Annotated in this window: 110 protein-coding genes and 1 pseudogene (1 of these 111 only partly in view); 85 read left to right on the forward strand and 26 right to left on the reverse strand. The window is 48.4% G+C overall.

Annotation, left to right across the window (positions count from 1 at the left end):
- On the forward strand, positions 1–758 hold the 3' portion of the coding sequence (locus tag MKY82_RS12780; protein WP_194542085.1) for a HAMP domain-containing sensor histidine kinase. 697 nt of this gene lie to the left of the window's left edge; only the last 758 of its 1,455 coding nucleotides appear in the window; its start codon lies beyond the left edge, outside the window; the stop codon is at positions 756–758.
- A 168-nt stretch (positions 759–926) separates the two neighbouring features.
- The gene (locus tag MKY82_RS12785) at positions 927–1,454 is read left to right on the forward strand and encodes a GNAT family N-acetyltransferase (RefSeq protein WP_220685735.1); all 528 of its coding nucleotides are present in this window, start codon (positions 927–929) and stop codon (positions 1,452–1,454) included.
- A 153-nt stretch (positions 1,455–1,607) separates the two neighbouring features.
- On the opposite strand, the gene MKY82_RS12790 is transcribed toward MKY82_RS12785, so the two are convergent.
- Complete coding sequence (locus MKY82_RS12790) at positions 1,608–2,822, reverse strand: glucose-1-phosphate adenylyltransferase (RefSeq protein WP_194542087.1); 1,215 nt, start codon at positions 2,820–2,822, stop codon at positions 1,608–1,610.
- A gap of 222 nt (positions 2,823–3,044) precedes the next feature.
- Between MKY82_RS12790 and glgB the strand changes: the two genes are divergently transcribed.
- Entirely contained in the window at positions 3,045–5,021 is a 1,977-nt protein-coding gene (gene glgB, locus MKY82_RS12795) for a 1,4-alpha-glucan branching protein GlgB (protein ID WP_194542088.1), read from the forward strand.
- Positions 5,018–6,457: a glycogen synthase GlgA gene (gene glgA / locus MKY82_RS12800; RefSeq protein WP_339296211.1), complete on the forward strand. Its 1,440-nt coding sequence runs from the start codon at positions 5,018–5,020 to the stop codon at positions 6,455–6,457. Before glgB ends, glgA begins: the two co-directional genes overlap by 4 nt.
- A 120-nt stretch (positions 6,458–6,577) precedes the next feature.
- Here glgA and MKY82_RS12805 read toward each other — a convergent pair whose 3' ends face one another.
- Entirely contained in the window at positions 6,578–8,329 is a 1,752-nt protein-coding gene (locus MKY82_RS12805; protein ID WP_339223267.1) for an alpha-glycosidase, read from the reverse strand.
- 547 nt (positions 8,330–8,876) lie between these two features.
- Here MKY82_RS12805 and MKY82_RS12810 point away from each other — a divergent pair.
- From MKY82_RS12810 to MKY82_RS12820, 3 genes are all read left to right on the forward strand, one after another.
- Positions 8,877–10,319, forward strand: coding sequence for an ABC transporter substrate-binding protein/permease (locus MKY82_RS12810; RefSeq protein ID WP_194542091.1), 1,443 nt, complete (start codon positions 8,877–8,879; stop codon positions 10,317–10,319).
- Complete coding sequence (locus tag MKY82_RS12815) at positions 10,306–11,028, forward strand: amino acid ABC transporter ATP-binding protein (protein ID WP_194542092.1); 723 nt, start codon at positions 10,306–10,308, stop codon at positions 11,026–11,028. Before MKY82_RS12810 ends, MKY82_RS12815 begins: the two co-directional genes overlap by 14 nt.
- 185 nt (positions 11,029–11,213) lie before the next feature.
- Complete coding sequence (locus MKY82_RS12820) at positions 11,214–11,939, forward strand: 3D domain-containing protein (protein ID WP_220685732.1); 726 nt, start codon at positions 11,214–11,216, stop codon at positions 11,937–11,939.
- A 93-nt stretch (positions 11,940–12,032) separates the two neighbouring features.
- Here MKY82_RS12820 and MKY82_RS12825 read toward each other — a convergent pair whose 3' ends face one another.
- Positions 12,033–12,872 (reverse strand): polysaccharide deacetylase family protein, encoded by an 840-nt coding sequence (locus MKY82_RS12825; RefSeq protein WP_339296212.1) that lies wholly within the window; start codon positions 12,870–12,872, stop codon positions 12,033–12,035.
- Positions 12,873–13,038: 166 nt separating this feature from the next.
- Between MKY82_RS12825 and MKY82_RS12830 the strand changes: the two genes are divergently transcribed.
- The 7 genes from MKY82_RS12830 (at position 13,039) to mobB (ending at position 18,688) form a co-directional block, all read left to right on the forward strand.
- Positions 13,039–14,061, forward strand: a complete 1,023-nt coding sequence (locus MKY82_RS12830) for an NADH:flavin oxidoreductase/NADH oxidase (protein ID WP_339296213.1) — start codon at positions 13,039–13,041, stop codon at positions 14,059–14,061.
- A 90-nt stretch (positions 14,062–14,151) separates the two neighbouring features.
- Entirely contained in the window at positions 14,152–14,820 is a 669-nt protein-coding gene (locus tag MKY82_RS12835) for a PspA/IM30 family protein (RefSeq protein ID WP_071218178.1), read from the forward strand.
- Between the two features lie 205 nt (positions 14,821–15,025).
- Entirely contained in the window at positions 15,026–15,430 is a 405-nt protein-coding gene (locus MKY82_RS12840; protein WP_071218177.1) for a DUF350 domain-containing protein, read from the forward strand.
- A gap of 30 nt (positions 15,431–15,460) precedes the next feature.
- The gene (locus tag MKY82_RS12845; RefSeq protein WP_076321199.1) at positions 15,461–15,967 is read left to right on the forward strand and encodes a DUF4178 domain-containing protein; all 507 of its coding nucleotides are present in this window, start codon (positions 15,461–15,463) and stop codon (positions 15,965–15,967) included.
- 10 nt (positions 15,968–15,977) lie between these two features.
- A complete protein-coding gene (locus tag MKY82_RS12850) occupies positions 15,978–16,709 on the forward strand; it encodes a DUF4247 domain-containing protein (RefSeq protein WP_220685728.1) in 732 nt (243 codons plus the stop codon).
- Between the two features lie 192 nt (positions 16,710–16,901).
- Positions 16,902–18,191: a gephyrin-like molybdotransferase Glp gene (glp, locus tag MKY82_RS12855; RefSeq protein WP_220685727.1), complete on the forward strand. Its 1,290-nt coding sequence runs from the start codon at positions 16,902–16,904 to the stop codon at positions 18,189–18,191.
- Positions 18,188–18,688: a molybdopterin-guanine dinucleotide biosynthesis protein B gene (mobB, locus tag MKY82_RS12860; RefSeq protein WP_220685726.1), complete on the forward strand. Its 501-nt coding sequence runs from the start codon at positions 18,188–18,190 to the stop codon at positions 18,686–18,688. Before glp ends, mobB begins: the two co-directional genes overlap by 4 nt.
- Positions 18,689–18,696: 8 nt before the next feature.
- Here mobB and xerS read toward each other — a convergent pair whose 3' ends face one another.
- Positions 18,697–19,779 (reverse strand): tyrosine recombinase XerS, encoded by a 1,083-nt coding sequence (xerS, locus tag MKY82_RS12865; protein WP_194542099.1) that lies wholly within the window; start codon positions 19,777–19,779, stop codon positions 18,697–18,699.
- 210 nt (positions 19,780–19,989) lie between these two features.
- Between xerS and MKY82_RS12870 the strand changes: the two genes are divergently transcribed.
- The 6 genes from MKY82_RS12870 (at position 19,990) to MKY82_RS12895 (ending at position 25,937) form a co-directional block, all read left to right on the forward strand.
- A complete protein-coding gene (locus tag MKY82_RS12870; RefSeq protein ID WP_339296214.1) occupies positions 19,990–20,493 on the forward strand; it encodes a GNAT family N-acetyltransferase in 504 nt (167 codons plus the stop codon).
- Between the two features lie 81 nt (positions 20,494–20,574).
- The gene (locus MKY82_RS12875) at positions 20,575–21,348 is read left to right on the forward strand and encodes a glucose 1-dehydrogenase (RefSeq protein WP_220685724.1); all 774 of its coding nucleotides are present in this window, start codon (positions 20,575–20,577) and stop codon (positions 21,346–21,348) included.
- Positions 21,349–21,472: 124 nt separating this feature from the next.
- Entirely contained in the window at positions 21,473–22,360 is an 888-nt protein-coding gene (locus tag MKY82_RS12880; protein ID WP_339223285.1) for an aldo/keto reductase, read from the forward strand.
- Between the two features lie 358 nt (positions 22,361–22,718).
- Positions 22,719–24,068, forward strand: coding sequence for an extracellular solute-binding protein (locus tag MKY82_RS12885; protein ID WP_216531134.1), 1,350 nt, complete (start codon positions 22,719–22,721; stop codon positions 24,066–24,068).
- Positions 24,069–24,185: 117 nt separating this feature from the next.
- The gene (locus MKY82_RS12890) at positions 24,186–25,043 is read left to right on the forward strand and encodes a sugar ABC transporter permease (protein ID WP_071218167.1); all 858 of its coding nucleotides are present in this window, start codon (positions 24,186–24,188) and stop codon (positions 25,041–25,043) included.
- Positions 25,044–25,064: 21 nt separating this feature from the next.
- A complete protein-coding gene (locus MKY82_RS12895; RefSeq protein ID WP_071218166.1) occupies positions 25,065–25,937 on the forward strand; it encodes a carbohydrate ABC transporter permease in 873 nt (290 codons plus the stop codon).
- Between the two features lie 124 nt (positions 25,938–26,061).
- Here MKY82_RS12895 and MKY82_RS12900 read toward each other — a convergent pair whose 3' ends face one another.
- Entirely contained in the window at positions 26,062–27,000 is a 939-nt protein-coding gene (locus MKY82_RS12900) for an NAD(P)-binding domain-containing protein (RefSeq protein ID WP_339223289.1), read from the reverse strand.
- 289 nt (positions 27,001–27,289) lie between these two features.
- On the opposite strand from MKY82_RS12900, the gene MKY82_RS12905 reads away from it, so the two are divergent.
- Together MKY82_RS12905 and MKY82_RS12910 are read left to right on the forward strand one after the other, a co-directional pair.
- Positions 27,290–27,724 (forward strand): MarR family transcriptional regulator, encoded by a 435-nt coding sequence (locus MKY82_RS12905; protein WP_339296215.1) that lies wholly within the window; start codon positions 27,290–27,292, stop codon positions 27,722–27,724.
- A gap of 54 nt (positions 27,725–27,778) precedes the next feature.
- Positions 27,779–28,417 (forward strand): NAD(P)-dependent oxidoreductase, encoded by a 639-nt coding sequence (locus MKY82_RS12910; RefSeq protein ID WP_339223291.1) that lies wholly within the window; start codon positions 27,779–27,781, stop codon positions 28,415–28,417.
- Between the two features lie 280 nt (positions 28,418–28,697).
- Here MKY82_RS12910 and MKY82_RS12915 read toward each other — a convergent pair whose 3' ends face one another.
- Positions 28,698–29,159, reverse strand: a complete 462-nt coding sequence (locus tag MKY82_RS12915; RefSeq protein WP_260067449.1) for an Hsp20/alpha crystallin family protein — start codon at positions 29,157–29,159, stop codon at positions 28,698–28,700.
- A 122-nt stretch (positions 29,160–29,281) separates the two neighbouring features.
- Here MKY82_RS12915 and MKY82_RS12920 point away from each other — a divergent pair, with 122 nt between their 5' ends.
- Genes MKY82_RS12920 through MKY82_RS12940 form a run of 5 tightly spaced genes read left to right on the forward strand, consistent with a single transcriptional unit; the run spans position 29,282 to position 31,005 of the window.
- Positions 29,282–29,503 carry a spore germination protein gene (locus MKY82_RS12920; protein ID WP_071218161.1) on the forward strand — a complete coding sequence of 74 codons (222 nt, stop codon included), beginning with the start codon at positions 29,282–29,284 and terminating at the stop codon, positions 29,501–29,503.
- 18 nt (positions 29,504–29,521) lie between these two features.
- Positions 29,522–29,749, forward strand: a complete 228-nt coding sequence (locus MKY82_RS12925) for a spore germination protein GerPB (RefSeq protein ID WP_074961788.1) — start codon at positions 29,522–29,524, stop codon at positions 29,747–29,749.
- A 47-nt stretch (positions 29,750–29,796) separates the two neighbouring features.
- A complete protein-coding gene (gene gerPC, locus MKY82_RS12930) occupies positions 29,797–30,417 on the forward strand; it encodes a spore germination protein GerPC (protein WP_339296216.1) in 621 nt (206 codons plus the stop codon).
- Positions 30,395–30,580 carry a spore gernimation protein GerPD gene (locus tag MKY82_RS12935; protein WP_071218159.1) on the forward strand — a complete coding sequence of 62 codons (186 nt, stop codon included), beginning with the start codon at positions 30,395–30,397 and terminating at the stop codon, positions 30,578–30,580. The genes gerPC and MKY82_RS12935 overlap by 23 nt, the downstream gene beginning before the upstream one ends.
- Positions 30,577–31,005, forward strand: a complete 429-nt coding sequence (locus tag MKY82_RS12940) for a spore germination protein GerPE (RefSeq protein WP_339296217.1) — start codon at positions 30,577–30,579, stop codon at positions 31,003–31,005. Before MKY82_RS12935 ends, MKY82_RS12940 begins: the two co-directional genes overlap by 4 nt.
- Before the next feature lie 120 nt (positions 31,006–31,125).
- Here the strand turns inward: MKY82_RS12940 and tlp are convergent, their stop codons facing one another.
- Positions 31,126–31,353, reverse strand: a complete 228-nt coding sequence (tlp, locus tag MKY82_RS12945) for a small acid-soluble spore protein Tlp (RefSeq protein ID WP_071218157.1) — start codon at positions 31,351–31,353, stop codon at positions 31,126–31,128.
- A 224-nt stretch (positions 31,354–31,577) separates the two neighbouring features.
- Here tlp and MKY82_RS12950 point away from each other — a divergent pair, with 224 nt between their 5' ends.
- The 16 genes from MKY82_RS12950 to MKY82_RS13025 all read left to right on the forward strand — a co-directional run bounded on the left by MKY82_RS12950 (position 31,578) and on the right by MKY82_RS13025 (position 49,521).
- Positions 31,578–32,873: a YCF48-related protein gene (locus tag MKY82_RS12950; RefSeq protein WP_194542112.1), complete on the forward strand. Its 1,296-nt coding sequence runs from the start codon at positions 31,578–31,580 to the stop codon at positions 32,871–32,873.
- A gap of 198 nt (positions 32,874–33,071) precedes the next feature.
- Entirely contained in the window at positions 33,072–33,254 is a 183-nt protein-coding gene (locus tag MKY82_RS12955) for a hypothetical protein (RefSeq protein ID WP_071224374.1), read from the forward strand.
- A 223-nt stretch (positions 33,255–33,477) separates the two neighbouring features.
- A complete protein-coding gene (locus MKY82_RS12960; protein WP_339296218.1) occupies positions 33,478–33,894 on the forward strand; it encodes a DUF2500 domain-containing protein in 417 nt (138 codons plus the stop codon).
- Positions 33,895–33,961: 67 nt separating this feature from the next.
- Complete coding sequence (locus MKY82_RS12965) at positions 33,962–34,711, forward strand: glucose 1-dehydrogenase (RefSeq protein ID WP_339296219.1); 750 nt, start codon at positions 33,962–33,964, stop codon at positions 34,709–34,711.
- Positions 34,712–34,914: 203 nt separating this feature from the next.
- On the forward strand, positions 34,915–37,248 hold the full coding sequence (locus tag MKY82_RS12970; protein ID WP_339296220.1) for an AraC family transcriptional regulator: 2,334 nt from the start codon (positions 34,915–34,917) through the stop codon (positions 37,246–37,248).
- Positions 37,249–37,393: 145 nt separating this feature from the next.
- Positions 37,394–39,025, forward strand: coding sequence for an extracellular solute-binding protein (locus tag MKY82_RS12975; RefSeq protein WP_220685712.1), 1,632 nt, complete (start codon positions 37,394–37,396; stop codon positions 39,023–39,025).
- A gap of 84 nt (positions 39,026–39,109) precedes the next feature.
- Positions 39,110–40,069 (forward strand): ABC transporter permease subunit, encoded by a 960-nt coding sequence (locus MKY82_RS12980; RefSeq protein ID WP_071224370.1) that lies wholly within the window; start codon positions 39,110–39,112, stop codon positions 40,067–40,069.
- Between the two features lie 15 nt (positions 40,070–40,084).
- The gene (locus MKY82_RS12985; RefSeq protein WP_194542117.1) at positions 40,085–40,966 is read left to right on the forward strand and encodes a carbohydrate ABC transporter permease; all 882 of its coding nucleotides are present in this window, start codon (positions 40,085–40,087) and stop codon (positions 40,964–40,966) included.
- A 15-nt stretch (positions 40,967–40,981) separates the two neighbouring features.
- Positions 40,982–42,109, forward strand: a complete 1,128-nt coding sequence (locus tag MKY82_RS12990) for a glycoside hydrolase family 88 protein (RefSeq protein ID WP_339296221.1) — start codon at positions 40,982–40,984, stop codon at positions 42,107–42,109.
- A gap of 173 nt (positions 42,110–42,282) precedes the next feature.
- Positions 42,283–42,918, forward strand: coding sequence for a copper resistance protein CopC (locus MKY82_RS12995; RefSeq protein WP_339296222.1), 636 nt, complete (start codon positions 42,283–42,285; stop codon positions 42,916–42,918).
- Entirely contained in the window at positions 42,919–44,007 is a 1,089-nt protein-coding gene (locus MKY82_RS13000; protein ID WP_339296223.1) for a CopD family protein, read from the forward strand.
- Positions 44,008–44,152: 145 nt separating this feature from the next.
- Positions 44,153–44,584 carry a GNAT family N-acetyltransferase gene (locus tag MKY82_RS13005; RefSeq protein WP_339296224.1) on the forward strand — a complete coding sequence of 144 codons (432 nt, stop codon included), beginning with the start codon at positions 44,153–44,155 and terminating at the stop codon, positions 44,582–44,584.
- A 69-nt stretch (positions 44,585–44,653) separates the two neighbouring features.
- On the forward strand, positions 44,654–46,345 hold the full coding sequence (locus MKY82_RS13010) for a GAF domain-containing sensor histidine kinase (protein ID WP_339296225.1): 1,692 nt from the start codon (positions 44,654–44,656) through the stop codon (positions 46,343–46,345).
- Between the two features lie 4 nt (positions 46,346–46,349).
- The gene (locus tag MKY82_RS13015) at positions 46,350–46,991 is read left to right on the forward strand and encodes a response regulator transcription factor (RefSeq protein ID WP_071224363.1); all 642 of its coding nucleotides are present in this window, start codon (positions 46,350–46,352) and stop codon (positions 46,989–46,991) included.
- A 163-nt stretch (positions 46,992–47,154) separates the two neighbouring features.
- Complete coding sequence (locus MKY82_RS13020) at positions 47,155–47,973, forward strand: NAD(P)H-binding protein (RefSeq protein WP_339296226.1); 819 nt, start codon at positions 47,155–47,157, stop codon at positions 47,971–47,973.
- 24 nt (positions 47,974–47,997) lie between these two features.
- Positions 47,998–49,521, forward strand: coding sequence for an MFS transporter (locus MKY82_RS13025; RefSeq protein WP_339296227.1), 1,524 nt, complete (start codon positions 47,998–48,000; stop codon positions 49,519–49,521).
- 91 nt (positions 49,522–49,612) lie between these two features.
- Here MKY82_RS13025 and MKY82_RS13030 read toward each other — a convergent pair whose 3' ends face one another.
- Positions 49,613–50,488: an AraC family transcriptional regulator gene (locus MKY82_RS13030; protein WP_339296228.1), complete on the reverse strand. Its 876-nt coding sequence runs from the start codon at positions 50,486–50,488 to the stop codon at positions 49,613–49,615.
- Between the two features lie 196 nt (positions 50,489–50,684).
- On the opposite strand from MKY82_RS13030, the gene MKY82_RS13035 reads away from it, so the two are divergent.
- The 5 genes from MKY82_RS13035 (at position 50,685) to MKY82_RS13055 (ending at position 56,837) form a co-directional block, all read left to right on the forward strand.
- A complete protein-coding gene (locus MKY82_RS13035) occupies positions 50,685–53,372 on the forward strand; it encodes a family 78 glycoside hydrolase catalytic domain (RefSeq protein WP_339296229.1) in 2,688 nt (895 codons plus the stop codon).
- Positions 53,373–53,506: 134 nt separating this feature from the next.
- Entirely contained in the window at positions 53,507–53,929 is a 423-nt protein-coding gene (locus MKY82_RS13040) for a cell wall hydrolase (protein WP_194542125.1), read from the forward strand.
- Positions 53,930–53,984: 55 nt separating this feature from the next.
- A complete protein-coding gene (gene gerQ, locus MKY82_RS13045) occupies positions 53,985–54,416 on the forward strand; it encodes a spore coat protein GerQ (RefSeq protein WP_071224357.1) in 432 nt (143 codons plus the stop codon).
- A 441-nt stretch (positions 54,417–54,857) separates the two neighbouring features.
- Entirely contained in the window at positions 54,858–56,177 is a 1,320-nt protein-coding gene (locus MKY82_RS13050; protein ID WP_194542126.1) for a hemolysin family protein, read from the forward strand.
- 159 nt (positions 56,178–56,336) lie between these two features.
- Positions 56,337–56,837, forward strand: a complete 501-nt coding sequence (locus MKY82_RS13055) for a hypothetical protein (RefSeq protein WP_233354823.1) — start codon at positions 56,337–56,339, stop codon at positions 56,835–56,837.
- Between the two features lie 234 nt (positions 56,838–57,071).
- On the opposite strand, the gene MKY82_RS13060 is transcribed toward MKY82_RS13055, so the two are convergent.
- The 4 genes from MKY82_RS13060 to MKY82_RS13075 all read right to left on the reverse strand — a co-directional run bounded on the left by MKY82_RS13060 (position 57,072) and on the right by MKY82_RS13075 (position 61,475).
- Positions 57,072–57,884: a DUF4367 domain-containing protein gene (locus tag MKY82_RS13060; RefSeq protein WP_194542127.1), complete on the reverse strand. Its 813-nt coding sequence runs from the start codon at positions 57,882–57,884 to the stop codon at positions 57,072–57,074.
- Complete coding sequence (locus tag MKY82_RS13065) at positions 57,862–58,452, reverse strand: sigma-70 family RNA polymerase sigma factor (RefSeq protein WP_194542128.1); 591 nt, start codon at positions 58,450–58,452, stop codon at positions 57,862–57,864. The genes MKY82_RS13060 and MKY82_RS13065 overlap by 23 nt, the downstream gene beginning before the upstream one ends.
- A 393-nt stretch (positions 58,453–58,845) precedes the next feature.
- Complete coding sequence (locus tag MKY82_RS13070) at positions 58,846–60,075, reverse strand: aminopeptidase (RefSeq protein WP_339296230.1); 1,230 nt, start codon at positions 60,073–60,075, stop codon at positions 58,846–58,848.
- A 167-nt stretch (positions 60,076–60,242) separates the two neighbouring features.
- The gene (locus MKY82_RS13075) at positions 60,243–61,475 is read right to left on the reverse strand and encodes an aminopeptidase (protein ID WP_339296231.1); all 1,233 of its coding nucleotides are present in this window, start codon (positions 61,473–61,475) and stop codon (positions 60,243–60,245) included.
- A gap of 143 nt (positions 61,476–61,618) precedes the next feature.
- Here MKY82_RS13075 and MKY82_RS13080 point away from each other — a divergent pair, with 143 nt between their 5' ends.
- Positions 61,619–61,894 carry a hypothetical protein gene (locus MKY82_RS13080; protein WP_071224350.1) on the forward strand — a complete coding sequence of 92 codons (276 nt, stop codon included), beginning with the start codon at positions 61,619–61,621 and terminating at the stop codon, positions 61,892–61,894.
- A gap of 153 nt (positions 61,895–62,047) precedes the next feature.
- Here the strand turns inward: MKY82_RS13080 and MKY82_RS13085 are convergent, their stop codons facing one another.
- Positions 62,048–63,400: a TrkH family potassium uptake protein gene (locus MKY82_RS13085; RefSeq protein WP_194542131.1), complete on the reverse strand. Its 1,353-nt coding sequence runs from the start codon at positions 63,398–63,400 to the stop codon at positions 62,048–62,050.
- Between the two features lie 77 nt (positions 63,401–63,477).
- Here MKY82_RS13085 and MKY82_RS13090 point away from each other — a divergent pair, with 77 nt between their 5' ends.
- From MKY82_RS13090 to MKY82_RS13120, 7 genes are all read left to right on the forward strand, one after another.
- Complete coding sequence (locus tag MKY82_RS13090) at positions 63,478–64,395, forward strand: DMT family transporter (RefSeq protein ID WP_194542132.1); 918 nt, start codon at positions 63,478–63,480, stop codon at positions 64,393–64,395.
- A gap of 114 nt (positions 64,396–64,509) precedes the next feature.
- Entirely contained in the window at positions 64,510–65,646 is a 1,137-nt protein-coding gene (locus MKY82_RS13095; protein WP_339296232.1) for a zinc-dependent alcohol dehydrogenase, read from the forward strand.
- A 164-nt stretch (positions 65,647–65,810) separates the two neighbouring features.
- Positions 65,811–66,545, forward strand: coding sequence for an AzlC family ABC transporter permease (locus tag MKY82_RS13100; protein WP_194542134.1), 735 nt, complete (start codon positions 65,811–65,813; stop codon positions 66,543–66,545).
- Positions 66,536–66,862, forward strand: a complete 327-nt coding sequence (locus MKY82_RS13105) for an AzlD domain-containing protein (RefSeq protein WP_339296233.1) — start codon at positions 66,536–66,538, stop codon at positions 66,860–66,862. The genes MKY82_RS13100 and MKY82_RS13105 overlap by 10 nt, the downstream gene beginning before the upstream one ends.
- Positions 66,863–67,166: 304 nt before the next feature.
- Positions 67,167–67,880: a glycosyltransferase gene (locus tag MKY82_RS13110; RefSeq protein ID WP_194542136.1), complete on the forward strand. Its 714-nt coding sequence runs from the start codon at positions 67,167–67,169 to the stop codon at positions 67,878–67,880.
- Between the two features lie 11 nt (positions 67,881–67,891).
- Positions 67,892–69,121, forward strand: a complete 1,230-nt coding sequence (locus MKY82_RS13115; protein WP_194542137.1) for a glycosyltransferase family 4 protein — start codon at positions 67,892–67,894, stop codon at positions 69,119–69,121.
- A gap of 17 nt (positions 69,122–69,138) precedes the next feature.
- Positions 69,139–69,303, forward strand: coding sequence for a hypothetical protein (locus MKY82_RS13120; protein WP_194542138.1), 165 nt, complete (start codon positions 69,139–69,141; stop codon positions 69,301–69,303).
- Between the two features lie 101 nt (positions 69,304–69,404).
- Here MKY82_RS13120 and MKY82_RS13125 read toward each other — a convergent pair whose 3' ends face one another.
- Positions 69,405–69,938 (reverse strand): DUF1796 family putative cysteine peptidase, encoded by a 534-nt coding sequence (locus tag MKY82_RS13125; RefSeq protein WP_339296234.1) that lies wholly within the window; start codon positions 69,936–69,938, stop codon positions 69,405–69,407.
- 281 nt (positions 69,939–70,219) lie between these two features.
- Between MKY82_RS13125 and MKY82_RS13130 the strand changes: the two genes are divergently transcribed.
- Complete coding sequence (locus MKY82_RS13130) at positions 70,220–70,555, forward strand: hypothetical protein (protein WP_071224341.1); 336 nt, start codon at positions 70,220–70,222, stop codon at positions 70,553–70,555.
- Positions 70,556–70,570: 15 nt separating this feature from the next.
- Positions 70,571–71,638 carry a glycosyltransferase family 4 protein gene (locus tag MKY82_RS13135; protein WP_339296235.1) on the forward strand — a complete coding sequence of 356 codons (1,068 nt, stop codon included), beginning with the start codon at positions 70,571–70,573 and terminating at the stop codon, positions 71,636–71,638.
- A gap of 117 nt (positions 71,639–71,755) precedes the next feature.
- Here the strand turns inward: MKY82_RS13135 and MKY82_RS13140 are convergent, their stop codons facing one another.
- Entirely contained in the window at positions 71,756–72,673 is a 918-nt protein-coding gene (locus MKY82_RS13140; RefSeq protein ID WP_194542141.1) for an NAD-dependent epimerase/dehydratase family protein, read from the reverse strand.
- Between the two features lie 178 nt (positions 72,674–72,851).
- On the opposite strand from MKY82_RS13140, the gene MKY82_RS13145 reads away from it, so the two are divergent.
- From MKY82_RS13145 to MKY82_RS13175, 7 genes are all read left to right on the forward strand, one after another.
- Positions 72,852–74,777: an LTA synthase family protein gene (locus tag MKY82_RS13145; RefSeq protein WP_339296236.1), complete on the forward strand. Its 1,926-nt coding sequence runs from the start codon at positions 72,852–72,854 to the stop codon at positions 74,775–74,777.
- 195 nt (positions 74,778–74,972) lie between these two features.
- Complete coding sequence (gene bioB, locus MKY82_RS13150) at positions 74,973–75,971, forward strand: biotin synthase BioB (RefSeq protein WP_194542143.1); 999 nt, start codon at positions 74,973–74,975, stop codon at positions 75,969–75,971.
- 122 nt (positions 75,972–76,093) lie between these two features.
- Positions 76,094–76,483 carry a rhodanese-like domain-containing protein gene (locus tag MKY82_RS13155; RefSeq protein ID WP_194542144.1) on the forward strand — a complete coding sequence of 130 codons (390 nt, stop codon included), beginning with the start codon at positions 76,094–76,096 and terminating at the stop codon, positions 76,481–76,483.
- A gap of 147 nt (positions 76,484–76,630) precedes the next feature.
- Positions 76,631–76,969, forward strand: a complete 339-nt coding sequence (locus MKY82_RS13160) for an antibiotic biosynthesis monooxygenase (RefSeq protein ID WP_339296237.1) — start codon at positions 76,631–76,633, stop codon at positions 76,967–76,969.
- 177 nt (positions 76,970–77,146) lie between these two features.
- Entirely contained in the window at positions 77,147–77,635 is a 489-nt protein-coding gene (gene tnpA, locus MKY82_RS13165; RefSeq protein ID WP_071223663.1) for an IS200/IS605 family transposase, read from the forward strand.
- A gap of 250 nt (positions 77,636–77,885) precedes the next feature.
- Positions 77,886–79,136, forward strand: coding sequence for an oligoribonuclease (locus MKY82_RS13170; RefSeq protein ID WP_220685696.1), 1,251 nt, complete (start codon positions 77,886–77,888; stop codon positions 79,134–79,136).
- 79 nt (positions 79,137–79,215) lie between these two features.
- Positions 79,216–80,385, forward strand: a complete 1,170-nt coding sequence (locus MKY82_RS13175; protein WP_339296669.1) for a cell wall-binding repeat-containing protein — start codon at positions 79,216–79,218, stop codon at positions 80,383–80,385.
- A gap of 170 nt (positions 80,386–80,555) precedes the next feature.
- On the opposite strand, the gene qoxD is transcribed toward MKY82_RS13175, so the two are convergent.
- From qoxD to qoxA, 4 genes are all read right to left on the reverse strand, one after another.
- Positions 80,556–80,843, reverse strand: a complete 288-nt coding sequence (gene qoxD, locus MKY82_RS13180) for a cytochrome aa3 quinol oxidase subunit IV (protein ID WP_194542146.1) — start codon at positions 80,841–80,843, stop codon at positions 80,556–80,558.
- Between the two features lies 1 nt (position 80,844).
- Entirely contained in the window at positions 80,845–81,441 is a 597-nt protein-coding gene (qoxC, locus tag MKY82_RS13185; protein WP_194542147.1) for a cytochrome aa3 quinol oxidase subunit III, read from the reverse strand.
- Positions 81,438–83,381: a cytochrome aa3 quinol oxidase subunit I gene (qoxB, locus tag MKY82_RS13190; RefSeq protein WP_194542148.1), complete on the reverse strand. Its 1,944-nt coding sequence runs from the start codon at positions 83,379–83,381 to the stop codon at positions 81,438–81,440. The genes qoxC and qoxB overlap by 4 nt, the downstream gene beginning before the upstream one ends.
- A 63-nt stretch (positions 83,382–83,444) precedes the next feature.
- Positions 83,445–84,449, reverse strand: coding sequence for a cytochrome aa3 quinol oxidase subunit II (gene qoxA, locus MKY82_RS13195; protein WP_071224329.1), 1,005 nt, complete (start codon positions 84,447–84,449; stop codon positions 83,445–83,447).
- Between the two features lie 498 nt (positions 84,450–84,947).
- Between qoxA and MKY82_RS13200 the strand changes: the two genes are divergently transcribed.
- The 5 genes from MKY82_RS13200 to MKY82_RS13220 all read left to right on the forward strand — a co-directional run bounded on the left by MKY82_RS13200 (position 84,948) and on the right by MKY82_RS13220 (position 90,253).
- Positions 84,948–86,102 (forward strand): histidine kinase, encoded by a 1,155-nt coding sequence (locus MKY82_RS13200; RefSeq protein WP_339296238.1) that lies wholly within the window; start codon positions 84,948–84,950, stop codon positions 86,100–86,102.
- Positions 86,099–86,731, forward strand: coding sequence for a response regulator transcription factor (locus tag MKY82_RS13205; protein WP_220687461.1), 633 nt, complete (start codon positions 86,099–86,101; stop codon positions 86,729–86,731). Before MKY82_RS13200 ends, MKY82_RS13205 begins: the two co-directional genes overlap by 4 nt.
- Before the next feature lie 189 nt (positions 86,732–86,920).
- A complete protein-coding gene (locus tag MKY82_RS13210) occupies positions 86,921–87,853 on the forward strand; it encodes an ABC transporter ATP-binding protein (protein WP_194545148.1) in 933 nt (310 codons plus the stop codon).
- A gap of 16 nt (positions 87,854–87,869) precedes the next feature.
- Positions 87,870–89,066 carry an ABC transporter permease gene (locus MKY82_RS13215; RefSeq protein ID WP_339296239.1) on the forward strand — a complete coding sequence of 399 codons (1,197 nt, stop codon included), beginning with the start codon at positions 87,870–87,872 and terminating at the stop codon, positions 89,064–89,066.
- A gap of 83 nt (positions 89,067–89,149) precedes the next feature.
- Positions 89,150–90,253 (forward strand): ABC transporter permease, encoded by a 1,104-nt coding sequence (locus MKY82_RS13220; RefSeq protein ID WP_339296240.1) that lies wholly within the window; start codon positions 89,150–89,152, stop codon positions 90,251–90,253.
- A 93-nt stretch (positions 90,254–90,346) separates the two neighbouring features.
- Here the strand turns inward: MKY82_RS13220 and MKY82_RS13225 are convergent, their stop codons facing one another.
- Complete coding sequence (locus MKY82_RS13225; RefSeq protein WP_339296241.1) at positions 90,347–91,798, reverse strand: PLP-dependent aminotransferase family protein; 1,452 nt, start codon at positions 91,796–91,798, stop codon at positions 90,347–90,349.
- Between the two features lie 142 nt (positions 91,799–91,940).
- Between MKY82_RS13225 and MKY82_RS13230 the strand changes: the two genes are divergently transcribed.
- From MKY82_RS13230 to MKY82_RS13245, 4 genes are all read left to right on the forward strand, one after another.
- Positions 91,941–92,558, forward strand: coding sequence for a LysE/ArgO family amino acid transporter (locus MKY82_RS13230; protein ID WP_194542153.1), 618 nt, complete (start codon positions 91,941–91,943; stop codon positions 92,556–92,558).
- A 110-nt stretch (positions 92,559–92,668) separates the two neighbouring features.
- Positions 92,669–93,517, forward strand: a complete 849-nt coding sequence (locus MKY82_RS13235) for an N-acetyltransferase (protein WP_339296242.1) — start codon at positions 92,669–92,671, stop codon at positions 93,515–93,517.
- Positions 93,518–93,594: 77 nt separating this feature from the next.
- Positions 93,595–94,407 carry a TIM barrel protein gene (locus MKY82_RS13240; protein ID WP_339296243.1) on the forward strand — a complete coding sequence of 271 codons (813 nt, stop codon included), beginning with the start codon at positions 93,595–93,597 and terminating at the stop codon, positions 94,405–94,407.
- Between the two features lie 100 nt (positions 94,408–94,507).
- Entirely contained in the window at positions 94,508–94,735 is a 228-nt protein-coding gene (locus MKY82_RS13245; RefSeq protein ID WP_339296244.1) for a hypothetical protein, read from the forward strand.
- 716 nt (positions 94,736–95,451) lie between these two features.
- Here the strand turns inward: MKY82_RS13245 and MKY82_RS13250 are convergent.
- Both MKY82_RS13250 and MKY82_RS13255 read right to left on the reverse strand, forming a co-directional pair.
- Positions 95,452–97,296 carry an ABC transporter ATP-binding protein gene (locus MKY82_RS13250; protein ID WP_339296245.1) on the reverse strand — a complete coding sequence of 615 codons (1,845 nt, stop codon included), beginning with the start codon at positions 97,294–97,296 and terminating at the stop codon, positions 95,452–95,454.
- On the reverse strand, positions 97,289–99,025 hold the full coding sequence (locus MKY82_RS13255; RefSeq protein ID WP_339296246.1) for an ABC transporter ATP-binding protein: 1,737 nt from the start codon (positions 99,023–99,025) through the stop codon (positions 97,289–97,291). Before MKY82_RS13255 ends, MKY82_RS13250 begins: the two co-directional genes overlap by 8 nt.
- 186 nt (positions 99,026–99,211) lie before the next feature.
- Between MKY82_RS13255 and MKY82_RS13260 the strand changes: the two genes are divergently transcribed.
- Together MKY82_RS13260 and MKY82_RS13265 are read left to right on the forward strand one after the other, a co-directional pair.
- Complete coding sequence (locus tag MKY82_RS13260; RefSeq protein WP_194542159.1) at positions 99,212–100,114, forward strand: M15 family metallopeptidase; 903 nt, start codon at positions 99,212–99,214, stop codon at positions 100,112–100,114.
- Positions 100,111–100,665, forward strand: a complete 555-nt coding sequence (locus MKY82_RS13265; RefSeq protein ID WP_220685684.1) for a VanZ family protein — start codon at positions 100,111–100,113, stop codon at positions 100,663–100,665. Before MKY82_RS13260 ends, MKY82_RS13265 begins: the two co-directional genes overlap by 4 nt.
- 145 nt (positions 100,666–100,810) lie before the next feature.
- Here MKY82_RS13265 and MKY82_RS13270 read toward each other — a convergent pair whose 3' ends face one another.
- Positions 100,811–102,037, reverse strand: coding sequence for a nitrate/nitrite transporter (locus MKY82_RS13270; RefSeq protein ID WP_339296247.1), 1,227 nt, complete (start codon positions 102,035–102,037; stop codon positions 100,811–100,813).
- 438 nt (positions 102,038–102,475) lie between these two features.
- Between MKY82_RS13270 and nirB the strand changes: the two genes are divergently transcribed.
- The 3 genes from nirB to MKY82_RS13285 all read left to right on the forward strand — a co-directional run bounded on the left by nirB (position 102,476) and on the right by MKY82_RS13285 (position 107,475).
- Complete coding sequence (gene nirB, locus MKY82_RS13275) at positions 102,476–104,650, forward strand: nitrite reductase large subunit NirB (RefSeq protein ID WP_339296248.1); 2,175 nt, start codon at positions 102,476–102,478, stop codon at positions 104,648–104,650.
- Positions 104,651–104,683: 33 nt separating this feature from the next.
- Positions 104,684–106,843 carry a nitrate reductase gene (locus tag MKY82_RS13280; RefSeq protein ID WP_339296249.1) on the forward strand — a complete coding sequence of 720 codons (2,160 nt, stop codon included), beginning with the start codon at positions 104,684–104,686 and terminating at the stop codon, positions 106,841–106,843.
- Positions 106,844–107,073: 230 nt separating this feature from the next.
- Entirely contained in the window at positions 107,074–107,475 is a 402-nt protein-coding gene (locus tag MKY82_RS13285; protein WP_339296250.1) for a hypothetical protein, read from the forward strand.
- Between the two features lie 104 nt (positions 107,476–107,579).
- On the opposite strand, the gene MKY82_RS13290 is transcribed toward MKY82_RS13285, so the two are convergent.
- Positions 107,580–108,491 (reverse strand): aminoglycoside phosphotransferase family protein, encoded by a 912-nt coding sequence (locus MKY82_RS13290; RefSeq protein ID WP_339296251.1) that lies wholly within the window; start codon positions 108,489–108,491, stop codon positions 107,580–107,582.
- Between the two features lie 237 nt (positions 108,492–108,728).
- Between MKY82_RS13290 and MKY82_RS13295 the strand changes: the two genes are divergently transcribed.
- The 3 genes from MKY82_RS13295 to MKY82_RS13305 all read left to right on the forward strand — a co-directional run bounded on the left by MKY82_RS13295 (position 108,729) and on the right by MKY82_RS13305 (position 111,696).
- On the forward strand, positions 108,729–109,043 hold the full coding sequence (locus MKY82_RS13295; RefSeq protein ID WP_071224307.1) for a DUF1904 family protein: 315 nt from the start codon (positions 108,729–108,731) through the stop codon (positions 109,041–109,043).
- Between the two features lie 157 nt (positions 109,044–109,200).
- Positions 109,201–110,561, forward strand: a protein-coding gene (locus MKY82_RS13300; RefSeq protein WP_339219424.1) for an IS1182 family transposase whose coding sequence is annotated in 2 segments (ribosomal slippage) — positions 109,201–109,768 and positions 109,768–110,561 — 1,362 coding nt in all. Because the reading frame shifts where the segments join, the coding sequence is not laid out codon by codon here.
- A 199-nt stretch (positions 110,562–110,760) separates the two neighbouring features.
- Entirely contained in the window at positions 110,761–111,696 is a 936-nt protein-coding gene (locus MKY82_RS13305; protein WP_339296252.1) for an aminoglycoside phosphotransferase family protein, read from the forward strand.
- Positions 111,697–111,791: 95 nt separating this feature from the next.
- Here the strand turns inward: MKY82_RS13305 and mraY are convergent, their stop codons facing one another.
- Together mraY and MKY82_RS13315 are read right to left on the reverse strand one after the other, a co-directional pair.
- Entirely contained in the window at positions 111,792–112,742 is a 951-nt protein-coding gene (gene mraY / locus MKY82_RS13310) for a phospho-N-acetylmuramoyl-pentapeptide-transferase (RefSeq protein WP_339296253.1), read from the reverse strand.
- Between the two features lie 144 nt (positions 112,743–112,886).
- The gene (locus tag MKY82_RS13315) at positions 112,887–113,471 is read right to left on the reverse strand and encodes a TetR/AcrR family transcriptional regulator C-terminal domain-containing protein (protein WP_339296254.1); all 585 of its coding nucleotides are present in this window, start codon (positions 113,469–113,471) and stop codon (positions 112,887–112,889) included.
- Positions 113,472–114,194: 723 nt separating this feature from the next.
- On the opposite strand from MKY82_RS13315, the gene MKY82_RS13320 reads away from it, so the two are divergent.
- The 3 genes and pseudogenes from MKY82_RS13320 to MKY82_RS13330 all read left to right on the forward strand — a co-directional run bounded on the left by MKY82_RS13320 (position 114,195) and on the right by MKY82_RS13330 (position 115,048).
- Complete coding sequence (locus MKY82_RS13320; RefSeq protein ID WP_339296670.1) at positions 114,195–114,470, forward strand: tyrosine-type recombinase/integrase; 276 nt, start codon at positions 114,195–114,197, stop codon at positions 114,468–114,470.
- Entirely contained in the window at positions 114,433–114,714 is a 282-nt protein-coding gene (locus MKY82_RS13325) for a tyrosine-type recombinase/integrase (protein ID WP_339296255.1), read from the forward strand. Before MKY82_RS13320 ends, MKY82_RS13325 begins: the two co-directional genes overlap by 38 nt.
- A gap of 237 nt (positions 114,715–114,951) precedes the next feature.
- Positions 114,952–115,048 (forward strand): annotated as a pseudogene (locus tag MKY82_RS13330) (putative holin-like toxin).
- Positions 115,049–115,343 lie beyond the last annotated feature (295 nt).

Raw genomic sequence — 115,343 nt, forward strand, 5'->3', positions numbered from 1 at the left:
ACATGGCGCAGGAGATTGTACGAAGCAATCAGGTAAAGGATGATTTTGTTTCATCCATTTCGCATGAGCTGCGGACTCCGCTCACAAGCATTAAGGGCTGGAGTGAAACGCTCGACTCCGGTGGCTATGATCCGGAAGAAACGAAGATCGGGATGCAGATTATTTCTAAGGAAACCGATCGTTTGATCGGTCTTGTTGAAGAGTTGCTCGACTTCTCCAAGCTCCAGCAGAATGAGATGAAACTTGTGAAGGGTATCGTGAATTTACGGGAGCTTCTGCAAGAGATTATGCTCAATCTGTGGACAAAGGCCGAGAAGAGGGGCATCCAGATCAAACTGGAGTCCGACGAAAAACCGATTATCTATGGGGACGCCAACCGGTTGAAACAGGTGTTTCTGAACATTGTGGACAACGCGGTTAAATTCTCGCATGAGAACGGAGTGATCAACCTGTCCTTCGCTATGGAAGACAAGTTTGTTATCGTAACCGTGGAAGATCACGGTATTGGCATATCGGACGAACATCTCCGGCGGGTAAAGGACCGGTTCTTCCAGGTTAATCCGCTTAACGGGGGAACGGGACTGGGCCTTGCGATTACGCAGCAGCTCATTGAGCTCCATGGGGGCACGATGGAGATGGAAAGCGAGCTCGGGCACGGAACGTCTGTTATTGTCAAGCTGCCGCTGCCTGAAGGGAAAATACCGATGGCCGGCGGATTAGAGAACGGTGAGGATGACGTAGCCGGACCGACCGTATAAGCTTTGCCGGGTTACCGGCAAAGCTTTTTCTTAAGATTAACTGTAAGCATAGGCTCCACTTTGTGGGGTAATGTGTATTGTATTCGGGTCTCGCAAAGTATTTGGCACAAGTTTCGAAGCATAGATAGACTCCACTTTGTGGGGCTGTTTAAAAGGGAGAGTGCAGAAGTGGGATACACAGCAGCAACGTTTTCTACGGAGCAAGGTCTGTTTGAATTAAAGGCGGCTGAAGCAGAACAGGCAGGGGAAATGCTGTCGCTTCTCAAGGAAGCGGCGGAGGTAATGGAGCAGCAAGGGCGCAAGCAGTGGAGTCCATCGCTCTTTTCCTTGGACTTGATGGAGCAGTACCTGGCGGAGCGTGAAGTGTTCATCCTATGGCATAGAGACATGGCCGTCGGCATGTTTACGTTACAGTATGGGGATCCAGCCTATTGGGGAGATCGGGACGATCCGGCCTATGGTTATTTGCATCGGCTGACCGTACGCGCTTCCTATCGGGGACTGGAGCTGGGAACAAAGATGATTTCTTTTGCGGAATCGTATTTGTTATCCAAGGGTAAACAGGGTTTCAGACTGGATTGCGTATCCCATCTGCCAACGCTGAATCAATTTTATCAGCGCCAAGGATTTCTGTTCGTGGCTAAGCAGGATATGGGTGGTCGCTTCGTGAATTTATATGAGAAGAGGTTTATGTAATAATTTTACCGTGTTACCAATCTATGTCGCATGCGCTTAAGACACAGTCAGCAGGGCACGATACATGAGAAAAGCGATCCGTGACGGATCGCTTTTTTGTATAAAAGTCTGAAGGATTTATCTCAGAGCTAATATTCTGTTGAAGAAACTCGTTTAAGATGAAGAGACATTCGCCCGCAAGCGTCCTTTTTCGTATACATCCTGAAGCAGTCGGGACGGTTGGGTACGAATGGTTGGTTTCGGAAGCACGGTCTCGTAAGGTCCAACGACCACAACGTTGCCAGGGGCTCCTTTCACAATCGCTCCATCCTTGATGATCGCTCCCTCGCCAATAATAGCATGCTCGATATGGACACCTTTGCCGATTTTGGCATTCGGCATGACCACACTGTCCTTGACGATGGAGTATTTACCGATCTCCGCACCGCAAAATATGACGGAGCTCTTGGCTTTTCCTTCGAAGGTGCATTGGTCATGAATCAAGCAGTCCGTGTGTTCCGCATTGCGTGTCCGCGCTGCCGAAAGTTTGGTCTTCCATGCACGGGTATACATGGGCCAATCGGATCTCTCCAGAACGAGCTCGTTTTGGCTAAGCACATCCATGTGGGCTTCCCAGAGGCTCTCTACGGTGCCCACATCGCGCCAGTAGCCCTGGAAGCGAAACGCAAGCAGCGACTCTTCTCCGGACAGCATCTTCGGGATGACATCCTTCCCGAAGTCATGGCTGGAGTTTGGATCAGCCGCATCCTCAATGAGGTGCTGCTTCAGATAGTCCCAACGGAACAAATAAATGCCCATTGAGGCAAGGTTGCTTTGCGGTTCTGCCGGCTTTTCGGCAAATTGGGTGATATTGAGATTGTCATCAACGCTCATGACGCCGAACCGGCTGGCGTCTTCCCATGGCACTTCCATCACGGAGATCGTGGCAGGAGCCGCTTGTTTCATGTGAGCTTCAAGCATTTCGCGGTAATCCATCTGGTAAATATGGTCCCCGGATAGAATGAGGACGTGTTCGGGATTTTGATCATCGATGTATGGAATGTTTTTATAAATGGCGTCTGCTGTACCCAAGTATCCATCTTGGTGTGTACTGTTGGATGGAAGCAGAGCAATGCCTTCGCGTCCTGTATGTGTTAGTCCCCAGGGTTCACCTTCACCGATATGTTCGTGTAATGATTCTGCCTCATATTGTGTAAGTACTCCAACCGTATCGATTCCGGAGTTCACACAATTGCTGAGAGGAAAATCGATTATACGATAATGTCCGCCAAAAGGAACGGCGGGTTTTGCCAGCTTGGACGTAAGGGGAGCTAATCGTTTACCCTCTCCACCGGCCAGAAGCATAGCAATACAGTCTTTTCTCTTCATCACGTTTCCCTCCCAATGTATTTTCACGTTGTACATTACATAAACGACATTCCCGGGGTTTGAAACGATTATATTGAAAAAGTAAAATGAAAATTACAAAATTATTTTTCAGGGACATTTTTTATTTTCAACATGGTTAGAATGGGGTAATAGCACTAATAATATGGATTTTTAAGAAAAAGCGGGTGACGATGATTGAACCAAGCAGTTAGGGAAGGAAACATGACTCCGGAACAATTGTATTTATTTCATGAAGGAACCTGGTATCACAGTTACCAATGCATGGGCGCACACCGTGCAACTGAAGATGGAGAAGAAGGCGTGCGGTTTACGGTATGGGCTCCAAATGCAAGGCAGGTGGGTCTTGCCGGAGACTGGAACGGCTGGGACGGTTCCCAAGACACGTTATATAGGATACCCGATTCGGGAATTTGGAGTCGGTTTTTCCCTGGGATGCAGACTGGAACTTATTACAAATATCATATCACCGGACCGTATGGAGAAACGTTCTTGAAGGCCGATCCATACGCGTTTCAAGCCGAAGTTCGACCTGCAACGGCATCGGTTGTGACCGATCTCTCTGGATATCATTGGCAAGATGCTGCATGGAAAAGAAAGAACAAATCCCCTTACACCAAGCCGATGAACATATATGAAATGCATTTTGGAACCTGGCGGCAAAAGGCGGACGGCTCGTTCTATACATACCGCGAACTGGCTGGCCTACTGATTCCTTACTTGGTGGAGATGTGTTATACCCATGTGGAATTCATGCCCTTGGCTGAGCATCCGTATGACCTTTCATGGGGGTATCAGGGAACCGGATTCTTTGCGCTGACCAGCAGATACGGAAGTCCCCATGATTTCATGTATCTTGTTGATCAGCTGCATCAAGCAGGTATCGGCGTGCTGCTCGACTGGGTGCCCGCACATTTTGCCAAGGATGCCCACGGGCTTCGGCTGTTTGACGGGGCGCCTCTTTATGAGTACGCAGATCCGCAAAAAGCAGAGAAACCGGGCTGGGGAACATTGTCTTTCGATTATGCCAAGCCAGAGGTGATTTCATTCCTCATCTCCAATGCCTTATTTTGGATGGATATGTATCATATTGATGGTCTTCGTGTTGACGCCGTGACAAGCATGATCCGGCTGGATTTTGAAAAGCGAGAAGGTCAGTACAGCCTTAATGCGCATGGTGGGGTGGAAAATCTTGAAGCGATATCCTTTCTGCAGGAATTGAATAAAGCCGTGTTTCGGTATTACCCGAATGCCTTGATGATGGCCGAGGAATCCAGCGCATGGGCAGGGGTTACCGCACCCGTGCACGAGGGAGGTCTCGGGTTTAATTACAAATGGAATATGGGCTGGATGAATGACACGCTGTCCTATGTGGAGCAAGAATTCGATCAGCGGCCTACCCATCATAATTTACTAACATTTCCCATTTGTTATGCCTATTCAGAGAATTTTACATTACCGCTGTCCCACGATGAAGTAGTTCATGGGAAGAAATCACTGCTTAATAAAATGCCGGGGAGTTATGAACAGAAGTTTGCGGGACTCCGGATTTTGCTCGGATATCAGATCACCCAGCCCGGCAAGAAGCTGCTGTTTATGGGGGGCGAGTTCGGCCAGTTCATTGAATGGAAGGATCAGGAGCAGCTGGATTGGCTGCTGCTGGACTACGAAAGCCACCGGAAGCAGCTGGCTTATACGTCAGCGTTAAACCGCATGTATGTGGAGGAGAAGGCGCTATGGGAGCAGGATCACAGATGGGAAGGCTTTGAGTGGCTTAGCGCCGATGATCATGAGCAAAGTGTCCTATCGTACATGAGAGTGGGCGCAAAACCTGGTGATACACTGATCATCGTCATTAATTTTCAGCCCCGGGCATATGACCAATATCGGATCGGCTTACCGAGATCGGGGCAGTACGTGGAAATATTGAATTCCGATCACACCGATTATGGCGGCTCCGGACTGGTCAATAACGAAGTCATGAAAGCGGAGAAAATGGTCTGGCATGGCCAAACATACAGCCTGGAGATCAAGCTGCCTCCGCTGAGTATGGTGGTATTAAAGAAAAAGCCACGTTCCAGAAAGCCGCGGGCTCAAGAGGACGTTTCACTGAAGGCGGCAAAAGTAAAAGAAAAGACGGCACGAAAAACCAAGCGAAATCAAAGGGGGAAGCAGGATTGAAATTGTTATTTGCAGCCTCAGAGTGTGGACCGTACATCAAAACAGGCGGATTGGCGGATGTGATCGCTGCTTTGCCTAAATCCCTTCATGGCATGGGCGAGGATATTCGGGTGGTTCTGCCCAAATATAGGGGAATTCCTGAGGACTACCGGGAGCGCATGGCGCATGTAGGGGAAACCCGGGTTCGGGTAGGCTGGCGCGAGCAGTATTGCGGCATCGAGTCCCTGGTTGAGGACGGGGTCACGATCTATTTCATAGATAATGAATATTATTTTGGCCGCGACGGCATTTACGGCTACATGGACGATGGCGAACGCTTTTCGTTCTTCAACCGTGCCGTCCTTGAGCTATTGCCGGTTATCGACTTTCAGCCGGACGTGCTTCACTGCCATGATTGGCATACGGCCATGATTCCGCTTCTCCTTGAAGATGTCTACCGTCATGATCCCTACTATGCGGGAATCCGAACCGTATTTACAATCCACAATTTGTTGTATCAAGGTGTGTTTCCGTACGAGGTGCTGGTCGATCTGCTTGGAATCCACAGCCGCCATTTTACAGCGGAAGGCGTGGAATATTACGGAAACGTAAATTTCATGAAAGCGGGCATCGTCTATGCAGACCATGTAACGACGGTAAGCCCGACTTATGCCTCGGAGATTCAGACCGGTTATTACGGATACGGCCTCGACGGGCTTTTGTCAGCCCAAGGTTCGAGATTAAGCGGTATCGTGAATGGCATTGATACCAAGAGCTACAACCCGGCGACCGATCCGCATATCGCGATGAAGTACCGGAGCGGTCTGAATAAGAAAACGCAGAACAAAATTGCCTTGCAGGAAGAGTTGAATCTTCCCGTGGCACCGCATATTCCGTTGATGTCCATGGTGACGCGGCTGGTCGATTCGAAGGGACTCGATCTGGTCATTCGGATTCTGGATGAGCTGCTCTACTACGATGAGATTCAATTTGTTGTCCTGGGAACGGGGGACCCTTCTTATGAACATTGGTTCCGGGAAGCGGCGAATCGGTATCCCAATAAAATGTCGGCCCAGATTCGCTTTAATGAACCGTTATCTCGGCGCTTCTACGCTGGCAGCGACCTGTTCCTGATGCCTTCCAAATTTGAACCGTGCGGTATCAGCCAACTCATCGCCATGCGGTACGGCAGTGTGCCGATTGTCCGCGAAACAGGCGGACTGAATGATACAGTTCATGCATACAACGAATATACGGGGGAAGGGAACGGATTCTCCTTTAAGGATTACAATGCGCATGATATGATGAACACGATCCGGCGCGCGACCGCTATTTACCGCCAGCCTGAGCACTGGCGTAAAGTGAGCAAGAATGCGTTGGGCGGAGATTACAGCTGGAACGTTTCGGCCAAGGAATATCAGGAGATCTACCAGCAAATCACCAAATCTCATGCTTAAAAACGGCAACAAGACACAGGGGTGCAAAGGATAGCTGAATAACGCTGCTATCCTTGCACCCCTATGCTCGTTAAAGCCTGGTTTGGATTTTACGGTGTCAGTGGTTTATATAAGATGGGTTTACGAATGTTTCAATTGTCGGCATAAAATTCGATACGAGTATGGTTCTAAATCGATATGCATCGTACCGTTTACCGGTTTTACGGGATCCTTCGTCTCGGCATCAATCCAATCGGTCGTGACAATAGGATGCGAGATGGTCCGCTTCGAGTCGCTGTTGTTCATCCAGACGATAAAATGCATGGTCTCGTCCGCACGCTCGTACACAATGCAAGGATCATGGAGATTCGCTTGCAGGAAGCGGAAGCGTCCCTGTCTCAGCGCCTTATGCTTTTTCCGAAGCGCGATCATCCCTTGATAAAACTTATAGAGCTCTTGATTTCGTTTCTTAGGATCCCATTCCATGCATTTGCGGCAGTCGGGATCTCCGTCCCCTGTCAATCCGATTTCGTCGCCATAAAAGATGCACGGCGTTCCCATGAATGTAAACAGAAATACAACCGTGAGTTTCATGCGCCGGATATCTCCACCCACACGGGTAAGCAGCCGCGGCGTATCGTGGCTGCACAGCAGATTAAAGACCACTTCGTTGGTCTGCTGCGGATATCGCATCAGGATCGAACCGATGCGGTTGGCAAACGTGAGCCCGTCCATGTTGCCATTGAAGAATTCCAGGACCTTATCGGCAAAAGGATAATTCATCACGGAATCAAACTGGTCACCCTGCAGCCAGATTAAGGAGTCCGACCACACCTCGCCCACGATATAAGCTTCAGGGTTGGCTTTCTTGACTACCTGTCTGAAATCCCGCCAAAAATGATGGTCAATTTCATTGGCAACGTCCAGACGCCAGCCGTCGAGATTGATTTCCTTGATCCAATATTCGGCTACACCCAGCAAATACGCCTTCACTTCAGGATTGGCGGTATTGAATTTCGGCATATTTCCGAAAAAGCCGAAGGTGTCATAGCTGGGAATGCCATCCTTGACCTCGCATGGAAACTGGTTCACATGAAACCATTCGGCATATCTGGATTTTTCCCCGTGCTTCAGCACGTCCTGAAAGGGAGGAAACTCCTCGCTGCAGTGATTGAATACCGCATCGAGAATCACTCGAATGCCTTTTGCGTGGCAAGAATCTACTACTTTTTTCAGCAACTCATTATCGCCAAAGTGCGGATCCACCTGTTTATAATCAACCGTGTCATATTTATGATTGGAGGGGGAGAGGAAAAGCGGAGTAAAATAAATGGCGTTTATACCCAGATCAACGAGATCATCCAGATGATCCAGCACGCCCTGCAGATCACCGCCGAAGAAATTATCCACCTCCGGCTTGCCGCCCCAGACCTCGGTTTCTTCAGGATTGGTGGCGGGGTTTCCGTTAGCAAAGCGTTCAGTCATAATTTGATAAAACACGGCTTCTTTGGCCCATTCCGGTACTTTGAATACATCGACCTCATGTATGTACGGAAATTCAAAGTAACCTGCAGGCGGATAAGGATAGTCCCATCCAATCCCGCTGTCCACCATATATACCGTCTCATCTCCGGCATGAATCCGAAAGCCGTATGACAGTCTTTTGTATTTCGGCCTGACTCCGCATTCCCAGTAATCAAACATGTCATCCGAGGCGGCCTTTTCCATGGTGATCTCGAAGTACGTACGGTCCCAATCGTATTTGTCGCCGGTCATGGCAACAACAGAATCAATGTCGTTTTTCTTGGTTCGGATCCGAAGATGAATGGTTTTTGTATCATATGCATAAGCCCATTTATCTCTTGGAACATGATACAGTGCTTCTAACAGCATGGTTACACCTCCTATATGAGTAAAGCTATAGCTAATTAATAACCAACTGCTGGCTTGCATGAATCATGGAGTGAAAGAGACAGTCCGGGAACCGTTCATTTATCATGTGCCGGATTTCATACGCTATTATAAGATGGGAAGGGAACGGATAGATTATGCATCATTAAAAAGGAGTTTGCCCTAGATCCTCTTATCACCTAATGGGTAATGCTGAAGTCCTGTATTTACATTAATATGAAGGAAGAAATGTATGGCCCTCTACTGGCTATATGGGCAAAGTATTATCCACAAAATGGCTATCTACTGATTTTATCCCCTAATTTATTTGTTTAAATGATTAAAGGAATGAAATCCTATGTGTATGATGAATTGACCATTGTATTAAAATAATGAAACAAACGCAATTAGTAAGGCTTATATTAAGTATGATGATCATAAGAGCCGATGAATTTTCATTGCATATTCATGCATCCTGTTTTATAATGACTCAGTTGCATTTTTTCTATGATTGAATCTATACGTAACAGTTAGGGGAGAAACGAGACATATGAAACGTAAATTTACAGCGTGGATGACCCTGTTCATGGTGGTTGTGCTGTCTTTTGGCAGTATCGTCCATGCGGAGGGTGAGAAGAAAACGGTGATTCTCGGTACGAGTGCCGATTATGCACCTTATGAGTTCCATAAAACGATAGATGGCGTGGATACCATCGTCGGATTTGACATCGACATCGCGAAGGAAATCGCCAAGGATCTTGGCGCCGAGCTCATTATTAAGGACACCTCCTTTGATGCACTCTTGCCGGAGCTGACGAGCGGACGCGTGGATTTCGTCATATCGGGCATGAATCCGACGGAAGAACGCCGAAAAAGCATCGATTTTTCCGAGCCTTATTATGCAGCGGAACAATCGGTCGTCGTCCGTAAGGAAGATGCGCTAAAGTTCAACACGCTTGAAAGCCTGGAGGGAGCTCGGATCGGGGTTCAGAAAAGCTCCATTCAGGAGTCCATTGCAAAAACAATCCCGAAAGCCAATGTGATATCACTGGATAAAATCCCGGACCTGCTGCTGCAGCTGGAATCTGAACGCGTGGATGTTGTCCTCGCCGAGTATCCGATCGCAAAGACCAATATGAATGAAGCAACGATGGCGATCACGGACGCTAAACCGACGGCTGAGAACGACGCCTATGCCATCGGGGTTCGTAAAGGGAACGAAGAGCTGCTGAAGAGCATTAATGCTACACTTGAGCGCTTGAAGGAGAATGACCAGATCCAGAAATTTGTCGACGAGGCCAGTGACCTGGCTGCAGGCCGTAAGGCAGAGAATCTGAACACATTTGAATTCTTTTGGAAATATCGCGATTATTATGCCAAGGGCATCCAGTTTACGCTGCTTATTTCGGCACTTGGTGTATTCTTCGGATTCATTCTCGGTCTGATTATCGCTTTAATGCGGATGTCGGGTGTCAAAATCCTTAAGTTTTTGGCTACCGCTTATATCGAGATCATCCGCGGTACCCCGATGCTGGTGCAGTTGTTTATTATTCATTACAGTTTGGCGGCGTTCGATATTAAATTCTCACCGATACAGTCGGGTATTTTGACGCTTTCTATCAACAGTGCGGCATATCTGGCTGAAATATTCCGTGCCGGCATTCAAGGCGTGGACCGCGGTCAATTGGAGGCCGCACGTTCCCTCGGAATGACCAAGGGCAAAGCGATGCGCCACATTATATTGCCGCAGGCGTTAAAAGGCGTTTTGCCTGCCATCGGTAATGAGTTTGTTGTCATCATTAAGGAATCCTCCATCGTCTCCTTTATCGGTGTGGTGGATATTATGTATCAAGCCCAGATTTTGCGCGGCATGACCTTTGCGGCATTAAATCCGCTGCTTGTGGCTGCCCTGATCTACTTTATACTGACATTCGTTCTTTCGAAGCTTCTGGGTGTCTGGGAAAGGAAGTTGAGTGCAAGTGATAACCGTTAAGGATCTTCATAAATCATTTGGCAAGCTGGAAATATTGAAGGGCATTAACATCGAGATTGCAAAAGGAGAAGTGGTGGTTGTCATCGGACCGAGCGGCTCCGGAAAAAGCACCTTTTTACGCTGTCTCAATTTGCTTGAAGTTCCGACCAGCGGCGAAATTTCGTTCGAGGGTGAGCTGATCACCGCCAAGAATCACAATATCAATGCTACCCGCGAGAAAATGGGCATGGTGTTTCAGCAGTTTAACCTGTTTCCTCACAAGAAGGTCATCGAGAATATTACGCTTGCTCCTATTCAGGTGAAGGGGGTCTCGGCGAAGGAAGCCGAGGCTACTGCAGACGAGCTGCTGAAGTCGGTGGGGCTGCAGGATAAGAAGGAGTCTTATCCTTCCCAGCTGTCCGGTGGACAGAAGCAGAGAATCGCCATAGCGCGAGCACTCGCGATGCAGCCGCATGTCATGCTGTTTGACGAACCAACCTCCGCACTGGACCCGGAGATGGTGGGTGAGGTATTGGAGGTAATGAAGAAGCTTGCCGATGGCGGGATGACGATGGTCATCGTCACCCATGAGATGGGCTTCGCCCGGGAAGTGGGAGATCGGATCCTGTTCATGGATGGCGGTAAAATCGTAGAGGAAGGTACGCCGGACCAGCTGTTTGGCAATCCGACCCATCCTCGTACGAAAGAGTTTTTAAGTAAGGTTTTGTAACTTTTATATCTACATTGCATCAGACGAAAACAGCGCTATACCTGATTGTTTCAGGAATTGTCGCTGTTTTTGTTTGCGTATTGGTAACAATTGCTTGCAGTATAGGTTACAAAATTGTGATATATTCATGTTCGTTGACATACTACATCCGATTTACCAAGTTACATATAGGGAGGCATCTTTAGATGTTACAACAAATGAAAGCATGGACTAAACATCGTGGACTCAACCATAAGATCGCTGGAAAAACAGCAAAATGGTTTACCATTACAGCCGTTGCGCTAGGCATGACTTTTGCCGGAGGCGGCTTGCAAGCCCATGCAAGCTCCGTACACGTAGCGAAGAACGGCGATACCTTCTATTATTTGTCCAAACAGTACGGCGTTAATATGGACAAGCTGATGAAAGCCAATCCGAAAATTAAAGCAACGAATATATACTCTGGTCTGAAAATCACCATTCCCGGCTCGGTATCGATGAACTCGACAGCGTCTGCTGCACCCATCGCTCCAGGCGCTTCCGGGTTTACGCCTAGCTTGAGCGTTTCCCCTGAGAAGAATGTAGTGGAAGCATGGGGCAAGACATTTAATTACAGCAAAACATTGTCCGTCAAAGCAACCGCATATTCTGCTGCTGCAAGCGAGAACGGCAAATGGGGCGCTGTTGATTACTTCGGAAATTCCCTTGAGCTTGGTACGATTGCTGTCGACCCAAAAATCATTCCGCTCGGCACCAAGGTGCTTGTTACAGGGCATGAGCATCCAGGTCTGCCGAAAAAGGCATTTGTGGCAGAAGCACGTGATATCGGCGGGGCTATTAAAGGGAATAAGATTGATATCTTCATCCCGGGTTCCCAATCGTCCGTGAAGCAATTCGGCATCCAGGATATCAAATTGTTCATTATCGAATAATTCAATCCATCATCATCGAAAAACAATTTTAATATGGTAGACGGCTAGTCTGGATTAATGCTCCAGTCAGCCGTCTTTTTATGTTATGGGGATCTATCTCGACTCTGACACGCCTAACATCTCCGGCAGTGTCACGAAGCTATATCCCTTTCTCCGCAGTTCGGTAATAATATCCGGGAGCGCTTCAATCGTTCCGGTTAGGTCCGATCCCACGCCACCTCCGGCATGCTGGAGTACGATCGAGCCTGGTCCGACAGCTGACAGAATGTTGCTCTTAACCTCTTCCTTAGGCAGACCTTTCCAATCGAGCGAGTCAACATTCCAATTCACGACTTTGTACCCGTTTTTGCGTGCCCACTGTAGCTGCTCTTCATTTATATCGCCGTAAGGTGGACGGATTAGCCGCGGATCCACACCGGTTAGTGACTTCAAGATCGTGTTGGTACGTTCGATTTGGCTTTTAAATTTGTCCAGGCTCAACTTGTTCAGCTGCGCATGATTATAGGAGTGATTGCCAATGGCGTGACCTTCATCATGGATTCGTTTTGCGAGATCGGGGTGTTTTTTGGCCCGTTCCCCCACTGCAAAGAATGTGGCTTTTACTTGATACTCTTTAAGGACGTCCAGAACTTTGCCGGTAAATCGGGGATCCGGAACATCATCAAAGGTCAAAGCGATCTGTTTGACCCGGGGTCCGCTAGAGCGAAAGGTATCCGGGTATTTTCTCAGCAATTGACTTAAAGACGGCGCATCGTCTGAAATTTGGTTCTTGCTTTGATTGGCATGCTGACTGGACTCCGACATGACGGAAGTTTCCTGGGGGTGAAGTGACAAACGATGTACATCGGATGCGTTTGCCGGAATGTCCGGCCCTATTAAAAAGAGTAACATAATCCACAACAGGCAGCTTCCTGCGCGGTATCGTTTGAACATCACGATCGGCCCCTTTAGCTTTTTAATATGGTATGCCCAGTTAATTGGGTGATTATCCTCAATATGGGAATGCGATGATTTTTAGTTTTCCCTTAGAAAGGTGTATAATAACCGGTATCAGATTTTATTACATCTTGATCATTTGGATATGGAAGGAGATAATCGCTTGGCAGACTTGTTTACACCTTACAATTTCAAGAATTTGACCCTCAAGAACCGCATTGTTATGCCACCGATGTGTCAATATTCCGTTCAAGCCGAGGACGGGATTCCGAATGATTGGCATTTTGTTCATTACGTCAGCCGTGCCGTAGGAGGTACAGGCTTAATTATTGTGGAAATGACAGGTGTCCATCCGGATGGACGGATCACGAATCAGGATACGGGGATATGGGACGACAACCAGATTCCGGCCTACCGCCGTATTGTGGAGAGCGTGCATTCTTATGGAACCAAGATTGGTATCCAGCTTGGGCATGCCGGAAGAAAAGCGCAGGATGCAGAGCCGTCGGTGGCCCCTTCTGCGATTCCGTTCAGCTCCCACTACAAAATGCCCAAGGTGCTGTCCGGGGCGGAAGTGGAAGAGCTCATTCAAGCCTTCCAGGAAGGCGCTCGTCGAGCTGTTGAAGCCGGGTTCGATACCATAGAGATTCATGGAGCCCATGGCTATCTCATTCATCAGTTTCATTCGCCGCTCACGAATCAGCGCAGTGACGAATATGGTCAAGATCTCCCTCTATTCGGCGAGCGGGTTGTTCAAGCGGTTAAAGAAGTGCTGCCTGAAGGCATGCCGATCATTATGAGGGTATCTGCGAAAGAATACGTGGACGGAGGCTACGATGTGCAGTACTGCGCGGAAGTCTGCACACGTTACCGGGATGCCGGCGTCGATATTTTTCATATCTCCTCGGGGGGAGAAGGCCAGGTCGGCGCAAATGGCGGCCCGGAAGCGAAGCCCGGTTACCAGGTGGATCTGGCAGCAGAGTTCAAGCAGCTGTTAAAGGTGCCTGTGATTGCGGTAGGAATGCTGGATGATTACCATGCCGCGCAAGAGGTGGTTTTGTCAGGCAAAGCGGATCTGGTGGCGATCGGCCGGGGAATGCTCCGGGATCCCTACTGGGCTGTTCACGCCGCCAAGGCGCTTGATGGAGGTCAGAAAGTTCCCAAGCAGTATGAACGGGGATATTAAATAAAAAATATTTTGAAACGTTTTGGATCATGGAACGTAAACATTAATCATATACCAGTATTTTAAAGTGAAAGCGAGAGGAAGAGAACGATGTCCATATTTAAAAGATTGCGCGATTTGACCATGTCCAATATTAACGCCATTATCGACAAGGCGGAAGACCCGATTAAAATGACGGATCAGTACATTCGGGATATGACGGAAGATCTTGAGGATGCCGAGAAAGCAGTAGCTTCGCAAATTGCCATCGAGAAACGCTTTAAAGCACTTTATGAAGAGCAAGCTGCACTTGTTGAAAAACGGACGCAGCAGGCTCATACGGCAGCACAAGCTCAAAACGTTGATCTTGCCCGCCGCGCGCTGGAAGAGAAGAAGGCCGCCGAGGCCAAGCGTGATGAGTACAAAGCAAGCTACGATCAGAACAAACTGGCAGCTGACAATCTGCGCGGCAAGCTGGAAGAAATGCGTAAGCAGCTTACCGCGATGAAGAACAAGCGCGAAACTTTGGTCGCCCGTTATAATGCGGCTAAAGCGCAAACCGAGATCAACAAAGCGATGAACGGGTTTGGTTCCGACACAGCATCGGCTGGATTGAAACGTATGGAAGAGAAGATGCTCGCTATGGAAGCACGTGCGGAAGCAAGCAATGAAATGTCGGCAAAAGAGAAATCCCTTGATGAAGAGTTTGAGAACCTTGGCAAGGACAAAGTCGTTGAGGATGAGCTTGCAGCCTTGATGAAGCAATACGAGAACAAGTAAAAACGGATTCAGTGGTCTAACAGGTAATATAGTTTAGGGGGCGAGGGAGAAACAGCAGGGCTGAATACAGCTGTGCTTCTCCTTCGCTTTTGTTTGATTGATCGTAGATATACATGGAGCACATCCCCTTTATGAACGTCTGTCTTCGATTGAAGCAGTTCGAGCTCAAGGAGTTTGTTTGTATGTTGAATGTGGAGGCTTAGAGATGGATTTTGATATGATCTTGCGTGTATTGCTTTGGACAGCTGTCGGTGGGCTGCTGTTGTTTGTTTTGATGTTTGTGGATTCCCTGTTCACGAAATATAACGATCTTGAAGAAGTGAAAGCGGGTAATATGGCGGTAACCACAAGACTGATACTGAAGCTGTTCGCACAAGGGTATATTTTATCCGTGTCGATCGGAACGTCATATCATCTGCTTGAGGCCATTGTGGTATCGATCATTTCATTTATCATATTGCTGGTTCTCGAATCGTTAACAGAGCTCATGCTTCGTAACTTCGGCAAGCTGAACCTTGACAAGGGGACTCGCGAAGGAAAGACGGGATACGGTTTGTTTGCAGGTTCGCTGCATGTGGTTGGGGCGTTAATTATTACCGCTTGCCTATAGAACGCATAATGGAGATAGGGGACAGGAAAGATGAGTATGTGGAAAAGAATCAGCAATTTATTTAGTAAGCCGGAGCCGCCCAAGGTAGAGAAAAGCATGCTGCAGCTGGCTCCTGGCGATATTTGCGAAGTGTCTCTGGTCACTTATGAAGTCACGGGTCGCGTGCACAATCGCGGTCGTAATGCGGTCGTCTTGACGCTGCAGGATGGCAGCACCATTGCTTACCTTCATATCGAAGAACGCGAGACGGTACAGTACGCGTTATACGCTCCGATCGATGGACGGCTGGATTCTCCCGATGAGGTACCATCCATCATCGATCTGGACGATCATGTATTTCATCTGGAAGAGGAATATGGGGGGCATGTTTCGATTACCGGTCGTACCGCGTTTACGCAAAGCGGGGAGCAGCACGTATGGCAATACCAATCGGATGATTACAAGCTGCTGCGGATTGAATGGCAGAACGGGCGGTTTATGTTGTATGAAGGCGAGAAAGTGATACCGGGGGACGTTCGAGTTATCCGGGCGACTTAGGAGTGGTGGCATGAAGGAACGCTCTTTTATATCTATAAAAATCATATTGGTGCTGAGTTTGTTCGTATCATTATTGAGTGGATGCGGAGCGCCGAATATCAAGGATACCTATCCGCTGGAATCCGTCAATCGAGACGGAAACGCAACGTCCTATGTGTACCGGGCAGCTGATAAAAGCGTTCCGGATGTCGCAGGCGAGCTCATCGCGGCGAACACGCCGGATCAATCGTCTCCTGAGGATACCGAGCGGATGTTTCTGGTATATGGGGATGAGTATTACCATTTGCAGCAGGATCCCCAGAAGCCGACCGATACGCTGATCGAAATCGACTCCAAGGAGTATGTTCAGCGCAATTATGATTCAAGTTTCCTGCAAGGGTACTTAACGGCCGTTCTGATCGGGAATTTATTCGATTCGATGGGCGGCGGGGGTTACCGGGGGTATACAAGTAAAGATGTGTATAAACCGGCACAAGGTAACTATAAGAAGCCAACAAGCCAGGATAAGAAGATCGCTCCGCCGCTGACGGTGGACCGGAGCGGGAAGATTACCCGGCGTGGCCAGGATTCTGCCGGTACGGGCGGAAGCCTGTTCAGACGAAATCCGGATACAGGCGGAGACCGCGGCACGATCAAGCGCGGCGAAAGCGGCGGAGGTTTGTTCGATTCGCCGAAGAAATCGTACAAGAAGCCGAAGACCCGAATCGGATCTGGCAGGATCTCCCGAAGGGGACGAAGGTAAAGCAAAGAGTTCAAGCGCATGGTCAAGTGACCATGCGCTTTTTTGTCTGGTGACCCATACACACTCGGTTGTTGTGATCCTCCTACAAAACGGCGAATGGATGAGACCGGAAGCTCGGTTTGAAGATTGCGCAGAATGTAGTACAGTAAGAATGTCAGTTTTTTCTTTGAGTCAGAAAGCGAGGAATGCGTAGTGAAGGATAATCATTCGATATTGCCTAAGAAACACAATCATAAATTTGATCGGCGTGCATTGCAGGTAAGGGACGCGCAAAGGCTAGCCGTTTCTAATGCGGAGCTTGGTCAGGAGGAGCTTATTCGGCTGCAGGACAGCGATGGACGTGTGCTGGCTTCCGATGTGATCGCGCCCCACCCGTTTCCGGCTTTTGCGCGTTCGGGCATGGACGGTTATGCCGTTCGATCAGCGGATTTAGCCGCATGCGATTTAGGGGAACAGGTGTGGCTAGAGGTTGTCGACCAGATCCCGTGCGGATATGTGTCTTCCATTTCAATCGAGCAAGGCAAGGCTTCCCGCATCATGACGGGCGCTCAGGTGCCTGAAGGGGCAGACGCTGTCGTTATGCTTGAAGCGACGGAGCTTCGAACAGAGGATGGCCTTACCCATGTAGGCTTCAAGCGGTCCATCGAGACGGGGAAGAATATTACTCCCCTCGGATTCGAGCTTCAGGAAGGTGATTTGATCCTCCGCAAAGGAACACTCATCGGACCTGGAGAAATTTCGGTTCTGGCCACCTTTGGCATACACCAGGTTGAAGTGTATCGTCAACCGGTGGTAGGAATATTCTCGACGGGCAGCGAACTATTGGAAATCACCGAGCCGCTTGAACCTGGTAAAATTCGCAACAGCAATACTTATATGCTCGCATCGCAAATTCGGGAAGCCGGTGGTGTCCCGGTGATTATGGAGGCGATCCCGGATGATATCGAGCTCGCCCGCCAAAAGGTGGAAGAAGCGCTCCAGGTGTATGACATCGTGGTGACGACAGGCGGCGTATCTGTAGGCGACTACGATATTATGGGGGAGCTGGTGACATCCGGAGGTCTGGACATGCTGTTTAATAAAGTCACAATGCGGCCCGGAAGTGTTACAACCGCGGCTGTGAAGGAGGGCAAGCTGCTCTTTGCGTTATCGGGTAATCCGGGGGCCTGTTATGTGGGATTTCTGTTGTTTGTCCGACCTGCGATCCGAAAGATGCTTGGCATGGAGCAGTTGTTTTTAACCGAATGGACGGCAGAGTTGGGTTCGGATTATTCGAAAGTGAACAACTTTACCCGTTTCGTCCGGGGGAGCCTGGAGGTGTCAAACGGCAAGCTTGTAGCGACACCTGCTTCCCTTGATGAGTCAAGTGTCATGATCACGATTAAAGACAGTGACTGTTTAATCGTGATTCCGCCAGAGCTTCGTGGTGCCGTTAAAGGCCAAACCGTACAAGTTCTCGTTCTGCCGGGGGCCTGGACATGAAGGTTTTCCAGATATGCGGTTATAAAAACAGCGGCAAAACCACATTGATTGCCAGCTTGATCCCACAGTTGAAACGGCATGGCATTCGGTCAGCCGTCATCAAGCATGACGGGCACGGATTCGAAATGGACCATGAAGGGACGGACACGTACAAATTCCGAGAGGCGGGAGCGGAGGGGATCGCCATCGCTTCACCGGGGCGTACGGCGATGCTGATGGAAACGGAGCTGGAACTTGCGTCGTTGATCCATTTGTACAGTGATTTTGATCTGGTGCTTGTCGAAGGCTATAAGATGCAGCCTTTTCCAAAGCTCGTATTGCTGCGGGGAACGGAGGACATGGGGCTGCTGGATCAAGTTAAGGAGACCCGGGGTATCGTCGTGCGTCCTGAAATGCTAAAGGAACCGTCAGCCCTGCATGAGATGCAGCAGCGGCTAGCGGTTCCCCTATTTACTTGGAATGACACGGAGCGGATCACGTCGCTGCTGCTGTCATGATGAAGAAGTTAGTCCTCCGAGCGGCGTTCAATCGCCTCGGACATCGTTTTGTCCGTTAAGTGGGCATACACTTCAGTTGTCTCGGTGGACGCGTGTCCCAATTGTTCTTTGGTTTTGTAAATATCATTTTGCAGATAATAGTCGGTGGCAAACGAATGCCGCAGCTTATGAACGGTCAGGGACGGCTTGCCAAAACGCTTGGCGTATTTGATGATCATCGCCTGAATCGCCCGCTTGGTCATGCGCTGCCCTTCATTCTGGCCGTTACGCAGTGCAACGAACAGAGCTTTTTCTTTTTTTGGCACCTTGTAGCGGGCCTGCCGAAGCTGCAGATAATATTCAAGATCGTCTTTGGCTTGCGCACGGAAGTAGACCGGGGTCTTAAAGGTTTCGTCGTTATTACCTTTACGATAGACATGCAGCATTTTATTGTTCAGGTCGATGTCCGCAAGATTCAAATTGACCACTTCGGATACACGAAGGCCGGAATTTAATATGAGGCTGGCGATACAGGCATCTCTGACTTTATTTTGTTCATGCGCATAAAGCGCCTGTTTGTTCTGCTCCACATCCAGCCCATAACCTTCGTGAATGTAAGTGATGAAATCCTGAAGTTCTTCTTCTTCCAGTATTTTTCCTTTTAACTTGGCAGCCGTGTCTTTTGGTTTATGAATTCGCTTAATTTCTACTTTAGCCATGATGTTACGCTTGAGAAGCGGGTAAAACTCCTCGTCTTCCGCAATCTGGCTTAAATAATGAAACAGGGAGCGCAGCGATGAGAGCTTGCGGGAAACCGTGATTCTGGAGTTGGTCCCCTCCCGGCGTGTAGTCAGATATAACCGGTAACTGGTGATGCTGTCCATGCGCAGCGTCTCCAGCTCAAGCAGCGTTACCTCGCGGTTCGAGGCTGCTTGTGACAGCCCCTCCGAACGGAGCCAATTAAAGAACGTTTCATAATCCCTTACATATTCGAGCAGGGTGGAGGGGGAGAGATCCGGGAGCTTGTAGTCGATAAATTGCTGTACAAACCAAGGCATGTCCGGCGATTTCTCATCGAGTCTTGCACGGTCGATATCTTTTTGTATATTCATGTTCCACCTCGAATGATTGTCTTTATAGCAATGACATGTGTCATTAATTACTAGTGTAACATATGGAAAGTCGATCTTGCTTGCATGTGTCAGATCACCATGGTCGATTCTCACGAACCCGATATGGCGCTTGTGCCACAATGAGCGGATAATACGATGAAGATAAGAAGCATTAAAATGATAGATGAGATGCTTTAGGGAGGCGGCAGCATGATTTCAGATCGATGTGAACGTATGGGAATTGAGCTGGTTCCCAAGCGGAAACAAGCCGTTATCGTAAACTTGATGCAATTGTACTTATATGATTTTACCAAGTATCTGGATATTTCGGTAAATGATCAAGGGCTGTTTTTACCCTATCCGGATCTGGATGAATTCTGGAAAAAACGAGAACGTAAATATCCTTATTTAATAACGTTTGATCAACGGCCAGCCGGGTTTGCCTTGATCGAGCGGATGGATGATGCCCTAGATGCGGACTATTACATGACGGAGTTTTTCGTTATGCAAAAATATCGGCGTACGGGATTAGGGACTTGGGCGGCAACCCGGCTGTTTGCTCATTTCCAGGGACGCTGGAAGGTGACGCAAATCAGCAGTAATATACCGGCGCAGGCTTTTTGGCGAAAAGTCATTGAAGCTTATACGGGCGGCCGATATGAGGAATATATTGATCCGGTTCGCCACAATCCTTCGCAATATTTCAATTCCTAGAATTGTTTCACGGATGTTAAGGAACGTTCCATTGTTTGCTTATAAAATTTGGTTACAGATCAATGCTTAGGAGGGATTCGGATGTATTTACCGAGCTTTCATCTGGAAGGGAAAAAAGCTTTTGTTACAGGGGCTGGACGCGGGATCGGACGCGCCATAGCCATAGGATTGGCAGAGGCTGGCTGCGATGTCGGCTTGATGTCCCGAACCCGAAGCGATTTGGAGGAGACCGCATATCTGATCAAGAGCTTGAACCAGGGTCAGGCATTTGTGCTGCCGGGTGATCTGACCGTAAGAGAAGAGATGGAGGGAGCGATTCGAGAATTTGTACATCAGGCAGGACGAATCGACATACTGGTGAATAATGCCGGGATGAACATTCGTACGCCTGCGCTGGAAGTGACGGATTCGGAATGGGACGTGATTGTGCAAACCAATCTGAAATCGGCTTTTGTAGCTTCTCAAGCGGCTGCCCGATTTATGAAAGATCAGGGCAATGGAAGAATCATCAACATCTCTTCCGTAGGCGGACACACGGCTCTTCGTACAGGCGTTGTTTATGGTTCAACGAAGGCGGCTCTCATCCATATGACCAAGGTGCTTGCGATGGAGTGGGCGCAGTATGGAATTCAGGTTAATTCGGTCGGACCTTGGTATTTCCGGACTCCGCTGACGGAGAAGCTGCTAAATGATGAAGCTTATATGCAGGCCATATTGGACCGGACACCGCTTAAGCGCGTGGGAAGTCTGGAAGAAGTGGTGGGACCTGTCGTTTTCCTGGCGTCGGAGGCTGCCAATTACATGACCGGGCAAACGCTGCTGGTGGATGGCGGTCTTAGCATTTATGGATTCTAGCAGGGGAGCATTCTTTCAAACAGAATAAATATAGTGAAATCGAAAATGTAACGAAAATAGGCTTTCAGGTTTATTCGTGTCGGGTAATGATGAATGGGATGAACAGGGAGGAGAGTGAAGGAAGATGGAACGAAGAGCATTTGGACGTACGGACATGCAGGTTAGTGTGTTGGGATTTGGAGGGGCCGAGATCGGCCAGTCGGATCAAAAGACGGTTGACCGGCTGCTGCACAGCGCCATTGATGCAGGCCTTAACATGATTGATACCGCGGAATGTTATGGCCACAGCGAGGAATTAATCGGCAAGGCTTTGTCAGGTCGAAGAGATGATTACTACCTGTTTACGAAATGCGGCCACGCTTCCGGTTTGGATTATCCGGATTGGGATCCCGTGATGCTTGCGCAGAGCATTGACCGCAGCTTGAAGCGACTGCAGGTGGACCACGTCGATGTCATCCATCTTCACAGCTGCTCGGAAGAGATTTTGCGCCGGGGCGAAGTGATTGAAGTGTTAAGAAGAGCTAAGGAGCAGGGGAAAACGCGGTACATCGGCTACAGCGGCGATTCGACCGATGCGCTCTATGCCCTTCAAACCGGCGTGTTCGACAGCTTTGAAACTTCGCTGAACATCGCCGACCAGGAGGCGATCGATCTCACGATTCCGCTTGCCATGAAGCAGGGCATAGGGATCATTGCCAAACGTCCGGTAGCCAATGTTGCCTGGAAGAACGAAACGCTAAGCGAACAGGATTATGCTTATCCTTATTGGATCCGGCTAGGCGAGTTGAATTACGATTTTCTCGCCGATGTTCAGCAAGGCGTTGAAACGGCGTTAAGATTCACTTTAAGCACGCCGGGCGTAGCTACCGCCATCGTCGGTACGGCAAATCCGGAGCGGTGGGAGCAAAATGCTGCGTTACTGGAAAAAGGGCAGCTGCCGGAGGATATTTACGAGTCGATCCGCAACCGCTGGCGAGAGGTTGCCGGTGCGGATTGGGTGGGTAAGGTGTAAGTGATCTAAAAAAGAGCCTGTCGAGTTCTCTCGACAGGCTCTTTTTTGCGGCTTAAAAGAATACGAATGCTGGTAATAAAATTAATGATGTTAATTCAACATATAAAAAATTCACAATAGGGAAGTACCGATCAATATCATCAGCTAGCAACTACCTTATTTTACCTGGTTTCTCGATACCTAGCACATTTTCTAGTCTAAAAAAGGAGGCGTGAAGCGAATAAAAGATTAATATGGAAATATTTCCCCCTGTAGAAGATGAATGTCCCCCTTTGAAACCAGTAGGGCTTGGAATAAAATTCTGGTAGACAGCAAGTATTTACATAGGGTTCTGAAAAAATACTTAGGGGGATTAGAAATGAAAAGGACTTCCATGTTACTCATGAGTGTCATGTTGCTGCTCTCCATGTTCCTCGCAGCATGCGGTAACAACAGTGGCACTAACACTCCTGCTGCTGGAGGAGGAGAAACTCCGAAGACGGAAACAACTCCGCCGGCCGATGATAAGAAGGATGAAGCCGCTCCGGTTTCACTCCGCGTGTTCTCGACTTTCGGAGGAACTGACGCAGCTCGCGAAGCCTTCCAGGCAGCGTTGGATGAATTCACGAAGGAACATCCGAACGTGAAGATAGACAACGACACCATGTCAGCAAATGATGACGGTTTCAGAACGAAAGTGAACACCGACATGAACAGCGGCAACGAGCCTGACTTGTTGTTCTACTTCATCGGGGCTGACGCAGAAGGATTCGTCAATGCCGGTAAAGTTGTGCCGTTGAACGAAATTCTCGACGCGGACGCTGAGTGGAAGAACGGCTTCATTCCTGATGCGCTCGAGCTTGCCAAGCAAAAAGACGGTAACATTTACGCAGCGCCATTGACCGGTTTCTATGAAGGCTTGTTCGTTAACAAAAAAATCTTCGAAGAAAATGGTTTGGAGCTTCCAACAGACTGGGCGAAATTGACCACAGCTGTGAAAACGTTATCTGCCAAAGGCATTATTCCTTTGTCCGTACCATTTGACCAATCGCACTATCTGATCGAGCATACCATTTTGTCTGCAGCAGGTCCTGAAGGCCAAAACAAAGGTCTGCTTGAAGGCATCGATCCAAACTGGGAAAAAGCGTATGCGGCTATGAAAGAATTGTATGACCTTGGCGCATTCCCTAAAGATGCGGCAACAATCGACCTGAGCATGTCCGGCAACTATTACAGTGAAGGCCTTGCTGCCATGACTATCGAAGGATCTTGGGCCATTGGCGGTTGGAGCGATGAAACCCGTGACAACTCTACAGTACTGCCATTCCCGACAGTTCCTGACGGCGCTGGCAGCGGTAACGATATCGTCGGCGGCTTCGGTTCCGGTTTCTATCTCTCCAAAGCCACTTATGATGACGCAGCTAAAAAAGAAGCAGCAATCGCCTTGCTGAAACATCTGACTTCCCCGGCGTCCATTCAAAAAATCGCTTCGGCTAACGGTGGTACACCTGCGGCTGACGTTGAAGTGACTGGATTGCCCCAAGTAGCTCTTGACGGTTTCGCTATGGCCGCGAAAGCAGCTTCCATCAGCGCGCCGGTTGACAGTAAAGTTTCGCAAGAAACGTTTGGTAACCTTCGTGCTAGCGTCCAACCTGTAGTGGAAGGCAAGAAAACTCCTACTCAAGCGATCGAAGAAGCGAAGAAAACCGAGGATGCCAACAAAAAATAGTTTTCATCAGAAACGGTAGAAATAAAAGTGACGTACGCCGCCCCTCTGCTTTCATTTGGGCGGCGTAGTCATTTCGGCATGGACGTTGAAGAAAAATAAACATCAAGGGTGATTAATATGAAGGGTGATCGCAAGTATATTGTGATGTTTTTATTACCCGCAGCAGCCATCATGACAATCTTTCTATATTATCCGTTCTTTAAGAGTTTGTATCTCAGCTTCTATCGCACAAGCGGCTTTTTCGATAAAAAGTTTGTGGGAGGGGCTAACTATGAGAGACTCATTACGGATAAACTGCTTGGCGCTGCAACATTGCACACGCTCGAAATCATGCTCTATGTTATCGTGTTTCAGGTGGGGATCGCGCTTGTGTTGGCTGTCCTGGTAGATAACATTTCCAAGCTCAAAGGTTTTTATCGAACGGTCTTTTTCTTCCCGGTTGTCATCTCCGGTACTGCCATTTCCTTATTATTTGTGTTGTTCTACAATTACAACTTCGGTTTACTGAACAACTTGCTGGCGAACTTTAATATTGAGAAGATTTTGTGGTTGGATGCGAAGAATGCGCTAAAGGCGGTATCGATTCCAACGGTATGGCATTATGTGGGCTTTTATTTTGTTCTGTTCTTGACCGCGATGTCCAAAATACCCGCGGATTATTATGAGGCTGCAAAACTGGAAGGAATCACGGGGCTCAAGAAAACAACGATGCTTACAATTCCGCTCATCATGAGTGACATCAAGGTTGTTATCACACTTGCCATTACGGGTACGTTGAAGGTGTTCGAATTCATCTGGGTCATTACAAGCGGCCAGAATGGAACGGAAGTCCTGGGAACGTATATGTACAAAAAGGCCATGGTGGATCAGAACTTTGGTTACGGATCAGCGGTTGCGATATACATGGTGGTCTTTGGCGTACTGCTTGCGTTAATTGCCAACCGTTTGTTGAAAAGAGACGAGATTACATACTAAGCATTATAGGGGTGTACTGTTATGGAGCCAACCATCGTCGTTGAACACAAAACTCAGCGCGTTAGGAAGAGTCGGTTTAATTTAGGCACCACGTTGATGTACGTTGTTTTGACAGCGTGGTCCCTAACAACCATTTATCCGTTATTCTGGATCGTGAACAACTCGTTCAAGGTTTCTCGCGATGTGATGAATAATTCCTTTGGTATCGCATGGGAACCGGTGTTTGTGAACTATCAGAACGCATTTGACCGCATTAATATCGGAAGAAGTTATATCAATAGTTTGGTGATGTCCTTCAGTACCGTATTCTTGGTATTACTGCTCGGGGGATTAGCCGCTTATGTATTGTCCAGATTCAACTTCAGGGGCAAGCGCACCATCTATTCCATTCTGTATGCGACTTTGTTGATTCCAGCGTTTGCAACCGTAGTCCCGGTATACGAGCTGCTGATCAAAACGAGCCTGGTCAATACATATTGGGGCCTGATCTTCCCGCAAACGGCAGGCAATCTGACGTTTGCCACCTTGGTGATTGCCGGTTATATGGCAACTATACCGAAAGAGCTTGAAGAGGCGGCTTTCATGGATGGATGTAACCGATGGCAGATGTTTGTTAAGATCTTCGTGCCGATCTCGCAGCCGGTATTTGCATCGGCGAGTATATTTGTATTTATGTGGTCGTACAATGACTTGTTCTCAGCGCTGATCTTTGTAAACAAAGAGAATGTCCGGCCGATCGTTGCATTGCTGAATGAGATCAGCTCCCAATACGGAACAGACTTTGGTCTGATGGCTACGGCAGTATCGTTGACCGTTATTCCGGTGCTGATTGTATACCTGTTTATCTCAAAGTATATTCAAAAAGGTTTGACTGAAGGAGCTGTCAAGGGTTAAGAAGAGAGCGAACTCAACGAATAGGCAAGTCAAGAGGGGACCTTGTCGTCACCTGTTTGACTTGCCTATTCGTTGTTATATTCCATTTAGTCTTTTAATCTGAAGCAAGAGTTGAATCAGCAATTTAAGCAGTTGGACGATTAAATTCGACTAAGCGTGAGAAACCATCTTCTCCATGACCGGCATGGATTGCTCTTTGGGCAATGGCTTTTGCTGCGTTTAAAACGCTGCTATCGATGCCGTGATGTTCGGCCACGTGGATGATATGCTCCATACTTGTCATATTGGAGATGAGACTAGAGCCTTCACCAGGGTAAACGCCTTGATCCACATCTTGCGCGATATAGGTCATGATATCCGGCATAATGTTGATGATATTTTGCGCATAGGGGGCGATGTCTTTCGCGGCAATGTTCTCAGCACGTGCGATAGCCAGAGCGTGTACATAGCCGCTCATGGCTGTCCAGAACACATCCAGCAATGCAACATCATAGGCTGCGGCACGACCGGGATCCTCCCCAAGGAACGAAGCGGTCCCTCCCAGACTGGAAAGTGTTTCCAGGTGGCTGCGGTATACTTTCTCTTGCCCGCTGTACAGAACAACGGCTGAAGGCTGCCCAATGGTCGTTATCGGCGTCATGATCGCACCATCAATATAGTTAATACCGTTCTCGGCTGCCCAAGCCGCCATTTCGCGTGCACGTTCAGGAGAGTCGGCTGTCAGGTTTATAAGGGTTTTCCCTTTCAATGCGCTAGTCGCATTAGAGAGAATGGAGCGGACTGCATCATAATTGAGTACACAGATGATAATAAGCTGGCTGGCAAGCACGGCATCCGGAACAGTCGGAGCAAGCACTGCACCTTGTGTAATAAGTGGGTCGGCCTTAGCAGCTGTCCGGTTCCACACCGTTGTAGCATGGCCATTCTTGATAAAAGCTCCGGCAAGCGCTTGGCCCATAGGGCCGAGCCCGAGCACGGTCACATGTTCCTTATTGGTGTTTTGCTGAGTTTCACGAACATTAGGTTCGATCCCATGACCATGATTTTGATTCAATTGTTCCATCTTTTTTTCCTCCTTGAGTGTTGGCTACGAATATAGTGTAGACCTTGACACTAATGTCAAGGTCAATCGTTATTTTTAATCTCCAAAAAGAGGTGAGTAATTCAACATATGAAAAATTCATAACAATGAAGAATAACGCTCTCTATCTCTCAATCAAACTATATACGCTTTTGAACGTACCTAATTACGACGATCATAATAAAATCAATCATAAACTAACTAAAAGAAAGTTGTTGACAATATATTAGTGCTGTGTTAATTTGTATATACAAATGAGAGGTGTCTGGTTATGAACATAGATGATTCCATACTGAGCTCATGCTTGTTTTTTACTTCAAATCGGTTTGCTCGTTCGATGACCAAGATGGCGGAGGATGCTTTTGCGAAGGCCGACTTATCTCCTACGTATTCCTACGTTTTGGTGGTGATCCATCAATATCCCGGCATTACGCAGAAAGAGCTAAGCGATAAGTTGTCCATTGCTCCATCCACAAGCACACGGTTCATCGATAAGCTGGAGGAGAAGCAGTTAGTACAGCGCAAATCTGAATGGAAAGAAACGCATATTTTCTTAACGGATGAAGGGAAGTCGTTATATCAGGAGCTGAACCAATATTTTGAACAGCTGTATGGACAGTATGTTTCCCTCTTGGGGAAGGAACATAGCGAACAGTTAACTAAACTTCTTCATGAATCCAGTGAAATATTGAAAAAGGGAAAATAAAGCCTTTTTTTCGTCCCTCATTTGCATATACAATTGATAAAGGAGAGATTCACAATGCAGATTGGTATTATCGGTGCGACAGGGAAAGCGGGAAGTCTGATTCTCAAGGAAGCACAAGCACGCGGTCATGAGGTAACGGCAATTGTACGGAATGTTTCCAAGATCTCCGATTCGAGCGTGAACATTTTGGAGAAGAACGTGCTGGATTTGACGAATGCCGATCTTCAGGGCCTCGATGTCGTCGTGAATGCCTTTGCGGCGGCGCCCGGGCAAGAAACGCAATATGTGGAGGTTGGCCGGGTATTGATAGAAGCTCTGAAAGGCACGAATACCAGACTGTTTGTGATGGGTGGGGCCGGAAGCTTGTTCGTGGATGAAGCCAAAACCTTGCGACTCTTGGAAACTCCAGATTTTCCTAAGGAATACTATCCGACGGCATTTCATGCCAGTGAGAACTTGAAAGACCTGGAACAATCTTCCGATGTGAAATGGACGTATCTAAGTCCGGCAGCGTTCTTTAATCCGCACGGTCAGCGCACGGGCAGCTATCAGGAAGGCAAGGACCATGTCATTGTCAATTCAAACGGTCAAAGCTATGTCAGCTACGCAGATTACGCGATTGCGGTATTGGATGAGCTTGAACAGCCGAAGCATATCCATGAGCGGTATACGGTAGTATCCGAGGCGGAATAAGCCCGGCAACAACCTTTATATAAATCTCGACAAGCTGATTTCATTAGAAATCAGCTTGTTTTGATGCGAAATAACTGTTTCAATAAATGAGTAATTCAACATATGAAAAATTCACAATAATTGAATAACCTCTATTTATCTAGCCACTTCTATCTCTCTGGCACCCCGACCATCCATATAGACCCTGTCACTTAAGTATAAAATGGTGGGGAAACCTGCATACAACCAATGTTGTACGCAGGTTTTTTCAGATTGTGACTAACGGGTAAGGTATCTTCGTTCATAAGAAACGAATATTGATATCGCGAAATCGGCCTGTAGACATTTTAGGCATCTTAATTTGTAAAGTGGGCTGTTTATAGGTCGCGATGCTTTGCGCAGGAAGAATGGGGACAGGCAAGACGATGGTCTGGCTTTGATCTTTTGGCAAACCGTGGATTTTGATCTGTGTTCGATTAAGTTTAATCCATAAATTTTCCGGATGGACACGTTTGGGTACATAGCATTTCACAACCAGAAAGTTATGAGTATCAAAAGTTTCGTATCGAAGCGTATAGGGGTTAGGCAGCATTTCATTTCCGGCCGTTGCTTGTCTTATCGTATCCTTCACATAATCTTCAATGACGGTTGGATCCAGCTGAAAATCCTCATTGAGGTCATTAAGATCCTTGAATGGAAAGGAACTGTTGTTGAAAAAAGAGTCCTTCGATAACCATTCAGGGCGCTTGGATCTTGAGTTCACTAGATATCCCTCCTTCGTTCTGTAATTTCATTGTATGGGCGAAGGAAGGTTAGAGTGACATCTGGGCATCCAACCACATAGAATAAATCCAAGCGTATGATTTTGAATGAAGAGGTGGAATTGTGGTTTCGATTATCGGCAATATGAAGATTGTTAACGTGGGCCCCAGTTCTACGGTCTTGGTTGGAAATACAGGCGTCATTGATTTAAACAGCTCCACAAAAACGTATTCCGGCGCCAACTCGTTCAACACCGGTGACAATATTGGCACGAATATTGCAAACAACCAGGCCAACAGCTTGAACACCATTGATCCGGACCTGATTGATTCGGCTAATGCTTAATTAAGGTTGTGATCCACTGTGAATCTAACGGTACATCAATGTATTAACATACAGCAGCTTCGGGTTGAGGCGGTAACGAATTCTTCGGTGCTGCAGATTGGGACCGCTGGAGAGATCCGGGCATTGTCCAATATTTATAATACGGGTGGATTTACAGGCCCTGCCCCTGAATTTGAGCCTCAGCCTAATAACAATCCCCTGGTTCCTCTACCTGCTCCGACTGAAGGACTGTATAGACAAGAATGAGGTGAATGGCCTGCGCATAGATTGTATAGGAGCAGGGAGGCGGTTCCATGTACGATTATTATATACAGCAATTGTTCCATATTCTTCATACCCAGTCAGAGCAGCTGAGTAGAATGGAACAAATGCTGAAGGAAATGCGCAGTGAAATAGATCGATTAAGACAGGGAAGCGAGAAAACGATAGATCGGGTGGAATATAATTTTGATTTATTGAAAATTGAAAAGTTGGAAGGCACTTTAAATATTGGACTGATGCCAAAGGATGGGCAGTCCCTGGACGATATTACCGTGAATGGTCAGCCGCCGTTAGAACTGTCCCAGTCGGGATATTCGGGCGGCGAACTGTACTCGAACATCTATCAGAATGTATCACGTTATCTAGAAGATACAGTACCCGAGCAGATCGAGCGCATGATTCCCGAAGCCCATCTTGTGCTTGGTGATGAATATGCTGCCGTTATTATTGAAGATGTACGCAAACAACTCGGTGAACGTATTACGGTGTATTTGAAGCAATATCATACGAACAGGGAAACCATGAACCCGCAAGAGGTAGAGCAATCGATCATCAAACAAATGAAGAGTGAGATCGCTTCAGCAGTTGAGCAGCACCTTCTTAATTTGCAACGAGGGAAGTGGCATTCAAATGAAAATGACAGTCGTCAATAAAGAGCTCCAGGTTGGTTCGATCCGCATTACGGCGATCTCAAGTTCGTCCGTACTGTTGATTGGAGATACCCATGTGATTAATAGCTCCTCCATGTATGATACACCTTCCGAATCACTGCAGATCAGCCCGCTTGTTCCGTTATCCCCGGGTTCCGCACCATGAAACGTCATTCACATGTTGATCACATGTATATCATCAATATTTCAGATAGTTCAGCATGTATATGCGGTGAATCGGGACATATCGATGCCAATACACGCGCATTGGCGGTTCAGCGGCAGGTGCCGGTGTTTTTTGAAGACGAGGGAGATTATGAGGATTACTCGATATTTTCCCGATCCATACCCGCATGGCCGCCGCAATCAGACGTAGAACTAAACATTATACAAGACCATAAGAAGATTCATGTGGGATGTATCGATATTATAGCGACTGCATCTGCGTCGGTTGTACAGGTGGGTCCGAACGATACCATGGATTTGGAATCGAGGGTGAAGGCAATCAGACATTTTATTACGGGCGCGCCCGAATATTTAAAGGATTATAAGGGAGTCAGTGTCAAAAAGAATTTCGTGAAGAAGGAATAATCTAAGTCGGCTCGATTGAGACAGCTGATTCAAAATAGGTGATGTCTCATGGCTAATACGATATGTACAAAACAGGAGGAGCATTATATGCGCCTCCTGTTTTATATGTTGATCTGTGGATTATTCTCCTTGCTGATGAGCAGCTTCGTCTTTGATCTCTTCCCGGAAGCCGGAAATACTCTTTTCACGACGAGCATTACGATCTTGAATCTGTTCTTTCTCGCTTGCCGGAATTTCATCTCCAAACTCCTCGAGATAATCTTCGGCTTCACGGTAGTTCTCAATCGTGTTCTGGACCGCCTGCTGCAGATGCTCTACATTGTCTTCGCGATTATCGGGTTTAGCCATGACATTTCACCTCCTTAAATTCAACTGTCTTGCTAAAATTACACACCTCAAATAGTTTTCCATCATAAAAACATCCTTATGCATATGAGACTGACACTATCAAAAAAGCTACAGTATTGTAAATTTTGCAAGTCAGTTCTTTACATTTCTGTTGGACGGAATATGTTATAATGTCGAAAAAGCAGACTTGCAGCATGACATCGAAATAAGAGGAGGAAGAATTCTTGAGATCAAGTCGTTTTATAGTCTGGCTCAGTATGCTGATGATGATGGCATTCATGTTAGCAGCCTGTACCTCAGAACCGATAAAACAACAGCAAACTTCTACAGTAGAAGGCCCTCCTGAATCGGTTGAAGATGAAGAAGAAGGTCAGACCATTACACTAGTAACGCCGGATACGGCGATGAAAGCACCCGAGGAAAAAAGCAAATATCAGATACATACACGGTTGACGGATTTCCAACTCTTGAATGAGTCAACGGGGATTGCTTGGGGGATAACGAACACGGAATTACGTCTGTATCAGACTCAGGATTATGGCGAAACGTGGGTTGATATCTCTCCATCCTCCAATGTACAGTTCGTTGATAAGCTGGAGTATGGGAAAGACATCGTGTTTACGGATAAAAAACATGGTTGGATTATACGCAACAAGCAGAGATCAGCCGAAACGATCCTGCTCAATACGACGGACGGGGGAGACACCTGGAAGCTTTCTTCGCTGCCGGAGACGGGTGTCGTCACGGCCATGTCCTTCGTTTCGTCTCAGCAGGGATGGATTATGGCGAAAGGCGATCTATCCCGGGGCTCTGAGGAGAAGTCGCTATTTCGAACCAGCAATAATGGCGGGTTATGGGAAGAGGTCATGCAGAATACGGAGTATCCTACATCCCGTGTTCCCGGCAGCGTGATTCCACGAACAGGGTCCATCATCGGCTTAACCTTCACGGATTCGCTTGTCGGATTTGCGACCATCCGTGAAATGCAATCCTCCAAATTGTATATTACCCGTGATGGAGGCCAGAAGTGGAAGTCCTCCGGACAGATATTTAAGAGCAAGCTGCTGGATCGGTGCGGTTCGATCTTTGCCGGCGCCCCCAAGTTTCTGGGCAGAGGAAGTAACGGAAGCGAGGTTTATATACCGGTTACCTGCGTGAAGGATGATCAGGCAAGCTATTTGGGTTACTTTACGGCCGACACGGGGAAATCATGGAATTTGGTGTCATTCCCCATGACGGGTGATACCGGCAAGGGCTCCATTCAGCCTGTTTTCCGCCGGCTTCATGACGGGTGGAGAATGGTGAACGGTATTGTTTATCATACGAATGATATGGGCAAGACCTGGAAGCCATTTCCGAGAAGCAAGCTCCTGAACGATAATCTCGCCAAATATCCGAACGTGGTGAAACTGCAATTTACATCGTCTGATGTCGGTTGGATGCTGATTGAAACAACGGACAAGAATCGATCGCGACTAATGAAAAGCAGTGACGGTGGGGAAACCTGGCAGGGTCTATAGATTGTGGCGAGAATACGTGTTTGAATATGCCAATAAAAAGACCAGATTAAAAAAGCTTTATCAACCGCGACTTTATCAGTTTTGATAAAGCTTTTTTTCGGTTTATTTTGTGAAATTAATCACAAACATTAACCTCCATGTATGCTACTATAAAGATGTAATCAGATACTCCAAATTGTTTAGAAGGGGACGATCCTCATGCATACCGATCAAATGACGATTAACTTCCTCCGCCTTTGCTACCATTGTGATGATGCATGTTTATGCGACACCGAGGAGCAGTGTCTGGCTTGCTGGAATGAGCAGGAAATGACACCAGAGGAGCATGAAATGACAGGACAGGAAGAAACGATGAAATGGATGAGATTGGCTTACGATTGAATAATGATGACAAAGATGACCATGAAGAGTATGAATGGAAGCGGACGTTCTAGTCTTCGCGAAGAAGCTGATGACTGGTTAAGTGCAGACATCGGCTTTTTTTGGTGCTCCCAGAAAAGGACAAGTTCTTTAAAATTTCAATCAAACTTTCCATGAGCTATGAGTTAAATTGTCCGAAATAAAGCATATACATATTTCAAGACAAGGTGGAGGGGGGAGCCGTATGGGATCGGGGTCAGTTTGGATGTTCGATTTTTTCGGCAGCGTTATGCCCGTGTTTTTCATCGTCGTCATCGGGATCATTCTGCTGTCGGCCGGTAAGGGAATCTTGCAATGGAGTCAGAATAACCGACAGCCTTTGCTATCGGTCGATTCCAAGATCGTGAGCAAACGAACGGAAGTGAAACATACGCAGCAGACGGATGATACGATGTCGAGCCGCACTCGTACCACCTATTATCTGACCTTTGAAGTGGAGAGCGGAGACCGCATGGAGTTTGTTGTAAATGGGGAGGAATTCGGCATGTGCGCGGAAGGAGACGAGGGACTGCTGCGTTTCCAGGGAACCCGGTACTACGGATTCGTTAGGCACCCTAGAGCGAAACTTAGCGTGGTCCACGGTTATGACCATCCTAAATAAGAGACGGACTTAATTTTATATACGCCTTCTCCTGTGGTATATAATGAAGAAGAAGGAGGGGCGGCATATGAAATTTCTGGATAAAACGGTCGTAATAACGGGCTCTGCCCATGGGATTGGCCGCGGATTGGCTGAGGCTTATGCTCTAAGCGGAGCTCGAGTGATATTAAGCGATGTACATGAAGAACAGGGCAGCCTGGCGGCAAATGCCTTGCAGGAACAAGGATTGAACGCGGTCTTCATCCCTTGCGATGTAAGGAAGGAAGAAGATATTAAACGCCTGATGAACCAAGCCGTCCAATATGCCGGCACCATCGATATTTTGATTAATAATGCCGGGGTCTCCCGTTGGAAATCGCCATATGAGCTAACGGTTGAAGACTGGGACGATGTGATCAACACGAATGCCCGAAGCTGTTTTTTGGCAACGCGCGAAGCGGCGGTACATATGAAAATAGCTGGGAATGGCGGGGCTATCGTCAATATGTCATCCACGCGTTCGATCATGTCCGAGCCGAATTCGGAGGCTTATGCAGCTTCCAAAGGAGCCATTGTCGCATTGAGCCATGCCATGGCCGTAAGCCTGGGGCCCGATGGAATTCGGGTGAATTGTATAAGTCCGGGGTGGATTGAAACGGGAAACTATGATGAGCTTCGTACAGCGGATCATAAGCAGCACCCAGCTGGACGGGTAGGAACCCCAGCTGATATCGCCAAAGCCTGCTTTTATTTTACCGATCCGGATAATGATTTTGTCACAGGGGCCCATCTGGTTGTGGATGGCGGCATGACCCGCAAAATGATATATGAGCCTTAGTTCATCTGAATATCTAGAGCGTCTTCCCATGGAAGGCGCTCTTCTTCGTGATAGTCATGGGGCCGATACTCTCGTATATGATACAAATTCGTGATGCATTAACATTTTTGAAGAAAACCTGTTCATGATAAATAAAAACAGTATGATGTAATTAATGTAAGTATGAAGAAGGTCACATCTAAAGAATGGGAAGGAATGTGGATATGGGGAAATTGAAGACAACCAGTGCAAAAAATGAACGTTCCAATCGAGTGTCCGTGTTCGTTACACTGCTCATGTCCTATCTTGTGATACTGCTGATCCCGGTCATCGTGTTCTGGGGACTGTATACGCAAATCGAGCGGATAATGATCGAAAATGCCAACAACTCCAACATGGCACTGATCGAGCAGGCGAAGCAGGTGGTGGACAGCCGATTGGATGAAATGCATCTGATTTCCCGGAACATCACTTCGCATCCGCGGCTGGATGCGCTGCTAAAGGCAAGCTCCCCTCAAAATGGTACCGAGAACTACAATTACTACACTTTCATGCAGGAAATGCAGCGATACCGTAACAGCAGCAGTTTTATTACCGATTTTTACGTATATTTACGGGAGAGCGATACGGTTCTCAGTCCCTCCTTAAAGACAACGTCTCGTGTCTTGTTTTCCGATATTTACGGATATGAAAAATTAACCTATCAACAGTATCAAGCAGATATTCTGCACGGAATCCACTTTAACCGGTATTTGCCCGTGACCGAAATTGGCAAAGGGTTGAATCAGAAACGCATGCTCACATATATGCAAACGCTTCCATTTGGTGAGAAAGCCAATCCCAAAGGCGCGCTTGTTATGCTGATTGAGGAGAGGCAGATCGCAGGATTGCTTGATGAGATTGTGAAAACAAACCACGGAACCATTTACATCAAGGATGCCAGCGGCCAAGTGATTCTGAGTGCCGGTGAACCCGAGGTTCACAGTACGGGTAAAAAGGCGGATAATCCACGAGTGATGACGGTATCGACAAGATCTGCCCGGAGCGGGTGGGAATATGTATCGGCCGTGCCGGAAAAAGCGTTTATGGAAAAGGTCTATATGGTCAAGCGAATGGCCGTCGGCGTTCTGGCCATCTGTCTTGTTGCTGGGATTGCGGCCTGTGCGTTCATGACCTACCGCGCGTATTTCCCTTTGCGTGACATTATCCGTTTCATCCGGCAATCTCATCCGGCTAAGGAGGGTAAGGTACGTAACGAATATGATTTTATCAAATCGACGATGGCGGATTCCTTCGGTAAGCAGACGGAGATGAAGGAGCAATTGTCCAGGCAAACACCGGTGATTCGGTCTAACTTTTTGCAGCGTTTATTGAAGGGAAACGTGGATACGGCGGATATGTCCGATCATGCTCTGGATTTCATGGGGATCTCGTTCCCGCATTCGAGTTTTGCGGTTGCCTTGATCGAGCTGAGGGATGCCAGCGGGTTCATACATAATGAGCGGGAAAGCGAATGGGCCCTGATCCGTTTTGTCACCGGGAAGGTGGCGGAAGAAATTCATCCCTTTACCGCATATTCCGTGGAGCTGGAGAAGAACCTGGTTGCCATTATTCTAAACATGCCGGAACCGCTGCATGATAAGGTCGACCAGCTGTACGATTGGGCAGAGCAAGTGAAGCTGGTGATTGAACAGCGCTTTAAATCCGATATCACGATCGGGATTAGCGAAATCCGTACAGGTCTTGGATGTTTGGCGAGCGGTTACACCGAAAGCTTGAAGGCTTTGGAATATTCCATTTTTACTGCGTATAAACCGATTTTATTGTACGAGGAAATGAAACAGAAAACGGAGGTGTATTATGATTTTCCCATTGAGACGGAAATTCAGCTCATTAACGCCATGAAAAGCGGGGATACGGATAAGGCGCAAGATATCATCCAGTGTCTGTACCACAATAACTTCAACGGACAATCCATCTCTCCTGAGCTCGGCAGACTCATGTTCGCTAACCTGCTCAGTACGATGTTCAAGCTGCTGAATGCTTTGAATTTGAAGTACGAGGATATATTCGGCGAGTCAGGCAAAACGCTTGAAGAAATTACGGAGGGGAGCACGGTTGAGGAGCTCTACCGGGAAGTGAAATGGATGTTCGGCAAGGTTTGTCTCTACGTAAAAGATCAAAGGGGCGATTCCTCTTCGCTGCTGCTTGAGAAAATCAAGAGTTACATTGCGGATCATCACGACGATGCCATGATCAGTCTGGCTTCCATTGCCGAGCAATTTGATATTACACCGCCGTATCTGTCGGCTTTCTTCAAGAAAAACAGCGGCACCAATCTCACGGATTACCTGGCCAAGATTCGGATCGAGCGCTCCAAGGAAATGATGCGGGATGCCAAAAACACGATTTCGCACATTGCCCGTTCCGTCGGTTATACCAGTGACGTCGGTTTTATCCGGGTGTTTAAGAAATACGAAGGGATCACTCCGGGAAAATACAAGGAAACCCTGCATTCCCTATCATCGACCTTAAGAAATGATCATCTCAATTCTTAATCCCTGTTTATGGATGTTGAAACTGTACGGTATACGATGTAAGCGCTTCAGCGTTACGATTTGAACAGGGCGGGCTGGTTGGAACCACCTAAGCCTAATCTTATCGAATGATCATTCATTAGGGAAAAAAGGGAGGCGTCGTGATTTGAAGACAAACCGGAAACGTGTTGTGAGACTTGTGATCTTTATGCTGATTGTGGCTATGATTGCCGGATGCAGCGGAAAAAGCTCGGGGGCAGAGGAGCCTGCCGGGGAAAAAGGCAAGGAAGGAACAGACGTGGCTGTTGGTGGTGACCCAGAATATCCTGAACAATTGACTTATTGGGTATCGCTGAATGCAAATGCCTCTGCAACGATGCAGGATATGAACGGAATTGCCGCATATCAGGAATTGGAAAAAACGACAGGCACCAAAGTGAAGTTCCAGCATCCGCCGGCGGGCCAGGAGGCAGACGCTTTTAACATCATGGTCTCTTCAGGCAATTTGCCGGATGTGGTGGAGCATGGATGGGCCAACGTATCAGGAGGTCCGGATAAAGCCATTTCGGACGGGTCCATCATCCGCCTGAATGAGTTGATTGAAGAGCATGCACCAAATCTAACGAAAGTGTTGAACGAGCACCCGGAATATAAAAAACTGATTACGACAGACGGAGGAAACATTTACGTATTTCCATTTATCCGCGGGGACGAATATTTGCTGACCTTTAACGGCCTGATCATCCGCAAGGACTGGCTTGACCAGCTTCAGCTGCCCGTACCGGAAACGATTGATGAGTGGTATGAAGTATTGAAGGCGATCAAGACCAAAGATCCAAATGGAAACGGGCAAGCGGATGAAATCCCGCTGCTGCTGGATATGGATATGACGGGCATCAACCATGCGTTTGTCGGCGCATGGGGAGTTACAACCGGATTTTATCAAGTGGATGGGAAGGTCCAGTATGGACCGATCCAACCGGAATTCAAATCTTATTTGGAAACGATGAGCAAATGGTATGCCGAAGGCCTGATCGATCAGGATTACGCGGCAACGGACGGCACGCTTAAAGATGCCAAAGTGACCAACAATCAAGTGGGTGCCTTCTCCGGTTACATGGGCAGCAGCCTCGGCCGCTATTCCGAGCTCATGATAAAAAGCAATCCGGATGTAGAACTGGTGGGCGCTCCGAACGTTGTCCTGAATAAGGGGGATAAACCGGTCCTTGGACAGAAGGATTCGCCGTTCAACGGATTTGGGGCGGCTGTGACGAAAGCGAACAAGTTCCCGGCGGAAACGGTGAAATGGCTCGATTACAAATATGGAGAAGAAGGACATATGCTGTTTAATTTCGGAGTTGAGGGAGTCAGCTACGAGATGAAGGACGGATACCCGACTTATACCGATGAAGTGATGAAAAATCCAGATGGGCTGTCGATCACCCAGGCGATGTCAAAATACAACCTGGCTAGTTATTCGGGACCTTTCGTCCAGGATCGCCGATACATCGAGCAGTATTCCGCGCTGCCTCAGCAGAAAGCGGCTATTGAGACATGGATGAATGCGGAGAATGACCGTTTGATGCCGATTATTTCCCCAACGGCAGAAGAAAGCACGCGTTATGCCTCGATCATGAACGATATTAATACGTACTACGAAGAAATGGTCAACAAATTCATTATGGGCGTGGAGCCGATCAGCGGTTTTGACCAATTTGTCCAAACGGTACAGGGTATGGGCATTGAGGAAGCGCTCCAGATTCAGCAAGCCGCGCTGGACCGCTTCAACAGCCGTTAAGTTGTAGGCGCATGAAGAGGGAGAGACTTCGACGGGATTCTCCCTCTAACTGTGAATGATTTTTTTGTCAGAGGAGGGCATACGGTGCAGCTTAAGGAAGAGACAAACCGCGTTACGATACAGAGCAAGCCAGAGAGGTTCAGCGCAAGAGCTGCGAAGGACTTTCGCCGAAACTCCACGATTTACCTGATGCTGCTGCCGGTTGTGGCGTTTTATGCCGTGTTTCACTACGGACCGTTATATGGCCTGCAGATTGCGTTCAAGAACTTTTCGGCAGGGCTCGGCATTTGGAATAGCCCGTGGGTCGGATTTCAACACTTCAGCGAATTCTTTAACGGATTTTTCTTTGAACGAGTGGTTACCAATACCATTATACTGGGCGCATACGATCTCATATTTGTTTTTCCCGCATCCATCGTGCTGGCGTTAATGCTGAATGAGGTACGACATCGCATATTTAAGCGGACGGTACAATCCATTACGTATATTCCCCATTTCATATCTGTCGTTGTGGTTGTCGGGATGCTGGTGGATTTCTTGTCGGTAGACGGGCTGATTAATCATATCATCACCTACTTCGGCGGCAAACCGATATCATTCATGCGGCTGCCGGAATGGTTCCGCACCATATATACCTCATCTGCGATCTGGCAGGGGGTCGGTTGGGGCTCCATTATATATCTCGCAGCTATTTCCAATATCGATCCGTCCCTTTATGAAGCGGCTAAAGTGGACGGTGCCGGCCGCTGGAAGCAGATGCTTCAAATTACGCTGCCTGGCATCCTGCCAACGGTCATCATTCTGCTCATCCTGCGGATTGGGTCCTTTATGGCGCTGCAAGATGAGAAAATCCTGATTATGTACAATCCGGTTACCTATGAGACGGCCGACGTTATCGGTACCTACGTCTACCGTAAGGGGATTCTGGAAGCAAGCTACAGCTTTAGTGCCGCCGTCGGCATGTTTAATTCCATGATTAACTTTATGCTGCTCATTGGAGCCAATTATCTCAGCAAGCGGTTTACGGATACGAAGCTGTGGTAGAAAGGGGGGGCATCTATGCGAACTTCAAAATCTGTCAGTGAAGTCCTGTTTGATTCTGCGAATGTCATTCTCTTGTGCTTGCTATCGATCGTCACGTTATACCCGTTTCTCTACGTATTGTTTGCTTCCATCAGCACGCCGGCTGATTTCGTTCAGCACCGGGGAATCCTGCTGTGGCCCAAGGGCTTCTCGCTGGATTCCTATCGTATGGTATTTGAGAACCCCAATATTATCCGAAGTTACCTGAACACGATATTTTATGTGGTGGTCGGCACGACGCTGAACATTCTGATGACGGCTCTCGGAGCCTATGGCTTATCCAGGAAAAACGTGATGTGGAAGGGCACCATCATGATGCTGATCGTAATGACGATGTTTTTTGACGGCGGGCTCATTCCGAAATACCTGCTCGTGAAAAATATGGGTCTGCTCGATACGTACTGGGCATTGATTATTCCAAGCGCCATGACGACATGGAACTTGATTATTATGCGAACGGCATTTCAAGGAGTACCCGATGCGCTCGAGGAATCCGCGCGGATCGACGGAGCCAGCGATTGGACCATTCTGTTCCGGATCATCATCCCGTTATCGCTGCCGGTCATTGCCGTCATGGTGCTCTTTTACGGGGTGTGGCATTGGAATAAATGGTTTGACGCCCTCATCTATTTAAGGGACCGGGACTTGTTTCCGCTTCAGCTCATCCTGCGCGAAATTCTGATCCAGAACGATACCAGCAGCATGATGACCTCGGTAGGAGGGGGAGATAGGATGCCGGTTGGCGAAACAATTAAGTATGCAACGATTATGGTGGCTACGCTGCCGATTTTGTTTCTATATCCATTCCTGCAGAAATATTTCGTGAAAGGCGTCATGATCGGAGCCATTAAAGAATAAGGAGGCAGTTGACTCATGTGGGAGCAAGCTATTATGGATGCGGTAGAAAAAACCAAGCGGAATATCGGTCAATTTCCGATGAAGTTTCCTCATATCACGGAAGAGAAGCGTTACGAGTGGGGAGAAAGCAATGACTGGATTGAAGGATTCTACACCGGGATGATCTGGCTGTGTTATGAATACACGAAAGACCCCCTGTTTAAGGAAACGGCAATAGCACACTTGGAGGATTATAAGCAACGCCTGCAGGAACAGCGGCATCTGGACCATCACGATATCGGATTTCTGTATCTTCCCTCTGCACTGGCAGCGTGGATTGTGGATGAGCATGAAGAAGGTAAACAGCTCGCTTTGAAAGCAGCGGATCATCTGATGCTGCGCTGGCGGGAAGAGGGTCAGTATATTCAGGCCTGGGGCCGGAAAGGCGACGAGAAGAACGGCGGTCGCATTATCATCGATTGCATGATGAACATTCCGCTGCTGTATTGGGCATATGATCAGACGGGTGATGAGCGATACAAGCGCGTCGCCGTAGCGCATGCGGACAAGAGTCGACGCTACTTAATGCGGGGTGATGATTCGTCGTATCATACCTTTTACTTCAATCCGGAGGATGGAACCCCCATCCGAGGAGGAACGCATCAAGGATATCATGACGGATCAACATGGACGCGCGGCCAGGCATGGGCCATCTACGGATTTGCGCTCTCATACCGCTATACCCGTGATCCGAAATATTTGGATACGGCTTTACGCGCCGCTCGTTTCTTTATTGAATACTTGCCGGAGGATCATGTTGCGTATTGGGATTTTGACGTTCCGATTGAAGAGGGTACACCTCGCGACAGCTCCGCCTCCGCCATTGCGGCGTGCGGCATGCTGGAGATAATGGAGCATCTGGACGGAGAAGATGACAATAAAGGGCTATTGACAGAAGCCGTTGAGAAGTCGATGATATCTCTCGTAAACCAATATTCTACCATCGGTGAAGCAGCAGAGGAAGGCTTGATCAAGCATGGTTCCTATTACGTCAGAGGCGGTGCGGGTCCGGATGATTATATGATCTGGGGCGATTACTATTACCTCGAAGCCTTGCTGCGGCTGACCAAAGGGATACCTGGCTATTGGTATGAGAGAGGTTAGCATATTAGAATCTGTGTAACAAAGTGGGGATGTCGCGTGTTATGCGGCACCTCCTTTTTTGTGTGAAATATGTGGGGTTCATTGTTCACAATTTACTCATTAGCATTGTCGGAATGTCTTTGTTATGATGAGGAAGATTCAAATTTGAGATAAATGGTTTGGAGGAGATATGCGTGTTGAAACATGTGAAAACTTCAGTCTTGCTGACCCTGGGTCTGCTGCTAATACTGGTATTCCCGACTGCAACGTGGGCCCATTCCAAGCTGGAAACCAGTACGCCCGCGGCGGATGCCAAGCTGACGGAAAGCGTGCAGGAAGTAAGCCTGTCATTTAATGAAAATATCGATGAAAACTTGAGCACGCTCAAGATAAAGAATGCGCAAGGCGAATCGGTTGAAGTAGCAGAGGTCAAGATCAGTCAGAACACCATGCTGGGGACGCTGTCTGCACCGCTTCCATCCGGTTCCTACACGGTGGAGTGGAAAATCGTGGGGGGCGATGGACATCCCGTGTACGGGACATACGCTTTCGAAGTAGATGCCCCGGAAGCGGAAGCCGCTCCGGAGACACCGGCAGATACCGAAGAAACGCCTGCGGATACAGGAAACACGCAGGATGAAACAACGCCTGCACAGGATACCGCTGCGGACAACACGGATCAAACGGCTGGCCAGGATCAGCAGGCAGACAACACTTCGGCTCCCGAACAATCGGCAGGCAGCGGTTCAACCGTGTGGATCGTCGTCATCGTGATTGTAGCATTTGTCGCAGGATATTTTGGAATACGAGCCTCACGGAAGAAAAAATAAATGTCTTATTATTGGTTAAGTGAGCCGCTACTATATTTAGCCTACGCCATTCTGGCAGGCATCACGGTACTGTCCCTCGTACCGAAAGCATATAAGCCGGACATTTCGGTTCCGGCCTGGCTTGGCCCGGTGGCGTCAGCGGCCATCATCGTATTTGGATTTGTGCCGCTGCTGCAGATCATGATGTTCTTCAAGGATGATATCGGGTTCTGGAAGTCTTTTAACAGCATCATGTTCAAGTTCAGCGAGGGTGAGCGTTACGCCTGGATTCTGGTTCTAGCGATCCTGTTGGCAATTCTGACCATGATCGTCCGCCGGAAGCCGGGTTCCGTATTACGCTGGCTTATGCCCGTTGCCTTGCTGGGCATTGCGGTGGCCATGTCCTCGTTTAACCACGCTGCATCCTTGTTCGAAAGTGCAGGACAGCTTGCATTCTTCGGCCATTTTACAGCGATGGCGATATGGACGGGAACGTTGCTGATAACAGGATGGTTCAGTACGGATCAGAGCCGCTGGAGTGCGTTTCTTAGATGGTTCCATCCAACTGCGATCGTCTGTGTCATCATTGTTATCGGATCGGGATTATTCTTGATGACGGCCGTGACGCCGGAGCCGATAAACAGCTGGACGCTGTCTTATGGTCAGGCTCTGCTGGTTAAGCATATTCTCATTCTGCCGCTGTTGGTATTCGCGTTTGTAAACGGTCATCTCGTCAAGCGCAAGCTGCGCCGGGATTCCGGTTATCATCCGATGGCATGGGCACGAAGTGAGGGAGTTCTGATCTGGTTGATTTATATCGTCACCGGATACATGAACCAGCAGCCTGCTCCGCATGAGGTCATTGATACATTGGCCTTGTACGGCCCTGCTGCAACTTTTGTTTGGTTCCATCCCGGGTTTACCATCGGTGAGCTGGCTTTCACGTGGAGTTGGATAGGAATCCTTAGCCTCTGTCTCGGGCTAGCGCTTCTGTGGAACGCCGTGAACGTATTCCGCAAAAACCGGGCCGCGGCAGGCGCGTTGTTATGCGGGCTAGGCGCCGTTGTGTTCATTTATTGCGGCCTGATGTTCTCGGTTACTACAGTTTAATATCGTTTGAGTTGACAAGATCCTTGCTGTTTACGCGGCAGGATCTTTTTTTTATGATAGGATGAGGAAGCTCAGGCTGGATAAAGATGGTATACTGGCGAGTAAAAGGACCACCTGCACCTACTCTGCGAATGGAGGAAGTTTTATGAAAAAAGAGAGACATATCCGCTTGGCCTCTCATTCGGACGCATCCATCCTGGTCCGGTTAAACTGGGAGTTTAATGAAGTGTTAATGCCGCTGGAGGAAGCTGAATATCACTTAAAACAATCGGGTGAAATTGTGGCCATAGCCTATTTAGGTGATGACCCTGTTGGATTTGCCTGTGCTCAGTCCTTCCAATCCTTCTGTTACCGGGAGCTTGTTGGCGAGATCACGGAAATGTACATTCAGGAGCGGGCAAGAAGGCAGGGGCTGGCAGGAATGCTGCTCGTTTTTCTGGAGGATCAATTGATTGCGCGTGGGGTGAAGGCCGTTAAGGTGCTTACGGGTCATGATAACCACCAAGCCATCGGAGTTTATGAAAAATCAGGTTATAAGCGGGAGGATGAAGTGCTTCTGGAGAAAGAGCTTGGGTAATATGCTGAATGTGTGTAACCTGCTAACCAATGGATATTTCACTTATCGATAGGGGATGGAGTGAGCCTGATGTTATGTGATAAAGACCAATACGTTGAAGAATTGCTCATTCTGAAGACAATAGCGGAAAATTTGAACCAGAGCAACGATATGAAGCAAATGCTGCAAACGACACTCGAAAAATTGCTGGATTTAACCCAGCTTGAGACAGGATGGCTTTTTCTGATCGGGGATCAACCACATTATGATCAAATAGCCGATGTCAACCTTCCGCCTGCTTTATCACGGGATAACAAAAAACCGATGCGATGCGGAGACTGCCTATGCCTGCGCTTGTATTGGGCAGGAAATTTAAATGAACCGGTTACGATTATTGAATGTGAACGACTGCATAATGCCAAAAAGGAGTGCTGGGGAGAAACTCACAATCTGACCCATCATGCTACGATTCCCCTCACGGTTCAAGGTAAACGGCTGGGGCTGCTGAATGTGGGGTCGCCAGGCAAAGAGCATTTTAGCGAGGGAGAACTTGCGTTGCTACAATCCGTTGCCTATCAGATTGGAACGGCGGTCGAGCGGACAAAACTGTCGGAGCAAAGGGAGAAACAGGCGGTGGACAGCATAGCCCGTTTCATCGTCGATTATTATGCCAAGGCAAGCAAAGTAACCAGATATCTATGGAAAATTAACGATATGAAGAGAATGCATGTGGCGATTGTGGAGGAGCTTGCTCATGCATTTGGCTGGCCGACTGTTGCTATGATTACGTCTGACGATGACAACTTGTATCTTCGTGCGGTCCGTCAGAATCAAGTGACGCATAGCTGCAAGGAGCTGGTACGAAAGGCTGCCCATAAGACCGCACGAAAGTCAGGAATCGTACAACGGGCATATGAGGAACAAAACGTAGTGGTGCAAGAAGGCCTGGTCCGGGTGCTTCCCGGCGTTCAGCCCCATACGTATACGGCGGCGATACCATTAAAGCATCTTGAGCGTATTTTTCAGACCTATGAGACGATGGGGGTGCTCTTTATTGGCCGTGAGAGTGGGCCCTTCTCTGAGCTGGAGGTTGAAATCTTAGAGGTGCTGGCGGAGCATATATCATTGGCCATTGAAAAGATATGTTTATATTACGAGTGGCAGGATTTATTGTTGGTTGAAGAGAGGAACCGTTTGGCACGGGACCTACATGATTCCGTCAATCAAAAGCTGTTCTCTCTTTCACTGCTTGCCCAAGGCGTGCGTGAGACGACCTTACATGAGAATCCGCATACGGCGGAGGCAATACACGATATTGGACAGCTTGCCCAGGAAACGCTCACTGAAATGCGCTCGTTAATTTGGCAGCTGCGACCTTCCGGAGAGGCCAAAGGGATATTGGCTTCACTGAAGGACTATGCTGAGAAACTTGGCATACAGCTGACGTTTATCATGAAGGAAATTCCTGTTTTGACGAACCGGGTGGAAGAGTCCTTGTATCGAATTGGGCAGGAGGCATTGAACAATATCAGCAAACACGCGGGTACGAATCGAGCCTGGATCCGAATGGAACAGGACGGCTCCAGTCTATATATGAAAATATCGGATCAAGGCCGAGGATTCAATCCGGGATCGCCCGAACTCTGTCCGCATTCGCTTGGGCTTACCAGCATGAGGGAGAGGGCTTCAGAAATACAAGGAACCTTAAGTATAAGCAGCGAGGAAGGCACAGGGACGATGGTGACCGTAATGGTTCCGTTTTTATCCAATAAAGAGGTTTGAACTTATGAAGATTAAAGTGCTAATTGTTGATGATCATCTCGTTGTATTAAGGGGGTTGCGTTATTTTCTGCAGACACAGCCCATGATCGAAATCGTAGATCAAGCTCTTAACGGGCTAGAGGCTCTGGATAAGGTAGAGAAGCTGCAGCCTGATGTGGTCCTGATGGATCTGAAGATGCCGGAGATGGACGGAGTCGAAGCCACGAAGCGAATCACAAACAAGTTTCCACATACGAAAGTTATCATCCTTACCAGTTTTGCCGATCGGGATTCGGTTTTGCCGGCGATTAAAGCGGGAGCTATTGGATATCAACTGAAGGATATCGAGCCTAAAGTGCTGGTCGAAACCATCATCGCTGCCGTAAACGGAAATCGCATGCTTCATCCTCAGGTAACGAATCAATTAATTGCCCATGTGGCGACAGATACCGAGCCTGTTAAAGGCATCGACATTCTGACTATTCGTGAGCAGCATGTACTTGAACAGATTACGCTCGGCAGGAGTAACAAAGAAATCGCTGCAGAACTACATATTACCGAGAAAACGGTAAAGACGCATATCACGCATATTCTGGGAAAAATGGAGGTGCAGGATCGCACCCAGGCGGCCTTGTACGCGATAAGGAACCATTGGTTCGACACATAACCCTCAGACTATGGTCGTAGTGTCAGGTCTTATCTTCGGGTAAGGCCTTTTTTGTATGGCTGATTTAGACCAGGGCTGGACGTAACCGGTCTGGAATTGCGTTTAAATGGAACTATAGGGAAACAGAAGTACACCGTCAATGGCTAAAAAGGAGGAATAAACAATGACCATATTAGTTACAGGTGCGACAGGAAAAGTTGGTCGACAGGTGGTAAATGAGCTGCTTAAGACTGGACATCGCGTCAAAGCGCTCAGCCGCTATCCGGCATCAGCCAAATTACCTGCTGGCGTAGAAGTGGTTGCCGGTGATCTGAGTAAGCCCGACTCGCTGATTCCATTGTTACGGGGTGTGACCGGCCTCCATTTAATCACGACAGGAGCAGGCTACGTCCCGCTTACGACAGGGGAGGAGATTATTCGAATCGCGGAGGCTGCCGGAGTAAAGCGCGTCAGCGTATTGTGGGACGGAAAGAAAGGGACGGTGGAGGAAGCACTAGAATCGAGTAATCTGGAATGGACACAGCTGCAGCCGGTCGATTACATGTCCAATGTTATGAACTGGAGAGAATCGATACGAACAGAGGGTGTAGTACGCGATATGTTTGGTGATTCGTTAAATGCTTCGATTCATGAGCAGGATATCGGACGGGTGGCTGCAGCGGTCCTGTCGGAGGACGTTCATGTGGGCAAGATTTATCCCCTAACCGGTCCCGAGGCGCTAACGGTTCCTGACAAGGTGCAGATTCTTAGTCACTATATCGGTAAAGCTGTAAAGTTTATTCAGTTAACCGAAGAGCAGGAGCGTAAACGAATGGCCGAACTTGGAGTCGATGAGGGTGTCATCGATTACGTCATCAACTGGTACAAGAATCCACCGATCGAAGCATATACCGTCAATCAAACGGTTGAACAAATCACAGGACGTCCTGCAAGAACGTTTGCCGAGTGGGCGGAAGAGCACGCAAGTTACTTCAAATGGTAAGAAATGAATGAAGGAGGAATGATCATGAATGATGAACGGGCTTCACGTGCGGGACCGCGGGAGTGGATCGGACTGATGGTGCTCAGTTTGCCCACATTGCTATTAGCCCTTGATTTCACAATGCTGCATTTGGCTCTTCCGCATTTGGCTGCGGATCTTAAGCCGAGCAGTGTGCAGCAGCTGTGGATTCTTGACATATACGGCTTCATGATTGCCGGGTTTCTGATTACAATGGGGACGCTCGGTGATCGGATCGGAAGGAGAAAACTACTTCTAATTGGCGCCTTTGCATTTGGCGTTGCCTCAATCGTAGCCGCGTTCTCCACCAGTGCTGGCATGCTGATTGTCACCCGTGCACTGCTCGGTATATCCGGCGCTACCTTGATGCCATCTACGCTTGCACTGATCAGTAATATGTTTAAGGATTCAAAGCAAAGGGCGACAGCTATTAGCGTGTGGATGGTTTGCTTCTCAAGCGGGGCTGTGATCGGCCCGGCCGTAGGAGGAATACTGCTTGAATATTTTTGGTGGGGCTCAGTATTTCTCCTTGGCGTTCCCGTCATGCTTCTCCTGCTTGTGACGGGGCCGTGGCTCCTGCCTGAATACCGCAATTCTGAATCCAAGAAGCTGGACCCCATTAGCGTTATATTGTCGTTTGGCTCGCTTCTCCCCTTGATTTACGGTCTTAAGGACATGGCCAAGGAAGGCATCAGTTTCCTAGCAGCGCTATTATCGATCATTGGTCTCAGTATCGGCTATTGGTTTGTCAGACGGCAAAAAAGGCTGAAAGATCCGCTGCTCGACTTGGGATTGTTCGCATACCGTGGGTTTAGCTGGTCGCTAATCATGATGCTGATGGGTTCGTTGATCGTTGGGGGATTTGTCTTTCTGTTTACTCAGTATTTGCAGATGGTGGAAGGACTTTCTCCGGTGGAAGCAGGTCTGTGGATGATGCCTTATGCCGCCGGCAGCATTATTGGTATATTGGCAGCGCCGATGTTAGCACGAAGGTTTCCCTCATCACATCTCATCGCCTCTGGTTTATTGATCTCATCAGTCGGTTATCTCATGGTCATATGGACGGATACGTCATGGGGAATGTTAATCCCCATCCTCGGCAGCGTTCTTCTGCTGATGGGAGTGGGTCCTCTTCAAGTCTTAAGCATGGACCTTATTATCGGATCAGCACCGCCAGAGAAAGCAGGAGCAGCATCTTCCTTGTCGGAAACAAGCGGCGAGCTTGGGATGGCACTTGGTATCGCTGTGATGGGGAGTATAGGTACAGTCATTTATCGCAATCGGATGAATGTTCCTGACGGTATTCCGAATGAAGCGGAAGAATCGGCCAGTGATACATTGGCTGCTGCTATGAATGCAGCGGAACAGCTACCTGCAGCGCTTGCCGATGAGATCCAAATGTTAGCTCAAGCGGCATTTGCGTCCGGATTTCAAGTCGTTGGTATTCTGAGCTCCGTTCTATTGATAGGAATCGCAGTAATTTCAATGGCTTCCCTCCGTGATAAAAGCCCTATCAAGGGAAATGAATAACGTTCAAAATCATCAAAGTATATTCAAAAAGCATGATGATCGAGTATTCAGGATCATCATGCTTTCATTATTTGCCGGAGAGTCCCATCGTCTATGAATGCTGAACATCGCTCCGGTATTGACCAGGTGTGAGTCCTGTATTTCGTTTAAACACGGAGTGAAAAGAATGCATGTCCTTATAACCGACCTTCTCGGCAATCGTACTGATTTTGTCCGAAGTGGTGCGCAGCAGCTCGCGGCTCATTCGAATCCGTACGGTTTGCAAATAATGATGCCAGCTCTGGCCTGTATATCGGCGGAACAGCCGCTGCAAGTGGCGCTCGCTGAATCCGCTGATATGTGCAAGCTGCGTCAAAGTGAGCTCATGCATGTACTGCACTTCCACGTATTGAAGGACATCCTGAAAGGAATGGTGCTGCGGCACCGAAGGCATCGTATGTGGATGTTCAATGACACGGCTGAATTCAATGATCAGCTGCAGCAGCAGCGTGTGCAGATAAACGGCAGAACCGCTGCCGGGCATGGCATTTTGTTCATAGAGGGAGCTAAAGAGCCTCTCGAAGCGATCATGTCGGTCCTTAATCGCATGGTACCCTAGGGAGCCATCTTCCATGCCTTTCAAAAAGGCAGCCGTATCCGAACCTGTTGTAAAAGCAATCAGTTTGGGCAGCAGCTGTACAGAGAAAATGCAATTATTTACGATGAGCGGCTTCCCGTTTGCAGAAGTGGGCCGGAATACATGAGATATTCCGAGTGGGATATAGAACATTTGACCTTTGCGTACGCGCTGTACCGAGTTCTCCAGGTGATGAAAACCTTCCCCCTCCGCAATATAAGCAATCTCCAGAAAATCATGGTTATGGTATGAGCCTGTAAAATTCTCCGCGTTTCGATTCACATACATCAAGGTGTCATCCTGGAAAAAGGTATCTCCATAATAGGTTTCCATGGGTCGCTTCATCATCATTCTCCTTGTCGTTAATAGGGAAAGAATGTCCATTATGCCTCATATTGTTGTCCGATATCCCCATAATTCCATGTTCAGGTTCACTTATAATAATAGTTGAAACAGGCACGGTTAGGGAAGCGCACATCCCGAGTTGCGGCCTATAAAACTTGATTGTGGCAATAACCTTTAATGAAGGTGAACGGAGGGATAGCCTATGTTCAGCGTTACGGATTTGCGATGTGAGTATCAGCATAATCCGATTGGAATCGGCGAGAAGCATCCGCGTTTAAGTTGGAAGCTGGTCTCGGACGAAAGGGCATTCAGGCAAACGGCCTATGAGATTGAAGTTTCGAATGATGATCGTTTTGCTGTGCCCTTTTGGACTTCAGGGAAAGTAGCTTCTTCGCAATCGGTTCATGTGGAATTAAGCGAATGGAGCGTATCGTCTTGTAAGCGCTATATTTATCGAGTCCGCGTCTGGAATCAAGCCGGGGAGGTATCGGAATGGTCGGATGCAGCCTATTGGGAGACGGGTAAACTGCAGGGAGAGAAATGGATAGGGGAATGGATAACGGCACCTAGTTCTTTGCTGCCAGCCGAGTCTCCTCATCTACCGCTCCTTCGCAAGAGCTTCAGCTTGAAGTCGCCCATTGCGAAGGCGAGAATATACGCCTCGGCCTTAGGCCTTTATGAACTGGAACTGAACGGGCAGCGGGTGGGAGATTGTTATTTCACACCCGGATGGACGAGTTATGAACATGCGATACAGACGCAAAGTTATGACGTGACGGATATGCTGAATGCTGGCCTAAATGGCATCGGCGCTTGGCTCGGAAATGGATGGTACAGGGGGCAATTGGGATGGGAGGAACGGAGCGCAATCTATGGGAATCGATTAGCCCTTTTGCTGGAGCTGCATATTACTTATGCAGACGGGAGCGAAGAAGTAATTGCAACCGATTCAAGCTGGCAGTCGGCCAAAGGCCCGATCACGATGTCAGAACTCTATCATGGTGAAACCTACGATGCCCGGTTGGAGCTGGAAGGCTTCAGCTCAGGAGATTTTAACTCAAATGATTGGCATGGTATCGAAACGATCGATCACGGGTTTGACATACTGAAGCCTCAAATTAACGAGCCGGTAAGAGCCATCCAAAAGGTGCAGCCCGTTGAATGTCTGATTACACCCAAAGGTGAAACCGTCATCGATTTCGGACAGAACCTGGTGGGCTGGGTCCGGTTTAGCGTGTCCGGCGCGGAAGGCGCTATCGTGACGCTGCAGCATGCGGAGATACTGGATTCCGAGGGGAACTTGTATACGGAGAACCTCCGAACCGCTAAACAAACCATTCAGTATACGTTAAAAGGTGGAGGACAAGAAACCTATGAGCCACGGTTTACGTTCCAAGGCTTCCGGTATGTCCGCTTAGACGGTTTCACGGAGGAGCAGTTGAGCCGTGGGGTTTTTGAAGCAGTTGTGCTCCATTCGGACTTTGAAGAAATCGGAACGTTTCAGTGCTCAGATCCCATGGTTAATCAATTGCAGAGCAATATTCGATGGGGGCTCAAGGGGAATTTCCTGGATGTGCCCACGGATTGTCCCCAGCGTGACGAGCGGCTTGGCTGGACGGGAGATGCACAGATGTTTATTGGGACGGCGGCCTATCTAGCGAACGTGGCTCCTTTCTTCACCAAGTGGTTATCTGATCTGGCTGCAGACCAGCGTGGCGATGGGGCAGTGCCTTTCGTTGTCCCCCATGTGCTTGGCGATGAGGCCTACGCTTCGGCCGCATGGGGAGATGCAGCGGTCATATGTCCGTGGACGGTATATGTCAGTTATGGCGACCGACGGATATTGGAACGTCAGTATGAGAGCATGAAGAGCTGGGTCTCCTACATTCAGGCTCAGGGGGAGAATGAGTATTTGTGGAATACCGGCTTTCATTTTGGTGACTGGCTGGGACTTGATGCGAAATCCGGCGACTATGTGGGGGCTACAGAGCGGGATATGATAGCGTCGGCATTTTACTGTTATTCGGTAGAACTGCTTAGGAAAACAGCGATCGTATTGGGTCAAGAAAAAGATGCTGCCCTGTATACGGAGCTTAAAGATAAGGTGGTCGCTGCATTTCGCAACGAATTCGTGACCCCGTCAGGAAGGCTAGCGGCTTCGACTCAGACCGCGCATGTGCTTGCGCTCATGTTTGGGCTGCTGGATGAAGATGCGGAAAAACGAGCAGCGAAACGTCTTTATTCGCTGCTGGAGGAGAGTAGATTTCATCTAACGACAGGCTTTGTGGGAACACCCTATATTAACCATGTATTAAGTCAGCATGGCATGCATGACGCGGCCTATAAGCTGTTGCTGCAGAGGGACTATCCTTCATGGTTGTACCCGGTTACGAAAGGCGCAACCACGATATGGGAGCACTGGGACGGTATTAAGGAAGATGGCAGCTTCTGGAGCCGGGATATGAATTCATTTAATCATTATGCATATGGAGCCATTGGCGAGTGGCTGTATCGTACGGTTGCCGGCATACAAACCGTGGAGGAAGCGCCGGGTTATAAGCATACCGTGATTGCACCCGTGCCGGGCGAAGGATTGACATGGGCTGAAGGCGTGATCGATACGCTGTACGGATCCGTCCGGTCAAGTTGGAGATTGGAAAGTGGTGGAGAGGTTCAAATAGAGGTAACCATCCCGCCTAATACAACAGCGGAGATCCGACTGCCAGGTGTTTTTAATGCATCAAGCGTTACGGAAGGAGAGGCGATACCTCTAGACGAAGCGAGAGGGATTCAATCTGCACGTGATGGTGAAGCGGGTGTTGTGATTCAAGCGGGCTCAGGAGCGTATACATTCAGATATGTTTATTCCGATCATGCTGTGCAGTCATGAATAGAAACAGGAAGCATAGAGTTCCTTACCGTGGTGAATTGCGGTAAGGAACTTTTTTTCTCTTCACATAGTCACATTTATGGGCGAATGCACATACAAATACAAAGTGATCTTAAGGAAGCGAGGGGAACTCTGTGGCAGTCATCAAAGCGAATTCGAATGATGTGGATCTTCTGGCAAGATTGATCCGCGCAGAGGCAGAAGGCGAAGGCGAGCAAGGCATGCTCATGGTCGGGAATGTCGGAGTGAACCGGATATTGGGCAACTGCCTGGATTTTCGAAACATCCGCAGCATGAACGATATGGTTTTTCAGAGCCCGGGTGGTTTTGAAGCAACACAGAAAGGCTATTTTTATCAACGAGCTAGGGATCGGGATCGTCGGCTAGCCCAAAGGGTCATTAATGGGGAACGCATATGGCCGGCTAGCAACGCGCTGTGGTTTTTCCGGCCGGCAGGAGATTGCCCGGCAACCTGGTACAATCAGCAGAACACAGGCCGATTCAAAGCACACTGTTTCTTCACCCCGACATATGCCGATTGCCCATCCGTTTTTTGATTCATGTTATACAACCGCTTAGGCGGGAGTTATAAATTAAAGGAGGAAATTACTTATGTACAATCAAGGTGTGCCACCTGTGAACTTCATGAATGGAGTCCGTTATCCGGGAGTGCCGAACCGCGGGACGGCTGGTTATACGGCGAACGTTCCACCGCAGGTGCCTAGCGGAAGCCCAATGACTCCAGGAGGCACCGTTGTTCCCGCCCCGCAATTCGAACAATCCTACGTAGAGAATATTCTACGACTGAATCTGGGCAAACAGGGAACCTTCTATATGACGTATGAAAACAATTCGCAATGGAATGCCAAGGTGTTCACAGGTGTGGTCGAAGCTGCTGGACGTGATCATATCATTATCAGCGAACGGTCGACAGGCCGCCGTATCATCCTGCTGATGGTAAACCTGGATTATGTCGTGTTCGACGAGCCGCTTCATTATCAATATCCGGGTGTTATCGGCAATCCGCCTCCAACGGCTAGATAATCGATCCGATTGCATAAAGAACCTTCGTTTACTCAGGCGTAAACGAGGGTTTTTTCTTTATGTTATACTTGGACATATTCAATGTTCATGCGATTTTTTCTATCCAACGCGTGCGGATTCATCGTATTCTATTAACATTTTGAATGTTTATTCATAGAATATATCAATTCATCGAAAAACGAGTGCTAACGGCTGAGAATCAAATTAAAGCTGATAACAACGTTGATTAATGTCATAAGACAACGTTTGACTGTGTATCGTAGTACTATATAATTACTTATATAGCTTGATTAAGTCGGAATAAGACAAGGAGATGAGACCATTGGGAAGTTGATGCGTAGTCCGAACACGCTGTTATGCTTGATGGCACCACACATTTTTAATAACCGAAGGAGGTGTTCCTATTCGTCATAGCATGCTGTATGGCGGGTAGGAGATCGATTGAGTGACCCCTTACCGAGTTTGATAAGTTTAACCTTGGTATTGATTCTCGTCCTGTTAAATGGATTTTTTGTATCGGCTGAATTAGCTTTCGTTAAAGTGAAAAGCAGCCGTATTGACGCTCTGGCCGAAGAAGGACATAGACGTGCAAAATTTGCGCAGAACATATTGAAGAACCTGGACGGATATATATCCGCATGCCAGTTTGGTATTACCATCGTGTCCATTGGACTCGGATGGATTGGCGAAAGAACGATATCCGCCATGATTACGCCTTGGTTTCATGGCATAGGCTGGAGCAATACAGCCGTTCATGCCGTGTCCTTGGTAATTGCCTTCATCCTGATTGCACTCATGCACATTGTATTTGGTGCATTGGCGCCCAAGACAGTGGCTGTACGTAAGGCGGAACAAATTGCGCTGCTATCTGCAGGCCCACTGCGGGTGTTTTACACGATGATGTTCCCGTTTATCTGGTTTGCCAATGGGCTCTCCAATAATGTTCTCCGTTTATTCCGGATGCAACCGGTGGTTGAACGGAATGTTCATACCGAGGAAGAACTGCGGGATATGATGAAAGAGAGCAGTGAGAGCGGCCTGATGGATAGCACGGATATGGTGTTGGTAGACAACATTTTTGAATTTGCCGACACGACAGCAAGGGAAATCATGATCCCCAGAACAGAAATGATCTGCTTATACAACAATCTTTCATTGGAAGAAAATCTGAAGATCGCAAGCGAGGGGATGCGAACCCGTTATCCGATTTGTGACGAAGACAAGGATCATATCATTGGCTTTATTCACATTAAAGATCTGATGCGCGGATTCGTTCGCGACCAGCTTTCCTTGATTCGCCCGATCATTGCTGTTCCTGAGTCGATCAAGATCAGCGATCTGCTGCGAAGAATGCAGCGGAGCAAGACGCAAATTGCCATTCTAATTGATGAATACGGCGGGACTTCAGGACTCGTAACCCTGGAGGACATCATGGAAGAAATCGTCGGTGAAATTCAAGATGAGTTTGACGAAGAGCGTCCGGGCATTGAAAAGGTGGGGGAGGATGAATACTCCATTGATGGATTGATGCTGATCGATGAAATTAATGACCAATTTGGTCTGAACGTGGATACAGAAGACTATGATACTATCGGTGGATGGCTGTCCTCGCGTCTTGAGGTGCTGCTCCCACACAAAGGTCAATCTGTCATGTATGAGGATTATCGCTTTGTGATTGAGGAGACCGAGAATAAACGGATTTCGCGGATTCGTCTGATCAGGCAGCAGCAGCAGCTGATTCAGGAAGAAGCAGGTGCGTAAACTGGATATTAGAAGAAGCCTCGACAAAATATGTCGAGGCTTCTTTTTATTTGCAGAAAAGTTTCAAAAAATATATCAATCCATGAAGAATTAGAAACTTTTGTTCTGTCACTGCGTGTTAAAATATGGATGTACCTATTACATTGAAAGAAAGGTGATATGATGTCAAAAGTACGCAGTCCTAAACGTATAGCTTCAGCGGTTGCAGTCAGTGTTCTATTAAGTTTATCTCTGGCAGGAGGGGCTTACGCGGATTCGGCTACAGACATTGCACCCGGTGCCTTAACGACTCCGCCTCCTGTGGAAATGAACCTAAATTCTTCTCTCAACACGTTAGCCAATAAATATTTGATGGATTATTTTTCTTCGATAGGGAAAGTAAGCAGTACTCAAGTAGGGATTAGCGCCACTACCAGTGCTTCTCAAGCTGTAGATTCTCTGGGTATCAATTATGTTCTTCAACGCTGGACGGGCTCCGCTTGGGTCGATTCGGGAGCTTCATACGATAACGGAACGAGTAGAGCCTCTCTGAGCGGAAGCAAAACTTTTAGTGTGCAGGCGGGTTATTATTACCGGGCCAAGACGATTCACTGGGTCAAAGAGAGCGGTACATATGAAGAAGGAACTTATCACACGAGCTCGATATTGGTAGCACAATAATCCGAATATGGATTTATGAAGGGAGTGCCTCGCAAGATCCTAGATCTTGCAGGGCACCCTCTTTTTTTGCATCGAAAGACGCTCCGTACAGGAATCGTTTCACCCTTCGCTGGCCCATCATCTGCTGATCTGTGTGGGCAGCCATGGAACAAAAAGGTCGAAGACCAGCCCTTAAGCCTGTCTTCAACCATTTTATTGGGAACAACCTGTTCTTTTTTTAGATTCTCTAAAAAATCATTGTATGCTGTTTGCAATTTTTATGAATTCATCTTCTGTGAAGAAGCCGCTAATGGATACAATCACTTGATCATTATCGTATAAGAAGCGAAGGTTAGTCTCGGTTAAATAGGCTTTTGCTCCGGATTCAAGAATAATCGTCTTCTTAATATCCCCATTGAGATTGATCATTTTACCAAGTGTCATCCCGATAAGATCTATATGGAAAAACTTTTCTTCCGAATTTTTATAATGAAGATGAAGCTCTTCAAAAACCGGATTTTCATCTGTTATTAATGCTGTAGCCTCATAGAATTTGTAATCTTCCGGTAGATAATTGATTTTTGGTATTTTAAATGGTGCGCGTTTTTGCGATTCTGTCAGAGATTCATCGGTATCTGTGAAAGTTATATATTCGGTTTCCACTAATTGAGCTGGCGGCACATACCCTTCGGGTTCTATTCCCTGCTCCGGTGGGGGAGCCGTTAATGCCTTGCTCTTATCAACAGGCTCTCGCATACCGAAAATTTGGGTCACCACACCATTTCCCCAATCCTTGATCTCCTGATAAACCGGTGTTACCGCTTGAGTTACAGAGGATGGAGAGAATATCAATGCACCAAAGGCCATCGATGCTGCGATGACTCCGGCTAACTGAAAAGTGCGTCGACGCTGTTTCTTTTTGTGTACCTGTTTGATTTGCTGTTGAACCTGCTGCCAGGATTGTCGTTTAGATTCAATGTCAGTAGGGAGTGAGGAACGTGAAGCTGCACGATCAAAGGCTTCGTCAAACGCCTCATCAAACCAATCATCGTATTTTTCGTTGCTCATCCAATTCACCCCACTCTCTATACAGCATTTTCTTTACGGATTCTCTGGCGCGGAACAAGCGCTGCTTCACGATCTCTTCGCGAGTATTCAGCAGCTCCGCGATTTCTCTGTACGTCAGACTATGCTTCCACCGATACTCAATCAATAGCTTGTATTCAGGCTTCAATTGGTCGAGATAATGCTCGATGGATTCCTCCAGCATATTCGACTCCACCTGATGTTCGACGTTCGTGGAAGAAACTACCACGTCCTCTTCATTAATAAAAACACTCTCGACATCCACTTGGTTACGGTATTTTTTATTTTTTCTTAAATAATTCATGGTTGAGTTTTTGGCGACGACACGGAGCCATCCCCGCATCTTGCTTTCGGTTTCAAAATTCGGCTTACTTGTAATCACTTTTATAAAGGACTCCTGAATGATATCCTCAACAGCAGCATGATCCCGTACGACATACAGTATCTGTCCATAAACGAGGTCATAAAATTCATAATAGACTTCTTCCTGAATAGGTTCGCTCAGATCAGCGAAATCTGCTGCAAGGAGGAGCTGTAATCGGTTGGACACGCGATAATCCCCTCTCTGGTGTAACCATCCTATTTCTCTCATCATTTTACAACATATCGGGTAAAAAAGCCCTATTAATTCTAATAACAGCCGACTCTGAAGACTGTTTCCGGGAAACGGGTTGATCCTTATGAAGTCATGTGGTTGAAGCGCATTAGCTTATGAAATAATATGGCAATCTTAGATATGCGTCCATCTCTTCATCATATGCTCGGCAATCTATCGGTATTAATCAAAATAGGGTTGAAGTTGCATCGGAAATCGGGAAGGGAAGGGAAAGGAAAGGGCTAGAAGGTCCATTATGAAAAAAACAGAGCAGCCTCTAATTAAAAGACTGCTCTGTTGCAGATTTCCGATCTCATTGTGTCATGCACATAACGAAAATGTAGCGGTTTAAGCCCAATTGCCGTCGATGAATACAGGCTCCTCTTTGCCATCATGAGTGATTCCGGTAATATGAAGCTCTTTGGAGCCCATCATGAAGTCAACGTGGGTAATGCTGGTGTTCAGACCGCTTGCTTGAAGCTGTTCGGACGTCATGGTCTTGCCGCCCTCAAGGTTAAAGGCATACGCGCTGCCGATGGCCAGGTGACAGGAAGCATTTTCGTCAAACAGTGTGTTGTAATACAAAATACCGCTTTCCGAGATCGGGGAGCGATAAGGCACAAGGGCAACCTCGCCAAGATAATGTGAGCCTTCATCCATGGAGATCAGGCGGGTTAAGGTATCTTCGCCTTGTTCCGCGGAAAAATCGACGATGCGGCCATTCTCGAACGTGATCGAGAAATTGTCAATGATGTTGCCGCCGTAGCTCAAAGGCTTCGTGCTGCGTACGGTGCCGTTCACGCCGGTTTTGAGCGGAGCGGTGAACACTTCCTCCGTCGGAATGTTGGCAACGAAACGCTCGCCTTTCTCGTTGTGACTGCCCGCTTGGGCCCAGATATGTCCCTCCGGAAGCTCGATCGTAAGATCCGTCCCTGGTGAAGTGAAGCGAAGCTTATGATACTTCTTGGCATTGAGTTCATCCGATTTGTGCTGGAGGGTCGTGATATGATCTTCCCATGCACCAATGGGATCTTCGAGATCCGCGCGGACCGCGTGGAATATCGCATCCCACATTTTATCCACCTGCTGCTCGGCCGGAACGTCAGGGAACACCTTGGCAGCCCAATCAGGGGAAGCATAGGCAATGCCGGTCCAGCTCATTTTATCGGCTTGCTGATATTGCCGGTATTTCGCCATAGCGGCGCCATATGTACGCTGGTAATTGGAAATACGCTCCGGATCAACGCCTTTAAGCAGGTCAGGGTTCGAGGAGAGAATGGTCAAGAAAGCAGCCCCTTGCTCGGCAAGCTCGGTTATTTCCTCCGCATAATATGTCGGCGGCTCCAGAAAAGCTTCGTCTGGTGCCAGATCGTACCGTATCCGGTTCACAACCTCATCACTATAGTTCACCTTTACTTGCTTGGCACCCGTTTCATAAGCTTTCTTCACGATAAGACGTACCAACGGTGCAGCATCGATCATGGCGTTAACGACCAGCGTTTGTCCCGGCTGCACATTAGCACCCACCTTGACTGCAAGCTCCGCGTAGCGTTCCATTTTTTGTTCAAAGTTGGACATGACAGCCCCTCCATTTCCTTTATGCTATCAATAAGTAATTTGATGCGCTTTCTTGATTATGACACAATTTTTCCGTTTGTAAATCAACCTCAGGTCAATTAAAAGCCGGAAAAGTTCAAGAAAGCAGCTACTTCATATGAAATAGCTGCTTTATGCTGTCCCGTATCTTAAAATGCCCAGTTTCCTTTCAGGAATACCGGTTCTTCCTTGCCGTCCGCCGTCACTCCGTAAATATCCATGTCGCCGGAGCCGATCATGAAATCAACATGGGTTACACTCGTATTGAGACCGCTTTGAATCAATTGCTCCTGATTCATATCTTTTCCGCCTTCCAAGCAGAAAGCATAAGCGCTGCCGAGTGCAAGGTGGTTGGAGGCATTCTCATCAAACAACGTATTGTAATACAGGATGTTGGACTCCGAGATCGGGGATTGATGCGGCACCAGCGCCACTTCTCCAAGATAACGGGCACCCTCATCCATGTTCAGGAGACGCTCAAGGGTTTCATAACCTTGCTCTGCCGTGAAGCTGACTACTTTACCTTCTTCAAAAGTAAGGGAGAAATTGTTCACGATGTTTCCGGCATAACTCAAAGGCTTCGTGCTGTGTACGGTTCCGTTGACGCCTGTTTTGAGCGGAGCGGTAAAAACCTCTTCTGTTGGCATGTTAGCCACAAAGGAATGTCCGCGTTCGTTGATGCTGTCGCCTTGCGCCCAAATATGCCCTTCCGGCAGCTCGATGGTAAGATCGGTTCCCGGTGCGATATAGTGGAGTTTCTTGTATTTCTTAGCGTTCAACACGGCGGATTTCGCTTCAAGCACTTCGAGGTGCTTGTTCCAGGCTTCAACCGGGTTATCCTGATCCACACGCACGGTGTGGAAGATGGCATCCCACAATTTGCCGACTTGTTCGGATTCCGGCACATCCGGGAACACCTTGGCTGCCCAAGCTGCTGAAGGCACAGCGATCAGACACCAGCTAAACTTGTCGGACTGCTGATAAGCGCGATAGGTCTTCAATGCTTCTCCGCGCGCTTTGTAGAAGTTTCCGATACGCTCGGAATCAATGCCGCTGAGCAGATCGGGATTTTCGGCAAGCACGTGCAGAATGGCTGCGCCGTTCTCCACCAATTCCGTCATTTCGCCGGCATACCATTTTGGCGCTTCGGTAAACACGTCATCTGCAGCCTTTTCGAATTGAAGTCGTGTTATTGTTTCGTCGGTCCACAGGATCTTAACCAGGCGGGCACCCGCTTCATATGCCTTTTTGGCAATCAAGCGAGCGAATTCGGCGGAATCAACAGGAGCATGAACCACTAAGGTTTGTCCTTCTTGTATGTTAACTCCAACCTTTACAGCCAACTCGGCATATTTGTCCAAGTATGTATTGAAATCGGACATTTGGTACCCTCCAATGCAATTTAATTTACCAACCCATATTATACTAGATCAAGGCGTATAATAAAAACAATAATCAGCTGCCAGGAAAAGTGATATACTGAGTCTTGTGAGTGCTTTACAACGTAATGAAGGAGCGTGAAAACGTGTCAGAAGTCCGAATCGAGCGTGCGGATATGAAGCGGGATGACAGCGATCAGTTCGTAGGATATACCGTATTTTCTATAGATGGACATGCATCAGCCTACGAGATTACTTTCCTGAGCAAGAATGGCCGGGACTGGGACTACAGCTTGAACTTCGCTGGCGAGCCAGGAATCGAGGAGCAGTTTCTTCAGATTGACGAGCGGATTGAAGCCGATAACGAATTGTTTGATGACTTGCTGGATGCTGCCATCGATGCTAGCGAGTTCGGCGAATAAGAGACGATTTTAGAAATGTATTCCAATGAAACAAACCGTACGCCTCCCATGGAAGGGGGAAGTGTACGGTTTGTTTAAGATTGTATAAGCTTTCAGGTAAGCTGAACACATTCGATAATCGCAAAAAAAGTTCCGACATGGGAGACGTATAACTTAACCAATCGTAATCCGGCCTTCCGGATGGCGGTACAGTTCTTTATTATTCTTGCGACTCAGCGCATAAGCAAGGGTTAGCGGTCCTAACCGGCCAAGGAACATGAGCAGGGAAATGGTCACCTTACCAACCCCGGACAGCTCGGTTGTAAGTCCCATGGATAGCCCGGCAGTACCGAACGCGGATACGGCTTCAAACAGAATTCTTAAGAATTCGCCAGATTCCGTAATGGACAGAAACATGGAAGCTCCCACCAATAGCAGCAACGATAGAATCGTTAGTGTAATGGAACGGTAAACCAGGGCTTGGGAGATTCGATTGCGATAGAGAACAACGTCCCGTTTTCCCTGGATCATCGTAACGACGGCACCGATAAGTACGGCAAAAGTAGTCACTTTAATTCCGCCCCCCGTTGATCCGGGAGCTGCCCCGATGAACATCAGGATAATCATGAAGAACTGGGAGGATTGCTCCAGACTCGCGATATCCAAGGTGCTGACGCCACCGGAACGGGGAGTGATCGATTGGAATAGGGAAGCCATGATTTTTACCGGGTACGAAAGCGGCCCTAATGTTTTGGGATTGCCATGCTCCAGAATAAAGATCATGACAGCCCCAATTACGATTAATAGTGACGTTACGGTTAATACAACCTTGGAATGAAGAGACAGTTTCTTGCATTTCGGATATTCAATAAGATCAAAAATGACGATAAAGCCGACTCCTCCAAGGAAGATCAAAAGCATGAGAATAATATTGACAAAAGGATCCGCTACATAGGTTGCAAATCCTGAGAAGGGTCCGTGAATTTGGCCAAAGAGGTCAAAGCCTGCATTGTTGAATATGGAAATACTCTGGAATATGCCGAAGTAAGCCGCATCGGAAAGCGGCATGATGGCAGAGAACCTGAGCGTTAGCAGTAATGCGCCTGCCCCTTCTATGATCAGCGTATAGACGAGCACTCTTCGGATAAGGTCTACAATCCCTTGAATTTGGTATTGTCCCATTGCTTCCTGAAGGATCATGCGCTCCCGAAGCGAGATTCTGCGGTTGAACATCAATGCAATCCAGGTGGCTGAGGTCATAAAGCCCAATCCGCCAAGCTGAACGAGCATGAGCATGACAATTTGTCCAAATATGGACCAATGGGTCCCTGTATCCACAACGGTTAAACCCGTTACACTGATGGCGGAAACTGCTGTGAAGAGAGCATCTACGATTGGGGTAGAAGTTCCGTCCGCCGTAGCAATGGGAAGTTTCAGCAGGAACGTCCCAATCAGTGTAATCGAAGCAAAGCCGATTGCCAGAAATTTGGGAGGGGTCATTTGGTTGCGAAGGTCTTTCTTTTTCATGCCAATTATCCTTTTCCGAAAGTTTAAATTTGAAATCATTCTCTAATATAACACGAAAGGTGAATCATTTAACCATCATGAATTCGAACCGAGCACCGATCCCTGTATTTATCCCTCTGTTTATCGGCATCATCGCTATTTCTTTTTCCTCCATATTCGTAAAATGGTCCACCAGTCCCGTATCCATTCAAGCGATGTACAGACTGGTGATTACGTTCCTGATCATGCTGCCCTTCGCGGGCAAATATGCGCCGGCTATCAAATCGTTGAAGCGTTCTGAACTGCTGCTGCTTCTTCTATCCGGTTCGATGCTGGCCCTGCACTTTTTGTTATGGATGGGCTCCTTGAAGTGGACGAGTGTAGCCAGCTCCACAATTATCCTTGCCCTTCAGCCGGTGTTTGTGATGATAGGTGCTTACTTCTGGTTTAAGGAGAAAACATCGCTGGCGGCAATCGGCGGCATGGCGATCGCTTTCCTCGGCGTATTCCTTCTCATTGGGAGCAGCGGACTCAGTGGGAGCAAGGGGCATTTGACTGGTGATATCATGTCGCTGCTGGGGACGGCTGCGGTCGCCGTGCATATGCTCCTGGGTCAATTGCTGCTGCGGCGTCTGCCTTCATTCTTATACAGCTGGCTTGTCTTTGCAGTAGCGGCCTCCGTACTGGCGGTGTATAACGTAGGAATGAACATTCCGATGACGGGGTATTCCGGACGAGAGTGGGGGATTTTTGCTTTATTGGCTGTCGTGCCAACGGTATTCGGCCATCTGCTGTTCAATTGGCTGATGAAGTATGCCACAGCCTCCACCGTATCGATGAGCGTTCTTGGAGAGCCGGTTGGAGCGAGTTTACTGGCTTTTCTCCTGTTGAATGAGTCGATGAACTCCCTGCAGGCGGCAGGGGGGGCGCTCGTGCTGTTAGGGCTGGTATTATTCTTGAAAGTCGGGAAATCGAAAAAGCAGCCTGTAGACCTTCAACCCGAAGCGCTGGGGTGAACTTCGCTTTATTTTTGCTCTGCCGGAGTAGTTCTGATTGAAATGGCGCACACTGAACCCAAGAAAGTCAAATCCTTACAAAAATGGATATCGACTCGAGAAGGGGTTTCGAGCGTGAAAGCAGTCACTTATCAAGGCAGACATCGGATCCAAGTAAAGGATATGAAGGACGCCGTTCTTCGGCACAGCGACGATGTCCTGATCCGAGTCACCACCACGGCCATCTGCGGATCGGATTTGCATTTATACAATGGTGGATTAAAACAGCTGAACGATGATTACATTATCGGCCATGAGCCGATGGGAATCGTGGTGGATGCAGGTCCTGAAGTAAGCAGGGTCAAAGTGGGAGACCGTGTGATCATTCCTTTTATTGTATCTTGCGGAAAATGCCTGTTTTGTCAGAATCACATGGAGAGCCAATGCGATTATGCGAATGAGGGCAAGAATACCGGCGGTTTTTTTGGATATAGTGACGCCTACGGCGGTTTTCAAGGTGCGCAAGCAGAGCTTTTACGGGTTCCTTACGGGAATTCCATGCCCTTTGTTATACCTGAGGACGCCGAGATGGAAGATGAGAAGCTGCTCATGCTTTCCGATGCGCTGCCCACAGCCATCTGGAGCGTGGAGAACGGAGGGGTTAAACCAGGCGATGTCGTGGTTGTTCTGGGCTGCGGTCCCATTGGGCTGCTAACGCAAAAGTTTGCCTGGTTAAAAGGCGCGAAGCGGGTAATTGCGATTGATCATGTGGATTACAGGCTCGCGCATGCGAAACGGACCAATCACGTGGAGACTTACAATTTTGAGAAGATCAAACCGATTGAAGATTTCATCAGAGAACTCACAAAGGGCGGCGCGGATGTTGTTATCGATTGCGTAGGCCTTGATGCCAAGCGGACGGGATTGGAAATGCTGGGCAGCGTACTAAGGGTTCAGGGCGGTTCTTTAGGAGCTTTCCGCATGGCCGTCAACATGGTTCGCAAATACGGGACCATCCAGCTAACCGGCATATACGGGCTGGTGTATAATGCCTTTCCGCTTGGAGAGCTGTTCGAACGCAATATTACGTTAAAAATGGGGCTTGCCCCCGTTATTCATTACATGCCGCGCCTTTATCAAATGTTGAAAGAAGGGACTGTGGACCCTTCGGATATCATCACACACCGGCTTCCGATGGAGAAGGCTGCCCACGGCTACGATATCTTCAATGAGCGGAAGGATGGCTGTATCAAAGTCATTTTAAAGCCTTAAGCAGCTAAATAAACCGAATGAAAAAAGCGTTCCTGGCGAATGAGCAGCATTCCTGGTGCGCTTTTTTTTGATGGGAAAATGGTGTAACAGCGTTGACAAGGCAGCGGGAAGAATTCATAGTAATTAAAAATAGAATTGTAGAGTGAGAGAGGAATCGAACACAGATGAGCATCAAGTCAGAACGGCTCCCCGCTAGTATGGATGGGAACCAGGGAAACACCTATCTTCAAGGCTTCAAAGATTGTATTCCAACCCTCTTGGGCTACCTAAGCATCGGTTTTGCGGCAGGTGTTGTCGAGCGCACCGCAGGTTTCACCCTGCTCGAAATCGCGCTCATTTCGCTGCTGCTCTATGCGGGCTCCGGGCAATTTATTGCGGCAGGGATGATAGCGGCTGCTAGCCCGATCCTATCGATCATAGTTACGATATTTTTCGTGAATGCCAGGCATCTGCTGTTAAGCGCGGCGCTTGCCCCTTACTTTAAAGGTCTTTCTTCGGGAAAAAGCTTCTTCATCGGTTCCTTGTTAACCGACGAGACGTTTGGTGTAGCGGCAGCCAAGGCCACCGAGCAGAAAAAACTCGGCTATAAATGGATGGTCGGCCTGAATATTACGGCGTATCTGTTCTGGTGCGCAGCCAATGTAGCAGGCGGTTTAGTCGGGGAGTGGATTCCCGAGCCGGAGAAGTTTGGCCTTGATTTTGCATTGCCGGGGATGTTTATCGGATTGCTTGCTCTGCAATGGATCAGCCGGAAGAAGTATAAACTTGATTTCATGGTGGTTATGATTGCCGCTGTTTCAGTGGTAGCTGTCAGTACAATTATGCCGGGAAGCGCGGCGGTCATAGTCGCGATTGTGGTTGCGGCTACTGCAGGGATGGTGATCGAACGATGGAAATAAGATGGCCTATCGCCATATTGATTATCGGTTGTGCTGTCGTAACCCTCATTCCAAGGGTTCTGCCGCTTATGATTCTGAGCAAGCTCCGCATTCCCGAGGCGATGATCCGGTGGTTAGATCATGTCCCGATTGCCGTTATGGGAGCACTGCTAGCCCAGGAGCTGCTGTTATCGGATGGACGTGTAGATCCAGGGGGGCATTCACTAGAATTGATTGCAGCCGTGCCCGCTTTCCTAACCGCTTTTCTCACAAAAAGCCTGTTTGCCACCGTCATTGTCGGGATCCTGACTTTGGTGGGGCTCCGCTTGTTTTTCTAATTAAATATCGCATGATTGCACAAGCTGTTCTCCCAGCTCACAAGCGGGAGGACAGCTTGTTTTATGTGGTCGACAGCCCTCCCAGCATGCTGGACCATGCACTGTGTGTGCAGTGAGGGGGAGGCACACGATGTACAAGAAACTATTCCTTTCGTTCATACTATATAAGCCGTCTGCCCGTTATTTGGTCAAATGTCAGGGGACAGGGGTCCCTTTCAGAATGCGAGTGCACTGCATATGGTGTACTAACCCATGATATGTATTGAGATCATATATCAAGTTAGGCAGAAGGAGGAGACAGGGGATGATGCCGACGGTTACGATAGTCATACCTTTCTATAACTGCCAGTATATACAGCAAGCATTGGAAAGTGCGGTACAACAAACGTACCCTGCCGTAGAAATCATAGTCGTAGATGATGGGTCAACTCAATATTCACATCTGATCGCACCTTACATGAACAGAGTCTACTATATGGGCAAGAGTAACGGCGGAACGGCCAGCGCCTTGAATCATGGCATTTTGCATGCTTCCGGTGATTATATTGCCTGGCTCAGTTCGGATGATCGTTATGTTCCCCAAAAGATTGAGCGGCAGATGTCGTATATGCTGAGCAGCGGACTCGATGTCACGTATACCGGTTTTTGCGTCATTGATGAGCACAACCGGGTGACAACGCCGTACGAAGGGATTCCCATGGCGTCTCATGCAGATTTGGCCCGTCAGCTCACGTATTCCAATCCGATTAACGGCTGCACGGTCATTATGAAGAAAGACTGGCTTCACCGGGTAGGTCTATTTAATCCACAGCTTCCCTACACCCATGATTTCGATCTTTGGATTCGGCTGTTAATGAGCGGAGCTTCTTTTGGATTCATACCGGATATGCTTACGATGTATCGGGTACATTCCCAGATGGGTACGGTCCGTCATCAAGCGAGAATTCTTCCAGAATATGAGATGGTGAAAAACAATTACCGCCATGTACTTGAGCATTTGGCTCAGCTTGGCCGATAATGGGGGATACCATGAAAATACTACTGGCAACCCATTGGCTACTCCCCCATGTTGGCGGAGTATATAACTTCATGCAGGAGCTCAAGAAACGTCTTGAACAGCTGGGTCATGAAGTTGATCTGCTCGGAAACAGTCCGGATTACAGGAAAATCCATATTGTCAACCAAGGGAAGGAACTAGCCAAAGAAGTTTTGCTGCCCATGCTGGAGGCAAAGCTTGATCCGCAGACGGCTCCTGGTTTGAATCAGCATAGTGCGATACGCTTTTATGAGCTCGAGCGTTACTGCATGGAGCTGGCGGCAGCCTATTTCGGGCTGGAGCAATACGATATCATTCATACACAGGATAGTTTTTCTACACGCTCTTTAAGTAGGGTAAAACCCAAGCGTACGCCACTCGTATCGCATATCCACGGCTCTGTCGCACGTGAGATGAAGGACATATTTCGAAATAATCCTGCACAAGGCGTCAATGAAGGAAGTCCCGCCTGGCGTTATTTTCCAGCCATTGAGTATCATGCGGCCTTGTCCTCTGATTTAACGATTACGGCTAATCAATGGTCCAAGAATGTTCTTATGAGCGATTGCGGGGTACCTGATTATCGGATTACGGTGTTTCAATATGGTCTGGACGCTGAAGCGTTTCAGGCAAAATATAGCGCGGGATCGTCACATCGGCGACCACCTGGGAAAAAGGTCATTATCTGTCCGGCCAGATTGGTGTTCGTGAAGGGGATTCATGTGCTGCTTGAATCCCTTGCTATTCTCAAGCGGATGCGAAACGACTGGGTGTGCTGGATTGTAGGGGATGGTGCCATGCGAGGGCAACTGGAAGAGCAGGCCATAAGGACGGGGCTGCAGCATGAGGTGTTATTCCTTGGACAGCATGACAACGTTCCGGGGCTGCTCAGCCAATCGGATATCTTTGTCCATACTTGCATTCAAGATAACCAGCCGTACTCGGTTATGGAAGCCCAAATGGCAGGACTCCCGAGCGTCGTATCGACCGCAGGGGGGTTGCCCGAAATGGTAACTCACGGTTTCACGGGATTGTTAGCCCCTGTAGGAGATCCGGGAAGCACGGCCCAGCACCTCAATTTGCTGCTCCGAGATGAGGATTATCGAAAATTTCTGGGTAATAACGCCAAGACATTCGCCTATAAGCATTGGTCCATGGATCTTATGATCGAACGTATGCTGAACATATACTACGGCGCCATCGCTCAGAAATCATCCCAGTAAAAAGGAGTGAGTAGCTTATGAATCAGCAAGCCTTTAACGTAATGAGTGATTTGTACAACAGGATTTTTGTCAATCAAAGATCCACTCCGGATGTGTTGGTCGATTATGTTATTTGGAACCGAATATTTCAGTCACTTCCGAAAGATTACAAGCTCCCGGATGAACCGGTAAACTATGTTTAAGAACCTATGTCAAATGGCAGACCAAGTTTTAATATTGGTCTGCCATTGTCGTATGGAGAAGAGAACATGTGATGATTCGAACCGAATCTCGTGTTATGAAGTTAGATCAAATACATGCCTTGGAACAGAAAACTCCAGCGAAAGCGGTTGCTGAACCAGATATCGACATTCGGCATTTTTACAGCGCAAACGTGCTCTAAGTTCCAATCCAACATTTCTATTTCCTGGACAGGTTCATGATTGACGGCGAGCACATGGAAAGGTCCGTAGCATATTTGTTTCAAAGAATCTACCAATTCCTTAATATCCTCGCGACTGGAATCGGTTCGGATAAACAGAATGCGGCCCCCGCTTCCCAACGTCTGCAGAAATCTGGCAATTCTACGATCATATTTAACCTTAACATCCGGATATCCCAGCAGATCGGGAGGGAAATTGTTATGCACATAAAAATCATGGTTAAGATAGAGGTCGTATTCTTGATCCCAGATATTATACAGCTCTTCACTAGCCTGATTAACCATGAGTAAGTTGGAATACACCAGCATGCCTTCAAACCGATTGCGAAGCATTCTTGATATTTGAGGCAGCACCGGAGTACCCATCCAATCGATAGGTCCGGCAAATCTGCGCAAACCGTGTTCTCTTAGCTCAATACCCGGCAAACAGTTGTTTCCCAAACTGAATATCGCATGGTAGGGGCCTTTGATATCTTGGAGGCTCAACATCCCTTGTCACCGATCCTTTCTTTAGATGTGCTTACATTATATTAAATGCGAATTTGAAAGAATTGGCTTGGACCAGGGATCAAGTAACTCACAAATGGATGATCGTCACTATGGATATGCCCTTACACGCGAAGAGGTAGTTACATAACCTGATATTAATGATGCTGCCATAGCCAGGAGGGAATGAAATGTCCATCTTTCGTTTAGATGCAGTGGAATATGGTCAAATTGATGCGCGGTATATCCAGTCGGTGGATCTAACGATTACCAATGCAGGAACTGAAGATTTTGATGTCCTCATACATGGATACCACCCCCATGGAGTCTATTATGTCGGACTGACTCATGTCGCAGTTGGAAATACAGTGAATGTTCCCAATATCACGAACCATAATATGGCATTCAGCCTTCTGCTTGTGACCAATATTAACTACGCGTTCACTACGCTGGTTACCTTACATGCCAAGAATGAAGGACAGCTTGTGGCCGTTTACTCACATTCTGATTTTCAAGTGATTGAATAAGGGGAGGGGTGCGACATGAAGGTGCTGTTCGTCTACTATGTGCCGAGCGGGGGGGTCGAGACATTAAACAGACAGCGATGCCGTGCACTGCGACTAGCCGGAATCGAGGCGCATTGCCTGTATTATAACTGGGGGTCCGGCATGCAGAATGCTGCGGACTTCCCCATCTACGTCACCCGCAATGACATCGAGATCAAGCACATCTTGGATTCGAATAATTTTGACGTCATCGTCGTTACGACGGATCACGCCAGTTTCCCGCGCTTTCGAATGCTGGGGTTCAAAGGGAAATTCGTGCTGGAGATTCAAGGGTATGGACCCAAGAGCGTTGCCCATGCGCAGCTTTCACAGGCAGTTCCATATGTGAATGAATATGCTGACGCGCTGCTCAATCCCAATACCCCGCATATTGCCGCTCTGTTCCAGGAGCTGTATCCGCATAAGCTGCAGTTTCATTTCAACAATTGTTTTGATAGTCAACGGTTCACGTACCATTCTTATCCGAGACCCTCAAGCCCTGTAATGGCATGGCTTGGACGGATCGAGGATAACAAGAATTGGCGAGAGTTTCTTCATGTCGGGCATGCGCTTAAAGAGCATGTTCCTGATCTCCAAATGTGGATGTTTGAGGATAGTGAGCTCAGCCAGCCGGCAGAAAGGGAGCAATTCCTATTACTCATTGATGAATTAGGCCTGTCGGATCGTTTAACCCTTCGGTCCAACGTGCCTAATGCCGAGATGCCTTATTACTATTCAATTATTGGAGACTCAGGCGGATTTCTGTGCTGCACTTCCAAGGTAGAGGGAGCACCTTATGCGGTGCTTGAGGCGATGAGCTGCCGCTGCCCGGTGCTGACAACCGATTCGGATGGGGTATCCACCTCGGTTCATCATAACTACTCAGGCAAGTTTTATGTGCTCGGAAACATTGACCATGCCGTTACCGAAGCGCTTGAACTCATGAAGGAACCTGTTCTTCGTGAACAGATTCGAGACCAGGCGATGAGACATGTCGAGCAACATTTCAATCCGCATATCTATGCGATGAATTTTGCCGGCCTGCTTCAATCGATAGGGTTGTAATTCCCGTGATCCAAAATTTCAGAGCGAAAAAAACAGCCTGATTCCTCCAGTTGAGCGAGGAATCAGGCTGTTTTCTATGTTCATTCTTCTACTGTCTCCTGGCGTTCATTGGCCGAATCAGGATGTGCGAAGCCAGTGGCGGTAGGTTTCTTCCATGCCTTCTTCCAGGCTAAATAACGGACTCCACTGCAGCAATGCCCGGGTCCTCTCATTATTCAGGCAGCTGTGCAGAATATCGCCGTTCTTCGCGGGCAAATAGTGAACATCAATGCGGTCAGGATGCAGTCTGCTGATGTGATCGACGAGTGAATTGACGGTATGGCCGGTGCCGGTGCTAACATGTAGAACGCTCTCGTCCCCGTGTTGAATGGAGGCGAGGTTTGCTTCAACCACATCCTTGACATAAATGAAGTCCCGGGTTTGCTCGCCATTGCCGAATATATGAAACGGAGCACCTTGACGCAGACGGTCACCAAATACCGCCACAACACCGCCTTCCCCCTTCGCAGTCTGACCCGGACCGTAGACATTCCCATAACGAAGAATGGTGTACTGCAGGCCGAAGAAACGGTGGTATAAGCGGATATATTGCTCGCCTGCCACCTTGGATAGGGCATAGAAGGAGATTGGATTAACCGGATCATCCTCCGTCAGCTGAGATTTCTCCAGATCTCCATATACGCCAGAAGTCGATGCAAACACAATCTTACGGACTCCAGCCTTGCGGCAAGCTTCAAGTACATTGATGGTGCCCATTACATTCGCATCCGCATCAAGTTGAGGCTCTTTGATCGACCGCTGCACATCGGCCTGTGCGGCCAAGTGGAACACAACGTCCGGCTTCAGCACGGAGATATACGCCGTTGTCTGCTGGCTGTTTACATCGGTTACATGTAAAATCGCCTCGCTGTGAAGGCGACCTGGATCTCCGGTTGTGAGGTTATCAATCACATGGACTTCATAGCCTTGATTCACGAGTCCGTTCACCAGGTGGGAGCCGATAAAGCCTGCTCCGCCGGTTACAACCATCTTCATGTCTTATACCCTCCAGCCTTTTGTTTGGGATGCTTTATCCTACGTGATACGTAAGGATCATGCATTGGACAATTGACAGGGAGGGCGAAGGAATGGGCAGATTAGATTGACGTTTACATTCCTGTTATAATGGAAGCTGCAATTTAACATTATTTTTACACAAAAGAGGGAATGGAAAATGGAACGCTACCTTGAACAAAGGTTGAGATTATGCATACTCGTTTTTTTGACGCTCTTATTGAAGCTGATCCTTCTAAGAGTGTTTCTGTTTAATGGGGTCATATGGGGGAAGGTGCTCACCGACGCGCTATCCCTGCTGGCGCTGATTAGCTTTCTGGAGCTGCTCCTGCCGGTAAGAGGCAAAAAGATGGTCTATGTGATCCTAAATGTCGTATTATCGTTTATCATGTTTGCGTCCGCTGTTTATAACGTTCATTTCGGGTCCATACCGACATATACCGCGCTTGCGGGGATCGGGCAAGTAAACCAGGTAAGAGCCAGCATTACGGCTTTGTTAGAGCCGGAGCACTTTCTCTTCTTCCTGGACCTGCTGGTCCTGTTGATCATATGGGCGGTTCGAAAAATTCGTTCCCGCACCCGAGGAGGATTGCATTTTGGTGGAGTCCGTTCCAGTTATTCCGTTTCCTATTCGCGCAGGCTTGGCATGAAGTGGCGCATATCCATGATGGTTGTGCTGGTCATTGCGGGTGTTCTGTCCGGACTTATCATCCGTAAAGAATGGGGAATCGAGAATGAAATCGTGCGAGCGGAGCAAATGGGATTCATGAATTACCAGGTTTCCTCCGTGATCCGGATATCGCAGGAGAACCGTGCGCTGGCCGAAGGGAGTCTGCAAGACACGATTCTGCGCTCCCAGCAGCTCCTGGCGACTTATCCTTACGTTAAGGAAGCAAAGGACAAGCCGGACTACTACGGCGCTGCCAAAGGCAAAAATCTGATCATCGTTCAGATGGAATCGCTGCAGAATTTTCCGGTTGGTCAGTCCTTGAATGGCCAGGAGCTGACACCGGTGATGAACCAGCTCGCAGATGGCGGCCTGTATTTCCCGCATGTCTTCCAACAGATCGGGCAAGGCAACACTTCGGATGCCGAATTTGCGGTCAATACATCGATTTATCCAACCGGAACGGTGGCGATGTCCACCGGATTCGGGAATAAAGAGCTGCCAAGTCTGCCGCGGCTCTTGAACAAGCACGGTTATGTTACGACGACATTCCACGTGAATGACGTGAAGTTCTGGGATCGAAGCAAAATGTACCCTGCGCTTGATTTTCAGCATTATTACGACAAGCCCTACTTCACGAATGATAACTTCAATGAGTTTGGACCTTCCGATGAAGAGCTGTTCCGTGTCGGCGTGGATAAGCTGCTGGAGAATCAACAGCAGAACAAGCCTACCTATGCCCATTACATCACGGTATCCAACCATTCGCCATATCATGTGAAGGATGAATTTGCGAAGATCACTCTGCCGGCTGAACTGGAAGGGACCCATCTGGGGAATTACCTGAAGTCGGTGAATTATTCGGATTATGCACTCGGTACTCTGGTTGACCGTCTGAAGCAGAACGGATTGTGGGATGATACCGTATTGGTGGTGTACGGGGATCACTTCGGCATCAATCCGGCAGAAGCCGACGCCAAGATGATCTCGTCAACGCTGGGCATTCCTTACCATGAGCGGGTCAGCCGATTTAATATCCCGCTTGTCATTCATGTACCTGGCATGAAGGAAGGAAAGGTCATCGAGCAGGTAGGGGGGCAGGTCGATATTTTGCCAACCGTCGCTAACCTTTTAGGCGTATCGCTTGACGATGAAGGCTTTAACGCATTTGGGCATGACCTGCTGAATGTGGACCGCAATGTAATCGGGATGAGATATTATTTGCCGACAGGCTCTTTCTTTAATAATGACATTCTGTTCGTTCCCGGTGACGGATTTGAGGATGGCACGGCGGTTTCACTGAAGACGCTCGAGCCCGTCACGGACATCACGCCGTACCGCGGCGATTACGACTATATTCTGCAGTTAATGAAGCTGTCCGATGAATATGTGAAAATGCTGCCCAAGCGAGCGCCATAAAGCTCAATGAATAATTAACGAGGAAGAGGATTGTTTTATCAAGCCGAAGCAGGCATGGATGAAGCAATCCTTTTTTTTGTAAAAGCTGCCATGAAGGATTGTCACGGTTTTGTCATCTATGCTATTATTACTCTTATTGTTAACCTAATCATGATTTAAAATGGTTTACATTTAAACAGAGAGGGGAATAAAGATATGACGACTCAAATCCATTATGATTGGGCGAAGCTGGCTGATCACGTTGTGCGAGGGCATGAAATAACGCCGATTGAGGCTTTGGCCATTCTCAACAGCGAGGATCAGGAACTGCTGACGGTTATGCAGGCTGCATATCGAATCCGCCGTGAGTATTATGGGAACAAGGTTAAGCTGAACATGATCGTTAACGCAAAATCCGGTCTGTGTCCTGAAGATTGCGGATACTGCTCCCAGTCCATCGTGTCGGAAGCGCCTATTGATAAATACGCATGGCTTACCAAAGACAAAATTCTCGAGGGCGCGCGTGAGTCGATTCGCCGGAAGGCGGGAACCTATTGCATCGTTGCTTCCGGTCGTCGTCCTTCCAATCGGGAGATAGATCATGTAGTCGCAGCGGTGAAGGAGATTACACAGACGACTCAGCTGAAGGTGTGCTGTTGTCTGGGCTTTTTGAATGAGGATCATGCGCGCAAGCTCGCTGATGCCGGCGTGCATCGATATAACCACAATCTGAATACTTCCAAAGATAACTATGAACAGATTACGACCACGCATACATACGATGACCGCTTAGATACCGTGAAGCAGGCAAGCTCTTCCGGAATGTCCCCTTGTTCCGGAGCCATTTTCGGAATGGGCGAGAGCCTGGAAGAACGGGTGGAGATTGCGTTTGCTCTGAAGTCGCTTGGAGCCGATTCGATTCCTTGCAATTTTCTGAATGCGATTGAAGGCACTCCTCTTGAAGGGCGTAAAGAATTGACCCCGATGATGTGCTTGAAGATTCTTGCCATGATGCGGTTTGTTAACCCTACGAAGGAGATTCGGATTGCAGGGGGACGTGAAGTGAATCTGCGCTCCTTGCAGCCGTTGGGATTATATGCGGCCAATTCGATCTTCATCGGCGATTATTTAACAACAGAAGGCCAGGCCCATAACGCAGACTGGGGATTGATTGAAGACCTAGGGTTTGAAATTGAGGAATGCGCTCTGTCATGATGTATTGACATTTAGGCATGAAGCACATACTATATACCCGTAGGGGTAGGGGATGGAAGTTGAAAGTTCCATGCTCACCAAGCATCAAGTCGATGCACATGACAATGATGGGGGAATGCTTTGTGCTGATTGCATCTGCCGCTCTGATTATATTTATACTCAGTTTATATTACCGAAGGTATGTACCTATATCTGGCTTGCGGTTCATGAAGTGCAGTGATCTTCGGCAGGCCCAGAAGGAATGTCCGAATCTGAAAGTGCTCGATGTACGTGATGTGTCCGATTATATGGCTTGTCCGCGGAAAGAGACGATTAACATCTCTCTCGGAAGGTTGCCTTATGTGTGGGAGCAGGAGCTGAAACCCGATGACTCCGTGGTCATTGTAACGCCCAAGCGTTCGGATGGAATCCTGGCTGCGCGCAAGCTGAAGAAGGCCGGCTTTACTTCGCTTTTTTATTTACAGGAGGATTGCACAGCTTGCAATTCCATGCAGCACGTTTCACTGAATTAATGACGATCTGATCAGCAGACTTTGCTGGTCAGATTTTTTGTTTTTCGGGTAAGGGGATCAAATTTGACAATGATAATCGTTATCATTTAGAATGAAAGAATATCGTTCATATTACGGTTATTTTCGCTAAGGGAGTGTTCGTTGAATATGTTGATCGAGACGAAAACGATTATTGTTAAGGCAGGCACATCCAATCTGGTTGTAGAGCGTTTCAGCAAGCCCGGACCCATAGAAGAAATTGAAGGTTTCATTGATCTGAATGTCCTTGTCAAGAATGCAAAGCGTACCGACGAAACGGAAGAGGTTATCGTTATGATTCGCTGGGAATCCAAAGAGGCGTGGAAACGCTGGGAGACCAGTCCCGCGCATATTCAAGGACATCGTGATAACCGCGGCAAGCCGCAGCCTGAGCATGTGATCAGCTCCAGCCACGGCATGTATGAGGTTATTGCAACCAAAGGACCGAGACCTGTTCAACAGGCATAATAATTTCATTATCCAGAAAGAAGCGGCTGTTAAAGCTGCTTCTTTTTTTTGTAAAAAGAAAACCATACGCTATGCGTATGGTTCAGGATAGCTTAAGCGTTGTATAAAAAAAATCCTCCGAAGTGTTAAGATAAATTCGGTTCGCCAACCAAATTTAAAACACGAGGAGGAGATCAGATGGCATCTGATGTGAACAGTTTAGCACATACAAAATGGAATTGTAAGTATCACATAGTGTTTGCACCAAAGTACAGAAGACAAGTGATCTATGGGAAATTGAAAAGAGATATAGGAAAAATACTAAGACAATTGTGTGAAAGAAAAGGTGTAGAAATTATAGAAGCAGAGGCATGTAAAGATCATATACACATGCTGGTAAGTATACCGCCGAAAATAAGTGTGTCATCATTTATAGGGTATCTAAAAGGGAAGAGTAGCTTAATGATATTTGATCGCCATGCAAATTTAAAATATAAGTATGGGAATCGAAAATTCTGGTGTAAAGGGTTTTATGTGGACACGGTAGGAAGGAACAAGAAAGTGATTGAAGAGTATATACGAAATCAGTTACAAGAAGACGTGGTTGCAGAGCAAATGACGCTGGAAGAGTATATAGATCCATTCACAGGAGAAGAAACAGGAAGCAAACGAAAGAAGAAGAACTAGAAGACCCCTTAAGGGGTAGCCGAAAAAGTAGTGCGGTTGGCGAACGATTCAATGCCCTTTAGGGCTGGCCAGTAACAAAGGCTTTCAGCCGCAGAGCAAACCACCCGTTCACACGGGTGGTTTTGATTGTTACATTGTACCATCGGGTAGGGCTGACAGGGGGTTAAAACGGCAGATTTTAGGGAACTGTAAAGGGATGAAAGACTTGGATCAGCTATACATTCAACCTACTGTTTGGAGGGAGTCACCTATGTATCATCTGTACAGCCATAATGATCTGGATGGTGTCGGTTGCGGCATTATCGCCAAATGCGCTTTCGGCGAAGGAATTGATGTCCGTTACAACTCCATTCACGGATTGAATCAACAAGTCGCAAGGTATCTGAACCGGACTTCCTTGCAGGATAATCCGTATGATGTGTTGTTTATTACGGATTTGTCGGTCGCTCCGGATATGGAGAAGGAACTGAACGTGTTTGTTGAAGAGGGAGGGCAGGTGCAGCTTATCGATCACCATAAAACGGCTCTTCACTTGAATGAATATAGCTGGGGGCAAGTGGACGTCACGCATCGGGACGGCCGCTTGGCATCGGCAACCTCGTTATTCTATGAATATTTAATCGAGCATGGACATCTGGGCAGAAGTGAAGCGCTGGATGAATTCGTAGAGCTGGTTCGCCTCTATGATACGTGGGAATGGGAAGAGAACCAGAAGGTTGAGGCTAAACGCCTGAACGATTTGTTCTATATGTTGTCCCTTGACGAGTTTGAGAGCAAGATGACGCAGCGTCTGCGGGAGCAAGGGGGCTTCTTCTTTGATGAGTTTGAAGAAAAAATATTGGACATGGAAGAGAATAAAATCGATCGTTACATCCGCCGCAAGCAGCGAGAGCTCATCCAGACCTTCGTGGGGGAGCATTGCGTAGGCATCGTATATGCCGAATCCTATCACTCTGAACTTGCCAGCGAACTGGGAACGACGTATCCCCACCTTGATTACATTGCTATCTTGAACATGGGGGGAAGGAAAATGAGCCTTCGCACGATTCATGATCACGTGGACGTGTCCGATGTGGCGATGCGGTACGGGGGAGGCGGTCATCCCAAAGCAGCGGGGTGCACGATCACGGAGGAAGTGTATCAGTTATTTGCTGCTGAACCGTTCGAGCTGGAACCGATCCGGTTCGATGCTTCGCGGAATCAGTTCAACATTAAGGGCGCGGAGTCCGGCGTGCTATACGAAAGCTGGGGCGAGGATCTGCTGTTTGTTTATGCCAACGCCGGTGAATGGATTGTCGAGTGGAACGGGGAACCTCTCCCGTTCCGGTTCAGATCGTTCGAGGAGGCGGAGCGGCACATGAAGCGGCAGTATGGCGTCTGGCTGTCCCGGGATGACGTGTTTGTGAAGATGCTGAAGGAGCAATGGGTGCGAAACCGAACCAATGATCGTCCAGGCCTGCCGCTGGATATGGACGAGGAGAAGTTAATGGAAGATCTGTAGCTTAAACAGCATCAAGAGTGGAGTAGATCAGTCCTAGAGAGACTTCATTGTGAGACAGGAGGAATATACGGTGAAAAAAATGATCGCTGGCTGGGCTCTTGCCCTGTTAACGGCAGGCATCCTCGCATGGAGTCAGACTCAAAGTCATTCCGAACCCTCCATCCCCTCGGCTGTTCACAGCAAAGAGCTGCTGAAGGATGTCCCTGTACCATGGTCCGCTACGAAGAACACCATTCGATTGAATACATCCGATCCTGTAAATGCGGCCGTATTGACCTCCAAGACGCTGTGGCAGTCCACGAATGAGCACAGTCGTCCGCAGACGGTGATTCTGGTGGATGCGGCTAAATGGTCCATAGCGGCTGTGAGCGTCGATCTGACGCAGCTTAGCGAAGGGCCGCTGCTGTTTGTGGAAGAAGAGGGGATTCCCAAGGAAACGCTGGAAGAGCTGCGGCGGTTGAAGCCAAGGGGAGCGGAGCATAACAAGGGCATTGAGATTATCACCGTCGGACCAATCTCGGATCAGGTGATGAAGGAGCTGAACGGGCTTGAATACAAGCTTGATCACATTGCTGCCGGGGAACCTGAAGGAGCTGCAGCCGCGATTGATGAATATGCTGCTAAGGTATCCGGATCTGTACCCACCTCGGTTATTGTCGGATCGATGGACCGTCCGGATTATACGCTCCCAGCGGTGAGCTGGATTGCCCATATGCCGGAAACAATGCTGTATGTTGGCGAGAAGAATGTCCCTGAAGAAACGGCACAGGCGCTTCATAAGCGGAAAGGGAAAGCGAATATCTATATCATCGGTCCGGAAAAGGTGGTATCCCGGGCAGTAGAGGACGAGCTGCGGCAATATGGTAAGGTGACGCGAATATCCGGGGATGACCCATTCGAGAATGCCGTTCATTTCGCGCAGTTTAATGATCCCGTAACAGGCTTCGGTTGGGGCGTTCAATCGCCGGGATACAGTCTCTCGTTCTCGACGCCGGATTCGCCCGTATTGTCCATTGCAGCCGCTCCATTGTCCCATATGGGTAAGCATGCCCCTTTATTGTTTACGGAGCGAGACGGGGTGCCACGCTCCATTACGAAGTATGTTGAATCGATCCGCCGTCAACTTGCTGCGTCCAATGGGGAGGCTCCGTACAATCACGCCTGGATCATTGGTGACGAACAGACACTGACCAAGAAGCTTCAGGGCGAGCTTGATGAGATTTTGGATATGGAGTCTGGACATAACTAATGGATCCTCCTATTGTCATATCGATTCGTACACGCTGCGTCGTAAAACAGAAAAAGAGGGCATCCCGCCAGATCTAACATCTTTTGGGATACCCTCTATGATATGGGATGATATATGTTCAGGCTGCGAACATTCATCGTTACATTGCAAATTCAGAGATATTCGCAGGATTAAGCATACCAGCCCCATACGAAGATGAACAGCGTTCCGAAAATCGTGACAAGGCCAACGAACAGAGCGAAGGCAATGTTGATGTAAACGGATTTTTTGTCATCACTTTCCCCGACGTGCATGAACAGCATGAGCTGAACGGCTGCCTGCAGGATAGCGGTCACCAGCAGAACGGCCATTTTCGAAGCTGCCGGCATATCCAGCAGAACGACGAGTGCAACTGCTGAAAGGACGAGAGACGATATATAACCCGCTACATGCTTAATTGGAAACAGCTGTTTTATCATGTCACATCAGTCCTTTCAAGTATACAAAGCTGAAAATGAAGATCCACACAACGTCCAGGAAGTGCCAATAGAGCGAGAAGATGAAGGACTTGTTGGCGGTGGAATGATCCAGTCCATGCTTTTTAAGTTGAATCAGAATGGCAGCTCCCCACAGGAGACCGAAGGTAACGTGAGCTCCATGCGTGCCAAGCAATGTGAACAAGCTGGAGGAGAAGGCGCTGGTTGAGAGCGTTACTCCTTCATGCACATAGGTGAAGAATTCGAAGATCTCGATCCCGAGGAATCCCGCACCCAGCAGCAGGGTGATGACCATGAAGATCATCATCTGCTTTTTCAGTCCCAGACGCATCGCATGAACAGCCAAACCGATGGTGAAACTGCTCGTTAAGAGCAGGAACGTTTCAAGCAGGACCGGCGTAATTTCAAAGATTTCCGCTCCGCTCGGACCGCTGGCAAAGCGGTTCACGAGAACGAAGTAGACGGTAAACAAGGTGGCAAAGAGCGCAATTTCAGCTCCGAGGAACAGCCAGAAGCCAAATATTCGATTACGGTTTTCCTCTGTTCCATATTCCAGCGGCTGAGTGGCATCTATTTTCATACCGTATCACCCCGCAGTTTCTGTTCGGTTTGAACAATCTCTTCAACCGGAATGTAGTATCCGTGATCACGGTCGAAGGACATGGTTGCCAAAATAATCAATACCGCGATACCCGCAACGATGGATGGAATCCACCAGCTGAATACCAGGAAGAAGCCAAGGAAGAAGAAGGCGATACCCAGTATAAACGGTTTACCGGTGTTGCTTGGCATATGAATCTTCGTGATTTTCTCATCCGAAAGCGGCTCGTTGTTTTTCTTCGAGAACCAGAAGGCGTCGCGGCCCTTGACTTTCGGTGTTACCGCAAAGTTGTATACAGGAACCGGACTTGGCGTTGACCATTCCAGTGCGCGTGCATCCCATGGATCTCCTGTTTTGTCGCGCGGCTCGTAACGTGTACTCCAGTAGATGTTGTATACCAGAATGATGAATCCGATCGCCAGTCCAATTGCGCCGACCATCGACAGCATATTCAGCGGGCCAAAGCCGGTTTCGGCCGAATAGGTGTACGTACGACGGGTCATCCCCATCAATCCCAGGAAGAACATCGGGAAGAACGTTACGTTAAATGAGATGGCAATGAACCAGAATGCGATTTTGCCCAGCTTTTCGTTCAGACGGAAGCCGAACACTTTAGGGAACCAGTAATGGAAACCGGCAATGACGGCGAATACCGCGCCTGGAATGAGCACATAGTGGAAGTGGGCAACCAGGAACATCGTATTGTGATACTGATAGTCGGCACTGGCCATCGCCAGCATAACGCCGGTTACGCCGCCGATCGTGAAGATCGGGATAAAGGCAAGCGAGTAGAGCATCGGCGTCGTAAAGCTGATTCGACCCTTGCGAAGCGTAAAGAGCCAGTTAAATATTTTGATCCCGGTCGGTACGGCGATCGCCATCGTTGTGATGGAGAAGAAACCGTTGACCATGGCCCCTTGACCCATCGTGTAGAAATGGTGGGCCCATACCAGGAAGGACAATCCGGAAATAATCGCCATGCTTAATACCATGGAGCTATAACCGTACAAGTTCTTTTTGGAGAAGGCCGAGATAATCTCACTGAAAATACCGAATGCCGGCAGAATAACGATATACACCTCAGGATGACCCCATACCCAGAACAGGTTGGCCCATAGCATATCCATACCGCCGTTCGCCATCGTGAAGAATTGGGAACCAAAGATGCGGTCGAACATCATAAGCAGGAGCGCAATCGTAAGTACAGGGAAAGCAAAGATAATGATGACACAAGTGATCAATACAGACCACGTAAACATCGGCATGCGCATCAAGGTCATGCCCGGAGCACGCATCTTCAGTATCGTTACGATAAAGTTAAGACCTGTCAGCAACGTACCAATCCCTGAGATTTGAAGCGACAGAGAGTAGTAGTTATTGCCGACCGTCGGACTGAATTCGATACTGGCCAGCGGGAAGTAAGCGGACCAGCCGGCATCCGGCGAACCTCCGATAACGAAGGAAATGTTGAACAGCATCGCGCCGGCAAAGAACAACCAGAAGCTGATTGCGTTCAGTTTAGGGAATGCTACGTCACGGGCGCCGATCTGGAGCGGAACGATGACGTTCATCAGACCGAAAATAAACGGCATGGCCATAAAGAGGATCATGATGACCCCGTGAGTCGTGAATACTTCATTATAATGCTGACCGGTCAGAAACTTCATCTCCGGTGCGGCGGTTTGCGCACGCATCATGATCGCGTCCACGCCTCCGCGGAACAGCATGATCAATGCACAGATGATGTACATGACACCAATTCTTTTGTGATCCACGGTCGTCAGCCATTCCCGCCACATGTAACCCCACTTCTTGTAATAGGTCAAACCGAAGAGGATTGCGAGCGAGACGAGCACGATACTCACCATGGCGCCGTAAATTAACGGATCACCGGTAACGAAAAATTCGTCCCATTTCATAAAGGCCTAGCTCCTTTCTGGATGTATGAAGTAGATCGGGTGAACAACGTTTCACGCACCGATTTAATGTCCTTCATGTTGATGATTTGGGCTTTCTTCAGCCGGGAAGTTCGGCAGCGGTTCGTTCGGATCCACGTTCGTTTCGCTGTCAAATTCCGTTTCTTCCGTTGTTGCAGGATCCGGGTGGACGTCTTTATGGTCCTGATGCTCCTCATTGCCGTTGACATCGCCGCCATGGTGATGATCTTCGGATGGCGGCGGACTGAATTCCAGATGCGTATTGGAGAAAGTCATCCGACCGACATGCGCGGTATCCAGAAGCTTCTTGAACTCATCTTCCTTCAGTTCAGGCGCGGTGTCCTTTACATCTTTAACCCACTCATCGTACTCGGCAGAGGTCATGGCAAGAGCTTCGAACTCCATATGGGCAAAGCCTTCGCCGTTGAAGTTCGCGTTACGGCCCATCATCGAACCCGGCACGTCGGCAACCATGTTCAGCTTGGTGATCATGTCGCTCATCGCGTACTTCTGTCCGTGAAGCTGAGGAATCCAGAAGCTTGTGATCGGACCGAATGAATACAGTCTGAACTCGATTGGACGATTGGTCGGAATGTTCACGTAATTGACAGTCTCGATTCCTTCTTCCGGATAACTGAAGTGCCATTTCCAGTTCGAGGAGGAAGCGTAAATAACCAGAGGCTCTTGGTTCTCGTAGCCTTCAGGCACATTCTCGACGGCCACCGTCGTTTTGACCGTTACGACCGAGAGCACGGCAACGATCAGAATCGGAATGGCGGTCCACAGAATTTCCAGCCATTTGTTGCCCTCTTCATGAGGCGGCTCGTAACCTTCGTTGGATTTCTTGGCTCGATATTTGGTAAGCATGTAGATATAGAGCGCGTAAACTACCGCTAGAATTCCGACCATCATGAGAATGGAGAATATGATTGTATCGGATAGGGTTCTGGCAGCCGGTCCTTTCGGATCTAATACCGTGAGCGAGCTGCATCCCGATAAGAGCAAGGTAAAGCATAATAACAATGCAAATAACGGCCCTCTTTTGTTCATGATGTACCCCTTTCCTTGAAACGTTCGTTCGATTCAATGTTACTGACACATCTATAGTAGAAAGTTCCGGTCGGCTTTGCAAAACACATAAACTTGTATAATTAACAAATAAATCCACATTCGTGTCAATGTATGTAATTTTATGTGTTCAATTTGTTACAAAAGGGTACGGCTGTGAGCGAAATCATTGTAGTGGCGCGGTTTTGAGGCAGTTCATACTTTGTTCAAACATTCACGAGAGTTACCAGTTTCGTCACATTTCCGGGCCTGTTTTTCGCCGCAATCGACCCCTAAGCCTGCCGAATAAATCCCTGTATTGGTAAGGGTTTAAAGGTGTATGTATATTTTTTCACAATAAATTCGAAGCGAATTTTTATTTCCAGTTTACTTATTTCACCCAAAGGCGCGACGAGGCATGTGATATGATATAACTAAAAATTGGAACGGGATTTTTTTCTGGAAATTGTGAAACTCTTGATAGGAAAGAGAGGGGAGCAAGTGCGGTCGTTCTGGATATGGTTTTTATTTCTTGTTTTGAGCTGGCTGGGTGCCTTCGCCCCTGTGCTCCAGCATGTTAATCCGGATCAGTTGCCTTGGAGGTTGGGGAGCAGCGCCGTTTTTTTCATGGCCTTTTTTTTGGCGCCATTATTCCGTGCCAGACCTGCAATGCTATTTGTCACACTGCTCGTAGCGTCGGTATTTTCCGTTATCTCCTTATGGCCGACCAATACGACTGCAACGAACCCGTACATTCTGCTGGTTTATTCCATCCTGGCGGGAAAAGCCGTGTATCGGCTCCCGTTCGTTTATGCTGCCTGCATTGGTCTTGTTCTGGCTGCAGGTGCCATGGTGCCGGGTTTGTTCGGATACCCCGAGTTTCCGTGGTTCTTCCTCGTTTTATACTCGGTTATGCTCGCGATGGGGCTGGCCTTATTTCGCACCGTCTTCTCCCGTAATGAAGAATCAAGAGTGCGATATGAAACGCTGCTCAGTGAGTATCGTAATATGAAACGTCGCCTGATTACCGATGAGCAGCATGCCAGGCAAGAGGAGCGGGCTCAAGTGGGTCGCGATATCCATGACTCCGTCGGGCATAAATTAACGGCACTGCTCATGCAGCTTGAGATGCACCGGATGCAGGCAGACGGGGAAACCGCCGAGGTTCTGAATGGGCTTAAAGCCCTTGCCAAGGAAAGTCTGGAGGAGACCAGGAATGCGGTGAAATCCATGAAGCAGCAGGAGACCAGCGGATTGCCCGCGATCATTGGACTTCTCCGGCGGTTGGAATCCGAGAGCTTTATGCGCGTAACGCTAACGGCGCGGCATGGAGCCCTAACCGTACCTTTAAACAATATCCAATCCATTGCGGTATACCGTGCGGTTCAGGAAGCCATGACCAATGCGATGAAGCATGGGAGCACTCGAGAAGTGTATATCATTTTTGAAGCGCCGGGAGGCGGCATTTTCCGTTTTGAGGTAAGCAATCCGTATCACCGGAAACGCGATATACACCGGGAGGGCTATGGTTTAAAAGCGATGCGAGAGCGAATGGAAGAGGCTGGGGGCGAGCTTCAAATCTCCCAGTACGACAACCAATTTATCGTTCGCGGAACGTTATTCATGTCCAAGTTAATAGAGGAGGGAGTCCGCTGATACGTATATTATTGGCAGAGGATCAGGCCATGGTTCGTCAAGGTCTGAAGATGATGATCGAAAGCGATTCGGATATGCTGGTTGCCGGTGAAGCAGGTAACGGCAAAGAGGCTGTGGCTTTATGCGAAAGCCATATCTTTGATGTCGTCGTACTCGATATCCGAATGCCGGAGATGAACGGTTTGGAGGCTGCCCGCATCATACGTTCACGCTGGCCGAAGACAAAAGTGCTGATGCTGACGACGTTTAACGACGATCAGTATGCGGTCGAGGCGCTAAAGAGCGGGGCAAGCGGATACATGCTGAAGGAGGCGGAGCCGGAGGCTTTGATCCGCTCGATTCGAAGCTGCTTGAGCGGTGGATTGTCGCTCCAGGAGGATGTGGCGGCCAAGGTGATCCCCAAACTGCTGGGAGAGAAGAAAGCACCCGTCGTTGATGCTTCGATTACCCCGCGGGAGCTGTCCATCATGCGTCTGGTAGGGGAAGGGCGCAGCAACCGCGAAATCGCAGACGAGCTGGGTTTGTCAATCGGAACGATCAAGAATCACGTCAGCCAGATTATGGACAAACTTGATCTAAGAGACCGGACACAGCTGGCGATTTATGCTATACGGCACAATGTGGTTTGATTCGTGAGAGAGAACGATATTCCGTTAAATCCGAACCTAACATGACTGAAGTCATGGTTCGGAATCAAAGCAATGACCGAGGGCAGTGATGGCACTGCCTTTTTGCATATACACTTGTAGCAGTGGAGGACGATATGAACGAAGGGCAACAAGGCACGTTAGGGTTCATATCGAGAATGGGGGGACATGATGCTGGAAACCGTAGAACTTCGAAAAGTGTTTAAGGGCAAGATTGCTGTGGAGGAAGTCAGCCTGTATCTGGACCGGGGAGAATCCGTCGGATTGATCGGTCCGAACGGCGCCGGGAAATCGACAACAATCTCCATGATATCATCCTTGCTGAAACCGACGGGCGGCGATGTGCGCCTGAACGGCAAAAGCGTGCTCAAGCATCCGCAGGACATTCGCACCGTATTAGGCGTGGTGCCTCAGGAAATTGCCTTGTATGAGGAATTGACCTCGTATGAAAACCTTAAATTTTTTGGGCGCGTATATGGATTGAACGGAAAGGAACTGGAGATCAAAATACAGGAGCTGCTTGAGACGGTCGGTCTTCGGGATCGCCAGAAGGAGTTAATTCGAACCTATTCCGGAGGCATGAAGAGAAGGATCAATATTGCAGCTGCTCTGTTGCATGATCCGCAAATCGTCATCATGGATGAACCGACCGTGGGCATTGATCCGCAATCCCGCAATCATATTCTTGAAACGGTCCGGCGATTAAACCGGGACAAAGGGACAACGGTACTGTACACAAGCCATTACATGGAAGAGGTGGAGCAGCTGTGCAGCCGGATGTACATCATGGATCACGGGCGGATTATCGCTTCGGGTACTAAGGAGGAGCTGCAGCACATCTTGTCCGGTGAGGATACGCTGATCATCCAGCTGAATCGCCCGAATCCGGAGCTGGCCGAGGAGCTTCGCTCCTTAGAAAGCGTTAGGCAGGTTGAGGAGACGGATCATGGGCTGAAGCTCATTGTCATGAAGAACAGTTACATTCTGTCCGGTATTGTGCAGGCTGCCGAACGCCATGAGGTGCAGATTCAGAATATTCATATCCAGTCGCCAAGTCTCGAGGATGTATTTCTTCATTTGACCGGCCGCAAGCTTCGGGATTGAGGGGAGGGACAGCCGCTTGGGCGTATTTTTCAAAAAAGACTTTCTCGTCTATTGGAGAGACCGGAAAGAGATGCTGATTGCTTTGTTTATGCCATTAGTGTTAATCCTAATTCTTGGATTTGCCTTGCCGAATTGGGTAGAGAATTCGAATGAATCCCTTGAGATGAGAGTTGCATTGGTCGTGAAGGACCGGCATGAAGAGGGAGTCCATGCCTTTCAGGAAAGTCTAAAGAGTTTGTCAATCAGCACGGAAGAGAAGAACGAATTGAGTAAGGCAGCTGCGAATTTCCAACCGGAAGCCTTATTAATGAATATGTTCGGCAGCGAAGATGTGGAGGAATTTCTTCAAGTTGCTGCTTTGGATGACCAGACTGCCCAGGTACAGCTGAAGGAAGAGAAGGTGGAGGCCGTCCTAACAGTTCCTGAGGGGTATACGCTGGCTGCGCTTAACAAGCTGCTCCTGCATGAGGGGGACGGTGCGGTGCTGACTTTAACGGCGCTAGAGAATTCAATGAAAGTGAATGTTCTGCAAAATATGCTGGATGGATTTTTGGGTGCCGTTAATTATCAAGCTGCGCTGGACAGCGGAATGGAAGAACAGGAAAGCAAGGGTGAGGGCGAGCTTGCGCTGGCGAACAGTCCTGTCGGGGGATTGGAACAAATTGAAGGTGTGGACATGATCACCTCGTTCCAATATTACGCCCTGGCGGTCAGTATATTCTTTGCGCTGTCCGTTTCCACAACGACGGCGTCCAAATCGATCACAGAAAAGCGAGAGATGGTGTTTATGCGTCTGCTTCTTGCCGGAACCCATCCATTTCGCTACTTGTCCGGTAAGGTTGGGTCGACCTTCTGCATGTCTCTGCTGCAATCTGCGGTCCTGCTGATCGTCTCGCATTTTCTGTTTCAGCTTTTTCCGGGGAAATCCCTGATCTTCTGGATCGGTTTGACCTTCATTATCTTCATGATGTGTCTAACGGTTGCGGCGTTATCTGCGTTTTATACGGCCATGCTCTTCCGAATGAAGGACACGGATGTCGCAACCGGCATTTCATTCATACTGCTTCTTGTGCTTGGCGTTATCGGAGGGAATCTGGTGCCGATCTATATTTTGCCGGATTGGCTGATGAGCATTGGCAGCGTAACCCCCAACGGCTTGGCCTTAATGTCCATGATTCAGTGGATACAGGGCAGTCCGTTTCAAGAACTATAGCTGCCGATCCTGTACCAAGGGGTGTTCTTCATCGTTATTCTAGCTGCGAGTTTATGGATTTTTCCACGAAGGGGGCGGATCTGATGGCGCCCATCTTATTATCGCAATGGATGAAAGAAAAGCGGAATCCATGGATGATCATCATGTTCATCGGTCTGAGCATATTGGCCACGCTGATGTTCGGAGGGAAGGCTGACAGCAAGATCAAGATTGACATCTTCACCGCAGACGGGGCGGTTGATGAGTCCGAAGCCAAGTGGATCGAATGGCTGAATCAAAACGATACGTTCGAATTTCGAATGGAGGATGAACAGACGGCAAGAAAGAAAGTGCGCGAGGGACGCGCAGATCTCGCCGTGAAGCTGGTCTCGGACGATTATCGCATCATAGCCGCAATGGATAACCCATATGCCCAGTTAGCTGATCAGCATCTCCGTACGGTTTATGAACGAGAGCTGCAGCTTCGGGCCGCAGCGGCGAACCTGCAAGATGAAACGAAATTTCGCGAGCACGTGCATGCTTATATGGAGAAACCACCCTTGCGTCTCCAATCCGAGTCGCAGGGTGGGGGAGAACTCGTTTCTCATGATATGGGACTTCAGCTGATGTTCGGATTTTCGTTATTCCTGGTCATGTTTACCATTGGTTTTAAGGTAAATACGATTACGAAGGATAAAGCCTCCGGCGTATGGAATCGGCTGATACTGTCTCCTGTCCGAAAAACAGAGATGTATATGGGTCACCTGCTATACAGCTCTGTGATCGGCATCTTGCAGATCATCCTGGTGCTGCTTATCTTTCGGTATGGTTTCGGCTTCGACCTAGGCGACCAATACGGCTTGCTGCTGCTAGTCACTGTGATCTACACACTGACCATCGTCGCTTTATCCATGCTCTTTGTTGGCATCTTGCAGTCGCCTGAGCAATTTGGGACGTTGTTTCCGTCCATCATTCCGATCATGCCGCTCATCAGCGGGGTATATATGCCGCCAGGCACAATCACGAATCCGATTCTGCTTGGCCTCGCGGAAGTCATTCCGCTGACGCATGCTATGAAAGCATTGACGGGAATAGTTGTGTACGGCAATGGCATCGCGGATCTCTGGATCCCGATTACCAAATTGCTGCTCATCGGGGTGTTGTGCATGGGCATAGGCATTAATTTGATGGAGCGGCGTCATGTGTAGGTTACGGGTATGGATTAGTGAAATGAAGCGGGCACACTGACAAAAGGAAAGGGCCTTCCCAAAGGATCAAAGTCCTCGGGAGAGCCCTTTTTTTCATGACAACGCATGAAGGCGGATAAGCTTTGCCAGCCGGATAAGCCCGCTCTTCAGCTGATCGTACGAGGCGTATGCATAGGATAGGCGCAGATGCTGCTGGTCGTTACGGTCATATATATTTCCGGGATTAAGCAAAATACTCTCCTTCAGCGCCTGCTCAAATAAAGGCCGAATAGAGAGGGGATTCTTGATACGAAGCCAAATATAGAATCCGCCTTGAGGGATATTCCAGTGTGCGATATCGAGGAAATGTTGCTCAAGTAACGATAGGGTAAAATCTCGGCGTTTCCTAAGCGCTGACCGTATATGATCGAGATGATTCTCATATAACCCGCTGGAGAGCCATTCCGCGACGGCATGCTGGGATAGTGAGCTGGAGCCGTAATCGGTTTGCATTTTGATGTCGGACAGCCGGTCGATGACCGGCTCAGGCCCGGCGATCCACCCGATGCGCAGCCCGGGACCCAGGGTCTTGGACATGCTGCCCATATAGAGCACCAGACCTTGTTTATCCGAAGCCTTCAGCGGAGGTGGCGAGGGGGTATCGAACCATAAATCCCCATACACGTCATCTTCGATTAAGGGCAGCCTTTCCTGAGTGCATATCCGAAGCAGCTCTGCCCGCCTGTCAGAAGACATCAGGGTGCCGGTTGGGTTATGAAAGGCAGGGATGGTATACAGCAGGGCAGCCCTGTGTTGGCGCTTGAGTCTCCCGATGGCTTCCGTTCGGATCCCGTTCTCATCCATAGGGATGCCGTGCAAATGCATGCCGGCGGATTGAAACACATGGATCGAGTTCAGGTAAGAGGGATTCTCCACCAACATGGAGGAGCCGTGATGCAGCAGTCCCAGCGAGATCAGCTGTAAGCCTTGCAGCCCGCCGGAAACGATGAGTATGGAAGCAGGGGAGGCTATAATCCCTTTCTTTTTCAGATGCTCACTGATGATTTCTCTTAAATATAGGCTTCCTTTCGGTTCCGAGTAGCCCAAGGTGAAACGGCTGGACATCCTGCCGTTAAACGTCTCCCGTATTTGGTCGGTCGGGAGGAGATCGGGCGAGAGCTCGCCTGTTCCGAGACGGATCATGTTCGAATCGGTTTCCGCACGATTGATTTGCTGGATCATCTGGATATTGGGCTGATAGGAGCCGGATTTTACATATTGATTCCAATCAGGCGGAGGCGTGGCAGCAAGTAAACTCCAAGTATTGTTGATAATCACCGTGCCTTGTCCCACGCGGGATTCAATTAAACCGTCTGCAGCGAGCTCCCCGAGCGCATACACAATGGTGCTGCGGTTAACTTGATATTTGGCAGCCAGCTCTCGCTGCGTGGGAATTCGGGTTCCGACCGGCCATTCCCCGTTCATGATTCTGCTCTTAATATCATCATAAATTTGCTGATGAAGCGGCACATCGGAGTACTTATTTAATTTCCATTCTTCAGCCATAAGTATAAGTAAACCTGCTTTCATGTAGGAATATGCCTCAGTATACCTCATTGGTTGGTTCAAGCGCCAACCAATTGGTTGGAGACGCAGCCGACATCCTCCTTTACAATGGTGAAAATATTCACTGGAGGTTTGGTTTTATATGATCAGTGTCTTGCTTCATGGCTTCATCCTGGCTTTAGGCCTTATTCTTCCTTTGGGCGTCCAGAACGTGTTTGTATTTAATCAGGGAGCGGTACAATCCCGCTTCGTCAAGGCACTGCCCGCCATAATTACGGCATCGCTCTGTGATACGCTGCTGATCTCATTAGCGGTTCTGGGCGTATCCGTTGTTGTTCTGGAATATGAATGGATCCGAACCGTGCTGTTTACATTGGGGATTTGTTTCCTGGTCTATATGGGAATGGTGACCTGGAAGAGCAAACCTTCGGGTCAAGTGTTGGAAGAGGCTCGTTCGTTTACGCCGAAGAGGCAAATTGTTTTTGCCATGTCCGTATCGTTGTTAAATCCGCATGCTGTCCTGGACACGATGGGGGTCATTGGCACAAGCTCTCTTCAATATTCAGGGATGGATAAAGTGATTTTTGCCGTCGTATGCATCGCAGTTTCATGGCTGTGGTTCTTGGGTCTAGGAATAGCAGGCAGGGCAGCTGGAAGGATGGATGCATCAGGGAAATTGTTGTCTACGTTGAACCGAATATCCGCGTTGATTATGTGGGGAACAGCGGCGTATCTGGGGGTTAGCCTGATTCTATCTTAGCTAGGAACACGATGAGTGATTTTTTTATTATAGCTGATAAATCCCTTGGCCCACGCTTCTTCCAACCTATATAATGAGCCTAATTCAAAAGGGGATAAGGAGGGGGAGTTATGGAATACAGATTAGTAAAGGCGGATCGCAAAATGTTCTCGAAATATTTCGCTACCTATTATAAGAATAATTGGTTTAGACCGAGCTGGGGTGATTTAACCAAGGTTCTATCGGCTTCGGACGACGGTTACTGGGTTATCGCAGGCGAAGATAAAGCGGCTGGGGTTTATTTGTCTGACCATTCTATCGGTCTTGTATTTGGCATCCCCCCATATTCCATTACCACCAAGATGATTGATGAGATGAAGAGCTATGCCTTAAAATCTTGGAAATTGACAGAGGATCTGCATGCATATAACGTTCTAGCTGAGCAGGAGATCGCTTTTCGTGAAACTGGTTTCGTTCGAGTTGAATCCAGGCAATGCATGATGCGGCCTACCGAGCAGCTGGAAACATCGATGGATCTCAATGATATTTATAGAATACCGTCAATAGATGATATGTCTAAGATTGTAGAGGTGTTTAGGGAAGCCTATGCTAATGGACCGGATGAGCGGGAAGCCCAGGTTTATGCTGAGGACGTAGCACGATATTTTGACGCAGTGGACCCCAAGCTGTTGGGAGCATCTTCCGTAGTATATGACCGAATAACGGGAGAAATCGTCGGTGTATGTTTGATCTCTTTATGGGAGGGCTTGCCACTCGTCTATAGTATCGCCGTATTACCCCAACATCGAGGGATGGGGTTGGCAACCGCGATGCTGGATAGGGCGTTAACAGTCCTGGAGCCTGATTATCCGGTTCTGCGTCTTTTTGTAACGACGGGAAATCAGGCGGAGCAGCTGTATAGGAAGAGAGGCTTTCTCTCCGGCGGGGAATATCATCATCTTAGATACACCATCGAGTAAGATATGATGCGTAGGTCTTCTGGAAGTGCGAGAAACGGAAGCTAGTTCTTTCATTCATTCTCTGAGGAGGTATTCAGTTGAACATTTCGATTGGCGGTTATCCTTTTTTTAATACGTTTCTGGAAGGGAAAATGGATGTGTTCGGTTATTTGGAGACGGTGAAGTACCGGTACCGAATGGATGCGGTTGATATGTGGAACGGTTTTTTCATCGATCGGAGCGATAGCGTATACAAGCTTGCTGATAAGAGCTACATCCGCAAGATTAGAGAAGCGCTGGATGAGAAAGAGATGAGGGTGGTCAACTTTGCTGTGGACGGAGCGCAACTATGGGATCCTGACCCGGATCTTCGGCAGAGGCTGTATGAGAATGCGCTGGTTCATTTGGATGCCGCTGAAATCCTGGGCGCTGAAACCGTGCGGATCGACACCGGCGGCAGTTATAAGGGATCGGAGCCGATGACTGATGAACAGTTCGAGTATACGGTTAAACGTTATCGCGAATATGCGGATCGTGCAGCGGATGGCGGTTATACCATTGGTCCGGAAAATCATATGGGCGCGTCGCTGCTTCCACATGAAATGAAACGGCTTGCAGAGGAAGTCCATCATCCTGCTTTTGGTTTTCTGCTTCATCTTGGCAGATGGAAGGCCGATGAGGTTGAAGGGGATGCGATGGTTGCCCCGTGGACGGTACATACTCATTTTGACGCGAAAACAGCGGTCCATCCCGGTGCGGAGGAGAAGGTACGGTGTCTGCTCGCAGGCGGTTACAAGGGCTATTGGGGCGTCGAATACAATGCACCGAACAATCAATATGTGGAGATGGAATGGATGATCGGGGCTGTAAAACGGATCGTGAGTAATGCCAGTCAAGTTGAGTTGGAATGATGGGATCGTACGAGATGGTGGCCTTGTAGTGCATTTGCATGGCATTGGAAGTGCGTTTGAATGGCATTTGTATTGCAATCGAAGTACGATTGAATGACATTTGTATTGCATTGGAAGTACGATTGAATGGCATTTGTATGGCATCGAAAGTACGATTGAATGGCATTTGTATGGCATCGCAAGTGCGTTTGAATGGCATTTGTATTGCTTCGAAAGTATGATTGAATGGCATTTGCATGGCATCGCAAGTACGATTGAATGGCATTTGTATGGCATCGCAAGTGCGTTTGAATGGCATTTGTATGGCATCGGAAGTACGATTGAATGACATTTGCATGGCATCGCAAATGCGTTTGAATGGCATTTGTATGGCATCGAAAGTACGATTGAATGGCATTTGTATTGCTTCGCATTGTATTTGTTTTGTTAACGGACTGAGCATCCGTTATTTAGTTAAAAAAGACGAAATTAACTAGTTTAGCGGACATGAGGTACGTTATTCCCCGTAAAAGTGTGATTTTCGCCCTATGCTAACTAAAATAACGGATCTGGTGTCCGTTCGATTCGCGAATTGAGCTGTTTTGATGGAAATAACGGATCTGGTGTCCGCTCGATTTGTAGATTGAACTGGTTCGATGGAAATGAAGGCCCGGGTGTCCGTTCGATTGGTAGATTGAGCGGGGTTTGATGGAAATAACGGACCTGGTGTCCGCTCGATTTGTAGATTGAGTTGGTGTTTGATGGAAATGAAGGCCCTAGTCTCCGCTCGATTTGTAGATTGAGCTGGTTCGATCGAATTAAAGGCTCTCAGATCCGGTTGTGTTATTCCCGATAGTCTTAAGCAGATACAGATACAGATACAGATACAGATACAGATTCTGCTCTGCAGTAATAAGGAGAAGGTAGTCGATAAGCAACACCCAACACGCAGCACTCATTACTCAAGACACTTATCCTTATAGCAGACAAACAAGAGAGCCGTTTCATGGAACCGGCTCTCCTAATTGTTGTCAGCGGCTTGTAAGAAAATTACCTAACCCATCTTCAACCGCTTAACTTAAACTGGCTGTTATATAACTCGTAATAAAAGCCGCGTTTGGCTAGCAGCTCTTCGTGTGTGCCGCGCTCTGTGATACCGCCTTGATTCATGACGAGAATCTGGTCAGCCTCACGGATCGTGCTTAGACGATGAGCGATGACGAAGCTGGTTCGGCCCTTCATCAGGGTGCGCATGGCGGTCTGAATATGCATCTCCGTCCGCGTATCAATGCTGCTGGTAGCTTCGTCCAGAATCAAAATGACCGGATCGGCAAGCACCGCGCGAGCGATCGTCAAGAGCTGCCTCTGGCCTTGGCTCAGGTTGCCTCCGCCCGACACAAGCAGCGTGTCATAGCCTTCGGGCAGCTTCATGATAAAGTCATGCGCATTGGCAAGCTTGGCGGCGGTTTCGATCTCTTCGTCCGAGGCATCAAGCCGGCCGTAGCGGATGTTCTCCCGAATCGATGCCGAGAATACATAGGCATCCTGCAGCACGATTCCCAGCTTGCTCCGCAGGTGATCCTTATCAAGCTGTCGGATGTCGACCCCATCAATGGTGATCATGCCAGAATCGATCTCATAGAAACGGGTCAGCAGATTGATGATGGTGGTTTTGCCGGCACCTGTCGGACCGACGAGCGCAATGGTCTCGCCCGGCCGAGCGGTAAGGGAAACATCCTTCAGAATCGGGACGCCCTCCTTATAACTGAAGGAAACCCGGTCAAATTGCACCTCGCCATACATGTCATCTGCTGTATTCTCGTCTGGATTGTCCTGGTACTCGGACTCGGTATCCATCACCTCAAAGACCCGTTCAGCACCCGCCACAGCAGATTGCACGAGATTGAATTGATTCGCCAGGTCGTTCAGCGGCCGTTGAAACTGCTTCGAGTAGTTCAGAAATGCAACGACAACCCCCACGGTAGTAAAATCCTTGAATGCCATATACCCGCCGACCGCCGCAATTAAGGTAAAACTGATGTTATTCAGCACGTTCATAACCGGACCGACGGTACCCGAATAAATCTGAGCTTGAATGCTGGCATCGGTCAGCTTCTTGTTCATGACATCGAACTGCGCAGCGGCATGCCGCTCCCGGCGATATACCTGAACGACCTTCTGCCCCGAGACGGTTTCCTCGATAAAGCCATTAAGCTCACCCAGCGTGCTCTGCTGCTTGGAGAAATGCTTCCTTGTCCGGCTTGCTACGATCTTCGTGAACAGCATGACAAGCGGAATGGTCACCATGCTGAGCAGCGTCAGCCATACGTTCAGGTACAGCATAATGGCAAGCGATCCAACCAGGGACAGCAGGCTTGAAATGAGCTGGGTTACGCTCTGATTCAACGTCCCGGAAACGTTCTCGATATCGTTGGTCGTGCGGCTCATTAATTCGCCGTGGGTCTTGCTGTCAAAGAAACGCAGCGGAAGGACTTGAAGTCTCGCAAAAATATCCCTCCGCATGGCCTGAATAGACAGCTGCGAGACCTTAACCATGACATGCTGCTGCAGCCATGCTGTGAGTGCGGTACCCGCGTAAACCGCTAGAAGCACCGCGCACAGCCCCATGAGTCCCTCAAAATCTCCCGGAATGATATAATGATCCACCGCATTCCCCAGCAGGTAAGGAGCAATCAGGGACAGAATCGTCGTGATGAGCGTGAATGAGAAAACAGCGATCATGCCGCCTTTAAATGGTCGTATGTAACCCCAGATCCGGCGTATCGTTCCCATCGTATTTTTGGGCTTCGCCTTGGCCATCGTCATTCCGCGCATGGGGCTGCCGCCGCGCAAACTCAGATCCGGAGCTTCTGTATTGCCATGCTTGGATCCTTGATCGGGTTTAGCCATGGGAAGACACCTCCTTGCCGAATTGCGATTGATAAATATCCTGGTACAGCTCACAGGAAGCAAGCAGCTCGCTATGCGTACCTTCCGCTACCAATTTTCCATCGTCCAGCACCAGTATGTGATCGGCATCGATTACGGAAGAAATCCGCTGGGCAATCATGAGGCAGGTCCGACCGTTCATCAGCCGGGCCAGCTCTTTCTGAAGCCTGGACTCCGTTCCCATATCGATGGCACTGGTGCTGTCATCCAGAATCAGAATGGCGGGGCGAAGCAGTAATGCCCGTGCAATGGATATCCGCTGCTTCTGACCGCCGGAGAGGTTCACGCCTCTTTGTCCAAGCATCGTATCGTATCCTTCCGGCATGGACGAAATGAATTCATGCGCCTGCGCAGCCTTGGCCGCTGCAATCACTTCTTCATCGGAAGCATCCGCTTTCCCGTAGCGGATATTATCCCGAATGGTGCCTGTGAAGAGGATGGATTCTTGCAGGACGATGCCGATGCGTTCGCGTAACGCCGATAAGTCGAATTGTCGCACATCGGTTCCATCGATGAAGATCCGTCCGGAAGTTACATCATACAGGCGGGGAAGCAGGCATACCAGAGAGGTTTTTCCCGAACCGGTTGCTCCCATAATCGCGACGGTCTGCCCCGGTCGAACCTTGAAACTGACATGATGTAAAACGGGCTTCTGAATCCCCGGTTTATAGGAAAAAGTCACCTGGTCAAATTCGATTTCTCCCTGCTTGTATGCATTCATCGCCGGATGAGCAGCGTTCGCAATCTCGGATTCCGTATGCATGACTTCCTGGATACGATCAGCGGAAACCTTGGCCGTAGAGATTCGAACCAGCATCATCGCCACGGAGGAAACGGAGAACAGCACCTGTGTCACATAGTTGATGAAGGCAACCAGGCTTCCCACCTCGAACGAGCCATCAATCGCGTTCTTCCCGCCGAGCCAGAGGACAACGACGATGCTGACGTTCAGTATCATGCTCAAGATGGGCATATTGAGCGCAACGATCCGTTGTGTTTTAACCGAAACTTGCGTGAAGTCGGTATTCGCTTGATGGAATCGATCCTTCTCATACCCTGCTCGCACGAATGCTTTGGATACCCGGATGCCGGCAAAATTCTCCTTCAGGACTGTATTCACTTTATCGAGTTTCTTCTGAACGGTGGCGAATAAGGGTAGGGTAGCCCGGATCAGAAAGAACATCACAACGAACAACAACGGAACGGCAATGGCCAGAATGATGGCGAGCTTCGGGCTAATGATCACTGCCATGATCATGCTTCCAATCGCGAGCAACGGAGAGCGTACGAAGATACGCAGCAGCATCTGGACCATGGTCTGAATCTGGACGATGTCGCTCGTAAGCCGTGTGATCAGCGAACCCGTTGAGACATCGTCCAGATTACGGAACGAGAGGGTCTGAACCTTAAGGAACAAATCCCGGCGCAGGTCGGCACCGAAACGCTGCGAGGCAATGGAAGAATAGATCGTACAACCGAGACCTCCAAGCAGCCCGATGGCAGCCGCACCCAGCATGATGAGACCTGTATGGAGAATGTGCGCAGTATCGTTCTGCATGACGCCTTGATCAATAATGCTGGCCATGAGAATGGGCTGGAGCAAATCCATGGCGACCTCCAGCAGCATAAGCAGCGGCGCAAGCAGGGCCGCAGCCCAGTGGGGACGTAAATAACGAAATAATTTGAGCAAGAATAATGGCACCTTCTTTATTCTTTTTAGTCTAAATACCAAGTTAAGCCATTGGCTTCAATCTTGTCAAAGGGAAAAGGGATAGGCGAGAATCATCTCTCTTAAGAAAAACTTTAACTTTTTCCTACTTTTCCTTAAACTCTATTCATTAATCTGGATAGACCAAGCTAGAGGGAGTTGTTGAAGTTGAAAAAAGGTTTGATTATGCTCGTTATATTTCTGTTGGTCGGATGCGAGTCCATTCTGACGGAGACGCCTAACGTGAAGGATAGGGTGGACAGTAGGGATGGACAGGAAACAAAGACGGATTCCGGCACGCAATCGAATCAGACATCCGCTACGCAGACGATCCGTGTAACGGATGAACAAGTGACGCGTGGAAACTTGGTTCTGGTCAATAAGGATCATCCGCTTGATCCGGAAGCGGTGCCGAAGGATATCGTAACATTGTTTGAAAATCAAGATTTAATGTATGGTTATGTGGTTCTGGATAACACGATCCGGTTATCGCGCAGTGTGGCGGAGAATTTCCGTAATATGATTGAAGCCGCCGGAGAAGATGGAGTCAATCGCTTCATGATCAGCAGCGGGTATCGGGATGAAGACGAGCAAGAACAGCTTTATCGTGAAAAAGGTTCCGATTACGCCTTGCCTCCAGGCTACAGCGAGCATAATCTCGGGCTCTCGATGGATATCGGATCGACGCAACAGTCGATTGATCGATCGCCCGAAGGGAAGTGGCTGAAGGAGCATGCATGGGCGCACGGATTCATTCTGCGCTATCCTCAGGACAAGACAGAGATTACAGGCATTCAGTATGAACCGTGGCATTTTCGTTATGTTGGGCAGCCGCACAGCATGATCATGAAGGAACTGAATCTTACCTTGGAGGAATATCTGGATTACCTAAAGGATCAATCCAGCTACAGAACAACCGTAGATGGGAAGGAATACGAAATTAAGTATGTACCCGTGACATCCAAAGACATGGAGATTGAGATACCGGCAGGAAGCGAGTATGAGATATCTGGAAACAATATCGACGGAATCATAGTGACGGTACTGCTAAGCAAGGATGATGCGGAATGAAATTATCGAATAAATGGTTACTATTATTGCCGTATTCATTGTATCTCTACGTCTTACTCAAGGTGATTCTATTCAAGTTCGGTTCCGTAGATATATCGGTTCTGTGGCAGCAGCTGCATCGAGCCACCGAGATCCCGGAATATGCACAGAATCGATTGCAATTTGCCAATTTCACGCCTTTTGAATCCATTCGAATGAATATGAGGCGTCTTTCGAGTCCACATGACGTGATCAATCTCTTCGGGAATATCGCCATATTCATGCCTAATGGCATATTCGTCGGTCTTATGCTTAGGAGCAAGTTCCTCGGGTTCATTGGCTCCTTTACGACATCTCTGGGGTTGAGTCTCGCGCTGGAATGCTCCCAGCTCGTTTTTTCAATGGGAAGTTTTGATGTGGATGATTTAATTCTGAATACAGCCGGCGGGGTGCTTGGATACGGCGTGTTTCTCATGTTGAAGCTAATCTTTTCAGGAACAACGCTGCCTATTGACGAGAGACGAGAAAGAACGGGTAAGCCTTTAACTGGGAACGAACGAGTAAGGAACTGAAGTGGATTGGATAGAAGGGGGATTGAAAAAGCACAGCTACAAAGCATGACCAATACCCGGTTTATTACCGGGTATTGGTCTCTTCATCAACATGTTCTTAACATTTGTATTCGTTTGACGAGGTTATAACCTGAGCGACTTTCATTTATAGCTTGGCCGAACCGGCCTGCGGACCTGATGACACACTGCGAAGCCAGCTTCGCCGCCATTTCAGCTGCATCACGACTGTAAGGGTCAGCGAAGAGGCAGCTATGAAACTTAAAATAATGAAGCCCGCTGTGTATGAGCCTGTCGCCTGGTATAATCGGCCGAGAATAAGCGGCAGAGCATAACCTCCAAGCCCTCCGGCGGCTCCGACAATACCGGTAACCAGGCCGATCTCGCCGCCAAACCGCTGAGGGACGAGCTGAAATACCGAACCGTTTCCCGCACCCAGGCACATCATGCCAATAAACAGCAGCGTGACAACAAGCCAAAGGGGAGGCATGAAGGAGACGCCGATGAGCATGATGGACGCCCCGGTATAGAGAAACATGAGCATCCGTGAGCCCCCGATTCGATCGGCCAGAAAGCCGCCCACAGGGCGGAAGAAGCTCCCTGCTATGACGCAGATCGTGGTAATGTCGGCGGCCTGGACCGCGGAGAGACCATACTGGGTGTTAAAGAAGATCGTCAAATAGTTAGCAAGTCCCACAAAGCCGCCGAACGTCACGCAGTACAGGGCACAGAATACCCAGGCATCACGCTGCTTAAGGACATTTGCATATTCGGACCATCTTTTGGGAGCGGGACGATTCGGACTATTGCGTGCAAACAGCGAGAAGTAAATGAAGACCAGCACGATGGGGATAATGGCGAGTCCGAATACTATCTCCCAGCTTCCGAAATGTTGGGCAAGCCGATTGGCGAAGAGGGTTGCGAGGACCGTGCCGCTGTTACCGGCACCGGCAATTCCCATCGCCAAACCTTGATGTTCCTTGGGATACCACTGTCCCGCCAGTGGCAGAGCTGCAGCGAACGAAGCTCCAGCCACCCCTAGCAGAATAGCGACAACATACAATTGATCCAGGGAATCTACCCACAACCAGCCTAATAATAAAGGGATCAGCGTAACGACCATTCCAATCTGAGCCGTTAATTTAGGACCCAGGCGATCCGCCAGGAATCCTAATACGAGTCGGAGTATGGAGCCGCCCAGAACGGGAAGCGCCACAAGATTTGCCTTCTGCACCGGGTCCATCGGATAATCCGCGGCAATGACCACCGCAAGGGGGCCAAGCATGCCCCATATCATAAAGCTGATGTCAAAATACAGAAAAGCACCGAACAGCGAGGGCTTATGCCCGCTTTGCCAAAATCCTTTCCTCTCCATCGTTATCGCTCCTTATCCAAAATGTGTACTTTCTCTATTCGTGTCGACTCCCAGCTGCAGGCATAAAAAGGCCGCAATCGCCCTTTGCCAAGACGATTTGCGGCCTCATTGCCCAAAGACTAAAGACACATCATTGTGTCCCCGTCCGTAAAATAACATATGATTATGATGATTCACATTATAGAGAAGTGGTCAACTGAATGTCAATATACTTTACATAATTTCGCTTGATATTTATTTATTCAGCAATATAATGAATTTGGTGTTATGTATATTGACATTTTTTTGTGCATCAACTAATCTGAATGTATGGTTATTATTGAAAATCGGCACAAAGGTGTGCCGAATTAGAGGCAATGACGCCCTTTCCCTCATTATGGGAAAGGGCGTTTTCTATTTTCTTACATGAAGATGACATGGCGGGGGTGGAGGTGTTTCATGAGGAGAAAGAAGCTACTTGTCGTTGGCAATGGGATGGCGGGAATACGATGTGTTGAGGAAATCCTCAAGCTGGATCCGGAGCTCTTCGATATTACGATATTCGGTGCCGAACCTCGCCCCAACTACAATCGGATCCTCCTATCCAAAGTGCTTCAAGGTGAACATTCTCTCCAGGATATCATTCTGAACGATTGGTCCTGGTATGAGCTGCATGGCATTCGGCTGTTGGCAGGGGAGACCGTTTGTCATATCGATATCAAATCCCGCGCTGTCGAGACAGTCTCCGGTAAACGGGAAACGTATGATGCGTTAATTCTGGCAACAGGCTCATCTCCCTACATTCCGCCTATAACCGGAGCGGATAAGGAAGGCGTCATTTCGTTTCGGACTGTGGACGACTGTACGAAAATGACCGAAATGTCCAAGATGTACACGAAGGCGGCAGTCATTGGCGGAGGCTTACTGGGATTGGAGGCTGCCCGCGGGCTTCTCCATCTCGGGATGGATACCCAAGTGGTTCATAATGCTCCTTATATCATGAACCGGCAGCTGGATCGAACGGCTTCGATGATGCTGCAGCGGGAACTTGAAGCTCAAGGGATGCAATTTAACTTGGCGAAGGACACCACGCGAATTGTTGGCCGCACGAGAGCGCAGGGTCTTCGGTTTATGGACGGGACGCGTCTAGATGCGGATGTAGTCGTTCTCGCTGTTGGGATCAAGCCCAATGTGGAGCTTGCCCAAAGAAGCGGCATTCGAACGCAGCGGGCGATTCTGGTGGATGACTTCATGAGAACGAGCGAGCCGAACATTTATGCCGTGGGAGAGTGCGCGGAACACCGAGGCGTAAGTTATGGTCTGGTCGCTCCTCTGTATGAGCAGGGGAAGGTGCTGGCCCGTGTCATCTGCGGTCGGGAGGCGGAGCCATATGGCGGGTCGATTCCCTACTCCCAGCTTAAAGTATCGGGCGTGGATGTATTCTCCGCCGGAGTGATATCAGGGGAAGGTGCTGAAACGGCCATTCAGCATTACGATGCCGTATGCGGCACATACAAAAAAGTGACCATGCGCAATGGCAGGGTTACGGGTGCTGTTCTGTTCGGAAATACGAATGAGGGGTCCTCGCTCCTGACATTGGTGCAGCAGGGTGCGGCTGTGTCAGAGCTTATACCTTCTGAAAGCAGCGGCCTCAGCGCAGCCGAATCCGCTGCAGAGGCGCTCCCGGAACATGAAACGGTTTGCGCTTGCAACGGCGTCAGCAAAGCGGCGATCATGGCGGCTATTACCGAACATCATCTGGAAAGCTCGGATGAAGTGAAGGAGCATACCAGGGCATCCGGTTCCTGCGGCGGCTGCCGGCCTATGGTGGACGCTCTTGTCAAATATATGCGAAGCGGCAAGAGGAAAGAGGGTTTGCATACGGAAGCCAGAACGCCAATCGAGGTTCCTGTATGTGAATGCACGGTGCTTGGTCCATCTTCATTGAAGCAAGCGGTGGTTCATGCCGTGTCTCAAGGCTGTCATTCCGTTCAGGATTTTATGTTACGTCAAGGTTGGAAGAAACCGGACGGTTGTGAGGTGTGCTGTCCAGCCTTACGATTTTATTTTGACATTGAAATGACGGGTGCAGTTCACCATGATGAGCGTAGCCAACCAATTAAAGCAAGTGCCGACGACGTTTTTTATAAGGGCTCAGGGGCCTATCAGGGGGTCAAGGTATGGGTGGGAGACACGGAAGGATCGAAGCCAGAGGCGGCAAGCATTCGTAAAATTGGAGAATGGCTTCGAACCGGCTGGCGAGAGGTGTCCCTTCCTTCCCCGGTGAGTGCAGGGGTGTCTGATTGCACAGCGTCGTCCGTCAGCATCCTGGTTCAGGGGATCGGAATTTCCGTTTCTCCCGCGGGCTGGGAGGTTTATCTCGGCGGACATGCGGCGCATCCTGTCCGTGAAGGGCAGTTGATCGGTGTTGCGGAGAGTGAGGAAGATGTCGTCCAGCTCGCAGCTGCTTGCTTGCAGTGGTACCGTCAGAACAGCATGTATGAGGAACCGCTGTGGAGGTGGGTGGAACGTACAGGCGTGACGGCGATCCGGGAGAATGTTCTTGACGATGATCTGCAAAGAGAACTTGCAGAACAGCTGTCTCGCTATGCATGGGAGGCGCAGGTCCGTTAAAGCAGAAGAATAATAGAAAGAGGTGGTCTCGTTATGCTTCAATCGGATCGTGCTGAAGCGACAGAAGCTGCTGCCGTGATCGAGACGCAATGTCCGTTCTGCAGTGTGCAGTGCAAGATGACGGTAACCGAGGGTGGGAACGGCATTCCGGGTCAGCGCCGGGCCGAATATAAGGTGGAAGGGGTACCGAACGCGGCATCGGAGGGCAGGGTATGCGTCAAAGGCATGCATGCGCATCAGCATGCAGTCCATTCGCAGCGTCTGACACACCCGTTCATCCGTTCAAATGGTGAACTCGTCCCATGTTCGTGGGATGAAGCATTTGCTGTGGCCAGTCAGCATTTACAGGGGATATCAGAGCAGCATGGCCCTGATGCCAATGCCGTTTACGGCGGTGGATCGTTGACCAACGAAACGGCATATTTGCTCGGGAAATTTGCCCGGGTGGCACTGGGAACCCGCCATATCGATTATAACGGCCGCTTCTGTATGTCTGCCGCTGCTTCTGCAGGGAGCAAAACCTTCGGGATTGACCGGGGGTTGACCTTCAGATTGGCTGATATTCCTCTGGCCCGCTGCATCGTGCTGGCCGGCACCAATATAGCGGAATGTCAGCCAACACTGCTGCCTTACTTCAACCGGGCTAAGGAGAATGGGGCGAGGATCATTGTCATCGACCCGCGGAAAACAGCCACCGCCGCCATGGCCGATATGCATTTGCCGATCAGACCGGGAACGGATACCGTACTGGCGGATGTGATGCTTAAGATCATTATGGATGAAGGCTTTATCGATGAGTCCTTTATTCAAGCAAGGACGAACGGTTACGACGAGTTGAGCATTTATTTGAACAGCCTCGATCTCTCGCAGGCTGCCGATATATGCGGATTGGAGCTGGGGCAAATCCGGGAGGCCGCTTTAGCCTTTGGCGAGGCGGATACTGGCATGGTGCTGACTGCGCGAGGGGTGGAGCAGCAGACGGATGGCCATCTTGCGGTTCGCCATTTTCTAAACCTGGTCTTGGCTACGGGTAAAATCGGGAGAGAGGGCTGCGGATACGGAGCCATCACCGGTCAGGGGAATGGACAAGGGGGAAGGGAGCATGGGCAGAAGGCCGATCAGCTGCCGGGTTACAGGTCGATCGAGAATGAAAAGGATCGGGCTTACGTTGCCTCCGTGTGGGGTGTGGAAGCTGCAAGCCTCCCCGGGAAAGGCGTCTCTGCCTATGAGATGATGGAGCTGATTCATCAGGGAGTGATTAAATCGCTCTTCGTGATGGGCTCCAATCCCATCGTATCGAATCCGAACGCCGGGCTTGTGGAGGAAGGTTTGAACAAACTTGATTTTCTGATGGTTGCCGACATGTTTATGTCCGAAACGGCCCAATTGGCCGATCTCGTTCTGCCCGTAACCTCCTACATGGAAAATGAAGGGACACTGACGAACCTGGAGGGACGCGTGCTTCTGAGAGAAGCAGGGCGTCAGGCGCCTGGCGAGGCGCGTCATGACTGGATGATTCTGTGCTCCATAGCAGACATGCTGGGGAAGGGGCATTATTTTCGCTTCAACGAGCCTGAAGAGGTCTTTAATGAGCTGAGGCTAGCGAGCAAGGGTGGAATTGCAGACTACTACGGTATAACCTATGACCGACTGCGCCGGGAGAAGGGAGTCTATTGGCCGTGCCCCTCGCCTGAAGAAGCTGGGGCGGGCCTTCTGTTTCAACAATCGTTTGCCCATCCGGACGGAAAGGCCGTGTTCTCTATAATGGAAGGGACTCCTTGGAAAGGGGTAACTGAGGAGTATCCGCTCATTCTGACCAATGGACGTGTTCTGTCCCACTATCTGACAGGGGTGCAGACCAGAAGGAGTCCTTCTTTGCTTGCGCGTGAGCTGGAAAATTTCGTGGAGATCCATCCGATTACCGCACAGCGTTACCGAATTCGGGACGGAGAGTGGGTAGAAGTTCAATCGGAGCATGGATATTTTACCGTGCGTGCCAGAATCAAAGACCAGATTCGAGAAGACACCCTGTTCGTGCCTATGCATTGGGGCGGCGTGCAGAATGTCAATCACGCGACCCGGCCGGAACTGGACCCGTTCTGTAAAATGCCCGGTTTTAAGACATCCGCTGTCCGGATTCGGCCCCTGCATCAGAAAGTTTATAGGGAGAACGATTCGTACACGGAGCGTTAATAGGTTCCGGTCAAGGAATCGACGACAGAAAAAGGAGCATCCCCCAGATCCAAGGATCTATTGGGATACTCCTTTCTTTTCATTTATACGAGCTGATCTTGGAGGGCTTTCGCCCACTAAATCTAGGTTATTGACGCATTTATATCAATTCTCCTATAAAGGCACAAGAATGAAAGACGGCTCTGCATATGATGTCTACATGATGAATAGGGAAGCGAGGTGATCCTAGTATGTCATCGAAACGCGCCAGGAAGTCCAGAGCCGCTTCGAAGTCGAGACCTCCCCAGCATTGGGTAGGTCAACCAGTCGTGGTCGTTCTGAAGGATGGCAGCTACTATATCGGAGAACTGAATCAGATTCAAGGCCGGGAAGTGACGCTGTCTGGACTTCGTGCTAACCAAAAAATGCCGGCTTCGATTGCACGGAGCGGGGATAAAGCGCAGATTTCCGGATTTTTAAGCGATTTGTTTGGAGGTCCTCCAAGCGCTCCGGCAGTCGAAGGGGCTGAGCAAGGAGAAAGAGTCGCGGCTGTTGGCGGTTTGGGTTTCTTGGGACAAATCGTGCCTCACATTAAACTGGGCATGGATGTGATAAAAACCATTATGCCGTTAATGGGAATGTTAAAAATATAACGTTGCTGCAACGTCTGGCAAATCACGAAACGAAGAAAAAGAAGCTTGAAGGTTTCAAGCTTCTTTTTTGCATGATATATGATTCCGCCATAACCATCGAACCATTACGTGGAGATGGCACGCTGAATAATCGATTTGGCTTCCAATGCAATGGCTTCATCATTTTCGTCGATGGCCTGGATGAATATTAACATGGGGATATAGACGGCGATCATTCGTGCCAGAATCTTCGTTTCTTCGTTCACTTCGCCATAGATATCATAGAAAGCCGCTCTGGAGGCTGGTGGCAGGAAGCTGTAAACGATACTCAGGTCACAGGCAGGATGGCCAATGTTGACGTCACCCCAATCAATAATACCCGAAAGATTGCCGGTATCATCAACCAACATGTTTTTAAAATGGAGATCCCCGTGGATTAGAACATGTCGATGCCTCGCCTGATCCAAGTGGATCCCATGCAAATAGTCCTTGATCTCATGTAATTCCTCTTGTGTTATATAGTTGGTAAGATTGGAAAGGAGATTTAGCATTTTGTCTTTGCGGCCGGCGATATCGGTCAGATTACGCTGGTCAGACAATACATCCGCTTGCTTCGCTATTTCCACGGGAAAAGCATGCAGGCGCTTCAGGAAGCGGGCGAGCGTTGCCGCTGATTGCATCCGCGCTTCATCCGAAATTCCAATCGGGAATTTACCGGGAAGATAAGTATATCCTAGAAAAGGAGCAGGATAATCTTCACTTTCTTTTCCGAAGAAGAGGGGCTTCGCATAAGGTACCGTTATGTAATGTTCAAGCTTGGGCAGGATTTTTGCTTCGGTATTTAGTAAAGATATGGCTATCTTTCTACGAGGAAAGCGAAACACATACTCATCGCCAACGCGATAAACGATGTTGTCCCATCCGTTGCCAATCTCCTGGACCTTGAGGGTGGACAATTGGGGGAATTGACGAGTAAGCAATAACCGGACTAACGGCTCGGTCACTTCCCATTCGGCATCCCATAGGTTTTGTCCCATGAGGACCTTCACCTCCATAATGAATTTCTTCTATGATGAATCGGATGTTATCAAGTTTAACGGAAGCGCTCGTACAGGGCAATTGAAAGGATAACTATAGTTGAAATCCACCTGCGAATGTGTACATCTGAATCATAGTGATTCCTTTCACAATAACAATATTGTATAGTAGAAGAGAGATAAAAGTCACTTGAAGACATCTATAACACAATAATTCGACGAAATGAAGGGATAAGAGTGCCATATTTACGCTTTAAAGGATTCTCCGAAGTCTTTCTTGAAGAAATAACGCCACAGGTCGTTGATGAATTCGCGGGGATTGTTCAAATTCCGCAGGAAATTGTGAAGATCGAACTGCTTCCTTATCAGATCATTACGAATACGCCGCTATCCGTGGAAATCCTTATGTTCCAGAGATCTCAGGAGATTCATGATGCTGTTGCAGCCCGCATTCACGATATCTTGTCAGAACACGGGTACCGGAACGTACATATTTTCTTCGTGATTCTTAAGCGGAATCTTTATTATAAAGAAGGCAGGCCGTTAGAATAAAATAAGATCTGGTTAACGGCAAACAAGGATGCAGAAGATGCATCCTTCAGGCTGTCGAGAAAGTCTCGACAGCTATTTTTTGTGTATTTAGTTCAACACGACACCGCGTTAATACTATATAATATTAGTAAATAAACCGTTCGGAAGGGTGTTAAATATGTTGCGTTCTAACCGAGAAAAACAGCAGGCTTACGAGTTTGTTTCGATTGAAGAATTGGTTCCTCAAGATCATCTGCTCCGTAAAGTGGACAAGTATATCGATTTCTCTTTCATCGACGAAAAGGTCCGTCCGCTTTACTGTGCTGATAATGGGCGACCAGCCATCGATCCTGTCGTGTTATTTAAGATGATTTTCCTCGGTTATTTTTACGGCATCCGTTCAGAGCGTCAACTGGAACGCGAGATTCAGACGAATCTGGCATACCGTTGGTTTCTTGGTTTGGGATTGACAGACAAAGTTCCGGACCATACCACCATTAGCTGGAACCGACGGACTCGTTTCAAAGACACTAATATCTTTCAAGATATCTTCGATGAGATTGTGCTGCAGGCAATCGAGCATCGCATGGTCGGCGGACGAGTCCTGGTTTCGGATTCCACGCATGTGAAGGCCAATGCGAACAAACACCAGTACACCAAGCAGCAGGTTCTACAAAACACACGAGATTACATGGACGAACTCAATGGCGCAGTAGAAGCCGACCGGAAGGCGCATGGAAAAAAGCTTTAAAACCCAGAGAGGATGTGGTCGAGAAGAAAGAAATCAAGGTGAGCAAAACCGACCCGGATAGCGGTTATATGATTCGCGACGGGAAACCGGAAGGATTCTTTTATTTAGATCACCGGACCGTTGATTTGAAGTACAATCTGATTACCGATGTCCACGTCACGCCGGGAAACGTCCATGATTCTGTACCGTATTTGTCGCGTTTGGATCGCCAACGAGAGCGATTTGGTTTTGAAGTTGAAGCCGTTGCCCTGGATTCAGGCTATTTAACAACCCCCATCTGCAAAGGATTGCAGGAACGGGGGATCTTTGGAGTGATTGCTCACCGGAGATTTCATCCGACCCAAGGCTTATTTCCGAAGTGGAAGTTTACCTATGATGCCGAGCGTAACCGTTATATTTGTCCGCTCCAGCATGAATTGTTGTATCGCACCACGAATCGAGAAGGATACCGGCAATATGCCTCCGATCCGAAGCACTGCAAGACTTGCCCGATGCTGGAGCAATGTACCCGTTCACGGAATCACCGCAAGGTCGTCACGCGCCATGTCTGGGAAGACAGCAAGGAATGGGTGCGAAACAACCGGCTCAGTCGATCCGGCAAGTATTTATACCGAAAACGAAAAGAAACGATTGAGCGAAGCTTCGCGGATGCCAAAGAGCTCCATGGGTTTCGCTATTGCCGGTTGCGCGGGTTGCAAAACGTCAGGGAACAAGCTCTGATGACAGCAACCGTGCAGAATATGAAGAAGATGGCGATCCACTTGGATCGCCTGGAAAACAGGGGGTAATCCCCCATTTCCCCTCTTGAATTGACCACTTAAAAAGGGAGAAACCCTGTACTTTGAAAAAAGTGCAGGGTTTCTCGACAATCTGAAGGATGCAGAAGATGCATCCTTGTTTTTTTATACGAGATGCACCAAGGCCAGCTCGCTATGATAAGTTAGAGGGGAGACCCCCGAAAGATATGAGGCACAGATAGGAGGTATTATGGAACAATTACAAGGCATTTTGAAGGAATATTATGGATTGGATCGTACACATGTTGTACCCCAAAAGGGTGGTTGGGCAACGCTGGCTTATAAAGTGCAGAGTGATGGACATGCCTATTTCCTGAAAGTATATGAAAAGAGCCGCGCTTCCACGCCCAAGTGGACTGCGCTGATTGATGATTACGTGCCTGTACTGTTGTGGCTTGAGGAGCATAGTCGTTTAAAGGGGAATATTCCTGTTCCCATTCTTACAAAAGACGGCGGCTATCAATGCGAGGATGGCGAAGGAATTTATTTGTTGTATGAATATATCGCCGGGGATACAATCGCCGATACCGAGCTGACGAAGGATCAAGTGAGACAACTGGCAGAGATGATCGCAGAGCTCCATCGCTATGGGGAAGAGGTTCCTCTGGTGACAAGTGCGATGAAAGAAAGCTATACGGTGCCGTTTCTTGAACAACTAAGGAGCGCGCTGGACGGGGAGTTACCGTATTATCTCGGGAAAGTGCTGTTTCATCATATCGATAGCTTGAAGAAATTAATGCTTAAAATTGAAGAACTGTCCGAAGCGCTGAAGAAGCGTGATCTGCGAATGGCATTATGCCATACCGACGTACATGGATGGAATCTGATGTCTACCGGGCAGCAACTGAAGCTGATTGATTGGGAGGGACTGAAGCTGGCACCGGTCGAAGCCGATATGATGTCGTTTGTGGATGAGCCCTATTTTTCAGAATTCATGAGAATTTATGCGAATACGCACAGTCAGTATGAGGTGAACATCGAGGCGCTGACATTTTATCAAGGGAGACGCAAGCTGGAGGATGTCTGGGAATTCATGGAGCAGCTGCTCTACGATACTCAGGTTGACGCGGATCGAAAAGCGACCCTCAACCATTTGAAAAAAGAGCTGGAGGGGATTACGCCGTAAGTCCAAAGCTTGGGTCTCAACATGTGAAAAAGCCAACCAGTAGTGTTCCGGACATCTACCAGGAGGCTTTTCCTTGCTTGTTTTATTCCAATGCTCTACATAACATATTTGGCAAGCAACCAACAGAGCAGAGCCATAAACCAGGAGACAAAACCGAAAATCATCACGATTTTGTTCTCGCTCCAGCCGTATTTGAGACTGAAGTGGAAATGGATCGGTGCCATTCGGAACAGACGCAGCTTGGTGCGTTTGTAGTACCATACCTGCAGGATAACCGAGAGCTGCTCAGTCAAATAGATAACGAACAGAAGAGGAATCAGAATTTCGACCTTCTCGATGACCGCTAAGAATGATAGGGAGCCGCCAATGGCGAGAGATCCCGTATCGCCCATGAAAGCCCGGGCTGGATGAATATTGTAGAGCAGCAAGCCGAGCAGGCAGCCGACCATGACCAGCGAGAACATTTGCACTTCCGGTTTGTCGGAGATTAAAAAGAAGAAAAAATAAGTAGGTATAGCTACATTGATTAACAGTCCGTCCAATCCGTCGGTAAAGTTGATGGCATTCGCAGAACCCACAATGAATAACAGCATGATAATGACGTACACGCTTACCGGCAAATGGAGCTGGAACCCGTTGAAGAGTCGGATATCACTTGTCAGTGAAAAGGAATGGAACAGCACATACAGTAATACGCCGGTAAACAGGAACTGAAATACAAGCTTCATGCGACTGGAGATTCCGGACGGGTCCTGCCACGCAGCTTTTTTGAAGTCATCCATAAACCCGATCGAGCTGAACAAGAGGAAGGTTGAGCATAAAAAAACGGTAAGCGGCGTAGGTTGAAATTGCAGCGAAATGGCAACGCCTATCAGCAATATAAGACCAGCCATTAACGGCGTCCCGCGTTTGGCCTGATGATCGGGAGGCAGCTCACTCCGGATTGGCTGCGTAAGCTTTAACGTACGTAATCCCCAGATAAGCAGCGGGGTGAACAGTGTCACCAGCAAGAACGATAGTCCGGATACGCCCAGAATTCCATTCATCTTATACACATCTCTTTCTATCGATTTCGTGTTAGTACATTGTATTTCGATGAAATGGACAAATATTCCTTCTGATTTACGAAGTTAGCAAAAAGAGTAACGTATCCTATTCTCGACGGAGAGACGCTACTCTTTTTTAATATTCTAGAATTGATAGGGGCCGTTAATGGATAATCGTAAGACTATGGCTGTCATTTCCTGTGGAGTGTATGGGTACCCCTCCAACATCCACCACAAGATGGTCTCGTGAAACGCACCGGTCATAAAGTTGATCACCACGTCGGACGGCACACTGATCTCAGCGCCCGTCTCAATGGATGCTTCAAGCCCAACCTGTACAAAATGGTAGAGCGTGGCTTTGAAATAACGCGTGAATGGCGTGTCCGGATGGATTAAGATGAAGGCTTCGTAAAACTGCCGATTCTCCAGCACGTGGTTGAATAAAGCGACCATATTGGAAGGCAGTTCATCATAATCAACCTCTTGAAGGGATATTTTTTTCTCGATCACGATGCGGCGTTCCAAATCTTCCATTGTCTCCTTCGACATGACCTCCATTAACTCGGCTACGCTGCTAAAATGCTTGTAGAAGGTAGGCCGTGTCACTTGTGCCTCGGCACATAGATCCGTAATGGATATGGGATCGATTCGGGAAGCCATCATGTGTAGGAGAGCCTTTTTTATTTTTTGCAGGGTTCTGATTTCTCTCGGATCTAACTCCGGCTTCATGACGATAGGTCCACTCCTTCGCAGTTCCACAATAAGTATTTCTCTATTATACAAAATACTATCATGTAATGAATCTGGGTAGGAGCTAATGAAGTAGCCATTGCTGCCTGAATTATGGTTTAATCTATATAATGACTACAACAATTTTAATCCCCTAAGCGTAACAATATTGCATTGAATGGGGTTAGATCATAAAGGATGAACAGCACCGAAAGTACCGGGAGCTTACAACGTCGATGACGACGATTGTGAGCTCTTTTTGCTTTCCAATAATTAGGTTGCTGCTATAATGAGGGGTGGACCGCGAGTATATGGGTGTCTCGGAATGATGAAGGTTTCTTATATGTTCGTTTTAAGTATGATGAACAAATGGTGATGAAGATTCGAGAAATTCCAGGAAGGATATGGATCCGTGTTAAAAAGGTCTTTCGTTCATGCACTGCAGCTTCGAGGTTATAGTAAAAAACGATAAAAACTTATTGTAGTCAAGTCCATCGATTTCTTACTTTTGCAGCAGCAAAATAATGGGTTGGATCTCGAGAAAATGATTCAGAGTTATTCATTACACTTTCTTCATGGGAATGTTCCCATTCCTATGTTAATCAAGCGCTCAGCGCGATTAAATTCTATGCTCAAAAAGTACTATTGCTTGAGGAAACCGTCTCTTATGTTCGCCCTAAGAAAGAAAAGAAGTTGCCGAATGTGTTATCGATGAACGAAGTGATGTTGATCGTAAAAGCACTCCATCATTTAAAACAACGTGCGATCCTATACCTTACCTATTCCTCAAGATTACGGGTAGGGGAAGTGGTCCGGTTGAAAACTCAAGACATTGATTTCGAGCGAAAAACGCTTCGAGTTTCTCAAGGAAAAGGTCGAGAGGGATCGTCTTACCCTATTATCCGATACAGCTATGGACATTGTTTAACCGTATTTACAACAAGAAAAGCCCGAGAAATGGATGTTCCCAGGTCAACACCCAGAGCGACATATAACTGAACGAACGGTTCAAAAAGTGTTCGAACAAGCACGTACTGCCTCTGGAATCCAGAAAAAGGTTAGCATTCACGCCTTACGCCATTCATTCGCTACACATCTTTTGGAAGGTGGAATTGACATTCGCTTTATTCAAGAGTTGCTCGGTCATCAAAGTGTGCGCACCACCGAAAGGTACACACATGTGAGTGTGAAGGACATAAGAAGGATTAAAAGTCCGTTAGATCAATTGGAAGAGGAGTCGTAAACTTGGTTGTTGAAGGTGGGTTCACAAAGTTCGTAAACACCTCAAGAGATGATGTTTTTGCGAAGTTCGTGAAAAAGACGTTATCTGAAAGGGCCGCCAATTGTATTAAAACCATATTTAGAATCAAATATCCAAAGTCATAATAAGAACGCTTGTACGCAGATGTATATAAAGGTAAAATATAACTACAATTGAATCTTGGGTGGTCATGGTTTCCCTTCGAAAGGAGGTGAAGCCATGGAAGTGAAAGATGCACTAACGATTATGTTCCTATTTGGATCATTCATTCTTGCACGTTTAACTTACATTAACTAATAACAACAAGAGAAAGTAAAAACCCACCCTAAGGTTGACCGCCGAAGGTGGGTTTCCGATCGTAAATGACTAAGAAGGGATTACCCATCCAAGCCAATTGTATGGACCAAGTGTTAGCGCACTTGGTCTTTATTAAATATATAATACCATACTTTAAAAGATGTATCAAAGAACTAAATGAGTTAGAAAACATTGTTGAACAGGCATATGGACTGATATTGAAATTAATTCGAAGATGGCATCCCCATCAGATAACATCGTATCTACGCTTCGGACCGTTCGGCCCTTGGTTCGCAAGAAGTGGCTCACAACCC

It is taken from the genome of Paenibacillus sp. FSL W7-1279, assembly GCF_037969845.1.
Classification (GTDB): domain Bacteria; phylum Bacillota; class Bacilli; order Paenibacillales; family Paenibacillaceae; genus Paenibacillus_AQ.

Coding starts and splice junctions, on each gene's coding strand:
- MKY82_RS12790 (WP_194542087.1), bottom strand. CDS start 2,822: ATGAAGAGAAAAGACTGTATTGCTATGCTTCTGGCCGGTGGAGAGGGT.
- glgB (WP_194542088.1), top strand. CDS start 3,045: ATGACTCCGGAACAATTGTATTTATTTCATGAAGGAACCTGGTATCAC.
- MKY82_RS12805 (WP_339223267.1), bottom strand. CDS start 8,329: ATGCTGTTAGAAGCACTGTATCATGTTCCAAGAGATAAATGGGCTTAT.
- MKY82_RS12810 (WP_194542091.1), top strand. CDS start 8,877: ATGAAACGTAAATTTACAGCGTGGATGACCCTGTTCATGGTGGTTGTG.
- MKY82_RS12820 (WP_220685732.1), top strand. CDS start 11,214: ATGTTACAACAAATGAAAGCATGGACTAAACATCGTGGACTCAACCAT.
- MKY82_RS12825 (WP_339296212.1), bottom strand. CDS start 12,872: ATGTTCAAACGATACCGCGCAGGAAGCTGCCTGTTGTGGATTATGTTA.
- MKY82_RS12835 (WP_071218178.1), top strand. CDS start 14,152: ATGTCCATATTTAAAAGATTGCGCGATTTGACCATGTCCAATATTAAC.
- MKY82_RS12840 (WP_071218177.1), top strand. CDS start 15,026: ATGGATTTTGATATGATCTTGCGTGTATTGCTTTGGACAGCTGTCGGT.
- MKY82_RS12845 (WP_076321199.1), top strand. CDS start 15,461: ATGAGTATGTGGAAAAGAATCAGCAATTTATTTAGTAAGCCGGAGCCG.
- MKY82_RS12850 (WP_220685728.1), top strand. CDS start 15,978: ATGAAGGAACGCTCTTTTATATCTATAAAAATCATATTGGTGCTGAGT.
- mobB (WP_220685726.1), top strand. CDS start 18,188: ATGAAGGTTTTCCAGATATGCGGTTATAAAAACAGCGGCAAAACCACA.
- xerS (WP_194542099.1), bottom strand. CDS start 19,779: ATGAATATACAAAAAGATATCGACCGTGCAAGACTCGATGAGAAATCG.
- MKY82_RS12870 (WP_339296214.1), top strand. CDS start 19,990: ATGATTTCAGATCGATGTGAACGTATGGGAATTGAGCTGGTTCCCAAG.
- MKY82_RS12875 (WP_220685724.1), top strand. CDS start 20,575: ATGTATTTACCGAGCTTTCATCTGGAAGGGAAAAAAGCTTTTGTTACA.
- MKY82_RS12880 (WP_339223285.1), top strand. CDS start 21,473: ATGGAACGAAGAGCATTTGGACGTACGGACATGCAGGTTAGTGTGTTG.
- MKY82_RS12885 (WP_216531134.1), top strand. CDS start 22,719: ATGAAAAGGACTTCCATGTTACTCATGAGTGTCATGTTGCTGCTCTCC.
- MKY82_RS12890 (WP_071218167.1), top strand. CDS start 24,186: ATGAAGGGTGATCGCAAGTATATTGTGATGTTTTTATTACCCGCAGCA.
- MKY82_RS12895 (WP_071218166.1), top strand. CDS start 25,065: ATGGAGCCAACCATCGTCGTTGAACACAAAACTCAGCGCGTTAGGAAG.
- MKY82_RS12900 (WP_339223289.1), bottom strand. CDS start 27,000: ATGGAACAATTGAATCAAAATCATGGTCATGGGATCGAACCTAATGTT.
- MKY82_RS12905 (WP_339296215.1), top strand. CDS start 27,290: ATGAACATAGATGATTCCATACTGAGCTCATGCTTGTTTTTTACTTCA.
- MKY82_RS12910 (WP_339223291.1), top strand. CDS start 27,779: ATGCAGATTGGTATTATCGGTGCGACAGGGAAAGCGGGAAGTCTGATT.
- gerPC (WP_339296216.1), top strand. CDS start 29,797: ATGTACGATTATTATATACAGCAATTGTTCCATATTCTTCATACCCAG.
- MKY82_RS12935 (WP_071218159.1), top strand. CDS start 30,395: ATGAAAATGACAGTCGTCAATAAAGAGCTCCAGGTTGGTTCGATCCGC.
- MKY82_RS12940 (WP_339296217.1), top strand. CDS start 30,577: ATGAAACGTCATTCACATGTTGATCACATGTATATCATCAATATTTCA.
- tlp (WP_071218157.1), bottom strand. CDS start 31,353: ATGGCTAAACCCGATAATCGCGAAGACAATGTAGAGCATCTGCAGCAG.
- MKY82_RS12955 (WP_071224374.1), top strand. CDS start 33,072: ATGCATACCGATCAAATGACGATTAACTTCCTCCGCCTTTGCTACCAT.
- MKY82_RS12960 (WP_339296218.1), top strand. CDS start 33,478: ATGGGATCGGGGTCAGTTTGGATGTTCGATTTTTTCGGCAGCGTTATG.
- MKY82_RS12965 (WP_339296219.1), top strand. CDS start 33,962: ATGAAATTTCTGGATAAAACGGTCGTAATAACGGGCTCTGCCCATGGG.
- MKY82_RS12970 (WP_339296220.1), top strand. CDS start 34,915: ATGGGGAAATTGAAGACAACCAGTGCAAAAAATGAACGTTCCAATCGA.
- MKY82_RS12985 (WP_194542117.1), top strand. CDS start 40,085: ATGCGAACTTCAAAATCTGTCAGTGAAGTCCTGTTTGATTCTGCGAAT.
- MKY82_RS12990 (WP_339296221.1), top strand. CDS start 40,982: ATGTGGGAGCAAGCTATTATGGATGCGGTAGAAAAAACCAAGCGGAAT.
- MKY82_RS13000 (WP_339296223.1), top strand. CDS start 42,919: ATGTCTTATTATTGGTTAAGTGAGCCGCTACTATATTTAGCCTACGCC.
- MKY82_RS13005 (WP_339296224.1), top strand. CDS start 44,153: ATGAAAAAAGAGAGACATATCCGCTTGGCCTCTCATTCGGACGCATCC.
- MKY82_RS13010 (WP_339296225.1), top strand. CDS start 44,654: ATGTTATGTGATAAAGACCAATACGTTGAAGAATTGCTCATTCTGAAG.
- MKY82_RS13015 (WP_071224363.1), top strand. CDS start 46,350: ATGAAGATTAAAGTGCTAATTGTTGATGATCATCTCGTTGTATTAAGG.
- MKY82_RS13020 (WP_339296226.1), top strand. CDS start 47,155: ATGACCATATTAGTTACAGGTGCGACAGGAAAAGTTGGTCGACAGGTG.
- MKY82_RS13025 (WP_339296227.1), top strand. CDS start 47,998: ATGAATGATGAACGGGCTTCACGTGCGGGACCGCGGGAGTGGATCGGA.
- MKY82_RS13030 (WP_339296228.1), bottom strand. CDS start 50,488: ATGATGATGAAGCGACCCATGGAAACCTATTATGGAGATACCTTTTTC.
- MKY82_RS13035 (WP_339296229.1), top strand. CDS start 50,685: ATGTTCAGCGTTACGGATTTGCGATGTGAGTATCAGCATAATCCGATT.
- gerQ (WP_071224357.1), top strand. CDS start 53,985: ATGTACAATCAAGGTGTGCCACCTGTGAACTTCATGAATGGAGTCCGT.
- MKY82_RS13055 (WP_233354823.1), top strand. CDS start 56,337: ATGATGTCAAAAGTACGCAGTCCTAAACGTATAGCTTCAGCGGTTGCA.
- MKY82_RS13060 (WP_194542127.1), bottom strand. CDS start 57,884: ATGAGCAACGAAAAATACGATGATTGGTTTGATGAGGCGTTTGACGAA.
- MKY82_RS13070 (WP_339296230.1), bottom strand. CDS start 60,075: ATGTCCAACTTTGAACAAAAAATGGAACGCTACGCGGAGCTTGCAGTC.
- MKY82_RS13075 (WP_339296231.1), bottom strand. CDS start 61,475: ATGTCCGATTTCAATACATACTTGGACAAATATGCCGAGTTGGCTGTA.
- MKY82_RS13085 (WP_194542131.1), bottom strand. CDS start 63,400: ATGAAAAAGAAAGACCTTCGCAACCAAATGACCCCTCCCAAATTTCTG.
- MKY82_RS13090 (WP_194542132.1), top strand. CDS start 63,478: ATGAATTCGAACCGAGCACCGATCCCTGTATTTATCCCTCTGTTTATC.
- MKY82_RS13100 (WP_194542134.1), top strand. CDS start 65,811: ATGAGCATCAAGTCAGAACGGCTCCCCGCTAGTATGGATGGGAACCAG.
- MKY82_RS13105 (WP_339296233.1), top strand. CDS start 66,536: ATGGAAATAAGATGGCCTATCGCCATATTGATTATCGGTTGTGCTGTC.
- MKY82_RS13110 (WP_194542136.1), top strand. CDS start 67,167: ATGATGCCGACGGTTACGATAGTCATACCTTTCTATAACTGCCAGTAT.
- MKY82_RS13115 (WP_194542137.1), top strand. CDS start 67,892: ATGAAAATACTACTGGCAACCCATTGGCTACTCCCCCATGTTGGCGGA.
- MKY82_RS13120 (WP_194542138.1), top strand. CDS start 69,139: ATGAATCAGCAAGCCTTTAACGTAATGAGTGATTTGTACAACAGGATT.
- MKY82_RS13130 (WP_071224341.1), top strand. CDS start 70,220: ATGTCCATCTTTCGTTTAGATGCAGTGGAATATGGTCAAATTGATGCG.
- MKY82_RS13135 (WP_339296235.1), top strand. CDS start 70,571: ATGAAGGTGCTGTTCGTCTACTATGTGCCGAGCGGGGGGGTCGAGACA.
- MKY82_RS13140 (WP_194542141.1), bottom strand. CDS start 72,673: ATGAAGATGGTTGTAACCGGCGGAGCAGGCTTTATCGGCTCCCACCTG.
- MKY82_RS13145 (WP_339296236.1), top strand. CDS start 72,852: ATGGAACGCTACCTTGAACAAAGGTTGAGATTATGCATACTCGTTTTT.
- bioB (WP_194542143.1), top strand. CDS start 74,973: ATGACGACTCAAATCCATTATGATTGGGCGAAGCTGGCTGATCACGTT.
- MKY82_RS13160 (WP_339296237.1), top strand. CDS start 76,631: ATGTTGATCGAGACGAAAACGATTATTGTTAAGGCAGGCACATCCAAT.
- tnpA (WP_071223663.1), top strand. CDS start 77,147: ATGGCATCTGATGTGAACAGTTTAGCACATACAAAATGGAATTGTAAG.
- MKY82_RS13170 (WP_220685696.1), top strand. CDS start 77,886: ATGTATCATCTGTACAGCCATAATGATCTGGATGGTGTCGGTTGCGGC.
- MKY82_RS13175 (WP_339296669.1), top strand. CDS start 79,216: ATGATCGCTGGCTGGGCTCTTGCCCTGTTAACGGCAGGCATCCTCGCA.
- qoxD (WP_194542146.1), bottom strand. CDS start 80,843: ATGATAAAACAGCTGTTTCCAATTAAGCATGTAGCGGGTTATATATCG.
- qoxC (WP_194542147.1), bottom strand. CDS start 81,441: ATGAAAATAGATGCCACTCAGCCGCTGGAATATGGAACAGAGGAAAAC.
- qoxB (WP_194542148.1), bottom strand. CDS start 83,381: ATGAAATGGGACGAATTTTTCGTTACCGGTGATCCGTTAATTTACGGC.
- qoxA (WP_071224329.1), bottom strand. CDS start 84,449: ATGAACAAAAGAGGGCCGTTATTTGCATTGTTATTATGCTTTACCTTG.
- MKY82_RS13210 (WP_194545148.1), top strand. CDS start 86,921: ATGCTGGAAACCGTAGAACTTCGAAAAGTGTTTAAGGGCAAGATTGCT.
- MKY82_RS13220 (WP_339296240.1), top strand. CDS start 89,150: ATGGCGCCCATCTTATTATCGCAATGGATGAAAGAAAAGCGGAATCCA.
- MKY82_RS13225 (WP_339296241.1), bottom strand. CDS start 91,798: ATGGCTGAAGAATGGAAATTAAATAAGTACTCCGATGTGCCGCTTCAT.
- MKY82_RS13230 (WP_194542153.1), top strand. CDS start 91,941: ATGATCAGTGTCTTGCTTCATGGCTTCATCCTGGCTTTAGGCCTTATT.
- MKY82_RS13235 (WP_339296242.1), top strand. CDS start 92,669: ATGGAATACAGATTAGTAAAGGCGGATCGCAAAATGTTCTCGAAATAT.
- MKY82_RS13250 (WP_339296245.1), bottom strand. CDS start 97,296: ATGGCTAAACCCGATCAAGGATCCAAGCATGGCAATACAGAAGCTCCG.
- MKY82_RS13265 (WP_220685684.1), top strand. CDS start 100,111: ATGAAATTATCGAATAAATGGTTACTATTATTGCCGTATTCATTGTAT.
- MKY82_RS13270 (WP_339296247.1), bottom strand. CDS start 102,037: ATGGAGAGGAAAGGATTTTGGCAAAGCGGGCATAAGCCCTCGCTGTTC.
- nirB (WP_339296248.1), top strand. CDS start 102,476: ATGAGGAGAAAGAAGCTACTTGTCGTTGGCAATGGGATGGCGGGAATA.
- MKY82_RS13280 (WP_339296249.1), top strand. CDS start 104,684: ATGCTTCAATCGGATCGTGCTGAAGCGACAGAAGCTGCTGCCGTGATC.
- MKY82_RS13285 (WP_339296250.1), top strand. CDS start 107,074: ATGTCATCGAAACGCGCCAGGAAGTCCAGAGCCGCTTCGAAGTCGAGA.
- MKY82_RS13290 (WP_339296251.1), bottom strand. CDS start 108,491: ATGGGACAAAACCTATGGGATGCCGAATGGGAAGTGACCGAGCCGTTA.
- MKY82_RS13305 (WP_339296252.1), top strand. CDS start 110,761: ATGGAACAATTACAAGGCATTTTGAAGGAATATTATGGATTGGATCGT.
- mraY (WP_339296253.1), bottom strand. CDS start 112,742: ATGAATGGAATTCTGGGCGTATCCGGACTATCGTTCTTGCTGGTGACA.
- MKY82_RS13315 (WP_339296254.1), bottom strand. CDS start 113,471: ATGAAGCCGGAGTTAGATCCGAGAGAAATCAGAACCCTGCAAAAAATA.
- MKY82_RS13320 (WP_339296670.1), top strand. CDS start 114,195: ATGTTGATCGTAAAAGCACTCCATCATTTAAAACAACGTGCGATCCTA.
- MKY82_RS13325 (WP_339296255.1), top strand. CDS start 114,433: ATGTTCCCAGGTCAACACCCAGAGCGACATATAACTGAACGAACGGTT.